Raw genomic sequence first — 115343 nt, 5'->3', positions numbered from 1 at the left:
CCTGCTTGGTGGCCTCGGCTTCGCGACGTTCCTGCTCAGCTGCAGCGGCAGCCTTGGCGTCCGCTTCCTGCTGCGCGAGCTTCGCGGCCTGCTGACGGGCCGCCTTGTTCTGCTTCTGGGGCGGAGCGACCACCTGGTCTGGCGTCCGCGGCGGCAGGGCGACCGAAGGGACCGGCTGCTCGACCGGAGGAGCGACCGGCGCTGCCGGGGAGCCCACCTGCTCGATCGAGCCGGTGCGCTCGAGTTCTCGCAACTGACGGCGCGTGAGTCCACCGGTCGGAGCCGGAGCAGGTGCACCGGATGCCTGAGCGCTCGACGACGGCGCGGGTGACGTGGACGAAGGCGTTGGAGCACTCTCGTCGCGCGACGTGGCCTGCTCGGGGATCGCTCCCCCGGCGACGGGTTCGGATGTCGACGCGCGTCGTGTCCGTGGCGCAGCAGCGTCCGGCGTCGTTTCGTCAGCGGACGTCGACGGCTGCTGGCTCGCTCGAGCCTGTCGCCTGGTCAGGGGCGCATCCTCTGGCAACGCGGTCATGTGGCTTCACTCCGATACAGGTGGTGCTTGGTGATGTACTGCACGACACCGTCGGGAACCAGATACCAGACCGGAAAGCCTTTGCTCACCCGGCTCCGGCAATCCGTCGACGATATCGCTAGGGCCGGAACTTCCAACAAGCTTACGTCGTGCTGTGGTAATCCGGAAACGTTCAAATCGTGTCCCGGTCTACTCACAGCGACGAAGTGAGCGAGGTCCCAGACCTCTCTGACGTCTTTCCAACTGAGGATCTGGGCGATCGCGTCGGCACCCGTGATGAAGAACAGCTCGGCATCGGGACGTTTGCGGCGCAGATCGCGCAGCGTGTCGATCGTGTACGTCGGTCCGGCTCGGTCGATGTCGACCCGGCTGACGGTGAAGCGGGGGTTCGCTGCGGTGGCGATCACGGTCATGAGGTAGCGGTGCTCGCTGTCGCTCACGCCCGACTTCCGGTACGGCATGCCGGTCGGGACGAAGACGACCTCATCGAGATCGAAGTGCTGCGCGACTTCCGAGGCGGCGACGAGGTGCCCGTGGTGGATCGGGTCGAACGTCCCGCCCATGACCCCGATCCGAGGACGACGGGTGGTCGTCTCGGTGACGGGCGCGCTCACGCCGGACAGCTTAGTGGCCGTGCTCGCCGTGAGCGGCGGCCGACTCGCCCTTGTCGGCATGGCGGTTGGCGACGTCGCGGTAGCTGAAGGTCACGGCACCGAGGATGGCGAACAGCACGAGGGCGACCGCGCCGAACACCCAGGTCGGTGCGGCGAGTTCGACGGCGTGCTCCGATTCAGCCAGGACGGCGGTGGCCAAGACGGACGCGGCAATCGACATGATCTCTCCTTCTGTGCGACGCCTCGTGACGCCCGTACCAGTCTAGCGACTACCGACGGGTGTGGCCCGAACCACGCACGAGCCACTTCGTACTCGTGAGTTCCGGCAGTCCCATCGGTCCCCGGGCATGGAGCTTCTGCGTCGAGATGCCGACCTCGGCGCCGAATCCGAACTCGGCGCCGTCGGTGAAGCGGGTCGAGGCGTTGACCATGACGACGGCCGAATCGACCTCGGCGAGGAACCGGTCGGCGTTCACCACGTCGTTCGTGATGATCGCGTCGGTGTGTCCGGTGGAGTATCGGTCGATGTGCTCGAGCGCGGCGTCGAGGTCGTCGACCACGCGCACCGAGAGCTCGAGCGACATGTGTTCGGTGGACCAGTCCTCCTCCACGGCGGGCACGACGTCGGCGAAGAACTCGCTGGCACGTGCGTCGGCGTGGATGAGCACCCCGTGCTCGCGCAGGTCGCCGAGCACGGCGGGCAGCAGGCGCGCGGCCGCACCGCGGTGGACGAGGATCGTCTCGAGCGCGTTGCAGACCGATGGGCGCTGCACCTTGGCGTTGCGCACGATGTCGACGGCCCAGTCGAGTTCGGCACTCTCGTCGAGGAACACGTGGACGACGCCTGCGCCGGTCTCGATCACGGGGACCGTCGACTCCCGGACGACCGTCTCGATGAGTGACGCGCTCCCCCTCGGGATGAGGACGTCGATCAGGCCTCTGGCGTTCATGAGCTGCTTCGCACCGTCGCGACCGAACTCGTCGATGGTCTGTACCGCGTCCCCGGGAAGGCCGACGGACTCGAGTGCCGATCGCAGCAGCCCCACGAGGACCGCGTTCGAGTGTTCCGCCGCTGACCCGCCGCGGAGCACCACGGCGTTGCCGCTCTTGATCGCGAGGGCGGCGATGTCGACCGTCACGTTCGGGCGCGCCTCGTAGATCGCGCCGACCACGCCGAACGGGACGCGTACCTGTTCGAGCTTCACCCCGTCCGGAGTATTGCTCCCGCGGACCACCTGGCCGACCGGATCGACGATCGCGATGACGTCGCGGACCGCCACCGCGAGCCCGTCGATGCGGCCCCGGTCGAGGCGGAGACGGTCTTGCAGGCCGACACTGATGCCCTGCTCACGTCCCGCGACGAGGTCGCGCTCGTTGGCGGCGATGACCGCATCCGCGCCCTCGACGATCGCGACGGCGATGGCCTCGAGGGCCCGGTTCTTCTGCGTGGTGGTCGCCTGGGCGAGGACCCGGGAGGCACGCTTCGCAGCGGTGAGACGATCCGCGAGCGGCAGCACGGTGGTGGTTGGCGACGACATGCGTCGATTCTACTCAGCGGCGTCTGGTGGACGCTCTCCGCGTCACGCCGGTTGGAACCAGGTGCCGAGATGCTCACCGCGGAGGGCGGACGCGACGTTCGTCGTCGACGTCACGAGGACGGAGGTTCCCGCCTCGGCGGCCAACCGGGCGGCCGACACCTTCGTGCCCGCTCCCCCGGTGCCGACGCCCGCGGAGCCGATGTCGCCGAACGTGACGCCAGAGAGGGTATCTCCGAACGGGACCTCCTCGATCCGCTCGGCACCCGCTTCGTGCGGAGGGCGGGTGTACAGCGCGTCGACGTCACTCAGGAGGACGAGGACGTCGGCCGCGACGAGGACCGACACGAGGGCGGCAAGGCGGTCGTTGTCGCCGAACCGGATCTCATGCGTCGCGACGGTGTCGTTCTCGTTCACGATCGGCAGGATGCGCAACCCGAGGAGGCGTTCCATCGCCCGCTGGGCGTTACTGCGGTGACTGGGGTTCTCGAGGTCGCCCGCGGTGAGTAGCACCTGGCCCGCGACGATACCGAACCGGTCGAGGCTGTCCTGGTACCGGTAGATCAGCACGTTCTGCCCGACGGCTGCAGCCGCCTGCTGCGTCGCCAGGTCGCTCGGACGGGCGTCGAGGCGGAGGTAGGGCATCCCGGTCGCGATGGCGCCCGAGGACACGAGGATGACCTCGGTGCCTCGGGCGTGCGCCTCGGCCAGAGCCTCGACCAACGCCGTGATCTGCCCCGCGTTGTCGCCACTGATCGAGGAGGACCCGACCTTCACGACGATGCGTCGCGCCGTGGGGATGCCACTGCGCTGGTGGATGGTCACCGGTCGTCGCCCTCCGTCGTGACACCCTCGTCCTGCTGTGCGTCGGCCGGCACGGAGCCGACCTCGAAGCCCTCGTCGTCGTTCCAGAGGCCGGCCGCACGTTCGCGGAGCAGCTCGGCACGGGCCTCGGCCTTGGCGTCCATGCGCTCGAAGTACTCGTCGCGACGCTGGTTGCGCGTCGGGCGGTGGCTCGCGTCGAGACGCGGGTCCGTTCCACGCGGCTGCGTCAGCAGTTCCGCGGTGCTCGTGAGTGTGGGCTCCCAGTCGAAGACCACACCGCCACCCGCACCGATCATCACGGTCGCGCCGGCGACGGCACCGGCCTTGAAGAGCGCCTCTTCGACGCCGAGCTTCGCCAGGCGGTCCGCGAGGAACCCGACGGCCTCCTCGTTGTTGAAGTCCGTCTGCTGCACCCATCGTTCCGGCTTCGCGCCGAGGATGCGGTAGAGGTTGCCGTAGGTGCCACCCTCGACCGTGACGGTGAACTTGGAGTCGTCGACGGGCTTCGGGCGCAGCACGATCCGGGGCTTGGCGGCCTCGAGGGCTGCGCGGGCGCGGCTCTCCTCGACAAGCTCGCTCAACGCGAACGAGAGCTGTCGAAGGCCTTCGCGCGAGACCGTCGAGATCTCGAAGACCTTGTAGCCGCGCGCCTCGAGGTCGGGACGCAGGAACTCGGCGAGCTCCCTCGCCTCCGGGACGTCGATCTTGTTGAGGGCGATGAGCTGCGGGCGCTCGACCAGCGGCGTCTGTCCCTCGGGCACCGGGTAGGCGGCGAGCTCGGCCAGGATGATGTCGAGGTCGCTGATCGGGTCGCGTCCCGGTTCGAGCGTCGCGCAGTCGAGCACGTGCAGGAGCGCAGAGCAGCGCTCGACGTGACGCAGGAACTCAAGACCGAGGCCCTTGCCCTCACTGGCACCCTCGATGAGTCCGGGGACGTCCGCCATGGTGTAGCGGACCTCGCCGGCCTCGACGACGCCGAGGTTCGGGTGGAGCGTGGTGAACGGATAGTCCGCGATCTTGGGCTTCGCCGCGGACATCGCCGCGATGAGGCTGGACTTGCCTGCGGAGGGGTACCCGACGAGCGCGACGTCGGCGACGGTCTTCAGCTCGAGGAGGACGTCGCCTTCCCAGCCGGGTGTGCCGAGCAGCGCGAACCCGGGGGCCTTGCGCTTGGTCGAGGAGAGTGCCGCGTTCCCGAGGCCGCCCTGGCCGCCGGGGGCGACGACGAACTCCATGCCGGGCTCGACGAAGTCGACGAGTTCGACGCCGTCGACGTCCTTGACGACCGTCCCGACCGGGACCGGCAGGATGAGCGTCTCGCCCTGGAACCCGTTGCGGTGGTCGCCCATGCCGAAGCCACCGGTGTCGGAGCTCCGGTGCGGTGACCGGTGGTAGCCGAGCAGCGTCGTGATCTGAGGATCGGACACGAGCACGATGTCACCACCGTGTCCGCCGTTGCCGCCATCGGGGCCGGCCAGCGGCTTGAACTTCTCGCGCTTCACGGAGACGCAGCCGTTGCCGCCGCCGCCCGCTCGCAGGTGCAGTGTGACCCGGTCGACGAATGTGACCATGGACGCTCAGCCCCTCTCTGGATCGTGGAACTCGGTTGTACGACAGCAGGGGGCGGGCCGAAGCCCGCCCCCTGCTGGAAAGACGTTGTTGCTACTCTGCAGCAGCGACGATGTTGACGACCTTGCGGCCGCCCTTGTTGCCGAACTGCACGGAGCCGGCCTCGAGGGCGAACAGCGTGTCGTCGCCGCCACGACCGACGTTGGCGCCGGGGTGGAAGTGCGTGCCGCGCTGACGGACGAGGATCTCGCCCGCGAGGACGACCTGGCCGCCGAAGCGCTTCACACCGAGACGCTGTGCGTTGGAGTCACGACCGTTGCGAGTGGAACTCGCACCCTTCTTGTGTGCCATCTCTTCTTCTCCTCGATGCCTTACTTGATGCCGGTGATCTTGACGCGCGTGAGCTCCTGACGGTGCCCCTGACGCTTCTTGTAACCGGTCTTGTTCTTGAACTTCTGGATGATGATCTTCGGACCGCGGAGGTTCTCGAGCACCTCGGCCGTCACCGTGATCTTCGCGAGCGACTTCGCGTCGGAGATGATCTTCTCACCGTCGACGTGGAGCACCGCGGGAAGCTCGATGTTGCCATCCTTGTCGGCCTTGACCCGGTCCATCGTGACGATGGTTCCGATCTCGACCTTCTCCTGCCGTCCTCCGGCGCGCACAACTGCGTAAACCACTACGTACCCGTTCTTTGGGGAGCGAAACGCTCCGACTGACTGTTGCTGGAAGTTACTGCTCGGAAAGGCTCGAACACGTGGGACACCTTGATGGCAGAAAACCGTTGGGCGTGGCATTGAAAACTCAATGCACACCAACGGTCGAGTTTACTTCATCGTGCAGTCCAGGTCAAACCAGTGGGCACAGAACCTCGTGACCGAGGCTGTTCCTCACGGCTCCCACACCGGACGCACTCGACCAGTGTACCCCGGGGGCTCCTGAACGCCGGCCGGGTGCCCGGCGCGTCCGACCACGGATGGGAATCGCGCGAGAGGCTCGATGGTTGGATGGAGGCATGACGGTGCTCATCGATCCCCCGCTGTGGCCGGCGCACGGCACGCTCTGGTCCCACGTGGTGAGCGACAGCTCCCTGGAGGAGTTGCACGCCTTCGCCGGACGCACCGGGCTTCCGCCGCGATCGTTCGACCTCGACCATTACGACGTCCCCGCCGAGCGCCATGCGTCGCTCGTGGCGGCCGGCGCCGTCGCGGTGACCGGCGGCGAACTCGTCCGTCGACTCATCGCCAGCGGCTTGCGCATCACCGCACGCGAACGGCGCGCCTCCCGAGGAGACGCGCCGTCCTGATGCGACCGGACTATTCGGCCTGACGCTGCGCGCGGTCCGAACCGACGGCCTGTCCGCCCGCGAGTGAAGCTGTCGACACCCGGCGGCTGCGGCCGCGACCCTGACCCGGCTGCTTCGGCTCGGGGAGCGCGTCGAGGACGGACTCGAGCAGGTGCTCGGGGTCCGCGACGGCTGCGCGACGTGGCTTGTCGGCGACCGGTGCGATCGGCAGGTCGAGCAAGGCCAGCGCCGGGGCGGCGGATTCGCTCGGCGCCTCGGTGGGGCGTTCCTCCGAAGCACCCCGGCGGGACCCGTCACCGCCGCGACGGCGCGGTTCGCGCTTCTCGCGCCGGCTCCGACGACCGTCGTGCGACCCGGACTGATCCTCCGGTGACGTCGTGGACTCGTCCGCGACCGGCTCCTCGGAACCCTGCGCCTCCGAGTGCTGCGACTGCGTGTGCTGCGCCTCGGCCACGACGGCGTCGGCCACGGCCTCGGCGGCGGCGAGCTCCTCGTGGTGCAGCGTGCGCGCCGCGATCAGGGCGAGTGCGTTCTTCGCGTCGTCGGTGATCCCGTGCGTCTGTCCGGCCGGCTTCTGCTGGGCGCTCTGGCCGTTCGAGGACGGCTGGCCGCCCTGGGACCCGCCCTTGCCGCGCCGACGCTGCTGCTCCGGCTGCGGCGTCTGGCGGTGCTTCACGACGGGGTCGTGGTGCACGACCACGCCGCGTCCGGCGCAGACTTCGCAGGGCTCGCTGAACGTCTCGAGCAGGCCGAGGCCGAGCTTCTTACGCGTCATCTGCACGAGACCGAGCGAGGTGACCTCGGCGACCTGGTGCTTCGTGCGGTCGCGGCTGAGGCACTCCACGAGGCGGCGCAGCACGAGGTCGCGGTTCGACTCGAGCACCATGTCGATGAAGTCGACGACGATGATCCCGCCGATGTCGCGCAGCCGCAGCTGACGCACGACCTCCTCAGCGGCCTCGAGGTTGTTCTTGGTGACCGTCTCCTCGAGGTTGCCGCCGGAACCGACGAACTTCCCCGTGTTGACGTCGACGACCGTCATGGCCTCGGTGCGGTCGATCACGAGGGATCCGCCGGACGGCAGCCAGACCTTGCGGTCGAGCGCCTTCTCGATCTGCTCGGCGATGCGGTAGTCGACGAAGGAGTCGCCCGTGCCGTCATACGGCTCGACGCGCTCGAGCAGGTCGGGGGCGACACCGCGCAGGTAGCTCTGGATGTCCTGCAGCGCGTCCGAGCCCTGGATGACGAGCTTGTGGAAGTCCTCGTTGAAGACGTCGCGGATGATCTTGATGAGCAGGTCGGGCTCACTGTGCAGCAGTGCCGGCGACTGGACCGTCTCGATCTGACGGGAGATCTCCGACCACTGCGACTTCAGCCGCGTGACGTCGAGCGTGAGCTGCTCCTCGGTCGCGCCCTCGGCGGCCGTGCGGACGATGACGCCGACGTTCTCCGGGAGCACCTCCTTGAGGATCTTCTTCAGGCGGGCGCGCTCCGTGTCGGGCAGCTTGCGCGAGATGCCGTTCATCGAGCCGTTCGGCACGTAGACGAGGTACCGACCGGGGAGCGAGACCTGACTCGTCAGGCGCGCGCCCTTGTGTCCGACCGGGTCCTTCGTGACCTGGACGAGGACCTTGTCGCCGCCCTTGAGCGCGAGCTCGATCCGGCGAGGCTGGTTGCCCGTCTCCACGGAGTCCCAGTCGACCTCGCCGGAGTAGAGCACCGCGTTGCGTCCGCGACCGATGTCGACGAACGCCGCCTCCATGCTGGGCAGGACGTTCTGCACACGGCCGAGGTAGACGTTGCCGATGAGCGACGCCTCCTGGCTCCTGGCGACGTAGTGCTCCACGAGCACGCCGTCCTCCAGCACGCCGATCTGCGTCTTGCCGTTCTTGGAGCGGACGACCATGACACGGTCGACCGATTCGCGGCGGGCGAGGAACTCGGCCTCGGTGACGACCGGACGACGACGACCGGCGTCGCGTCCGTCACGGCGACGCTGCTTCTTGGCCTCGAGCCTCGTCGAGCCGCGCACCTTCTGCGGTTCGGTGATGAGTTCCGGCTCGCGCGGCGTGCGGACCTTGACCACGTTGCGGGTGTCGGGGCGTGATTCGCCACCCCGCTCGCCCTGCTCCGGTCCGTCCTCGCCGGCACGACGACGCGTGCGACGCCTCGACGAGCTGAGCTCCGCCTCGAGCGGTTCGTCGTCGCGGTGGACGATCGGCGGCAGGTCCGGCGCCTGGAACAGCAGCATGGTGGTCGGTGGACGCACCGGTGCGGCAGGTGCAGACTGCTCGTCGGGCCCGGCCGCCTGGGCGTCCGTCTCGGTGCTGGTCGACTCGTCCGCCGTCTCGGGCGTCGTGAGGTGCTGGTCGGTCGGTTCGTGCTCGGTCCCCGGCGTGGCCGGATCCTCGGTGTGCTCTTTCACCATTCCTGGTGTACTCCCCTATGCCGGGTCGGTGGCCGCGCCACCCTCCGGTTCTTCGTCTCGTGCGTGCGGCCGCGGGTGCAGCCGTTCGCAAATCCTGTGTGATCGCTGGCTCTCGGAGCTCTCACGATCGTGCCGGCACGTGCCGGCGGGTCCTGGGCTCTCATTGCCCAACAAGCCTGTTGTGTCGTGCGGTCGAGCGCGGCTCGGGCACCACCCCACGATTATCGCACGAACAGGGCCGACGGTCCTGAGTACGGACCACCCGGGCATGTCCCGCCGCCGTTCAGTCCAGCGTGCGAGAATCAGGGCGTGTCAACTCCGGTCATCGACGCGCGCCCCAGGGGCCTCGCCATCTTCCTCATCGTCGCAGGTGTCATCGGGTGGATCGCGGCGTTCGCGCTCACCCTCGACAAGTTCCAGCTCCTGCAGGATCCGAACGCCCAGCTCGGCTGCAATCTGAGCATCCTCGTGCAGTGCGGGGTCAACCTGAACTCCTGGCAGGGTGCCATCCTCGGATTCCCGAACCCGATCATCGGCCTCGCCGCCTGGATCGCCCCGATCGCCGTCGGCGTCGCGGTCCTCGCCGGAGCGCAGTTCGCGCGGTGGTTCTGGATCGCCTTCAACATCGGGTTCCTCGGCGCCCTGGGATTTGTCATCTGGCTGATCTCGCAGAGCATCTTCGTCCTCGGCACGCTGTGCCCGTGGTGCATGGTCACCTGGTCGGTGACGATCCCCTCGTTCATCGCGGTGACCGCGTTCACCCTGCGGAACGGCATCATCCCGGCGTCCCCCGCCGTCCGCCGCGTCGCCGGGGTCGTGTCCTCCTGGATCGTGGTGGTGACGCTCGGGTGCTACCTCGTGGTGGCGGTCATCGCCCAGCTCCGCCTCGACGTCCTGTCCTACCTGTAGCCGGTGGCGGCCCGAACGGCCGCCGGACGCGTACGACGAAGCCCGCCCCCGGAATCGGAGGCGGGCTTCGTCGTGCGGAGTCGGGGCGTCAGGCGAACCAGAGCGCGAGCTCGCGGGAGGCGGACTCGGCGCTGTCCGAACCGTGGACGAGGTTCTGCTGGACCTTGAGTCCCCAGTCGCGGCCGAAGTCGCCGCGGATGGTCCCGGGCGCGGCGGTGGTCGGGTCGGTCGTGCCGGCGAGCGAGCGGAAGCCTTCGATGACGCGGTTGCCGGCGACGCGGATCGCGACGACGGGACCGCTCAGCATGAACTCGACGAGGGGTTCGTAGAACGGCTTGCCCTCGTGCTCGGCGTAGTGGGCGGCCAGCAGCTCGCGGTCCGGCTCGACCATGCGCAGGTCCACGAGCGAATAGCCCTTCGCCTCGATCCGACGGAGGATCTCGCCGGTCAGGTTGCGTGCGACGCCGTCAGGCTTCACGAGTACCAGGGTTTCTTCAACAGCCACGGTCAATCCTTCGCTTCTCGGTAGAGCGCCTGCTGACGCTCGATCTTGTCGCCTTGGACCATCGCATAGGTCCAGACGGCTGCGGCCATCCCGCCGACGAGGAACATCATCGGCACGAGCAGGCCGGTAGCCACGATAGCGGCTTGCACCGCCCAGCCCAGCCAATACCCCCAGCGGAATCGCAGGAGCGGGATCGTCGCGACGATGATCAGGCACAGCACCGCTCCGCCGATCAACGCGACCGGGGCCGGGAGGGCCTTCAGCCCGAAGATGACGAGCGCGCCGAGGAACATGACGATCATCTCGAAGCCGAGGATGATCGATCCGAGGGTCTGCTTGATGCTCCGTAGAGCCCGACTCCGTGCCATGCCGCTCATGCGGTCGCCTTCCATTCCCGGTCGTCGGCGATCTCGATCGCCTCGCCCACGAGGGTGATCGAGCCGGTGATCACCACCAGCCGGCGCGGCGCCTCCTCGGCCCAGCGCCGTGCGTCCTCAGCGGCCTCGTCGAGCGTGTCGGCGAAGGTCGACGCCGGCAGGTCGAGCGACGCGGCGAGGCGCGAGAGCTCCTCGGCGGGGATCGCCCGCTCCGACTCCGACTGGGTGAAGAAGAAGCCGGATGCGGCGGGCGCCAGGGTCGTCAGGATGCCGGCGGCGTCCTTGTCCTGGAGGATGCCGACCACGAAGGCGATCTCGTCGACGTCGAAGTAGCTGCCGAGTGCGGCGACCAGGGACGCGGCACCGTGCGGGTTGTGCGCCGCGTCGACGAGCACGGTCGGCTCGGTGCCGATGAGCTGCAGACGCCCCGGGGAGGCGACCTCGGTGAGGCCCTCCGCGAGGACGTCCTCCGCGATCGGCTGGGTCGCTCCGCCGAGGAACGCCTCGACCGCGGCGATCGCGAGGGTCGCGTTCCGTCCTTGGTGGTCCCCGTAGAGCGGGAGGTAGAGCTCCGGGTAGGTGCCGGCACGCCCTCGGACGGTGATGAGCTGTCCGCCCACCGCCACGGCGTCCTGCACGAGGGCGAACTCCTCACCTTCGAACACGGCCGGGTCGTCGACCGCCGCGGCGGCGTCGACGATCGCCTGACGCGCGTCGGGGTGCTGCGCGGCCGAGACCACCTGCGCCCCGGGCTTGATGATGCCGGCCTTGGTGCGCGCGATCTCGGCGATCGTCTTGCCGAGACGCTGCACGTGGTCGAGGTCGATGGGCGTGAAGACGGCGACCTCGGCATCGGCGGCGTTCGTCGAGTCCCAGGCACCGCCCATCCCCACCTCGACGACGGCGACGTCGACGGGGGCGTCGCCGAAGCAGGCGAATCCCAGGACGGTGAGCGCCTCGAAGAAGGTCAGCGCGGGCTCACCGGCCGCCGTGAGCTCGGCGTCGACCATCGCCAGATACGGCTTGATGTCGTCCCAGTTCCTGGCGACGGCCTCGTCCGAGATCCGCTCGCCGTCGATCCCGATGCGCTCGGTGAACCGGACGAGGTGCGGACTCGTGAAGAGACCGGTGCGGAGCCCGTGGGCGCGGAGGATGCTCTCGATCATGCGCGCCGTGCTCGTCTTGCCGTTCGTTCCGGCGATCTGGATGATCGCGAAGGACGACTCCGGGTTGCCGAGGAGCTCGAGCGCCCGCTTGGTGGCACCGAGACGCGGCTGCGGCTGGGCCTCCCCCAGCCGTTCCAGGAGCTCGCGGTACACGGCGTCGGCGGCATCGGCCGCGGACAACTCGTCTCCGGGGATCAGGTCATCGGACATCGGCGGTCTCCTCTGCACGCGCGACGGTCACGGTGAAGGCTCCGGCGTTGCCGAACTTCCCGGCCGCGAACGACTGGGCGAAGCCCGACGCTCCAGCCTGGGCCTCGTCGTCGGACCAGGTCAGGGACGTCGCCAGGGTGTCGCCGGCGAGGTCGACCACGTCGAGAGCACTGCGCACCGCGCGTTCGTCGGCGTCGTCCTCGAATCGGAGCTGCAGCCGGATCCGGTCGCTCACCTGCAGGTCCGCCGCCTTCCGGGTGTCCTGCACAGCACGGATGACGTCGCGGGCGAGTCCCTCCGCTTCGAGCTCGGGCGTCAGCGTGGTCTCGAGCAGGGCGAAGCCACCCGAGGGCAGGAGCGCGAGCGCAACGCCACCGGCGGCGCCCGAGGACGCCTCCATGACGAGCTCGTACTCGCCGTCGACGAGCTCGATGCCGCCGGCCATGACCGTGCCGTCGACCTCGGACCAGTCGCCGCTCCGAGCGCCCTTGATCGCCTGCTGCACCGTCTTGCCGAGGCGCGGGCCTGCCGCGCGGGCGTTGATCGAGAGGCGCGAGGTGACGCCGAACTCGGTGCCGCTGGTGTCGGTCAACTCGGCGAAGGAGACGGCCTTGAGGTTGAGCTCCTCGCGGAGGATCGCCTCGAACGGAGCGAGCGACGCGGGGTCGGGCGTGACCACGGTGAGCGATGCGAGCGGCAACCGGACACGGAGACCGGCCTGCTTGCGGAGGGCGAGGGTGACACCGGAGACCTCGCGGACCCGGTCCATCGCCTCGACGAGTGCCGCGTCCTCCGGGAACGCCTCGGGCTCCGGCCAGTCAGTGAGGTGCACGCTGCGCTCGCCCGTCAGGCCGGTCCAGACCTGCTCCGTGATGAGCGGCAGGAGTGGAGCAGCGACCCGGCAGTACGTCTCGAGGACGGTGTAAAGCGTGTCGAAGGCGTCGCGGTCGAAGGCGCCACCGTCGGTCGACCAGAAGCGGTCGCGGGAGCGACGCACGTACCAGTTGGTCAGGACGTCCGCGAAGTCCCGCAGCGAGGCCGCCGCGAGGGTCGCGTCGAACGCCTCGAGGTGATCGGTCACCGTGACGACGAGCTCACGCGTCTTGGCGAGGATGTAGCGGTCGAGGACGTCGGTGGAGTCCGTGCGCCACTCGGCGTCGTAGCCACCAGGCACCGCCGTGTTCGCGTACAGCGAGAAGAAGTACCAGGTGTTCCACAACGGCAGCATCACCTGGCGGACGCCCTCACGGATGCCCTCCTCCGTCACGACGAGGTTGCCGCCGCGCAGCACCGAGCTCGACATGAGGAACCAGCGCATGGCGTCGGAGCCGTCGCGGTCGAAGACCTCGTTGACGTCCGGGTAGTTGCGCAGCGACTTCGACATCTTCTGGCCGTCGCTGCCGAGGACGATGCCGTGGCTCACGACGCTCGTGAACGCCGGCCGGTCGAACAGCGCGGTCGACAGCACGTGCAGGAGGTAGAACCACCCACGCGTCTGGCCGATGTACTCGACGATGAAGTCCGCGGGGCTGTGCGAGTCGAACCACTCGCGGTTCTCGAACGGGTAGTGCACCTGGGCGAACGGCATCGATCCGGAGTCGAACCAGACGTCGAGGACGTCGGTGATGCGGCGCATCGTCGACCGGCCGGTCGGGTCGTCGGGGTTCGGCCGCGTGAGCTCGTCGATGTACGGGCGGTGCAGATCGGTCGGGCGCACGCCGAAGTCGGCCTCGAGCTCGTCCAGCGAGCCGTACACGTCGATGCGCGGGTAGGCCGGGTCGTCGCTCTTCCACACCGGGATCGGTGAACCCCAGTACCGGTTCCGGCTGATCGACCAGTCGCGCGCACCCGCGAGCCACTTGCCGAACTGTCCGTCCTTGACGTTCTCCGGCACCCAGGTGATCTCCTGGTTGAGTTCCTCCATGCGGTCGCGGAACTCGGGCACGCGGACGAACCAGCTCGACACCGCCTTGTAGATGAGCGGCTGCTTGCAGCGCCAGCAGTGCGGGTAGGAGTGCTCGTAGCTCGCCTGACGCAGGAGGCGGCCCTGAGCCTTCAAGAGCTGGGTGAGCGGCTTGTTGGCGTCGAAGACCTGGAGACCGGCGACGTCGGACACCTCCGGGAGGAACTTCCCGCCGTCGTCGACGGAGACGATCACCGGGATACCGGCGGCCTCGCACACCTTCTGGTCCTCTTCACCGTAGGCGGGGGCCTGGTGCACGATGCCGGTGCCGTCCTCGGTCGACACGTAGTCGGCGACGAGGATGCGCCAGGCCTGCTCCATGCCCCACTCGGCGTCGGCGTAGTAGTCCCAGAGGCGGTCGTAGGAGACGCCTTCGAGCTCGCGCCCGACGATCGTCCGGGAGACGGCGGCCTGCGCCTCGGCCGCGGAGTCGTAGCCGAGGTCCTTCGCGTAGTTGCCGAGCAGCGCCGAGGCGATGAGGTACTCGCCGCCGAGGACCTCGGTGTCGGCGTGGGAGGAGCCCTCCTCGCGGAGCACCGTGGCGTCGGGGGTGCCGTTCGGACCGGCCGGGACGACCGCGTACTCGATGTCGGGCCCGACGGCGAGCGCGGCGTTCGTCGGCAGGGTCCAGGGCGTGGTCGTCCAGGCGAGCGCGCGGACGGCGGTAAGCCCGAGGCTCTCGGCCTTCGGACCGACCAGCGGGAAGGTGACCGTGACGGTCTGGTCCTGGCGGGAGCGGTAGACGTCGTCGTCCATCCGCAGCTCGTGGTTGGAGAGCGGCGTCTGGTCGCGCCAGCAGTAGGGCAGCACCCGGTAGCCCTCGTAGGCGAGGCCCTTGTCGTGGAGCTGCTTGAAGGCCCAGATGACCGACTCCATGTAGGTCACGTCGAGGGTCTTGTAGTCGTGCTCGAAGTCGACCCAGCGCGCCTGGCGCGTCACGTAGTCCTGCCACTCCTCCGTGTAGCGGAGGACGGAGTCACGTGCGACCTGGTTGAACGCGGCGAGCCCCATCTCGTCGATCTGGCGCTTGTCGGTGATGCCGAGCTGGCGCTCCGCCTCAAGCTCGGCGGGGAGGCCGTGGGTGTCCCAGCCGAACCGGCGGTGCACCTGCTTGCCGCGCATCGTCTGGAACCGGGGGAAGAGGTCCTTGGCGTAGCCCGTGAGGAGGTGTCCGTAGTGCGGGAGGCCGTTCGCGAAGGGTGGGCCGTCGTAGAACACCCATTCCGGAGCGCCCTCGCGCTGGTCGATGGAGGCCTGGAAGGTGCCGTCGGCGGCCCATCGGGCGAGCACCCCCTCCTCGATCGAGGGGAAGCTGGGCGACGGCGTCACGCCGAACGCAGCGCCGTTCGACGCCGACTCGGTTGGGGTCGGTTCCTGGGACTTCGGGTAGCTCATCGTTCTCCTGGCAGGTCTCGTGGGTCCTGCGAGGACGCCGGCGTTGCCGACGCGGTACCACCCCGCTTGCCGCTCCGCTGGAACGGCCGCTCTGCATCGGCTGTGACGGGCCTGACCCGCTCGGTTCTACTGGGCTCCCGCTGAGCGGTCGCTGTTCTGCCGAGGACTCCCCGGTGATGGCCGGATCGATGTCGATGGTCCCATCGTACAGCCTGCGGAGCGGCTCCGAGGAGGGTCGGCTACGAGGAACTCGGCCCGTCGATCCGGGCGAGCGCGCGGCCGTACCCGTCCACCACCGGAGCGATCGCGCGGCGGAGGTAGTCGCCGAGCTCGCCCCGGCCGACACCTGCGGCCGCCCAGGCCCCGGCGCCGGCGACGATCGCGCCGGCGAGCGCCGCTGCGGCGGACCGGATGGTCAGCTCGTCGGCGCGGACGGCGAGGCGCGCGAGCGAGACCCGGAGCACGGCTTGGAGACGCAGCAGACGTTCGAGGCCGGACGCCTGCAGCTCCCACGCGGTGTCCATCAACTCGATCTGCGTGAGCGCCCAGGGCACGGCGCCGTTCGAGCGCTCCTCGGCGATGCCCAGGAGCGCGGCTTGCAGTGACGGCATGGCGTCGGCGACATCCGTCGCGGGGGCGTCCCCGGCTGCGGCGAGCGCCCGTTCGAGTCCGGCGAGCGCAGCGTCGACGTCGACCCAGAGGACGTCGCTCTTGGAGCCGAAGTAGTTGAAGAAGGTGTTGCGGCTGACGCCGGCGCGGCTCGCGATCTGATCGACGGTGGTGCCGGGGTATCCCTGTTCGAGGAAGAGTTCGGCGGCCGCCTCCTCGAGGACGCGTCGGGAGGATCGTCGGGGTCTGCCGACGGCGTTCCGTGCCGGTGGTCTCGCCATGGGGGCTCCTTCCGCCGCCTGTGAGCCTAGCCGTCGTGCGAGGGGTCGGGGCGTGGTGCCGAGGCTCTATGCTGGTTCCGAGACGGCGTCCAATAATTCGTCCGACGCCGCCACCGGGCCCTCAGCACCCGGTCGATCGCCTTCTGGAGTCCCTGTGCCCGCATCCCCCTCCCCTGCCCGTCGACGCCCTGCGTCCTCGCGTCGTCCGTTGCGCGTCGCCGCGGCGCTCGTTCCGCTCGCGGTCCTGCTCGCAGCGTGTGCACCGGGGACGCCGGCCGCGTCGAGCACGCCGAAGGCCGGTGGGACCCTCGTCTACGCCAGCGGGGACGCCGAGCCCACGTGTCTCGATCCGCACGTCGGCGGCAACTACCCGCAGGCCCTGTTGAGTGCACAGTTCCTCGAGCCGCTCGTCTCCCGAGACGCGAAGGGTGAGATCATCCCGTGGCTCGCCGAGTCCTGGACGACGTCGGAGGACGGTCTGACCTGGGAGTTCACGCTGCGGTCGGACGTGACGTTCACCGACGGCACCCCGTTCGACGCGGCAGCGGTCAAGGCGAACATCGAGCATCTGCAGGACCCGGCGACGAAGTCGTCCACGGGCTACCTCGCGGTGGGTAAGGTCGCGTCGGTCGAGGCGGTCGACGCCACGACGGCCCGGTTCATCCTCTCCGCTCCCGACAGCGCGCTCCTGGAGTCGTTGTCGCAGCCGTGGACGGCGATGGAGTCCCCGACGGGGATCGCCCGCGGTGAGGCTGCGAACTGCGATGCGCCGGTCGGTACCGGACCGTTCGTCGTCGACGAGTGGGTGAAGCAGGATCACGTCTCGCTCGTCCGGAACGACGCCTACGACTCGGCACCGGGCGACGCCGCGAACGACGGGCCGGCGTACCTCGACGGCATCACGTGGCGCTTCATCCCCGACTCCGCGTCGCGCTTCGCGGCGCTCCAGAGCGGCGACGTCGACATCATCGACAACGCGCAGCCCGACACGATCGCGCAGGCGAAGGACTCGAAGACGATCGTCGACCTGGACGCACCGCGCCCCGGTGCCTCGAACCGGATCGAGTTGAACGCGGGACAGGCGCCGTTCGACGACCAGCGCGTGCGTGAGGCCTTCGTGCGGTCGACGGACGTGAACGCCGGCATCGAGTCACTGTTCTTCGGCACGGCGAAGCGTTCCTACTCGCCGCTGTCGAGTGCCGAGGCCACCGCCTACTCCGACGAGAGCCTGTTCGGCTACGACCTCGATGCCGCGAACAAGCTCCTGGACGAGGCAGGCTGGACCGAGAAGGACGAGGACGGCGTGCGGACGAAGGACGGCGTCCGGCTGACCGTGCGGTTCCCCGTCAGCACGAACCAGTCGATCCCGGCCGAGCAGTCGCTCTTCGAGCAGATCCAGGCCGGAGCCGGTGACGCCGGCTTCGACGTGCAGCTCGAGCTGCTCGATCTCTCGAGCTGGTACGAGGCACTCGGCTCCAACGCCTACGAGGCCGTCAGCGCCCCGTACACGAAGGTGGGACCGGACGTGCTCCGCGTGCTCTACGACTCCTCGGGCATCGTCCCGGCGCCGAGCGGCTACTTCGCGAACCACGCCCAATTGGACGACCCCGCGCTCGACGAGATCCTGAAGCAGGCGAGCGACACCCTCGATCCCGAGGAGCGGGCGTTCCTCTACGAGCAGGCGCAGCAGATCATCCTCGACGGCTACTACATCCTGCCGCTCTACGACCAGCAGAACCACTTCCTGCTGAGCACCTCGCTGCAGGGCGTCCGCGCGCTGCCGACGGTGTCGACGCCGGTCTTCGGGGACGCCTGGCTCGTGGAGTGAGCTCCGTCGGCCGCTCTGGACGCGACCTCCGCCGCCTGGCCGGGCGGATCGGGGCGCGTCTGGCCGGTGCGGTGTTCGTGCTCTGGGCGGTCGCGACGGTCACCTTCTTCGCCGTCCGGCTGATCCCCGGCGATCCGGCGCAGGCCTATCTCGGCGGCCCCGGCTCCCAGGCGTCGGCTGAAGCGCTCGAGCGGGTGCGCGAGCAGTACGGCCTGGACCAGCCGCTCCTCGTGCAGTACCTCGCGCAACTGGTCCGACTGGTCCAGGGGGATCTCGGCGAGTCGGCGTCCCTTCGTACGCCGGTGGCCCAGGTGCTCGGCGAACAGCTCGGCGGGACGCTGGTACTGGCGACGGCGTCGCTCGCCGTCGCCTGGCTCCTCGCGCTCGGCCTCGCGGTCTGGTCGACCCGTGGTGGGCGGGTGTCCGCGGCCCTCGGATCGGCCGTCGAGCTCGTGGCGGCGTCGCTCCCCCAGTTCTGGCTCGCGACCGTCCTCATCACACTCTTCAGCACCTGGCTCGGATGGCTCCCTCCGGTGAGCACGGGTGATGCGGTCGGTCTCATCCTCCCGGTGCTGACCCTGGCCATCCCGGTCGCCGGGTTCCTGGCCCAGGTGATGCGGGAACCGTTGCTCGACGCGGGGAGCGCACCGTTCGCCGTCTCCGCGGCCGCCCGTGGTGAATCGACCACCGGCCTCCTGCTCAGACACGGCCTACGCCACGCCGCCGTGCCCGCGGTCAACCTGTCGGGATGGGCCTTCGGGTACCTCATCAGCGGCGCGGTGGTGGTGGAGACCATCTTCGCCCGGCCTGGCCTCGGGCGGACGCTGCTCCAGGCGGTGACCGTCCGCGATGTCCCGGTGGTCACCGGCGTGGTGTTGAGCTCGGCGGTGGCGTACGTCGTCGTCATGTTCCTCGCGGACCTCGCGGCGGAGCTGCTCGACCCACGCGACCGGATCCGGCGGTCCGGTTCATGAGCGGGCTCGCGATCACGCCGGCGTCCGGAAGCGCCGACGCCCGGGTCCGCCGCGGATGGCGCCGGTCGTCGGGATTCGGCGCACCCGAGATCGTCGCTGCTGTAGTGGTGCTGTTCCTGCTCGGCTGTGCGCTCGCCCCCCAGCTGTTCGCGACAGCGTCACCGACGGCGGTCGACCCGCGGGCCGCGTTCTCGCCGCCCTCCCTCACGCACTGGTTCGGCACGGACGAGTCCGGCCGTGACGTCTGGAGCCGGGTCGTGCACGGTGCGGGGACCTCGCTCCTCATCGGCGTCGCCGCGACGGCCATCGGACTGATCCTCGGAGCAGTCCTCGCGACGATCGCCGCAGTCGGCGGGCGGATCGCGGACTTCGCCGTAGGACGCGTCCTCGAAGTGCTCTTCGCGTTCCCCGGCCTGTTGCTCGCGCTCCTCGTGATCGTCATCGCGGGGCCCGGTCCCGTCACGGCGACGATCGCGGTCGGCCTGTCGACGGCGCCGGGCTATGCGCGCCTCATCCGCGGTCAGCTGCTCCAGGTCCGCTCCTCCGACTTCGTCGAGGCCGCGCGAGTGCTCGGGCACGGGCCGGCCCGGATCCTGTTCCGACACATCCTCCCGAACGCCGTCGCCCCGCTGTTCGTCCTCGCGACCCTCGGCATCGGACAGGCGGTCGTCTGGGCGTCCGCCCTGAGCTACCTCGGGCTCGGGGCGCAACCACCCGCGCCGGAATGGGGTGCCATGCTCGCCGCAGCACGAACCTACCTCGCGACGGCGTGGTGGCTCACGGCGTTCCCGGGTCTGATGATCGTCGCGACCGCCCTGTCCACCACGGTCCTCGGCCGGGGTCTCCAGCGCCGATCTCGGGAGGATGGCCGATGAGCGACACCAGTCCACTGCTCCAGGTGGAAGCACTGACGGTCGGATTCGACAGCGGGGACGCCGTCGTCTCCGGCGTCTCCTTCCAGGTCGAGCGCGGCACCTGCGTCGCGATCGTCGGCGAGTCGGGCTCCGGCAAGAGCGTGACCGCCAGATCGCTCCTGGGCCTCGCCGGCGCATCTGCGCGGGTGACGGCCACTCGACTCGACTTCGACGGCACCGACCTCCGCGGACTCGGAGCATCGGCCTGGCGACGCCTGCGCGGGCGTCGCATCGGACTCGTCCTCCAGGACGCCCTCGTGTCGCTCGACCCCTTGCGACCGATCGGGCGCGAGATCGACGACGCACTCCGACTCGGCACCGACCTCGACCGGACCGCCCGCACCCGGCGGGTGCTCGAACTCCTCGACTCCGTCGGCATGCCCGACCCGGCTTCCCGCATCGGCCAACGTTCCGGCGAACTCTCCGGCGGACTCCGTCAGCGCGCGCTCATCGCGTCGGCGATCGCACTGGACCCCGACCTCCTCATCGCCGACGAACCGACGACCGCGCTCGACGTCACCGTCCAAGCACGTGTCATCGGCCTCCTCGACGACGTCAAGCGACGCGGGGCGGGCCTCCTCCTGATCAGCCACGACCTCGCCGTCGTCTCGTCGATCGCCGACCACCTCGTCGTGATGCAGCACGGTGTCGTCGTCGAGCAGGGGCCGGCCGAACAGCTGCTGACCAGGCCGACACACCCGTACACCCGGGCCCTCATCGCCGCGGTCCCCACCGACCGCGCTCGAGGGACACGCCTCAGCGCAGACCAGCCGGTCGACGCGGCACCGGTGGCCGAACAGCCGGCGACGCGCACCCGCCCGACGACGCAGGACCGATCGGACGCACCCGCGCTCGAGTTCCGATCCGTCTCCCGCAGCTTCGAGCGTGGCCGCGGCGCCTCGGCGATCCTGGCGGTCGACGACGTCTCGCTCCGCCTGGAACCGGGGACGACCCTGGGCGTGGTCGGCGAGTCCGGTTCGGGCAAGACCACCCTCGCCCGCATCGCACTCGGCCTCACCGCGCCACAGTCGGGAACGGTGCTCCTCGAGGGCGAACCATGGTCGGAGCTCCATGAGCGAGCGCGTCGTCCACGACGGAACCGTCTGGGCTGGGTCTCGCAGGATCCGCTGAGCTCGTTCGATCCACGCTGGCGCGTCGACGCCATCCTCGCCGACGCCGTTCATGGACGCGAAGTCGCACCTCGCGACATCACCCGTCTCCTCGAGGACGTCGGCCTCCATCCCTCGCTGGCTCGCGCGCGCCCGCGGACCCTCTCCGGCGGGCAGCGGCAACGCGTGGCGATCGCGCGGGCACTCGCGAGTCGACCGTCGACGCTCATCCTCGACGAACCCGTCTCCGCGCTCGACGTCACCGTCCAGGCCAGGATCCTGGACCTCCTCGACGAGCTGCAGCGACGCCACGGCCTGAGCTACCTGTTGATCTCCCACGACCTCGGCGTCATCCGGCACATGAGCGACCGGGTCGCCGTGATGCAGCACGGGCGGGTGGTCGAGCATGGCGACGCCGAGCAGGTCTTCACCGCCCCGGCCCACCCCTACACCGCCCGACTCGCAGCCGACGCTCCGCGCCTCATCGCGCCCGGTGCGGCATCAGGGCGCGACGGCGCCTGACTCCGGCGTCGGGATCCGGTCCAGCACCGCCTGGACGACGGGCGCGAGGGTCTCGGCGTACACCCAGCTCAGGTGGTGGTGATCGCGGTACGCGAGGACACCACCGATGACCGGCGAGCACCGATCGGACGCGCACAGGGCGTCCGAGAGGTCGACGGCGCGGACCCGTGGGTCGGTGCTCGCGAGTGCGGCCTCGTACTGCGGATCCTCCGTGAGCGCGTCGCTCCGGTCCCGGGCGCACCCGTCCTCCGGATCAGCGTCGTCGCGGACGCACTCCAGCACGTCGTCAGACATCGTCGGGGTGTCACGCAGGACGACGATCTGCTCGATCGTCGCTGGCACGAGCGCCCAGCGCTCCGCATAGGCTTCTGCGGCCACCTCCCGCCAGTCGCGGTCCCCCTCGGCGACGACCGGGTTGCGTGCGCGCGCCGAGACAACGAGCGTGTCGATCTCCGGTTCGTCCTGCAGCAGCTCGAGGGCGTCGCGGTTCCAGCTCAGGCACCCGGCGCGCATCTCGGCGAGCACCGCCGCGCTCGTCCCGGGCTCCGTGCGCTCGGCGTCGCTGAACGGGCAGGAGCTCTTCGCCGCGACGAGGAGCCGCCACCCGTTCGTCTCGGCAGCCGTCGCGAACGCCGGCAACCACTGCTCGGCGTGGGAGTCGCCCATGAGCGCCACCGTCCTCGTCGCCTGCTCCGCGCTGGCACCGTAGGCGCAGACCTCGAACGCGGCAGCCCGGATGTCGGTGATGCAGCGGTCCGGCGGCAGGTCGGCGAGCGACGCGTCGGGAATGACGACCCCGCGGGTCTCGTCCCCGGGAGACGCCGAGGAACCGTCGCGCGAGGTCTCGCCACCGGAGCCTTCCCTGCCGTCCGATGACGCTCCGTCGTCCCGCGGACACGCTGCAGCATCGACGAGCTCCGCGGCACCGAGGCAGTTCGACGGGGTCGCGACCAGGGTCTCGATGCGCTGCTGTTCGGCCGCGATGCGCGCCTCGGCACCGGGGAGCACCCCGATCGAGGCGACCAACAGGACGCTCATCGCGAGGGCGGTCGCGCTGATGACCCGTCGTGGCTGCCAACCGGCCATCCGCCCGAACCGGATCGGGCGCTCCACGAACCGCGTCGTCACCTCCGCGAGGACGCCCGTGATGACGAGGAGGACGAGCTGCTCGGGGATGGAGGCCGACCGAGCGAGCACGATCCCGCCGAACACGATGAGGGGCCAGTGCCAGAGGTAGACCGCGTAGGAGCGGTCGCCGAGCCACTGGATCGGCGCCCGGGCGAGCAGCGCGGTCGGCGACCACCGGACGTCCGGGGCCCAGGCCGCGATCACGGCGATCGTCCCGCCCACCGGCAGCGCCGCGGTCAACGCCGGGAAGGGCGTCTCCCCCGAAAACCAGACGGCAGCCGCCCCGATCGCGGCGAACCCGAGCCAGGCGACGACCGTGCGCGCACCCGCCCGCAGCGCCCACCCGCGCCGGGCTCCCTCGGCCACCAGGATCGCCGTCAGTCCGCCGGCGGCGAACTCCCAGGCCCTCGTCGTCGTCGCGAAGTAGGCCGGGGACGGGTCTTGCGCGGTGAAGACGACCGACCAGGCGGCCGACGCGATGCAGACGAGTCCGATCGCGATCGCGACGCCCCGACGCCGTACCGACGGCGCGGCCGAGCGTCGGGCGAACCGCACGGCGAGCCAGCCGGCGACGAGGACCAGGATCGGCCAGACGAGGTAGAACTGCTCCTCGACCGACAGCGACCAGAAGTGCTGCACGGGCGACGGAGCGTCCTCTGCCGCGAGGTAGTCGATCGCGGATCCGGCGAGCGCCCAGTTCTCGATGTACAGGCCCGACCACGCGATCTCGCGCAGGAACCGGGGCAGGTCCCCGAGCGGTGCGAGGTACCAGCTCGCGACGAGGGTCGCGGTGAGGACGGTGAGCGCAGCGGGGAGCAGCCGTCGTGCGCGCCGGGCCCAGAACCGCCCGAGTCGGACCGAACCGGATCGCTCGACCTCGGCGAGGAGGTGCGCCGTGATGAGGAACCCGGAGATCGCGAAGAACACGTCGACGCCGACGAACCCGCCCGGCACGAGCCCCGGCCAGAGATGGAACACCAGGACGAGCGAGACCGCCACGGCGCGAAGGCCTTGGAGGTCGGCTCTCACGCGGCCGGAGGCGGCTCTGGTCGACACGGTCCGATGCTATCGGCGGAGGATGACGGTCTGCGGTCCGGCGTCCTCCCGGTCCCCTGCGATAGCATGGGATGTTCCCACACACTCAGGCACGCAGACACGGTGCCGCACATATCAGCAGGAGATCGCCTCATGACCGCTGCCAGCATCCCGGACAAGCCGGCCCTCGAAGGTCTCGAGCAGAAGTGGGGCTCCTCCTGGGAGTCCGCGGGGACCTACCGGTTCGAGCGCGACGGCGCCACGCGTGAGTGCATCTACTCGATCGACACCCCGCCGCCGACCGCATCCGGCTCCCTGCACATCGGTCACGTCTTCAGCTACACGCACACCGACGTGATCGCCCGCTACCAGCGGATGACCGGCAAGCGTGTCTTCTACCCCATGGGCTGGGACGACAACGGCCTCCCGACCGAACGCCGCGTCCAGAACTACTACGGCGTCCGGTGCGACCCGACGCTCCCCTACGACGCGGACTTCACCCCGCCGTTCGAGGGTGGCGACAACAAGAGCACCAAGGCGGCCGACCAGATCCCGATCTCGCGTCGCAACTTCATCGAGCTGTGCGAGCGCCTCACTGTCGAGGACGAGCAGCAGTTCGAGGCCGTCTGGCGTGCGCTCGGCCTCTCCGTGGACTGGACGCAGAGCTACCGCACCATCGGCGACGAGTCGATCACGGCGAGCCAGCTCGCGTTCCTGCGCAACCTGGACCGCGGTGAGGCCTACCAGGCCATGGCGCCGACCCTCTGGGACGTCACCTTCCGCACGGCGGTCGCCCAGGCGGAGCTCGAGGACAAGGAGCAGCCGGGCACCTACCGCCGACTCTCCTTCCACCGCCCCGACGGCGGCACCATCGAGATCGAGACCACACGGCCGGAGCTCCTCCCCGCCTGCGTCGCCCTCGTCGCCCACCCCGACGACGAGCGCTTCAAGCCGCTGTTCGGCACGACCGTGACCACGCCCGTGTTCGGCGTCGAGGTGCCCGTGCTCGCCCACCACCTCGCCCAGCCCGACAAGGGCGCCGGCATCGCGATGGTGTGCACCTTCGGCGACATCACCGACATCGTGTGGTGGCGCGAACTCGACCTCCCCAACCGAGCGATCCTCGGCTTCGACGGCCGCGTCATCTCGGAGGCGCCTGAGGCGATCACCTCCGAAGCCGGCCTCGAGGCGTACGCGCAGCTCGCCGGGAAGACCGTCTTCAGCGCCAAGCAGACCGTGGTCGACCTCCTCGCAGCCTCGGGCGACCTGATCGGTGAGCCGAAACAGATCACCCACCCGGTGAAGTTCTTCGAGAAGGGCGACAAGCCGCTCGAGATCGTCTCGACCCGCCAGTGGTACATCCGCAACGGCGCCCGCGACGAACAGCTCCGCGGCCGCCTCCTCGAACTCGGCTCGGAGCTCGAGTGGCACCCCGACTTCATGCGCGTGCGCTACGAGAACTGGGTCGGTGGCCTGTCCGGCGACTGGTTGATCTCCCGCCAGCGCTTCTTCGGAGTGCCGATCCCCCTCTGGTACCCGCTCGACGCCGACGGCAACCCGGTCTACGACCAGCCGATCGCGCCAGACCACGCCGCTCTGCCCGTCGACCCGTCCAGCGATGCCGCACCCGGTTACGACGAGTCGCAGCGCGGTGTCCCCGGTGGGTTCGTGGGCGAGGTCGACGTCATGGACACCTGGGCCACGTCGAGCCTCACCCCGCAGCTCGCCGGCGGCTGGGAGCGCGACCCCGAGCTCTGGGACCTCGTTTTCCCGTACTCGCTGCGCCCGCAGGGTCAGGACATCATCCGCACCTGGCTGTTCTCCACCATGCTCCGCAGCGTCCTCGAGTACGACCGGAAGCCGTGGGAGCACGCCTCCGTGTCCGGCTTCATCGTCGACCCCGACCGCAAGAAGATGTCGAAGTCGAAGGGCAACGTCGTCACGCCGGCGGCCATGCTCGAGCAGCACGGTTCGGACGCCGTCCGCTACTGGGCGGCCTCGAGCCGTCTCGGCACCGACGCCGCCTTCGACCCGCAGAACCCGACGCAGATCAAGATCGGCCGGCGCCTGGCGATCAAGGTGCTCAACGCCTCGAAGTTCATCCTCGGGTTCACCGGTCGTGAGGACGCCCCGGTGACGGAGGCCGTCGACCTCGCCATGCTGAGCGTGCTCCGCAAGACCGTCGCCGACGCCAGCAGTGCGCTGGCCGGTTACGACCACGCGCGCGCCCTCGAGCTCACCGAGGCGTTCTTCTGGACGTTCTGCGACGACTACCTCGAGCTCGTCAAGGAGCGGGCCTACGGCGAAGAGAGCCCTGAGCAGGCTTCGGCGGTGGCCGCGCTGCGGATCGCGCTCTCTACCCTGCTCCGCCTGTTCGCCCCGTTCATCCCGTTCGCGGCCGAGGAAGCCTGGTCCTGGACGCACGACGGCTCCGTGCACCGTGCCAGCTGGCCGACCGACGAGGAGTTCGCAGGACTCGCGGCGGGCGAACCGCAGGTGCTGCAGCTCGCGAGCGAGGCGCTCACGGGCATCCGGCGCGCGAAGACCGACGCCAAGGCGTCCCAGAAGACCCCGGTGGACTCCGCGGTCATCGCCGGACCCGCCGCATCGATCGAGCTGCTCGAGCTCGTCGCAGACGACCTCCGCGCCGTCGGACGCATCGAGTCCCTCGAGTTCCGCACCGCCGACGTCCTGTCGGTCGGCGACATCGTCTTCATGCCGGCGGCCGACGCCGAGGAGGCACGCGCATGAGCGTCACCATCCGTCCCGCCGTCGAGAGCGACCTGTTCGCCTGGCACGCGCTGTACTCCGGCTACGGGGAGTTCTACGGCAACCCCCTGACCGACGAGAAGGCCGTGCTCGTGTGGGGCTGGCTCAGCGACCCGACCCATCCGTTGACCGCGCTCGTCGCTGAGGACGCACAGGGCGCCCTCGTCGGGCTCGCCCACTATCGCGTGTTCCCCCGTGCCCTCGCCGGTGGGACCGGGCTCTACCTCGACGACCTCTTCGTCGCCGAGGACGCCCGCACCGGCGGGGTCGGGACCGCGCTGATCGAGCACGTCCGCGACCTCGCGAAGGCGGACGGTCACAGCGTCGTCCGGTGGATCACCGCCGCCGACAACGAGCGCGCCCAGGCCGTGTACGACAAGCTGGCGACCCGCACGAGCTGGGTCACCTACGACCTGGAGCCGTGATGCAACTCGGAACCCGCTGGGCCTTCGGCGCCAAGCCACCGGAGAACGTGCCGACGCCGGTGCAGACGGCCATCGCCGCTGAGGAGCATGAGTTGCTCGCGCAGGGTGTCGACACGTCCTCGTGGCGCTGGACCCTCACCTGGCTCGAACGCCGGCCCGTGGTCGAGCTCGACGACGGTACGACCATCCGTCAGCACGCGGACGGATCCGTCAGCCTCACCCGACCGGACGACGACCACGACGACGAGGACTGAGCCTCCTCCCCGGCACGCTGGATAGGGTGAGGTATGGAATCACACACGAATCCGTTCCTCGAGCCGAGCACGCTCCCCTATCAGCTGCCGCCGTTCGGCGAGATCCGCGCGGAGCACTTCCGCCCCGCCTTCACAGCCGGGTTCGCGCAGCAACTCGATGAGATCGCGGCGATCACCGCGCAGGACGACGCGCCGACCTTCGAGAACACGCTGATCCCGCTCGAACGGAGCGGCGCGATCCTCCGGCGGGTCGCAGCGGTCTTCTTCAATCAGAGTTCGGCGGACAGCTCCGCGTTCACCAATGAACTCGAGGAGGAGCTCGCTCCGCAGCTGGCCGCCCACGAGGACGCGATCAGGCTCGACCCCGCGCTGTACGCGCGGATCGCGGCGGTCCACGCGAGTCTCGACGACCTCCAGCTGACCGCCGAGGCGGTCTACCTGGTCCGACGCGTGTACAGCGAGCACACGCTCGCGGGCGCCGGTCTCGACGCCGAGGAGAAGCAGCGGCTCTCCGACCTCAATCTCCGCCTCTCGACACTGACCACCCGGTTCGAGAAGCGGCTCCTGGCCGACACCAACGAGCTCGCCGTCCACCTCACCGATGCCGAGGAGCTCGACGGCCTGAGTGCGGGCGAGATCTCCGCCGCGGCCCAGGCGGCCGCCGAGCGAGGCCTCGACGGCTGGCTCGTCACCCTCGTCCTCCCGACGGGCCATCCGGCGCTGTCGTCGTTGACGCACCGTGGCGTCCGCGAGCGGATCATGACGGCCTCCCGTGCCCGCGGCACGCACGGCGGACCGAACGACAACCGCGACCTCGTCCTCGAGATCACCCGTCTCCGAGCCGAGCGCGCCGCGCTCCTGGGGTTCCCGTCGCACGCGGCAGTGGTCACCGCGGACCAGACCGCGGGGACCCCGGAGGCCGTCGCAGCGCTCCTCTCCCGTCTGGCGATCCCCGCCGCCCGCAACGCGGATCGGGAACAGCGCGAGCTCGAGCGGGTCACCGGTCTCGAGACCGTCGAGGCCTGGGATTGGCCGTTCGCGACCGAGCAGGTCAGGATCGACCGGTTCGATGTCGACACCAGCGTGATGCGCCCCTACTTCGAAGCGGAGCGGGTCCTCTTCGACGGCGTGTTCGCCGCAGCGACCAAGCTCTACGGCATCACCTTCGCCGAACGGACCGATCTCCGGGGCTACCACCCCGACGTCCGTGTCTTCGAGGTCTGGAACGAGGACGGCTCCGGCCTCGGCCTGTACCTCCTCGACCTGTACACCCGCGACAGCAAGCGCGGCGGCGCCTGGATGAACGCGCTCATCTCCCAGAACCGCCTGCTCGACCAGCCCACCGTCGTGGTCAACAACCTGAACGTCCCGAAGCCGGCCGAGGGCGAGCCGACCCTGCTGAGTCTCGACGAGGTCACGACCTTCTTCCATGAGTTCGGCCACGCGCTGCACGGTCTCTTCGCGGAGGTCGAGTACCCGCGGTTCTCCGGTACGAACGTCTTCCGGGACTTCGTCGAGTTCCCGAGCCAGGTGAACGAGATGTGGATGCTGTGGCCCGAGGTGCTCGCCGGCTACGCCAGGCACGTCGAGACCGGTGAGCCGATGCCGCAGGAACTGGTGGCGAAGCTCCAGGCGTCCGAGGGCTTCAACGAGGGTTTCTCGACGAGCGAGTACCTCGCTGCGGCGATGCTCGACCAGGCGTGGCACAGCATCGGTGCAGATGACCGGGTCGACGATGTGGAGGCGTTCGAAGCGGCGGCACTCCGGTCCGCCGGGCTCGACAATCCGGCCGTGCCGCCCCGGTACGCGAGCACGTACTTCGCCCACACCTTCTCGGGCGGATACGACGCCGGCTACTACTCGTACATCTGGAGCGAGGTGCTCGACGCGGACACCGTCGACTGGTTCACGGAGAACGGCGGACTGACGAGGGAGAACGGCGACCGATTCCGCACCAAGCTCCTCGGGGTCGGCGGTTCGAAGGATCCTCTGGAGGCCTACCGCGACTTCCGTGGGCGCGACGCGGTCATCGAGCCGCTCCTCCGACGCCGCGGGCTCGAAGACTGAACGACGAAGCCCGCCGCAGCCACTCCGGAGGATCCGAGGGCTGCGGCGGGCTGATGACCGCCGGGCGTCGTCTAGGCCGACTTCTCCTGGCGGCGAGCCGCACGCGGGACGATCGTCGGGGCCGCGTTCTCGACGACGGACTCCCGGGTGATGACGACGCGAGCGACCTCGTCGGTGGAGGGCACCTCGAACATGATCGGCCCGAGCACCTCTTCCATGATGGCTCGGAGCCCTCGGGCACCGGTCTTGCGGAGGACGGCCAGGTCGGCGATCGCTTCCAGTGCCGCCTGGTCGAACTCCAGCTCGACGCCGTCGATCTCGAACATGCGCTGGTACTGACGCACGAGCGCGTTCTTCGGGACCGTGAGGATCTCCATGAGCGCATGCTGGTCGAGCGGCGTGACCGTCGTGACGACCGGCAGGCGACCGATGAACTCGGGGATGAGCCCGAACTTGTGGAGGTCTTCCGGCAGGACCTCGCCGAAGAGGTTCACGTCGTCGCCCTTGCTGTGCAGGGGTGCGCCGAAGCCGATGCCCTTCTTGCCCGCGCGGGAGGAGATGATCTCCTCCAGCCCGGCGAAGGCCCCGGCGACGATGAACAGGACGTTCGTCGTGTCGATCTGGATGAACTCCTGGTGCGGGTGCTTCCGGCCGCCCTGCGGGGGTACCGAGGCGACGGTTCCCTCGAGGATCTTGAGGAGCGCCTGCTGGACACCCTCACCGGAGACGTCGCGCGTGATGGAGGGGTTCTCAGCCTTGCGGGCGATCTTGTCGACCTCGTCGATGTAGATGATGCCGGTCTCCGCGCGCTTGACGTCGTAGTCGGCGGCCTGGATGAGCTTGAGGAGGATGTTCTCGACGTCCTCGCCGACGTAGCCGGCCTCGGTCAGTGCGGTCGCATCGGCGACGGCGAAGGGGACGTTCAGTCGCTTCGCAAGGGTCTGCGCGAGATACGTCTTGCCGCAGCCCGTCGGGCCGATGAGGAGGATGTTGCTCTTCGCGATCTCGATGTCGTCGTGCACCGTCTCGGCGGGAGCGAGCGTGGCGCGTGAGCGGACGCGCTTGTAGTGGTTGTACACCGCGACCGAGAGCGCCTTCTTCGCGGCCTCCTGGCCGATGACGTACTCCTCGAGGAAGGCGAAGATCTCCTTCGGCTTCGGGAGGTCGAACTCGCTCACCGTCTCCTCGCTCGCTTCAGCGAGTCGCTCGGCGATGATCTCGTTGCACAACTCGACGCACTCGTCGCAGATGTACACGCCGGGACCAGCGATCAGCTGCTGGACCTGCTTCTGGCTCTTGCCGCAGAACGAGCACTTGAGCAGATCGGCGCTTTCGCCTATCCGTGCCATGTCTTTCCCTCTCCCTGGAGATTCGGTGCTCCGAGCCTAACCTGTCCCTGCGACAACTCGGCGCGCCACCCCGCTGGGATGACGCGCCGAGTCGTGAGCACGGGAGCCGGGTCAGGCCGTGATGGCCGCGACCGGGTTCTTCCGCGAGGTGAGCACCTGGTCGATGAGACCGTACTCGAGCGCCTCGGCGGCCGAGAGGATCTTGTCGCGGTCGATGTCCTTGTTGACCTGCTCCACCGAACGGTTGGAGTGGTGTGCGAGGGTCGACTCGAGCCAGCCGCGCATGCGGAGGATCTCGGCCGCCTGGATCTCGATGTCCGAAGCCTGTCCGTGGCCGGCCTCGCCGACGGCGGGCTGGTGGATCAGGATGCGGGCGTTCGGGAGGGCCAGGCGCTTGCCCGGCGTGCCGGCGGCGGTGAGCACGGCAGCGGCGGAGGCCGCCTGTCCGAGGACCACCGTCATGACGTGCGGACGGATGTACTGCATCGTGTCGTAGATCGCCGTCATCGCGGTGAACGAGCCACCGGGTGAGTTGATGTACATGACGATGTCGCGGTCGGGGTCCATGCTCTCGAGCACGAGCAGCTGGGCCATGATGTCGTCGGCCGATGCGTCGTCGACCTGCACGCCGAGGAAGATGATGCGGTCCTCGAACAGCTTCGCGTACGGGTCCTGGCGCTTGTAGCCGTAGGCCGTGCGCTCTTCGAAGCTCGGGAGGATGTAGCGAGCACCCGGCATCTGCAGCGAGCGGCCCGCCGCACTGAACGTTGGAGTCTCCATGTGTTGCATTCCTGTCTGGTCGAAGCCGGGTTACTTGTCGCTGTCGACGGTTCCGCCGCCGCCGGCCACGTCGAGCGCGGACTCACGGAGGTGGTCGACGAAACCGTATTCGAGCGCCTCTTCGGCGTTGAACCAGCGGTCGCGGTCGCCATCGGCGTTGATCTGCTCGACGCTCTTGCCGGTCTGCGCCGCGGTGATCTCGGCGAGACGGCGCTTCATGTCGAGGATGAGCTGCGCCTGGGTCTGGATGTCGCTCGACGTCCCGCCGAATCCGCCGTGCGGCTGGTGGAGGAGCACGCGGGCGTTCGGGGTGATGTAGCGCTTGCCCTTGGTGCCGGCCGTGAGGAGGAGCTGACCCATCGATGCGGCCATGCCGATACCGACCGTGACGATGTCGTTCGGCACGAACTGCATGGTGTCGTAGATGGCCATGCCGGCCGTGATGGAGCCACCGGGCGAGTTGATGTAGAGGTAGATGTCGCGCTTCGGGTCGTCCGCGGCGAGGAGCAGCAGCTTGGCCGCGATCTCGTTCGCGTTCTCGTCGCGGACCTCGGCGCCCAGCCAGATGATCCGGTCCTTCAGCAGGCGGTCAAAGACACTGGGCGAGAACTGTGGTTCGGCCATTATCGCTCCGTTTCGGTTGTGCAGTGGTTCGAATCTATCGGAGGCGACGCACCACCAACGCCCTGTTCGCCCTCGGCAGACTCCCGGGCGACGGGGTTCGCCGGCAGCGGACGGCGAGCGGACGGACCGTGCGACCGTCGGGGCTCAGCGGAGCGGATCCGTCTCGAGTTCGTCGGCGTAGGCGCGGACGGACCGGTGGTATCGCGGCAGGTGCGGCACGAGAGCGCGGAGGGCGACGGCGGTCGCTCGACGCGGGTCCCCCGAGCTGGCGAGCGCCAGGGCCAGGAAGGCCGCGGTCGCGTCCGCGTACGGACCGGTCGGATCGTCCGCGAGCTGCTGTTCGAGCAGGACGACGCTCTCAGCGGTCCGGCCGAGGTTGCGGAGGGTGCTGGCCAGTTGGATGATCGCCTGCGGACGGTGCTCCTCGTCGAGCCCGGCCTCGAGCGCGGCGCGATAGCAGACCTCGGCCTCGACCTCGTGGCCGGCGGAGTCGCGTGCACCGGCAGCCTCGAACGCGGCGCGGGCGTCACCCGGCGGACGCTCGGCGGCCAGGGCGTCGATGGCCGCGATGCGCTGCTCGTCGTCGATGGTCTCGTCGGCCCAGACGGCTGCGACGCGGTCGTCCCAGCCGGTTGCGTCGGTCGTCGTCATGATGGCTCCCTTTCGGCTGACGTGTCCGGAGACGACGACAGGGGCGGAATAGCTTCCGCCCCTGTCGTCACTGCTGGTGCTGTCCTACTCGGCAGCGGCCTCGTCGGCAGCGGCCTTCTTGGCCGGTGCCTTCTTGGCGGGCGCCTTCTTCGCAGGTGCCTTCTTGGCGGCGGCCTTCTTCGGCTCTGCCTCGGCCGGAGCCTCGTCGGCGGCGTCCTCGGCCGGAGCCTCGGTCGTCTCGTCGGCTGCAGTCTCGGTGGCGGTGTCCTCGTCCTCGACCACGGCGACGAAGTCGCTCAGGTCGACGGGCTTGCCGTTGGAGTCGACGACCTCGGCCTTGCCGAGCGCGATGGCGATGGCCTTGTTGCGGGCGACCTCGCCGACCATGGCGGGGATCTGACCCTGCTGGCCGAGTGCCTCGATGAACTCACCGGGCTCCATGCCGTACTGCGACGCGCTCTGGATGAGGTACTCGGTGAGCTCGTTCTGGTTCACCTGGACGTTGAGCGACTCCGCGAGTGCGTCGAGGAGGAGCTGCGTGCGCAGCGCCTTCTCGCTGGACTCGGTGACCTCGGCGCGGTGCTCGTCGTCCTCGAGGCGGTTCTCGCCCTCGAGGTGACGGTGCACCTCGTCCTCGATGACGCTCTCGGGCACGGGGATCTGCGCGGCCTCGAGCATGGCGTCGACGAGCGCGGTGCGTGCGTCGCGGCCCTGGGTGATGACCTGCTGGCGCTCGACGACCTCGCGCAGCTGCGCCTTGAACTCGTCGATGGTGTCGAACTCGCTCGCGATCTGAGCGAAGTCGTCGTCGGCCTCGGGAAGCTCGCGCTCCTTGACGGCGGTCAGCGTGACGGTGACCTCGGCATCCTCGCCCTCGTGCTCGCCACCGAGCAGCGGCGAGGTGAAGGTGGTGGTCTCACCGGCGGTGAGGGAGTCGAGTGCCTCGTCGATGCCGGTGAGCAGCTCGCCCGAACCGATCTCGTAGGAGACGCCGCTCGCGCGGTCGACCTCGGCGTCGTTGATCTTGGCGACCAGGTCGAGCTGGGCGAAGTCGCCCGTCTTGGCCGGGCGGTCGACGGTCACGAGCGTGCCGAAGCGTGCGCGGATGCGGTCGAGCTCGTCCTGGACGTCGGCTTCGCCGGCTTCCTGGGCGTCGACGGTGAGCTTGAGGCCCTCGTAGGCGGGAAGCGTGATCTCGGGACGGACGTCGACCTCGATGTTCACGAGCAGGTCGCCGGAGAAGTCCTTCTCGTTCGGCCACTCGACGATGTCGGCCTGCGGGCGGCCGAGCGGACGGAGTTCGTTCTCCTCGAGTGCCTTACGGAAGAAGCCGTCGAGGCCCTCGTTGACGGCGTGCTCGATCACGGCGCCCTTGCCGACGCGCTGGTCGATGATCGCCGGTGGCACCTTGCCCTTACGGAAGCCGGGGACGTTGATGTCCTCGGCGATGTGTCCGTAGGCGTGGGTGATGCTCGGCTTGAGCTCCTCGGGCGTCACCGCGATGGCGAGCTTGACGCGAGTGGGGCTCAGCTTCTCGACCGTGGTCTTCACGTGATTACTTCTCCTGTGTCGGGGATTCTGCCTCAGTTGAGGACGCAAAACGGAGTCGGGGCGACAGGATTCGAACCTGCGACCTCCCGGTCCCAAACCGGGCGCTCTACCAAGCTGAGCTACGCCCCGGATCGGCGACAATCCGGCCAGCCGGCCCGACCGACGAGCGGTGGGCGAAATGGCCTCGGTCAGTCTAGCCCAGAATCTGTGCGGCCCCTGTGCGGTTTCCGGGGCGGAACGGGCCTCGGGACACGGAGCTGCACGGATGGGCGCTCGGGATGCAGTAGCATTACCGGGTGAGTTCGTCGCATTGCGACGCCTCGGGGATGTAGCTCAATGGTAGAGCCTCAGTCTTCCAAACTGATTACGCGGGTTCGATTCCCGTCATCCCCTCTCCATTCCTCAGAACCAGGCAGCGCCGCGAAGGCAGGCGCGACGGTTCGGCTACCGCGCAGGTACTTCCTGGCGCCGCGCCCTTCGACAGGCACAGGGACCGGAAGAGGATCGCCGGAGCGCGAGGCCCGCCGCTGAGCGCTTCGACAGGTCCGGGCGGCGATATCGCATGGGCGACGCCCTAGGCTGAGCGCATGCGACTCGACGCGATCTGGCCCCACATCTGGACGGTGGCCGGTGCGCTCGTCTTCTTCGTCGGGGTGTACGCACTCGCGACCGGGCGACTCGGCGTCGGACTCATCTGCATGATCGGCTGCGTCGTCTGCCTGTCCGGCTCGCTCGCCGCGCAGCGTCGCCTCAGGAAGCGCGACGCACGCCGCCGCTAGTCTTCGTCGACGACTGCGGCGTGGACCGCTCTGAGCGCGACGTAGTGTGCGGCGTTCTGTCGGATCGCCTCCCGCTCGTCGGCCGTCAGCTCCCGCCGCACCTTGGCCGGGACCCCCGCGACAAGCGAACCGGGCGGCACGATCATGCCCTCGAGGACCACCGCTCCCCCGGCGACGAGCGACCCGGCACCGATCACGGCGCCACTCAGGACCACGGAACCCATCCCGATGAGGCAGTCGTCCTCGACCGTGCAGCCGTGGACGACCGCGTTGTGCCCGACGGAGACGTTGCGTCCGATGACCGTCGGGTGGCCGCTGTCCGTGTGCACGGCGACCCCGTCCTGGATGTTGGACCCTGTGCCGAGCGTGATCGAGTCGGAGTCCGCGCGGAGGACGGCGTTGTACCAGACGCTCGAATCCTCGGCGAGCGTGACGGCGCCCACCAGCACGGAGCCCGGCGCCGTATAGGCACTCGGGTCGATCCGGGGCGAGCGTCCGTCTGAGAGTTTCCTGACCGTACCGTGCAGCGTCATACCGGCCACGCTATCGCAGGCGGCCCCGGCCGACGGGAACCCGCGTCGTTCCGGGGTGAATCGCCGGTACGGTCAGGCTTTCCTTGCTGAGTGCACCCTTCGTAAGCCGAGCCTCGACTTCCTTGCGGAATGTCTGCGGCTGAGTACCGTTGCATTCAAGCAGACCGACGAATCCGCCCGACCAGGGCCTCACTCGTCAACGAAGGGGAAACACCATGACCGACATCACCACCTCCATTCCGCAGGCCGTCGCCAACCCGGACGTCGCAGCAGGCACCGCGCAGTTCCTCAGCCCCGTCGTCGTCGACCTCACCGCCATCGTCGTCAACGGCAAGCAGGCCCACTGGCACGTGCGTGGCGCGAACTTCATCGGTGTCCACGAGCTGCTCGACGACATCGTCGAGCACGCGCAGGAGTGGGCCGACCTCGCCGCAGAGCGCATCGTCGCCCTCGGCCTCCCGGTCGACGCACGCCTCAGCACCGTTGCCGCGAAGACCAGCACGCCCGAGCTGAGCGAGGGCTTCCAGCAGTCAGACCGCACCATCGCCGAGGTCATCGCCCTCATCGACGCCGCCTCCGCCTCGGTCAACACCGCGGTCGACGAGCTCGATGAGCTCGACCAGACCAGCCAGGACATCGCGATCGAGATCGCCCGCGGCCTCGACAAGGACCGCTGGTTCCTCTTCGCCCACCTCAGCCGGTAGCACCCCGGCGGGGCGACCCGCCAGCGTCACCCACGAAGGGGCAGTCATCCGTGACTGCCCCTTCGTCGCGCGTGTCACCCATCAATCGTTGCGCTGGAGCAGGGCGAGGACCGCGAGGACCCGTCGGTGGTCGCTCCCGGAGTCCTCGAGACCGAGCTTCTGGAAGATGGCCGAGATGTGCTTCTCGACCGCACCGACACCGACCCGCAGGCGTTCGGCGATCGCCGTGTTCGTGCGCCCCTCCGCCATGGCGGAGAGCACCTCCGTCTCACGTGGGGTCAGGCCGGCCAACGGGTCGCGCTGTGCTGCGAACAGGGTGCGGACCACGTCGGGGTCGAGGACGGTCCCTCCCTCGACCAACCGGTGGATGGCGTCCTGCACCTCCTCCAACGAGGCGACCCGGTCCTTGAGGAGATAACCGATCCCACGCCCGCCGTCCGCGAGCAGCTCCCGGGCGTAGACGGTCTCGACGTACTGGCTGAGCAGCAGGACGGGGAGGTCGGGATGCTCGGCGCGCAGCGCTATCGCTGCGCGGACCCCTTCGTCCCGGAACGTGGGCGGCATGCGGACGTCCATGACGATGAGGTCCGGTCGGTCCGCCGCGAGCCCGCGCTGGAGCGCCTCCGCATCGGCGTAGGCGGCGACCGTGATGAAGCCGGCCTCGTCGAACAGCCGCATCAAGCCCTCGCGGAGGAGTGTCGAATCCTCGGCGATCACGATGCGGAGCGGTCCTCTACCGGCACGGTCAGGGCTGATCACGCGTTCAGCCTACGGGGAGCGAGATCGAGACGGCGCTGCCACGTGCGACGCCGTCCCACACCGGGGCCGGCTCGATCACCAGTCTCCCGCCGAGGCCCTGCGCGCGTTCCGTCAGGCCTTCGAGACCGTGGCCCGGTTCCAGGTGCACGCCGCCCCGACCGTCATCGGTCACGCGGAGGGAGAGCCGCGAACCCAGCTGCTGGTCCACTGTCACGTGGGCCTCGACGCCGGCGCGCCGCGCATCCGCATGCTTCGACACGTTGGTCAGGAGTTCGGCGACGATGAAGTAGATCCCACGTTCCGTCTCACGAGGCAGCGTCACCGATGAGACGACCGCCAGCTCCGTCCTCGTCGGCACCGGACACCGCGCGGCGAGGTCGTCGAGTGCGGCGACGAGGCCGCGGTCCTGCAGCAGTGGCGGCATCAGGCCCTTCGAGAGCGCACGAAGTTCGTCGAGCGTCTCGGCGGCCTGGGCGCGCGCCTCACCCAGGAGCGAGCGTGCCGAGGCGGGGTCCGTGTCGAGGCGTCGTTCGGCGGCCGCGAGATCCATCTGCAGCCGGACGAGTCGCTGCTGCGGACCATCGTGGATGTCCCGTTCGAGCCGCCGCACCGCGCCCGCCTCAGCCGAGACGGCGGCACCGCGTGCACGCCGCTCCGCCAGGAGCTCGGCTCGCAGCTCCTCCTGTGGCCGCGCACCGAACAGCCCGGAGGCGATGGCGTGGTGCAGCAGCACCAGCACCCGGAGGACCAGCGGAAGCGTCACGAGGAACACGACGCCGAGCGAGAGGTTCCAGAGCTTGTCGGCGAGCAACGCGTCCGACGGGTCCAGCGTGGGAGCCAGCAGCTCCGCGAAGCCCGAGGAGGAACCAGCCGAGAGCCGGTCCGCCCAGATCCAGTACGTCGTGCCGGCGACGGCACCCACGGTCCAGGTGATGGTCAGCCCCCAGGTGATGCCCCCGACGATCGGGTTCACGATGACCGTGTGCAGGGCCGCGAGCCACCAACGCGGTCCGGCGAGTGGAGCGAGCACGGCACCCAGTGTCGTCTCAGTCCCGATGGACGACCGCCAGGCTCCTCCTCGGATCGGCGGGAGACCCGTCGTGCGGAGACGCGCGACCTCGAGCTCCACGAACGCCCGCGACACCCAGAGGCCGCCGACGATGATCAGGAGACCGACCCCCAGGATCGCGAGCCCGAAGCCGAGGGAGAGGATCACCACGGCGACGACGCAGCCGGCGATGACGATCGGCAGGTTGGGCAGCAGGAACAGGAGCGATCCGGGGACGTCCCGCCAGAGCCGACCGTATCGCCATGCGCCTCGGGTGGAGGGATCGGGCTTCGCCGACGCGTCGAGCTGTCGGCCGATGGCGGTGGTCATGAAGGAGGTCCTTTCGACGGAGCGGTCCCGGCTCTCGCACCGGGCTCGCCTCAGTCTGTTCGGCTCCGCCGACGAACGGCATCCGGTGGACGCCCCGTTCCGATCGGGGGTTATCCCCCGGCCGGGCGGACGGATGGAGCGGCCGTCAGGCGCCCACCCAGCATCGTCGCACGGACCGGCATGGTGCGCAGGGCCTCCGGTGCGCAGGAGAACGGGTCGAACGGCACGACGACGAGGTCGGCGGGGCGGCCGACGGCCACCACGTCATCGTCTCCTCTGGTCGACGCCGCCAGTGCCTCCTCGACCGTGATGGCCTGCTCCCCGTGCCAGGCCTCGCGTCCATCGCGGCTGCGCGTCACGGCGGCGGCGATGGAGACCCACGGGTCGAGCGGAGCGACCGGGGCGTCGGAACCAAGCCGGAGCGTGGCGCCGGCATCGAGGAGGCTGCGGAGCACGAAGGCACGGTCGGTGCGCCCGGCCCAGTGGACCTCGGCGATGTCCCGATCGTCCATCGCGTGTTCCGGCTGGACACTGGCCGCTGTTCCGGTCCGCGCGAACCGCTCCAGGTCCGACGCCCGGAGCAGCTGCGCGTGCTCGATCGTGCCCCTCGCGCCGGTCGTCTCGATCGCGTCGAGCGCGAGGGTGTTGGCGCGGTCACCGATGGCGTGCACCGCGCAGTGGAGGCCGTTGGCGGTCGCCAGGGTGAGCAATGCGGTGAGTCGCTCCGGCGGGACGTTGAGCATCCCGTGCGCGTCGGTTCCGGGAGCCGAACCCGGATAGGGCGCTTCGCAGCAGGCCGTCCGGGTGTTGAGAGATCCGTCGGTGATGACCTTGAACGGGCCGACCTGCACCAGGCCGTCCGTTCCGGCGAGCACTCCCCCGGTCACGAGCCCGGCGTCGATCGCGCGCTCGAGGTGCTCGGCGTACACACCGAAGGAGATGCGGAGCGCGCGAGTCCCGTTCCCGACCCGACGGATCCAGTCCGCGGCGTTCCAGCGCATCTCCAGGTCGACGACACCGACGACGCCGCGCGATGCCGCCTGATCGGCGGCGGCGTCGACCCAGCGGTCGGAGAGCTCGTCGGCGACCTGGTCGAGCTGTTTGAGGACGGCGAACGACTCCTCCTCCCGCAACAGGCCGGTGGGATGGTCGGCGAAGCCCGTGGCCCGGAGCGCTGCGCTGTTCAGCCAACAGCAGTGGAGGTCGGCACTGACCAGCACGACCTCACGGTCCGGGGCGATCGCGTCGAGCAGTGCGAACGTCGGCGTGTCCGGCCAGAGGGCGTCCCGGAACCTCGCGCCCTCGACCCAGCCGTCACCGTCGACCTCCTGGGCGATCCGCTCAGCGACCAACTCGACCGCCTCGGCGGCGGATTCAGCAGAGGACAGGTCGACGCGCCTGGCCGTGCGCGCCCACTGGGTGAAGTGCACGTGGTGGTCCCAGAGCCCCGGCAGGAGGAAGCCACCACCGCCGTCCAACACCCCGGGGTCAGAGCGAAGCAGAACCTCGGGGTCGGCGGGTCGGATCGCCACGATCGAGCCGTCCTCCAGCAGGACGTCGACCCGTTCGGCATCGGACGAGCCTCCGCGGCGCGGTCCGGACAGGTGGACGTCGGCGATCGTCGTGACGAGGTCGCCGTCGGGTCCAGGGCGGTGCTCGGTCATCACATCGGTCCTCGTCGGTTCGGCAGGCGGGTTCGGTTCAGCGCTGACAGTTCGGGCACCAGTACAGCTTGCGGGCGCCCATCTCCTCGAGGAGGATGTTCGTCCCGCAGACCCGGCACGGCAGTCCCTCCCGCTTGTAGACCCAGTGGCGATCGGCGCGGTTGGCCATCGCGAGGCGGTAGTCGGCCGCCGACAGGTCGTCCATCGTCATCATCTGGCCGGTCTCGACCCCGATCGCGAGCAACCGCGTCCAATCGAGCCAGATCTCGCGAAGCGTCTCGACGGGGACCGTCTTACCGGTGCGGTGCGGATCGAGACGGGCGCGGAACAGCAGTTCGGCGCGGTAGACGTTGCCGATCCCGCTGATGATCTGCTGATCCATGAGGAGCAGACCGATCGGGGAACCCTTGCGGTGCGCACGCGACACGAACCGCTCCCCTGCCTCCGCACTCGGGTCGAGCAGTGGATCCGGTCCGAGCCGATCGAAGACGGCCTGTACCCCGGCGGCGTCGATCACCTCGCAGGCGGTCGGCCCACGGAGGTCCGCCACGGTCGTCTCGGTCAACAGCCGCACGCGCACCTGACCCACCGGTTCGGGTGGGAACCGCTCGTCGATCTCGGCGAGCGGGCTCGACTGCTCGGACATCCGGACCCTGGCCCGGCGCGGTGCACCGATGCTGTGCAGGGAGTTCTCGCCGTCCGCATCGTGGATCGGCGCATCGTCGTCGTCGAGCACCGTGCCGCGCTGGTTCGTCTGCCCCATGCGGCCGTTCGAGGCGGCGATGGTCGGGTCCGACCGGATCTCACCGGCGAAGTCCCAGGCGCCGTACAGACCGAGGTGCACGCGCAACCACAGTCCGTCGTCGAACTCGAGGAACATCTGCTTGCCCACGGCCTTGGCGTCGGTGACCGTCCGTCCGTCGAGCACGGCGGCACCCTCGGCGAAGCGCCCCTGGGGAGACGACACGGCGACCCGGTGTCCGACGAAGTTCTGAGCGAACTGTCGGGCGATGCGATGGACGGAGTGCCCCTCGGGCATGGTGACTCCTCACTCGGTGGGGGCGCGATCCGGCGCGCCGCGCGGTGGCGGTGGAGGACGCGTCAGGCGTCGACGTGCTTGCCGGCGATGGTGCCGGTCGCCTCGAACTCGGCGAGCTGGGCGATCCGGCGGGCGTGACGTTCCTCGAGGCTGAACGGCTCGGCGATGAACGCGTCGATGAACGACACCGCCTCGTCGGTGCTGTGCTGACGCGCACCGATCGAGATCACGTTGGCGTCGTTGTGCTGCCGCGCCAGCTGCGCCGTGCTGAGGTTCCAGACGAGCGCCGCGCGGACACCGACGACCTTGTTCGCGGCGATCTGCTCGCCGTTACCCGAGCCGCCGAACACCACGCCGAGGGCGTCCACACCGGCCTGCTGGTCGCGCACGACGGCCTTCGCCGCGTTGATGCAGAACGCCGGGTAGTCGTCCAACGCGTCGTACTCGGCCGGGCCGTGGTCGACGACGTCGTGACCGGCTGCGCGCAGGTGGTCCTGCAGGAACTGACTGAGCTCGAGACCGGCGTGATCGGTGGCGATGTGGATGCGCATGTGGAAAGTCTAGGGTTCCGGGCGCCGGCGTCGCGTCAGTCGAAGATCGGGTCCGCCGTACGGCTGCGCTTCAGCTCGAAGAAGCCCGGGTAGGCGGCAGCGGCGACGACACCGTCCCACAGTGCGAGCGCCTGCTCGCCCTTCGGCGCTGGCGAGATGACGGGTCCGAAGAACGCGACGTCGTCGATCGCGATGACGGGGGTGCCGACGTCCTGACCGACCCGTCCGATGCCGTCGAAGTGGCTCTCGCGCATGGGCCCGTCGTAGGCGTCCGTCGTCGACGCTTCGGCGAGCGCCGCCGGGAGCCCGGTCTCGGCGAGGGCTTCGGCGATCACGGCGTCGACGTCCTCCGCGCGTCCGCCGGGGTGGATCCGCGTGCCGAGGGCGTCGTAGAGCGGCTTGACGACCGCGTGTCCGTGTTCGGCTGCCGCAGCGGCGACGAGCCGCGTGTATCGGAGCGCCCGGGGGAAGAAGGCCCGGTAGTCGTCGCTGACGTCCTGGTCCTCGTTGAGGACGGCGAGGCTCATGATGTGCCAGTGGACGTCGAGGTTCCTGGCTTCGGTGACCTCGTCGACCCAACGCGAGGTCATCCAGGCCCACGGGCAGGAGGGGTCGAACCAGAAGTCGACGCGGGTGTTGTCTGCAGCGGAAGTCGTCATGCCGTCACCCTACGCGCCGATCCCCGTCGACTCCCCCGAAACCGATGGACGGCGGGTCTAGGCTGGTTGATCGTGCCGCGGTCGTCACGAGCGACCACGTGCAGTTCACACGTCACGTGTCCATCAACACCAGGGAGCAGTTGTGCCAGGAGAGAACCTCACCCGAGTCGAAGCCCAGGAGCGCAGGGCGCTCGTCGACACGTCGAGCTACGAGGTCGTGCTCGACCTCACGACCGGTCCCGAGGTGTTCCGCAGCACCACGACGGTGCGCTTCACCGGTGAACCGGGCGCCTCGACCTTCATCGACGCCATGACGCGCACCGTCCACTCCGTCACGCTGAACGGCGTCGAGCTCGACCCGTCGACCGTCTCCGACGGCGTGCGCATCCAGCTCGACGGCCTCGCTGCGGAGAACGTGCTCGTCGTACACGCGGACGCCGAGTACACGAACACCGGTGAGGGCCTCCACCGCTTCGTCGACCCCGTCGACGGCGAGGTGTACCTGTACAGCCAGTTCGAGGTGCCGGATTCCCGTCGGGTGTTCGCGGTCTTCGAGCAGCCCGATCTGAAGGCGACGTTCACCTTCACGATCACGGCGCCCGCGGCCTGGCAGGTCGTCAGCAACTCCCCGACGCCTGAGCCGGTACCGGCGCACGACGGCGCGGCGACCTGGAGCTTCGCACCCACGCAGCGCATCTCCTCCTACATCACCGCGATCGTGGCCGGCCCGTACGACGTGGTGCGCAGCGAGCTCACCTCGAGCGACGGCCGGACCATCCCGCTGGGCGTCTTCGCTCGCAAGAGCCTGGCGGAGCACCTCGACGCCGACTACATCTTCGAGAAGACGCGTCAGGGCTTCGCGTACTACGAGGAGAAGTTCGCGTACCCGTACCCGTTCGAGAAGTACGACCAGCTCTTCGTCCCCGAGTTCAACGCGGGCGCGATGGAGAACGCCGGCGCGGTGACCTTCACCGAGACCTACGTGTTCCGCTCGAAGGTGACCGACGCGATCAAGGAGCGCCGGGTCGTCACGATCCTGCACGAGCTCGCCCACATGTGGTTCGGCGACCTCGTCACCATGAAGTGGTGGAACGACCTGTGGTTGAACGAGTCGTTCGCCGAATGGGCTTCGACGATCGCCACCGCTGAGGCAACCGAGTGGACCGAGGCGTGGACGACGTTCAACGCGATGGAGAAGACCTGGGCCTACCGCCAGGACCAGCTGCCGTCGACGCACCCCATCGTCGCGACCATCAACGACCTCGAGGACGTCCAGGTCAACTTCGACGGCATCACCTACGCCAAGGGCGGCTCCGTCCTGAAGCAGCTCGCCGCCTGGGTGGGCATCGAGGCGTTCTTCGCCGGCGTCGGCAACTACTTCCGCAAGCACGAGTTCGGCAACACCGTGCTCGACGACCTGCTCGTCGAGCTCGAGGCGACGAGCGGACGCGACCTCCGCGAGTGGTCTAAGCTGTGGCTCGAGACCGCCGGGGTCGGGACGTTGAGCCCGGAGTTCACGGTCGACGCCGACGGCGCGTTCACCGCGTTCGCCGTCCGTCAGACGGTCCCGGCGGACTACGACACGCTGCGTCCGCACCGCCTCGCCATCGGCCTGTACCGGCTGCAGGACGGCAAGCTCGTCCGCACGGAACGCGTCGAACTCGACGTCGACGGGGCGCTCACCGAGGTGCCGGACCTCGTCGGTGAGACGCAGCCCGACCTGGTGCTGTTGAACGACGACGACCTCGCCTACGCGAAGATCCGCCTCGACGAGCGGTCGCTCGCGACGGCGATCGGCCACCTCGCCTCGATCGAGGACCCGCTCGCACGCTCGCTGGTCTGGGGCGCTGCCTGGGACGCGACCCGCGACGCCGAGTCGAGCGCCTCCGACTACGTGGAGCTCGTCCTCGGGAACATCGCCACGGAGACCGAGTCGACGACCCTGCGCACCACGCTCGGCCAGCTCGGTCTGGCCGCGCGCAACTACGTCGCTCCGGAACGCCGCCTGGCGACCATCTCCCGGGTCGGCGACGCGCTCTGGACGCTCGCCCAGGAGGCGGAGGCCGGCTCCGATGCGCAGTTCCAGTTCGTGAAGTTCTTCGCCGCCCTCGCCTCGACCCCCGAGCACGGCGAGCACCTGCGTGCACTGCGCGACGGCTCCGCGGCACTCCCGGGCCTGGAGATCGACACCGACCTCCGCTGGGAGCTCCTCGAGGGACTGGTCCTCCTCGGTCTCGCGGACGGTTCGGACATCGATGCGGCGCTCGCCGAGGACAACACGGCCAACGGTGCGCAGGCGGCCGCTCGTGCACGGGCGACGATCCCCACCGTCGAGGGCAAGCGCGCAGCGTTCGACTCGGTCGTCGAGCACGACGACCAGCCGAATGCGATCGTCCGGAACGTCGGTCTCGGGTTCGGGCATGTCATCGACCCGGCCGTCCTGCAGCCGCTCGTCGAGCCGTACTTCGCCGCGCTCACCTCGGTCTGGGAGTCGCGCAGCTACAAGATCGCCGAGTACATCGTCGAGGGGCTCTACCCGGCGGCGCTCGCCTCCACCGAGCTCCGCGACCGCACCCGCGCGTGGTTGGAAGCCAACGCCGATATCCCGGCACTCCGACGCATGCTCGTCGAAGCCCTCGCCGGGGTCGAGCGGGCGCTCGCGGCACAGGCACGGGACGCCGCGTGATCCACTCGGCCGGATAGCACTCCGGTACCAGGATCCTCTGGCGAGAACCCCTCCACGGCACGACCCGCTGTGGAGGGGTTCTCCGTATCCTGGAGGGATGCGCCGACCAGTGAACGACGACCGACCCTCAGGGTCGTCCTCGTCGTGACCGCTCGGAAGCCGTCCTCCGACCGGGACCGGGCCGCGACGGAGGCCGCACTGATGCTCCCGCGCCCACCCGGGGTCGTCCGACGCTGGTGGTCGAGGCATCCGTGGACCGCCGACTCGCTCATCGCCGCCGGGTACCTCCTCGTCGCGCTCTCGGTCAGCACCGTCGAGTGGTTCGACGTCGACCTGGCGGCCCAGCCCGGCCGCATCGCGCTCGCCGTCGCGATCGTGGGCATCACGACACTCGCCGTCCTGCTCAGGCGACGGCGCCCGCTCGCGATGACCGTGCTCGTCATCGCCGTCGGGCTCGTCTCGGTCGCACAGACGGTGGGCGTCGACGCGTTCGCCGTGCCGATCCTGCTCTACTCGGTGGCCGTGTACCGGACCGTCGCACTCGGCTGGCAGGCCTTCGCCGCCGCCGCGGTCGTCGCCGTCCTCGCCCCGTTCCTGCCCTGGGCCGCACCACATGAGCCGGGAGAGCCGCAGCAGACCATCATCTCGGTCGTCCTCTTCGCGCTCTTCGGGCTGCTGATCGGGATCAACGTCGGCAATCGCAAGCGGTACGTCGAAGCACTCGTCGATCGGGCGGCGCAGCTGGCCCGCGAGCGCGACCAGCAGGCCCAGCTCGCCGCCGTCGCCGAGCGGACCCGCATCGCCCGCGAGATGCACGACATCGTCTCCCACAGTCTCACCGTCATCGTCGCGCTCAGCGAGGGGGCCCTGGCGACGAAGGACCCGGCGGCGTCCCGGTCCGCCATGACCGCCGTCACCGACGCCGCCCGCGGCTCCCTCGTCGACATGCGACGCATGCTGGGCGTCCTCCGCGAGACCGGCAGCGCACCCCTCGCTCCGCAACCCGACGCCGCGTCGATCCCCGCGCTCGTCGAGACCTTCCGCGGGCTCGGCCTGCCGGTCGCACTCACCGTCTCGGGGCCGTCAACGGACGACCCGTCGATCCTGCTCGCCGTGCACCGGATCACGCAGGAGGCACTCACGAACGCGCTGCGGTACTCGGAGCGGCCGAAGCGCGTCGACGTCGTCATCACCACCGACGACGAGCACCTCGAGCTCATCGTCGAGAACGACGGCTCCATTCCGGACGCGCCGTCGCTCGGCGCCGGCCAGGGGTTGCTTGGCCTCCGCGAACGCGTCGCGTTCCAAGGAGGTCGGGTCACCGCCGGAGCCGTCGGCGATCGGCTGTGGCGCGTCCATGCCGTCCTCCCCCTGGAACCACGCCCGTCGAGAACGTCCCCGCCGACCACCGAACCACGAGGAACCACACCATGACCGACCCCGTCCGCATCCTGCTCGTCGACGACCAACAGCTCATCCGGCTCGGATTCGGTCTCGTGCTCGGCGCGGAGGACGATCTGGACGTGGTCGGTGAGGCTTCGAACGGCGCCGAGGCGATCGACCTCGCCGCCAGCCTGCGGCCGGACGTGATCCTCATGGACGTCCGGATGCCGGGACTCGACGGGATCGAGGCGACCAGGAGGATCGTCGCCGCGAACCCCGACAGCCGCATCATCATCCTGACGACCTTCGACCTCGACGAGTACGCCTTCGGAGCGCTGCGGGCCGGCGCGAGCGGCTTCCTCCTGAAGGACGCCCTGCCGAACGAGCTGACGTCCGCGATCCGCGCGGTCCACGCCGGCGACGCCGCCGTCTCGACCCGCATCACGAAGCGGATGCTCGAACTCTTCGCGACGGCCCTCCCCGGCACCCCCACGGCCGCCGAAGACGGCTCGGCAGCAGAACTCGCCGAGCTGACACCGCGGGAGCACGACATCCTCGTCGCCATGGCGGAGGGGCTGAGCAACGCGGAGATCGCCACCCACTTCGTCCTCTCCGAGTCGACGGTGAAGACGCACGTCGGTCGCGTACTCATGAAGCTGCAGCTGCGCGACCGCGTGCAGGCGGTCATCTTCGCCTACAAGCACGGACTCGTGCGTCCATGACCGTTCACGCAGGCACCGTCCGGCTCGCACTCGGGCGGCTCACACGGTTCACTCCGGGTCGCTCGATACACTGAGGCCCATATGAACTGGGATGAGATCTGGCCTGACGTGACCGCCTTCCTCTGGACGGCGGGGTGGAAGATCATCGGCGTGGTGGTCGTGATCGGCCTGGCGTTCGCCGCCGCATGGGTGCTCCGATTCGTCATCCGACGCGTCGTCGGCCGCATCGTGAGTGGCGTCAAGAAGAGCGCCGACGTCACCGACACGCAATCGCTGCTCGCCTCGCCGCTTGCCGCCGTCCGACTCGTCCAACGCACGCGGACCCTCGGCACCGTGCTCAGCAACATCGTCAACGTCACCATCGTCATCGTCGCGGCCATCCTCGTCGTCAACGTCATCGACTCGAGCATCATCGGCTCGTTCGCCCTGCTGACGGCCGCGGTCGGTGCCGGCCTCGGTTTCGGCGCGCAGAACATCGTCAAGGACATCCTCAACGGCCTGTTCATGGTGGTCGAGGACCAACTGGGCGTGGGCGACGTGGTCGACCTCGGACCCGCCACCGGTGTGGTCGAGACCGTCGGCATCCGGATCACCCAGGTACGCGACGTCAACGGCACGCTCTGGTTCGTCCGCAACGGCGAGATCCTGCGGGTCGGCAACATGTCACAGGGGTGGTCGCGGGTCATCATCGACCTGGCGATCCCGTACGACACCGACGTCGAGGCCGTCCAGGAGCGCATGCTCGACACGGCGAACGAACTCGCCCACGACCCCAAGTGGCGCTCCCGCATCCTTGAGAAGCCCGAACTGTGGGGTCTCGAGTCGATCTCGGGCGACGCACTCGTCATCCGCTTGGTGATCAAGACGCGCACGAGTGCCAAGGACGACGTGGCTCGCGAACTGCGGATGCGGTTGAAGCGGGCCGTCGACGAGATGGACGTCAAGCTGCCGTCGCTCAACAGCATCGTCCTCTCGGGCTTCGAGGGTGCCGCAAGCGTGACCGGTTCGCGTCCCCCGCGCACCCACCCGACCACGGTGGTCCCTCCACGGGCGCCGAAGACCAAGCGACCCCCGAGAGGGCAGCAGTGACCGGCTCCCAGGCACCAGGCATGTCCTTCTACGAGCAGGTCGGCGGACACGCCACCTTCAAGGCCCTCGTGGACGAGTTCTACCGCGGCGTGGCCGGCGACCCCGTCCTGAAACCGATGTACCCCGAGGAGGACCTCGGTCCGGCGGCCGACCGGCTGATGCTCTTCCTCGAGCAGTACTGGGGTGGGCCGGGCACCTACAGCGCCGAACGCGGCCACCCGCGTCTCCGGCTCCGACACCAGCCCTTCCACGTGAACCCCGACGCTCGCGACCGCTGGCTGCTGCACATGCGCGCCGCCGTCGACAGCCTCGACCTCGCGCCGGTGCACGAGGCGACGCTCTGGGACTACCTCGAGCGGGCAGCCCACGCCATGGTCAACACCTTCGACGAGGACCCAGGGGCACCGCGCCGCAGTCTTCTCTGATTCCGGCCGCACGGTCGTAGGATCGGACGCACGTCCGTGCCGAAGGAGTCAGCAGATGCCAGCAGCCGTCCCTCCCAACCCGTCCGCCGATCGAACCGAGGCCGACGCGATCGTGATCGGCAGCGGGCTGGCGGGGCTCGTGGCAGCTGCAGAGCTCATCGACGCCGGCAAGCGGGTCATCCTGCTCGAACAGGAGCCGGAGTCGAACCTCGGTGGCCAGGCGCACTGGTCGTTCGGCGGCCTGTTCCTGGTCGACTCCCCCGAGCAGCGCCACCTCGGCGTCCGGGATTCGCTCGAGCTCGCGACCCAGGACTGGTTCGGCGCAGCAGCGTTCGACCGTCCCGAGGACCAGTGGCCCAAGCGCTGGGCGGAGGCGTACCTCGATTTCGCCGCGGGCGAGAAGCGCGCTTGGCTCCACGACCAGGGCGTGCGGTTCTTCCCGGTCGTCGGCTGGGCGGAACGGGGCGGTTGCGGCGCCATCGGCCACGGCAACTCCGTTCCCCGCTTCCACATCACCTGGGGCACCGGACCCGGTGTCGTCGCGCCCTTCGTCCGACGGGTGAACGCCGGCGTCGAGGACGGCACGGTGTCGGCTCACTTCCGGCACCGTGTGGACGAGCTGCTCACCGAGGACGGCGCGGTCGTCGGCGTACGCGGCTCCGTGCTGGCCCCGTCGCATGCCGAGCGCGGGGCTCCGAGCTCGCGCGAGGTCGTCGGCGAGTTCTCGTGCAAGGCGCCCGCGGTGCTCGTCGCGAGCGGTGGCATCGGGGGGAACCACGATCTCGTCCGCGAACAGTGGCCGGCCCGGCTCGGGACGCCGCCGAGGACCATGCTCTCCGGGGTCCCCGCGCACGTCGACGGACGCATGCTGGCGATCAGTGAGCGTGCGGGCGGGCATCTCATCAACGGCGACCGGATGTGGCACTACGTCGAAGGCATCACCAACTGGGATCCGATCTGGCCGCAACACGGCATCAGGATCCTGCCGGGGCCGTCCTCGCTCTGGTTCGACGCGACCGGGAAGCGGCTCCCGGTGCCGCTCTTCCCGGGCTTCGACACGCTCGGTACCCTCGCGCACCTGCGTGCCACCGGCCACGACCACAGCTGGTTCGTGCTGACCCAGCGGATCATCGAGAAGGAGTTCGCGCTGTCGGGGAGCGAGCAGAACCCCGACCTCACCGGGAAGGACCTCGGGCTGCTCGCGAAGCGCATCGGCCCGGGAGCGCCCGGGCCGGTCGAGGCGTTCAAGGAGCACGGCGCGGACTTCGTCGTCGCCGACACGCTCACCGAGCTGATCGCCGGCATGCAGGAACTGAGCCCGGAGACGCCCATCGACGCGGCGAACGTCATCGCCGAGGTGGAGGCTCGCGATCGCGAGATCGACAACCCGTTCACGAAGGACCTGCAGATCACGGCGCTCCGCGGTGCCCGCTCCTACCGGGGCGACAAACTCATCCGCGTCGCCGCACCGCACCGGCTCCTCGATCCGAAGGCGGGACCGCTCATCGCGGTGAAGCTGCATGTGCTGACCCGCAAGAGCCTCGGCGGGCTCGAGACCGACCTCGCGAGTCGGGTCCTCGGCCCGGACGGGAACCCGGTGCCCGGCCTCTACGCCGCCGGTGAGGCGGCTGGCTTCGGCGGTGGAGGGATCCACGGCTACCGCGCGCTCGAGGGGACCTTCCTCGGCGGGTGTCTGTTCAGCGGACGGACCGCCGGCCGGACGATGGCAGGCGCCTGAGGATCAGGACACGGCGCCCGCGAGCACATGCCCTCGTCGGGTGCTCAAACGGACCCATCCGCCTGAGCGGAAGACGGCCGCGCGCTCCGGCTCGGCGATGAAGCCGAGGCCCACCGCGGCGAACGCGGCACCGGTCGGGAGTCCGTGGCCGTCGCCGAGGGGCCGGGACCAGACCTGCGACCGCACCTTCTGGACGATCTGATCGCCCACCGCGGTGGGGAGCGTCTCGGCGATCTCCGAGGCCCCCGTCCTGGCGACGAGTTCGAGCTCGATGGTGTCCACATCGCCCGCACGTTCCCAGCCGCCACGGGGCGGTGCCTGTCCGACCCACGGGGCCGTCCTCGTGGACGGTGGCAGCTCGAGCGGCACGGTCTCGCGGGCATCCGCGACCAGGTCCTCGGCAGCGACGCCGCCGAGCGTTCGGACGATGCGGTCGATGAGTTCACGCGGGGTCGCGAGTACGTCGGCCGTGGCGGGTTCGGCGAGTGCGAAGGTGCGCATCCCGATGATCGTCGGACTCCGGTCGAGCAGACCCTGCGGGTGCAGCACCGGGGCGGAGACCGCCAGGACGTCCCCGGCAGCCAGGAGTCGCACACCGGAGTCGTCGATCCGGGCGGCGCGTGCGAGGAAGGTGCGGAGGTCGGCGAGCGAGGTGGCGTCGAGGAGCTGCAAGGTGGTGGACATCTCCTCTCAATCTACGCCACCGCCGCGTGCGCTCCGGCACCGCGTCGCCAGCGCCTGGATAGACTCGGCGGGTCGGGTCGGGCATCGACGACCGAACCTCGACCCCCGGATGAAAGGCGTGTTCGCGTGAAGGAACCGATCCACTCCCTGCTCACCGCACTGGACCTCAGTGCTCCCGGTGTCCGGACCGACGAGGACATCTTCACCGGTCCATCGCAATGGATGCCGCAGGGGCGGGTCTTCGGTGGTCAGGTGCTCGCCCAGTCCGTCGTCGCCGCTACCCGGACCGTCGACGCCGAGCGCATCATCCACTCGATGCACGGGTACTTCCTCCGACCGGGCGACGTCGACCTGCCGATCACCTTCGCGGTCGACCGCATCCACGACGGACGCTCCTTCGCCACCCGGCGCACGCAGGCGTACCAGAACGGAGTGCCGATCCTCTCGATGATCGCGTCCTTCCAGACCCAGGACGAGGGCCCGGAGCATCAGATCGAGCTGCCCGACGGGATCCCGGACCCGGAGACCCTCCCGTCAGCCGCCGAGCTCCTCAGCGGGATCGACCACCCGGCCGCCGAGGCGTGGGCGACGGGACGCCCCTTCGACCTCCGACACGTCGGCTCCCCCGTCTACCTCCGGGTGGAGGGCGAGCGGACCACCCGGCAAGCGGTGTGGTTCAAGACGATCGAGGACCTGCCCGACGACCCCGCGCTGCACCGTGCCGCGCTCGCCTACGCGAGCGACTACACGATCCTGGAGCCGGTGCTCCGTCGTCACGGCGTCCCGTGGGCCACCCCGGGCATCAAGATCGCCAGTCTCGACCACGCCATGTGGTGGCACCGACCCGCCCGCGTCGACGAGTGGCTGCTCTACCTGCAGGATTCCCCGAGCGCCACCGGCGGAAGAGGTCTGTCCCTCGGGCGCATCTACGATCGGGCGGGTCGCCTCGTCGCGAGCGTCGCCCAGGAGGGCATGGTGCGGTTCCCGACGCCTCGGTGACCGGCGTCGCTCAGCGCCGCGAGAACTCGATCGGATCCTCGAGGAACGGCTCCCATGCGGCACGTTCGACGTCCGAGATCCGGCGCGGCTTGAGCGTCTTGGCGTCCACCATGACGACCGTCGTGGAGGCTCGGGCGTACAGCGTCTGCGATGCCCCACCCAGCGGCGAGTAGACCTCGTACGCGACCTGCAGGCTGGCTCCGCCGATCTTGCCCATCCAGAGCTGGACGTCGAGCGGATCGCGCTGGTACGGGATCGGGGCCAGGTACTCGATCTCCTGGTGCGCCACGAGCGTGAGCGTCTCGGCCTCGAGGCTCGCGTCGATGACCGCGGTCGGCGGGACGTCCTCCGACGCCACCGTCGGGATCCAGAAGACGCGGACGCGCGCCTCCTCCAGCAGCTTGAGCATCGAGGCGTTGTTGACGTGGTTGAAGGCGTCGAGGTCGCCCCACCGCAGTGGGATCGGCACGTGGAGTCTGGTCATTGCTGGGCCCTCCGTGGGTCGGGGACGTACGGGTCGTGAACGGACGACGGCCCACCGGCAGAAGCCGATGGGCCGTTCGCACGAGTCCTAGTCGCGCGTGAGCTTGCGGTACGCGGAGCGGTGCGGCTTTGCCGCGTCCGGTCCGAGGCGCTTGATCTTGTCCTCTTCGTAGGACTCGAAGTTTCCCTCGAACCAGTGCCAATTCGACGGGTTCTCCTCGGTGCCCTCGTACGACAGGATGTGCGTCGCGATGCGGTCGAGGAACCACCGGTCGTGGGTGATGACCACGGCGCAACCCGGGAACTCGAGGAGCGCGTTCTCGAGGCTCGAGAGCGTCTCGACGTCGAGGTCGTTGGTCGGTTCGTCGAGCAGCAGGAGGTTACCGCCCTGCTTGAGCGTCAGCGCGAGGTTCAGTCGGTTGCGCTCACCACCGGAGAGGACGCCGGCCTTCTTCTGCTGGTCCGGGCCCTTGAACCCGAAGGTCGACACGTAGGCGCGGGACGGGATCTCCTGGTTGCCGACCTGGATGTAGTCGAGCCCTTCGGACACGACCTCCCAGAGCGTCTTGTTGGGGTCGATGCCCCCACGGGACTGGTCGACGTAGGAGAGCTTCACGGTCTCGCCGACCTTGAGCTCACCGGCGTCGAGCGGCTCGATGCCGACGATGGTCTTGAACAGCGTGGTCTTACCGACACCGTTCGGGCCGATGATGCCGACGATGCCGTTGCGCGGGAGGCTGAAGGAGAGGTCGTCGATGAGGACGCGTCCGTCGAAGCCCTTCTCGAGCTTCTTGGCCTCGAGGACCGTCGAGCCGAGTCGCGGACCGGCGGGGATCTGGATCTCCTCGAAGTCGAGCTTCCTGGTGCGCTCGGCCTCCGTCGCCATCTCCTCGTAGCGAGCGAGACGAGCCTTCGACTTCGCCTGGCGGCCCTTCGCGTTACTGCGGACCCACTCGAGTTCGCTCGCGAGTCGCTTGGCGAGCTTGGCGTCCTTCTTGCCCTGGACGTTGAGACGCTCGCCCTTCTTCTCGAGGTAGGTCGAGTAGTTGCCCTCGTACGGGTAGAGGCGACCGCGGTCGACCTCACAGATCCACTCTGCGACGTGGTCGAGGAAGTACCGGTCGTGGGTGACGGCGAGCACGGCGCCCGCGTACTGAGCGAGGTGCTGCTCGAGCCAGAGCACGCTCTCGGCGTCGAGGTGGTTGGTGGGCTCGTCGAGGAGCAGGAGGTCGGGCTTCTGCAGGAGCAGCTTGCAGAGTGCGACGCGACGCTTCTCGCCACCGGAGAGGTGGGCGACCGTGGCGTCGGACGGCGGGCAGCGCAGGGCGTCCATCGCCTGCTCCAGCTGCGAGTCGAGGTCCCAGGCGTCTGCGGCGTCGATCGCCTCCTGCAGCACGCCCATCTCGGCGAGCAGGGCGTCGAAGTCGGCGTCGGGCTCGGCCATCGCGAGCGAGATCTCGTTGAAGCGGTCGATCTTGCCCTTGATCTCGCCGACGCCCTCTTGGACGTTCTCGAGCACCGTCTTGTCCTCGTCGAGTTCCGGCTCCTGCATGAGGATGCCGACGCTGAAGCCCGGCGTGAGCTTCGCCTCGCCGTTCGAGGGGGTGTCGATCCCCGCCATGATCTTCAGGATCGTGGACTTACCGGCACCGTTCGGGCCGACGACGCCGATCTTCGCTCCGGGCAGGAACGCCATCGTCACGTCGTCGAGGATGAGCTTGTCGCCGACCGCCTTGCGGGCGCGGACCATCGAGTAAATGTATTCAGCCATGTCGCCGTCCAGTCTACGGGCGGACCCTCCGTTTGCGCTGCACGACGACTCCCGCGATGACGGCCGCCGCCGCGATCGCGCAACTCGTCGTCACCTCGAGGAGCCGCGCGGGTCCGCCGAAGAACATCGACACCAGCAGCGCGACGAGCGCGACGACGACCACGACCGTGAGCCACGGGTGTCCCCACATGCGGATCCCGCCGGCACGGTCGCTGCTCTCCGACGCCGAGACCTGGTCGAACCGTCGGCTGCGCAATTGAGCGACGGCGATCACGATCCACACGAAGATCGCGATCGCGCCGGTGGAGTTGACGAGGAAGGTGAAGACCTCGTCCGGTGCGAGGTAGTTCAACAGGACGCACACGAGCCCGATGACGGCCGAGCACAGGATCGCGACCGCCGGCGTGCCGCGTCGCGTCGTCGCGCGGACCGCTCGCGGGGCCTCCCCGCGGCCTCCGAGTGAGAACAGCATGCGCGACGCCGTGTACAGCGAGGCGTTGAGCGTCGACAGCAGGGCCGTGAAGACGATGATGTCCATCGCCACGCCGGCACCGGGGATCCCGGCGGCGTGCAGCATGGTGACGAAGGGACTGATCCCCGGCGTGATCTCCGTCCACGGCACAACGATGAGGACGACCAGTATCGAGCCGATGTAGAACAGCAGGATCCGCCAGACGACCGAGTTCACCGCTCGCCGGACGGCACCCTTCGGGTCCACCGATTCTCCTGCCGCGATCGTGGCGACCTCGGCACCGAACATCGAGAAGATGATCGGCAGCAGCGCCGCCAGGACGCCGCCGATACCGAACGGCAGGAAGCCCCCGTCCGTTGGAGCGAGGTTGGCGACGGTCGCCGTCTCGGTCGGGATGACGCCGACGATGATGAGCGAACCGAGCGCGATGAACAGGACCACGGCCGTGATCTTGATCGAGGAGAACCAGAACTCGAACTCACCGAACGACTTCACTGAGACGAGGTTGGCGGCGAGGAACGCGACGGTGATCACGAGCGCCGGGATCCACTGCGGGAGACCGGGCACCCACTGGCTGACGATCTGCGCTGCGGCCGTCGCCTCGATGCCGACGACCACGACCCAGAACCACCAGTACAGCCACCCGATCGCGAGACCGGCCCAGGGGCCGATGAAGCGCGAGGCGTAGGCGGAGAACGACCCGGTCTCGGGCGACGCGGAGGCCATCTCCCCCAGCATGCGCATGACGAGCACCACGACCACGCCGGCCAGGGCGTACGCGAGGATCACGCCGGGTCCCGCTGCGAGGATCGCCGTGCTCGACGCCACGAGGAGCCCGGCGCCGATCATGCCGCCGAGGGCGATCAGCGCCAGATGACGAGGCTTGAGTGTATGCGCCAACGCCGTCGGCGCCACGGCCAGACGTTCCTCGGCCAGGAAGACGGCCTCGGTGGCAGGTTCCCCGCCAGGTGATGGGTTGGCGGTCATGCGGGCCCTCGATTCCGGATCGAGCCACCTAGGAGGTGGCGATATCTGAAATTTCAGGTTATGGCATGCCCACGGCTTGCACCAGCCCGTGAGTGGTCGGCGGCGCTACCAGTCGATCGCGCGCGTGACCCCGATGAGGCATCGCCCGGTGTCGAGCTGCGACACCACCGACGAGTGATACCCCGTCGCCGGCCCGTTCTGCCCGAGAATGCACTGCCCTTGCCACCGGATGGCGAACTGGATCGAGTCGGCCGGCTCGCCGATGCTCGTCGTGTCCGAGGAGACCTCCATCTCCGCCTTCGGGAAGCCAGCGGCGACGAGACCGTCGATGATCGCCTGGCCGCCAGCGGCGGGGTTCGCGGCGAGCGTGGCTGCGTTCACGGCGTCGAAGAACGGCAGGTTGTCGGTGGCGGTGCCCTCGGGGAGCAGCACGGGCGCCGCCGGAGCCGTCTCAGTGGCGGTCGGCGTCTGGCTCGGCGTGGCCGTCGGCTCGGGAGCGGGCTGGGAGCAGCCGGTCACGGCGATGCCGAGCAGACCGAGCACCACGCCGACCCGGACGCCGGCGATCGACGTGCGGCGACGGATCGAGGTGACGGCTGAGACGGGGCGGTCGCGGAGGCTCTTCTGCACGTCGAGCAGTCTACGCGGCGCGTCAGAACGGCGTGTCCTGCGGCGGTGCCGACGCCCACTCCCCGGTTCCGGTTCCGGAACCGGTCGACTCGGATGCGGCGGGCGCCGGAGACACCCCCGCTCCGACCGGCGACTCACCGGACCCCTTCGGTTGCCAGCCGATGTCGGGCCCGATGTGATCGGCTTCGATGTCGACCGACGTCCCTCGTCGCTCACCCTGCTCCCAGTCGCGGATCCGCAACCGGCCGAGCACGATCACGCGTTGTCCTTTGACGAGCGATGTGGCGGAGGCGGTCGCCAATCCACGGAAGGCGCTCACCGTGTACCAGTTCGTCTCCTGCGCCACCCAGGAACCCTGCTTCTGGTCGTACCGACGTTGCTGCGACGCCAGGCGGAAACTGGTGATGTCCAGCCCGGACGTCGTGCGATGGTGCTTGGGGTCTGTCGCGACGTGTCCGCAGACGGTGATCTGGTCGTTCATGGGTTCCTCTCCTGTCGGTCCGACGATCCTGGCGGTGGATCGCGGAAGCGTCCGGGGCGGGTCCGTGCCGATCGCCACCCCGGACGCACTGTCAGCCTCACCGATCCCGTGGGCCCCGTGTCGAGCCGGGCGACCCTCGTCAATGTCCACAACCGCGCACCTCGCTGTGGAGGACCCTCGCTCCGCTCTGACCAGGGCCGATGTCGGTGGCCCCGCATACGCTGACGAGTACCAGCCGGCAGTCCCAGTCCGGCATCGCCCCACCAGCGCACGAGGAGTCCCATGCCCAACGCCCTGAGCATCCGTCCCGGCTACTGGCGCGTGACGACCCCTGACGGCCGCGTGCTCGGCAACATCGAGGCCGTCGGAGCGGACGGCGTTCCTGAATACCGGGCCAACCGGTTCCGACCGGCGGTCCTCGAGTACGCCCCGCTGGGCAGCTTCAGCGATCTCGCGGTCGCCATCGACGCCTTCCGCAACTGAGCGGCTACCCTCCCGCCGTTCCCGTCGACCCCGGTGCGTCGCCCGTGTTCACGCCCGAACGAGGGGTAGTCTGCGGCCCATGCAGTGGTGGAATGACTTCGTAGAGTGGGTGACCTCAGCTGAGGTCCGCCCCATGCTGTTCGCTGCGGCCCTCTTCATCGTGGCCGTCGTGGTGTCCTCCCTCGTCGCCGCCGGCGCAAGCCGTCGCGCGCTGCGAGCCATCGTGGACCAGCGAGATCGAGAGCAGAAGAACGTCGCGATCCTGGCGCTCGTCGACGCCGCCACCGAGGCCAGCGTCTGGAACTCGCTCACCCCGCAAGAGCAGGTGCTCAGCGATCGGGCCGTCGCCCAGGCCGACACCCTCGTGCGGCTCAGCCCGATCAAGGGTGCGGCCGTCGCTGCGGACTGGGCGAACCACCAGCTCCACGAGATGAAGCGCAACTCCGCGACGTTCGGGTACGAGTTGGACCCGGTGGTCGAGGACTTCCGCGACCGCCTCGTCGAGTGGTCGAAGAAGCCGGCACGGGCCCGCAAGGACTTCGACGGCGACCTCCGTCGCTGGCGCGCCGAGTCCACAGGATCGGAACAGGCGCTCGTCGCGGAGCAGGAGTCGTGGGTCGCCAAGCAGCACCACGAGCAGTACGCCGCTGTGAAGCCCGCGTCCACCGCCCCGGCTGCACGGCCCGGCGACATCACTCGCTCGACGGGCGGCACGATCAACACCAGCACGACGCAGCGCATCATCGACGACGTCGCAGTCCTGGAAGCCGAACGCAAGCAGTCCAGCGTCAGCTGACCACCGCGACTGACAGACGGCGGCCCGATCATCCGATCGGGCCGCCGTCTTCGTGTCAGGGGTGCGTGGTCAGCGCCACCAGGTGTCGAACTTGCTGACCGGGACCTGCCGCTTATGCTCCGTCGCCGCGTACCGGGCCTCGATCGCTTCGGCGGCCACCGGATCGATCTCGCTCCCCTCGAGGAAGTCGTCGATCTGCTGGTAGCTGAGTCCGAGGTTCTCCTCGTCGGTCTGGCCGGGGGTGCCGTCGAGGAGATCGGCGGTCGGGGCCTTCAGGTAGAGGCGTTCCGGAGCGTCGAGCGACTCGAGGAGCGCACGCCCCTGACGCTTCGTCAGGCCACTGAGCGGGAGCACGTCGGCCCCGCCGTCGCCGAACTTCGTGAAGAAGCCGGTGACCGCCTCGGCCGCGTGGTCCGTCCCGACCACCAGGAGCCCCTGCTGACCGGCGATCGCGTACTGCGCGACCATCCGTGCGCGCGCCTTCGCGTTGCCCTTGACGAAGTCACTAAGGGGTTCGCCGGTCGCATCCGCGTACTCGGCTTCGAACCCGTCGACCGCACGCTGGATGTTGAACACGACGGAGTCGTCCGGGCGGATGAACGACAGCGCCAACTGGGCGTCGTCCTCGTCGTGCTGCACGGCGTACGGCAGACGGACGGCGACGAACCGGGCCTCGCCACCCTCGGCTCGGACCTCTTCCGCCGCGAGCTGGCACAAGCGCCCGGCGAGCGACGAGTCCTGTCCCCCGCTGATCCCGAGCACGAACCCCTTCGTGTGCGTTGCCCGCAGGTACGACTTCAGGAAGTCGATCCGGGAACGGACCTCGGCCGACGGGTCGATCGTGGGGCTGACATGGAGTTCCGCAATGATGCGGGCCTGGATCTCGCGCATGTCCCCAGGCTACTCGCTCACCGGAGGCGCACCCGGAACTCCGAGGCACTTGCAACACACCGGAAACACGGCTCGGTGGGCGAGGCGGGTCTCAGGCCCAGCCGAGCTCGTGCAGCCGCTCGTCGTCGATGCCGTAGAAGTGCGCGATCTCGTGGACCAGGGTGGTCTGGATCTCGTCGGCGAGCTCGTCGAGTGTCTCGCACGCCGCCAGATGCGGCTCGCGGTAGACGATGATCCGGTCGGGCATCTCGCCGAAGCCGTAGCGGTCGCGCTCCGTCAGGGCGACGCCGTCGTACAGCCCGAGCGTGTCGAGCGTGCCGTTCTCAGGCCGGTCCTCGACGACGAAGACGAGGTTGTCGAGACCGTCGACCATCTCGTCGGGCAAGCGGTCGAGTTCGTCCACCACGAGGGCTTCGAACGCCTCGGTGTCCAGCTCCAACATGCCCGCTCCCCGGATACGACAGAAGCCGGAGGGATCCTCCGGCTTCTGTACGACATGGGGTGAGTAACGGGGCTTGAACCCGCGACCTCCTGGACCACAACCAGGCGCTCTGCCAACTGAGCTATACCCACCATGCGACCTGCTCCGCGGAGACCGCGTCACAAGCGACTGGACGAGTCTATTACATGTTTGGGGCGTACCGTGACACGACCGCTTCCGAAACCCGCTTCGCGTCGTCGGAGGACGGGCCGGGGAGGTCGACGAACAACGCTCCGCGGTAGTAGGCGAGCTCACGGATCGACTCGAGGATGTCCGCCAGCGCGCGGTGTCCGCCGTGCTTCGACGGGGCGTTGAAGTACACCCGCGGGTACCACCGACGGGCCAGTTCCTTGATGGAGGAGACGTCGACGTTGCGGTAGTGCAGGTGGGCGTCGAGCCGCGGCATGTACCGCGCGAGGAATCCTCGGTCGGTCCCGATGGTGTTCCCGGCCAGCGGTGCCTTCGACTCGTCCGGGACGAAGCGCTGGATGTACTCGATGACCTGGAACTCGGCGTCCGCGACGCTCACGCCGTTCGGGATCTCCTCGAGCAGCCCCGACGTGCGGTGCATGTTCGTCACGAACTCACCCATGTTGTCGAGTGCCGACTGGTCGGGCTTGATCACGACGGAGTAACCCGGGTCGAGGATGTTCAGTTCGAAGTCGGTGATCACGACGGCGATCTCGACGAGTTCGTCGACCTCCAGCTCGAGTCCGGTCATCTCGCAGTCGATCCAGACCAGACGGTCCCCAGCTGTGCTCATGGGTCGAGTCTACTCAGCACGACCGACGCCGCCGGTTCCGTAGACTCGAGCGGTGATCATCGCCATCTCCGTCCTGCTGCTCGTCAACGGTGTCTACAACGTCGTCGTCTGGCCCCGCTTCCTCAAGCGCATCGTCGCCGACCCGCGCGCCCGCGACGATCAGGGACGTGCGACGACGTTCCTGCGCGTGCACGTCATCCTCATCAGCATCGCCCTCGTCCTCGCAGCCCTGTCGCTCGTCTTCGGAGTCCTCGGCCTCCTCGGCGTCGGCGCCTGAGACACCGCTGCGGTATCCTGGACGACGCCCGCCTCCGTAGCTCAGGGGATAGAGCAGGAGCCTTCTAATCTCTTGGTCGCAGGTTCGAATCCTGCCGGGGGCACCTCACACGACATCGCGGACCCTTCTCATCTCTTGGTCGCAGGTTCGAATCCTGCCGGGGGCACCTCACACGACATCGCGGACCCTTCTCATCTCTTGGTCGCAGGTTCGAATCCTGCCGGGGGCACCTCACACGACATCGCGGACCCTTCTCATCTCTTGGTCGCAGGTTCGAATCCTGCCGGGGGCACACCCACCCTTCGACAAGCTCAGGGACCGATGACCGGAACCTGACCCTCAGACCGGCTCAGGGACCGGGAACCCGGACCGTGGGTCTCAGGAACGGAGCCAGTGGCTCCAACGTCCGCGACTGTCGCGCCTCAGGGCGTCGAGGACGAGCGCGAAGACCTGGTCCGCGGCGCCGGTCGCCTCGATGCGGAGACCCGCATCGAGGTCGGGCCGCTCCCGCTCGATGAAGGCGTCCTCCTGGAGGGTCCACTCGGCGAGCCAGTCGACGCCGTCACCGCGCCCGATGAGGCGGTCGGTGCGCTGGACCACCGGCGCGTCGAGCCACAGCACCGTGTCGGCGAGTATTCGCGACGCCCGCGACGACGACCCGCAACCCTCGACGATGAGTGGACGGTCACTCGGCACGAGGTGCGCCTCCGCACGGGCGGACCGTTCCCAGTCCCAGCGCCGCCACTCCCCCGCGCGCCGCTCGGAGAACGGTGTGAGGATCCACTCGACGAGGAGTCGAGCACCCTCGTCGAGCCCCTCCCACCCCGGATACAGGTCGTCCATGTGGACGACCGTGCTGGCCGTCAATGCGGACGCCACCGAGGAGGCGAGCGTCGTCTTCCCCGTGCCCGACCGTCCGTCGATGAGCAGGACCGGCGGAACCGCGCTCACTGGCCCACGACCCGGAACGTGCCGGCGAGGACCGCCGTGGACAGCGCGAAAGCCATGATGACGATCGTCACCAGGACGGCGACGAGGTCAGCCCGGCCCAGGCGGGACGGTCTGGCCCAGGTGCGTTCGTTCGGTGCCCCGAACCCCCGCGCCTCCATCGCCGTCGCGAGTTTGCTCCCGCGGCGGATGGCGAACACCAGCAGCACGAACGCCATGGACGCGAACCGCCGGACCACTCCCCGGTCCCCCAGCCCACGGGCACGACGGGCGAGCGCGAGACTGCGCCAGTCGTCGATGAAGAGTCCGAGCATCCGCGCCCCAGCAAGGATCCCGAGCACGAACCGCGACGGCAGCTTCGTGATCTGGGACAAGCCGTCGGCCAGATCGGTCGGATCCACCCGCGCGAAGAGCAGGATCGTCGGGAGACCGAGCGCCAACACGCGGATCGTCACGGCGACCGCCAGCTCGATCGAGTTGTCCGTCACCCTGACGAACCCGAGCGACAGGTACTCCGTCCCTCCCGGCTTCGCGTACAACAGCATGCTGATCCCGCCGATGGGCGCGAAGACGAGCACCGGCAGTGCCCGCTTCAGCAGCGCGGTGAACCGCAGGCCGGAGAGCGGGAACAGCATCACTTCGAGCAGCACCGCCGTGCTCGCACTCACCCAGTCGATCGTCAACAGCAACGGGACGGACAGGATGAGAACGGCCAGCACCTTCGTCACCGGATTCACGCGGTCGAGTGGCGGTCGATGGTGCAACACCGTCGAGCGGTCCGCTGCCGTGAGGCTCGTCATGCGGCCCGCCTCCCGAGTTCCAGCGGTTCGAGGAGGATGCGATGGTCGCCCAGATGTTCGACGACCCCCGCGTCATGCGTGACGGAGACGATCGTCGCGCCGCGCTCGAGCTCGTGCTGCAGCAGGCGGACGAGTGACAACCACGTGCGTCGATCCTGCCCGAACGTCGGTTCGTCGAGGACCATGACCGCCGGCCGGGCGGCGAGGACGGTGGCCACCGACAACCGGCGCTTCTGACCGCCCGAGAGGCTGAACGGGTTCGCCTCGGCAAGACGACCGAGACCGAGCGCCTCGAGGATCTCGGAGACCCGCTCGTCGATGGCGGTCCGGGACCAGCGGAGGGCCTGCAGGCCGACACCGAGCTCGTTCCGCACGGTCGATGAGACGAACTGGTGCTCGGGATCCTGGAAGACCGTCCCGATGCGTGTGAGCAACTCGGTGGACTTCCAGCGGATCGGCCGGGATCCCAGCCTGCCGGCGAGCTGCGGAGCGGCGGTCACCGTCCCCGTGATCTCCGGCAGCAGTCCCGCCAGCGTGAGCGCGAGCGTGGACTTCCCCGCGCCGTTGGGGCCGACGATGACGGTCGCCGCGCCCTCGGGCACCGCGAGCCCCAGGTGCTCCTGCACCGGCTGCTTCCGCGTTCGACCGATCGCCAGGTCGTCGGTCGTGATGACCGCCGCAGATGGGCCGGATACCGGACGAGGGGCCAACCCCAGCGGGATGCCCGGCACCCAGACACCCGCATCGGCCAGGCGCTGCCCGACGTCGTCCAGGACGAGGTCGGGTGGCCCGTCGGCGAGGACACCGCCGTCGGCGTCGAGCACGACGACCCTGGTCATCAGCTCGCGCCAGACGTCGACGCGGTGTTCGATGACGACCAGGGTGGACGAACCGTCATCGACCAGCCGAGCGACGGCGTCCCGCACCTCGGCCACCCCTGCCGGGTCGAGGTTCGCGGTCGGTTCGTCGAGCAGGAGGAGCGAGGGGTGCATGGCGAGCACTCCGGCGAGGGCCAGCCGCTGTTTCTGACCGCCGGACAGCGCCGAGGTCGAGTGGTCCAGCGGCAGGTCCAGTCCGACGGCCTCCAGCGAGGCGTCGACGCGGCGCCAGATCTCCTCGCGCTCGACGCCGAGGTTCTCGCAGCCGAAGGCGACGTCGTCGCCGACCTTGGACAGGATCACCTGCGAGTCGGGATCCTGCAGCACGAGCCCGATGCGACCCCTCGCTCGTTCAGGCGGAACGCCGTCCACGAGGAGCGAGCCGTGGGACTCCCCCTCGTCCGCACCGCCGAGGACGCCGGCCAGTGCGTGGATCAGCGTCGACTTGCCGGCACCGGACGCCCCCAGGAGGAGGACCCGCTCGCCCGGTTCGATCACGAGGTCGAGGTCGCGCACCGCCCAGGCCTTCCGACCGGCATGACGCCACCCCCAGTCCCGCGCGACGACGCGCGCCGGACCGGTCGCAGCCGCTCCCGGCACGATCAGACCTCGCGCCGAGCGTCCCGCCCCGACGCGAACCGACTGAGCGCTCCGGTCGACGCGAGTGCCCTGACGAGTGCCCAGCCGACGACACCGGCGAGGATCGCGCCCGAGACGAGCAGCGAACCGAGGTAGATCGCGTTGAACTCGACACCCTTCTCGAGGTTGCCCGACATCACGAGCTCGAGGAGCCACGCGCCGGCCCCGGCGCCGGCACCGGCGAGGATCGCCGGAACGAGGCCGAGGCGCTTGTACGCGAGCGCCGCGAACACCAGCTCGGCGCCGAGGCCCTGAGCGAGGCCGGAGTACACCGTCGTGACGCCCCATGCGTTGCCGATGAGGGCGGAGACGATCGCACCGATGGTCTCGACGAGGAGTGCTGCGCCGGGCTTCCGGATGATGAGTCCGCCGAGCACCCCGCCGAGGAGCCAGATCCCGACGGCGATCCCGCCGAAACCGGGCGTAACGGCGCTGGCACCCGCGTACCAGAGTGATCCGAGCGTGTTCCACGCCCAGAAGATGAGGCCGGTCGCGACGCCGAGCACGGCGACCACGACGATGTCGACGACCCTCCAGCGCAAGGTCCGCGACGCAGCGCGTTCAGAGGGTGAGATCTTGGTCGATGCTGACACGATACGTGCCCTTCCTGTAGACGGAAAAGAGCACGGGATAGCGAGAAATGGTCTCCCTGCGCTGGCATGATCCAGATCAGGTTCGACGGTCGAAGGCGAATACCTTCCTCTCAGCCCGGTTCACCGGACTCCCGTGGTGGCACGAGTCTAACCCCTGCCGTGCGCAGTCGCACGACAGGGGTTCGACGGGGAGGGCTACTTCTTGAGGGCCTTGATGAGGCCGGCCAGAGCTTTGCCGCTCACCCAGATGAACGGGATCGCGACGGCGATGAGCGAGATGAGGTTCGGGTCGAAACGGAGACCCTCGTCGGTCTTGATGTAGGCACCGACCGGGATCGAGACGCCACCGCCGCCACCGCCGCTCGGGGCGTCGTCGCCGTCGCCCTCGGAGCCGCCGCCGAAGCCGTAGTACGTCAGCGCGACGGGCACGAGCTTCGTGCCGTCGACGTCCTGCTGCTCCCCGTAGGCTGCGGACACGCCGAGCCCCTTCGCCTGTTCTGCCAGCTTCTCCACGAGATTCGTCATACCGCGAGGCTACCGCTCGGTATCCACCGGTCCAAGGGGTTGATCCGTGCTCCCAGCACCCTGCGAGTCTCCGCGACTGCCGAGTCCGCGACGCCTCGGCTTGCCGAGGAGGGAGGCGGGAGCGATCGCGAGATCGCCGAACCGGCTCGCGACCCGGTCGATCGTCTGCTCGGCTTCACGCCACTCCTCGTCCGGGTCCCAGAGCCCGGCGCCGGCCTCATCGGCGGGGACGAGCTGGTCGACCTTCACCCCGACGAGGCGCACGAGACGCCCACCGCGATCGAGGTCGTCGAACAACGACGCCGCCTCGTCGTAGACCCGACGCCCGACGTTCGTGGCCTCGCCGATGGTGCGCGACCGCGTGATGACGCTGAAGTCCGCATAGCGGACACGGATGCTGATCGTCCGGCCGGCGTAGCCGCCCTTCCGGAGCCGGATCGCGACGAGACCGGCGAGGTTCAGCAGCTCGCGCTTGAGGATGGTCGGGTCGGAGACGTCCGTCGGGAAGGTCACCTCGTGGCTGACGCTCCTCTCGCGTCGTGCCAGCTCGATGCCGCGCGGATCGATCCCGTTCGCGAGCTCGAGGAGTCGGCGACCGGAGGCCTCACCGACCGCGCGCTGGAGCATCGACAGCGGGGTGGAGGCGAGCTGACCGATGGTCCGGATGCCCCGGTTCGTCAGCTGCTCCTCCGTCCGACCACCGACCCCCCACAGCGCGCCGACCGGCAACGGGTGGAGGAACGCCAAGGTCTCGTCGGCGGGCACGACCAGCAGGCCGTCGGGCTTCGACAGGCCGGAGGCGAGCTTCGCGACGTACTTCGTCGATGCCAAGCCGACCGAGCACGGCAGACCGGTCGCGTCGAGGACCCGTTGCTTCACGAGCGCGGCGATCGTCCGTGGGCTCCCGAGCAACCGGACCGCGCCGGACACGTCGAGGAAGGCCTCATCGATGCTCAGCGGCTCGACGAGCGGCGTGACCGACTCGAAGACCTCCATCACCCGGTCGGAGTACTCGCGGTACCTGCCGTGGTGGGGTGGCAACACGACGGCCCTCGGACAGAGGCGCATCGCCTGGGACACCGGCATCGCCGCTCGCACGCCGTACCGGCGAGCCTCGTAACTGGCGGAGGTGACGACCGACCGCCCCTCCTTGTTTCCCACGATGATCGGCAGACCGCGCAGCTCGGGCCGTTCCAAGAGCTCGACCGAGACGAAGAACGCGTCCATGTCGACGTGGAGGATGGGGGTACCGCTGTCGTCGGCATCGTGCGCCGAGACGCGACGCGACGCTCCATCCTGCCGACTCATGCCTCCATTGTCTCAGTCGCCTCCGACACGCTCTCCACAAGGGCCGAGGCGGGAGGGCCCGGCGACGCTAGGCTGTCCGGCGATGAGCACGCGAACGCGGACCGGGTCGGCCCCGGCGGTCCCAGACCTCTCCGGGCGGGACCTCGCCCTCGACCTCGTGCGCGTCGCGTGCGTCGTGACGGTCGTCATCGTCCACCTTCTGATGGTCGCGGTGGCCGTCGAGCCGGACGGCACGATCGGCATCTCCCGAGCGCTCGAGCAGCAGTCGTGGTTCGACACGGGTACCTGGTTCGGCCAGATCATGCCGTTGTTCTTCATCGTTGGCGGCTTCGCGACGATCACCGGCTGGCGCAGCACCGTCCGACGTGGTGGCGGGACCAGCAACTTCCTCCGGTCCCGGGTGTTCCGACTCGCCCTGCCGACGATCCCGGTCCTGCTCTTCCTCGCCGCGGGGCTGTGGCTCGCCGGGGCGCTCGGTGTCGACCCGGCCATCATCGAGGCCGTCGCCGCAGGCGTCGGCTCCCCGCTCTGGTTCCTGGCCGCCTACCTGCTGTGCCAGGCGGTCGCCCCGTTCCTCGCCACCTGCCACGACCGCCACCCCTTCCTGACCTGTGCGGCACTGCTGGCCGGCGTGATCCTCGTCGACGTCGTCCGTTACTCGACCGGTCTCCTGGGCATCGGTCTCGTCAACCTGGTGTTCGTCTGGCCGCTGCTGCAGCAGTTCGGGTTCTTCCTGGCCGACGGACGTCTCCGCTCCGTTCCGCGCCTCGTCCTCGTGGCCGTGGTGCTCGTCTCCTACGGTGCGCTCGTGCCGATCACGACCTGGCTGCCGTACTCGACCAGCATGCTCGGCAACCTCAACCCACCGACCCTCCCCCTCGTCGTCCTCGGCGTCGGGCAGCTCGCCCTGCTCGCCCTGGCGCACCCGCTGCTCACGGCGATCATGCGGACCCGCGCCGCGCGAGCGGTCGTCTTCCTCATCGGGTCCCGGCTGATGACGGTGTACCTCTGGCATCTCCCCCTGATCATCGCGGTCGCCGGTCTCCAGCTCGCCCTCGGCATCCCCTTCGCGGAACCGCTGAGTGCGGCATGGTGGTGGACCCGACCGGTCGTACTGCTCGTCGTCGCGGTTCTGCTCGCGGGCGTCGGCACACTCCTCGGCCGCGTCGAGCACCCCCGCAAGCTGCGCCTCGACCCGGAGCGCAAGCCTGCACACGTCGCCGTGTGGATCGCGCTCGCGAGCGCCTTCATCATGCCCTTCGCGGAGATCTCCCACCCGCTCACCGCCGCGATGGCGGCTGCCGGCGCTGTCGGCTCGATCATCGCGGTCGTGCTCCTGAACCCGACCCGTCGGCCGGTCGAGCGCGTCGCGGGCGGATCAGACCAGGCCGTGGACCAGCGGCCGTAGCCATTCACGGAAGGCCTCCTGGTCGTCCCGGAGCGACTCACTGACCACGATCGTGTCGGGCGCGACCACCCAGGCCCCCGGTCGGCAGATCGGGAGCACCTCGAGGTCCAACCGGAACGAGCTGGATTGCCGGCGCAACTCGAACTGACGCTCGCGGATGAGTTCGTAGACGTCGGTGAGGCGACTCGGCGATCGGCCTGCGAGCGCGCGCTCGTACTCCCGGATGCGAGCCGACGCCCAGCGGTGCGCGTCGTCGTACGCCCGGTAGGCGAGCTCCTGCAGGTCGAGGGCTCGATCGAACACCTCGAAGTGTGGTGGACGGACCTCGGCCATGAACAGGCGCGTGTCGCGACGGGCGATCCCGGTCCACCAACCGTCGAACTGGACGGCGAGCGCGTCGAGGTCGAGGCCGGTGACGTCGACCCGCTCCAGACCCGGTGTGACCGCGGGAAGCTGCGCGACGCATCGCTCGCCGAGCCCTGCCATGTCGCGGAACGCGAGCGCCAGCATGAGGGCCATCGGAGCGTCTTCCGTGACCTGCCACCGCATGGTGCCTTCGACCAGCATGGCGGAAGTGTATGCCGGGCCAGCAGTCGGCACCAGGGCTTCCCCTGGCCGACGACATCGGGCCCGAGCCGCCGTCATCGACGGTGGCGCGGGCCCGATGGTGCAGCGGTGACCGCTACTGCGATGCGCGCTCCAGGACGAGTTCGCGCACACGCGCCGCATCGGCCTGTCCGCGCATCGCCTTCATCACGGCGCCGATGACCGCGCCGGCGGCCTGGACCTTGCCGTCGCGGATCTTGGCGAGGACGTCCGGCTGAGCGGCCAGTGCCTCGTCGATGGCGGCGATCAGCGGACCGTCGTCGGACACCAGTGCGAGACCGCGAGCGTCGATGACCTCCTGAGGAGCGCCCTCCCCGTCGATGACGCCCTCGAGCACCTGGCGTGCGAGCTTGTCGTTGAGCGTTCCGGCCTCGACGAGCGCCGCGAGTGCCGCGACGTGCTCGGGTGACACGAGGCTCGTCGCCTCGACATCGCGCTGGTTCGCGATCCGCGAGATCTCGCCCGTCCACCACTTCCGTGCGGCGGCCGGAGCGGCGCCGGCCTCGACGGTGGCCGTGATCTCGTTCAGCAGACCACCGTTCACGACGTCCTGGAACTCCAGGTCGGTGAAGCCCCATTCGCTCTTCAGCCGACGACGACGGACGGACGGCTGCTCGGGCAAGGCCGCTCGGAGTTCCTCGATGAGTTCGGGCGACGGCACGACCGGGAGCAGATCGGGCTCCGGGAAGTACCGGTAGTCGTCGGCGTCGCTCTTCGGCCGGCCGGCGGACGTCGCACCGGTGTCCTCGTGCCAGTGCCGCGTCTCCTGGATGATGGATCCGCCGTCCTTGAGGATCGCGGCCTGCCGCTGGATCTCGTAGCGGACGGCGCGCTCGACGGAACGCAGGGAGTTGACGTTCTTCGTCTCCGTGCGCGTACCGAGCTTCTCCTGGCCGCGCGGGCGCAGCGAGATGTTGGCGTCGCAGCGGAGGTTCCCGCGCTCCATCTTCGCGTCGGAGATGCCGAGCGCCACGACGATGTCGCGGATCGCGGAGACGTAGGCCTTCGCGATCTCGGGTGCCCGGTGCTCGGTGCCGTAGATCGGCTTGGTGACGATCTCGACGAGCGGCACACCCGCGCGGTTGTAGTCGACGAGCGAGTACTCGGCACCCTGGATACGGCCGGTGGAACCGCCGATGTGCGTGAGCTTGCCGGCGTCCTCCTCCATGTGCGCGCGCTCGATCGGCACCGTCACGATGGTGCCGTCCGCCAGCTCGACGTCGACCGAGCCCTCGAAGGCGATCGGCTCGTCGAACTGCGAGATCTGGTAGTTCTTCGCGAGGTCGGGGTAGAAGTAGTTCTTCCGCGCGAAACGGCTCGAGGGTGCGATCGAGCAGCCGAGGGCGAGCCCGAGGCTGATCGAGTACCGCACCGCCTGCTCGTTCACGACCGGGAGCGACCCGGGCAGACCGAGGCAGACCGGCGAGATGTTCGTGTTCGGAGCGTCGCCGAAGCCGTTCGGCGCCGAGGAGAACATCTTCGTCTTGGTGTTCAGCTCGACGTGCACCTCGAAGCCGAGCACCGGCTCGTACAGTTCGAGGGCTTCTTCGTAGGAGAGGAGCTTGTCCTTGGCCATGGGTTACCGACCTCCGAGAGCGGGTGCCTGCGAGATGAGGGTGTGCCCCCACGTCGATTCGAGAAGCGCCTCGAGAGCGGCGCCGACCCGGTAGAGCCTGGCGTCCTCCCGTGCTGGCGCCATGAACTGGATGCCGACGGGCAGACCGTCTTCCGGGGCGAGCCCGATCGGCACGCTGATGCCGGGCACGCCGGCGAGGTTCGCCGGGATGGTGGTGACGTCGTTCAGGTACATCGCCAGTGGGTCGTCGATACGCTCGCCCAGCTTGAACGCCGTCGTCGGGGCGCTCGGGCTCACGAGGACGTCGACCTGGTCGAACGCCGCCGCGAAGTCGCGCTGGATGAGCGTCCGGACCTTCTGGGCGCTGCCGTAGTAGGCGTCGTAGTAGCCCGCGCTGAGCGCGTACGTGCCGAGGATGATCCGTCGCTTCACCTCGGGACCGAAACCGGCCTCGCGCGTTGCGGACATGACCTGCTCGACCGTGCCGCCACCCTCGGGCGTGACCCGCATGCCGAAGCGCACCGAGTCGAACTTCGCGAGGTTGCTCGACGCTTCGGCGGGGAGGATGAGGTAGTAGGCGGCGACGGCGTACTCGAAGTTCGGAGCGGAGACCTCGACGATCTCGGCACCGTTCGCCTCGAGTACCGCGAGCGCCTCCTGGAAGCGGCTCTTCACGCCGGCTTGGAAGCCCTCACCGTTGAGCTCGGTGACGACGCCGACCCGGAGGCCGCGCAGCACGTCGCCGCGCGCGCCCTCGCGGGCCGCAGCGGCCATCGACGGCCAGGCGTCGCGGAGCGAGGTGGAGTCGAGGGCGTCGTGCCCGGCGATGACGTCGTGGAGGAGGCCCGAGTCGAGGACCGTGCGGCTGACCGGCCCGACCTGGTCGAGCGAGGAGGCGAGCGCGATCGCCCCGTAGCGGCTGACCGCGCCGTAGGTCGGCTTGACGCCGACCGTGCCGGTCACGTGCGCCGGCTGGCGGATGGACCCGCCGGTGTCGCTGCCGAGGGCGATGGGCGCCTCGAACGCGGCGACCGCGGCGGCGGAGCCACCGCCGGAACCGCCGGGGATGCGGTCGAGGTCCCACGGGTTGTGGGTCGGGCCGTACGCGGAGTGCTCCGTGCTCGAGCCCATGGCGAACTCGTCCATGTTCGTCTTGCCGAGCGGTACGAGACCGGCGGCACGCGACCGGGCGACGACGGTCGCGTCGAACGGTGACAGGTACCCCTCGAGGATCTTGCTCCCCGAGGTGGACGGCATGTCCGTCGTGACCAGCACGTCCTTGATGGCGAGCGGGACGCCCGCCAGCTCGCCGAGGTCCTCGCCCGCGGCACGGCGTGCGTCGATGTCGGCGGCGACGTCGATTGCGTGGTCCGACACGTGGAGGAAGGCGTGGACGTCGCCGTCGACCTGCGCGATGCGGTCGAGGTGCGCCTGGGTGGCTTCGACGCTGGAGACCTCGCCAGCGCGGAGCTTGCTCGACAGCTCGGCTGCCGTGAGACCGATCAACCCGCTCACTGCTCCTCCCCCAGGATCGCCGAGACCTTGAAGCGACCGTCGGCCGATTCCGGCGCGTTCTGCAGCGCCTGCTCCCGCGTGAGCGTGTTGCCGACGACGTCGTCGCGGTACACGTTCTCGAGCGGGATCGGGTGGCTCGTCGCCGGGACGTCAGGCGTGGCCACCTGCTGCACCTTCTGGATGTTGTCCACGATGGAGTCGAGCTCCGTCGTGAGGTGGGCGATCTCGTCCTGGCTCAGGGCGATTCGAGCGAGGTTCGCGAGATGCGCGACCTGCTCGGTAGTGATTTCCGACATGCGTCTCCCGTACGTGTAGCGGTGGCGGTCGCTCCAGTCTATTCGCCAGGGACGTGGTCGTCCGTCGGGCTCCGCCCCTACAGTGGGACGGTGACCCAGAACGACTCGAGCAGCCGTCCCCGTCCCGCGCACGAGCGTCCCTGGCTCGCGAGCTACGCCGCCGACGTGCCGGACGACATCCCCGAGCAGACCGGCAGCCTCGGCGATCTCGTCGAAGCCTCCGCCGCGAGCTACCCGGACGCCGTCGCGCTGGAGTTCTTCGGGTCGACCACCACCTACACGGAGCTCGAGGGGCTCATCGCCCGTGCCGCCGCCGGCCTGCGCGCACTCGGTGTCCGGGCGGGAGACCCCGTCGCCCTCATGCTCCCGAACTGCCCGCAGCACATCGTCGCGTTCTACGCGGTCCTCAGGCTGGGCGCCGTCGTCATCGAGCACAACCCGCTCTACACCCCCCAAGAACTCCGCCACCAGTTCGAGGACCACCGCGCGACGTTCGCGATCGTCTGGGACAAGGTCGCCGAGCACCTGCAGGACTTCCCGGCCGACCTGGCGGTGCACTCGCTCGTGACGATCGACGTGACCCGGGCGATGCCGCTCCACATGCGCGCCGCTCTCCGTCTGCCCATCCCGAAGGCGAGAGCCTCACGGGCTCAGCTCACCGCGCCGGTGTCGGGCACCGTGCGGTGGGAGCAGCTCCTGACCTCGGGGCCGCTGCCGGCGAGCCACCCGAAGCCCGCGACCGACGCCCTCGCACTCATCCAGTACACGAGCGGGACGACGGGCTCGCCCAAGGGTGCTGCACTCACCCACGGCAACCTGCTCGCGAACGCGGCGCAGTCCCGCGCCTGGGTGCCCACGGTGAAGCGTGGGGAGGCCGTCGTCTACGCGGTGCTCCCGATGTTCCACGCCTACGGCCTGACGCTCTGCCTGACGTTCGCCATGAGCATGGGCTCGCGCCTCGTCCTCTTCCCGAAGTTCGACCCGGCGCTCGTCCTCAAGGTCATGAAGAAGCGACCGCCGACCTTCCTGCCCGCCGTCCCGCCCATCGCCGACCGTCTCCTGACCGCGGCGACCGAGCAGGGCGTGTCACTGCAGGGCACCGAGATCGCCATCTCTGGCGCGATGCCGCTGCCGCACGACCTCGTCGTCCCGTTCGAAGCCGCGTCCGGCGGCTTCCTCGTCGAAGGCTACGGGCTGTCCGAGTGCTCCCCGGTCATCTCCGCGAACCCGGTCTCGACCGCACGGAAGCCCGGGACCATCGGCCTCCCGCTGCCGAGCACCGAGGTGCGCGTCGTGGATCCCGACGACCCGGAGACCGACCGGCCGGCCGGCGAGGCGGGCGAGTTGCTCGTGCGCGGCCCGCAGGTCTTCCACGGCTACTACAACAAGCCCGAAGAGACCGCCGCCGTCCTGCTCCCAGGCGGTTGGTTCCGCACCGGTGACATCGTGTCCATCGACGAGGAGGGGTTCATGACCGTCGTCGACCGGATCAAGGAGCTCATCATCACCGGCGGGTTCAACGTGTCGCCGAGCGAGGTCGAGCAGGTGCTCCGCGGGCACGCGTCGGTCGCTGACGCCGCCGTCGTCGGGCTCCCCGATCCCCACTCCGGCGAGCAGGTCGTCGCGGCCGTCGTCGCGGCTCCCGGTGCCACCGTGGATCCGGATGCCCTCCGAGCCTGGGCGCGGGAGATCCTCACCCCGTACAAGGTGCCGAAGCGGGTCGTCGTCGTCGACGAACTCCCCAAGTCGCTCATCGGCAAGGTGCTGCGGCGCCAGGTCCGCGACGAGCTGCTGCAGGCCGACCAGGACTGAGGTCAGTCCGTCGGCACCTCGTCGGCGGACGCCGCACCCTCGGCCTCATCCGCGGCCGGGGCCTCCGGCTCGCCGAGCGCCGCCGGACCCTCGGAGACGAGCAGGGCGAACTGCTCGGCGTCGATGATCCGCAGACCGAGTGCTTCGGCCTTCGCGAGCTTCGACCCGGCACCCGGGCCGGCGGCGACGAAGTCGGTCTTCTTCGAGACGCTCGACGCAGCCTTCCCGCCCGCCTGCACGATGGCTTCCAGCGCACCCTCCCGGGTGAAGCCCTCGAGCGAACCGGTGGCGACGACGGTGACACCGGACAGCACACCACCGGCCGCGACCGCCGCGCCCGGCCCCGGGTGTCCGGGTGTCGCCCACTGCACGCCCGCCGCAGTCCACTCCTCGACGATCTCGCGATGCCAGTCGACCTCGAACCAGGCGATGAGGGCGTCGGCGATGATCCCGCCCACGCCGTCGACCTCTGCGAGCTCGTCGCGGGTGGCCGCACGGATGGCATCGAGCGAACCGAAGTACTCCGCGAGTGACCGGGCGGCGACCGGGCCGACGTGGCGGATGTTCAGTGCCACGAGCAACCGGGCGAGCGGGCGGGTCTTCGCGCCGTCGAGGTTGGCGAGGAGTTCGATCGCGTTCTTGGACGGCACCGAGGACTCGTCGCCGTCGAACTCGGCCGCGGCCGGATCGTGCACGCCGTCCCTCTTGGCGCGTCGGCGGCGGAAGGGCGTGACGCGCTTCTCGGATCCGTCCTCGTTGAGCTTGGGCAGCCCGGTCTCGTTGTCGCGGACGATCACCGTGACCGGGAAGATGTCGGCCATCGTGAGCGAGAAGAGTCCGGCCTCAGTCGTCAGCGGTGGTTCCGCAGGCTCCACCGGCTGGGTGAGCGCCGCTGCCGCCACCTCGCCGAGCGCCTCGACGTCGAGCGCGCCACGGGAGCCGATGTGCTCGACGCGTCCGCGCACCTGCGCCGGGCAGCTCCGCGCGTTCGGGCAGCGCAGGTCGATGTCGCCCTCCTTCGCGGGGGCGAGGGGGGTACCGCACTCGGGGCAGTGCTCGGGCATGACGAACTCCCGCTCCGAACCGTCGCGGAGCTCGACGACCGGGCCGAGGACCTCGGGGATGACGTCGCCGGCCTTCCGGAGGACGACGGTGTCGCCGATGAGCACCCCCTTCGCCTTCACGACGTCCTGGTTGTGCAGGGTCGCCTGACGCACCTCGCTGCCGGCGACGAGCACCTTCTCCATGACGGCGAACGGGGTGGCGCGACCGGTGCGCCCGACGCTCACGACGATGTCGAGGAGCTTCGTGTTCACCTGCTCGGGCGGGTACTTGTAGGCGATGGCCCATCGCGGAGCACGACTCGTCGCGCCGAGCTCGCCGTGGAGCGCGAGATCGTCGACCTTCACGACGACGCCGTCGATCTCGTGCTCGACGCTGTCGCGGTGGGCGCCGAAGTACTCGATGAACTCCGCCGCACCGGTCGCCTCGTCGTGGACCCGGTAGTGCGAGGAGGTCGGGAGCCCCCAGCTGTGCAGCAGCTCGTAGACCTGTGACTGCCGAGCGACGGGCGGCTGTTCCCACGCGCCGATGCCGTGGACGAGCATCTGCAGGCGGCCGAGCCGGTCGTGCATGAGTGCGAGCTGGGCCGGGTTCTTGCTCTCCGCCTTCTGGCGCAGGGAACCGCTCGCCGCGTTGCGCGGGTTGGCGAAGACCCGTTCACCGGCGGCCGCCTGGTTGGCGTTCAGTTCGCGGAAGGCCTCGACCGGGAAGAAGATCTCGCCCCGGACTTCGACGACCTCCGGGAACTCGACCCCGGGGTCGGACGACGTCAGGCGTTCGGGGATGGAACGGATGTACCGCACGTTCTCCGTGACGTCCTCGCCGACGACGCCGTCGCCGCGCGTGGCCGCGCTCACGAGGCGGCCGCGCTCGTACCGGAGGTTGATGGCGAGGCCGTCGATCTTCAGTTCGCAGAGGTACTGGACGGACCCTCCGGCGTCGCGCTCGACCTTGGCGGCCCAGGCGAGGAACTCCTCGATCGAGAAGACGTTGTCGAGGCTGAGCATGCGCTCGAGGTGGGTGACCGGGGCGAACAGCGTGGTCTCGGCACGCCCGCCGACGGTCTGGGTGGGGCTGTCCTGGCTCTGCAGCTCGGGGAAGAGACGCTCGAGCTCCTCGAGCCGACGGAGCATCGCGTCGTACTCCTCGTCGGAGGCGAGCGACTCGTCGCGCTCGTAGTACGCGTCGCGAAGCTCGAGGATGCGCGAGGTGAGTTCCTCGGCCTCGGTCGATGCCTGCTGGAGGGTCTGTCCGGTGCTGTTCGCCACGGCGTCCAGTCTACGAGCGGCGTCCGACACCGGCGGGCGCTTGACACCCGGCACGTCCTCCCAGATGTGCGCAACCGGGTCGGGGCGGGTCTCATCGAGGAGTAGGGTGTCGCAGTGCCGCAGGAACCATGCGCGCGGAATCGGAGGAACCATGTCCCAGTCCAGCAGTCCGGGAACGGGGGCGGCTCCTACCAGCAAGCAGCTGACCGCGCGCGTCATCGGCATCTCCGTCTCGGCCGCGGTCGGTGGCTTCCTCTTCGGATTCGACTCCTCCGTGGTGAACGGCGCGGTCGACGCGATGCAGGACCACTTCGCGCTCAGTGAGGCGCTCATCGGCTTCGCGGTCGCGTCAGCGCTGCTCGGTTGCGCGCTCGGCGCCTACCTCGCAGGCCGGATCGCCGACAGCCGCGGCCGCATCTTCACGATGCTGCTCGGTGCAGGCCTGTTCTTCATCTCCTCCTTCGGAGCCGGCTTCGCCTTCTCCCCCTGGGACCTCGTGATCTGGCGCATCGTCGGCGGGCTCGGTATCGGCATCGCCTCGGTCGTGGCTCCGGCATACATCGCCGAGATCGCCCCGAGCGCCATCCGCGGCCGTCTCGCCTCGCTGCAGCAGCTCGCCATCACGCTCGGCATCTTCGCCGCGCTCCTGTCCGACTCCGTCCTGGCGGGCGCCGCCGGCGGCGCCCCGAACCCGCTGTGGTTCGGCGTCGAGGCCTGGCGCTGGATGTTCATCGCCTGCGCGCTCCCGGCCGTGGTCTACGGCGTGCTCGCGATGCGGCTCCCGGAGTCGCCACGGTTCCTCGTCCGCAAGGGCAAGTCGGACGAGGCCCGTCGGATCTTCGCGACCGTCTGGCCGCAGGAAGAGGTGGATCGCGCCGTCAAGCTCGCCGAGCAGGCGGTGAAGGACGATGAGCAGCAGAAGAAGGCGACCCTCTGGGGCGGACGCTTCGGGCTCCTGCCGATCGTCTGGATCGGGATCATCCTGTCGATCTTCCAGCAGTTCGTCGGCATCAACGTGATCTTCTACTACTCGACGACGCTGTGGAAGGCCGTCGGGTTCCAGGAGTCCGACTCGCTCCTCATCTCGGTCATCACCTCGGTGACGAACGTCGCGGTCACCGTCGTCGCCATCCTGCTCGTGGACCGCATCGGTCGACGGCCGATCCTCCTCGCGGGTTCCATCGGTATGACGGTCTCGCTCGGCGCGATGGCGATCGCGTTCACGCAGTCGGTCACTGACAGCGCCGGCGAGGTCTCGCTGCCCCAGCCCTGGGGCACGATCGCCCTCGTGGCCGCCAACGTGTTCGTCGTCGCGTTCGGCGCGTCGTGGGGACCGCTCGTCTGGGTGCTCCTCGGCGAGATCTTCCCGAACCGCCTGCGCGCGAAGGCGCTCGGTGTCGCCGCGATGGCGCAGTGGATCGCGAACTTCCTCATCACGGTCAGCTTCCCGGCCCTCGCCGCGTTCTCCCTGCCGGTGACCTACGGCATGTACGCGCTGTTCGCGCTCCTCTCGTTCGTCTTCGTCCTCGCGAAGATCCCCGAGACGAACGGCCTGACGCTCGAGGAGGCGGAGACCCTCTTCGTCAAGAAGCCCAAGAAGTCCAAGGCGGGCGCACAGACCCGATCCTGACGACCGACGCAGAACGCCCGACGAGCCTGGCTCGTCGGGCGTTCCGTCGTTCCTGGGGTCCTCAGGCGGAGGCGGCGGCTCCGACGGGCACCGCACTGACGGTGCGGTCGATCGTGAACTGGCCGAGGACGCGCGTCCCGCTGTACAGCACGGCGGTCTGTCCGGGAGCGACGCCGTCGAGTGGCGTCTCCGGGTGGACGACGAGCTCGCCGTCGACGAGCGTCAGCGCGGCGGGGACCGGGTCGGCGTGCGCACGGATCTGGACGTCGCACGGGATCGGTGCGACACCGACCTCCGGAGCCCTCCCAGCCCAGGTGAAGCGCGAACCGGCGATCTCGCCGATGGCGAGCGCCTCTTTCGGCCCGACGACGACCGTGTTGTCCTTCGGACGCACCTCGAGGACGAAGCGCGGACGTCCATCCGGCGCGGGCACGCCGAGGTGCAGGCCCTTGCGCTGGCCGACGGTGAAGGCGTGGGCACCCTCGTGCGAACCGACGACGGCTCCGTCTCGGTCGAGGACCTGGCCGGTCTCGGTGCCGACCCGCTCCCCCAGCCAGCCCTTCGTATCGCCGTCGGGGATGAAGCAGATGTCGTGGCTGTCGGGCTTGTTCGCCACCGTGAAGCCGCGCTCCGCGGCCTCGGCTCGGACCTCGGCTTTCGACGGTGTCGCGCCGAGCGGGAACATCGAGTGCGCGAGCTGTTCGGCGGTGAGCACGCCCAGGACGTACGACTGGTCCTTGGCCCAGGCACTCGCGCGGTGCAGCTCACGATCACCCTCGGGGCTCGTGACGATCGTGGCGTAGTGACCGGTCACGACCGCGTCGAACCCGAGGTCGAGCGCCTTCTCGAGCAACGCCGCGAACTTGATCTTCTCGTTGCAACGCATGCACGGGTTCGGGGTCCGGCCGGCGCGGTACTCGGCGATGAAGTCGTCCACCACGTCGAGCTTGAAGCGCTCCGAGAAGTCCCACACGTAGTACGGGATGCCGATCAGGTTCGCCGCACGCTGGGCGTCCATCGAGTCCTCGATGGTGCAGCACCCGCGACTGCCGGTCCGGAGCGTGCCCGGCATCCGGCTGAGCGCCAGGTGGACGCCGACCACCTCATGGCCTGCGTCGACGGCGCGTGCCGCTGCCACGGCGGAGTCGACTCCGCCACTCATCGCTGCCAGAACTTTCACCGGGCAAGTCTACGCGCCAGCCGCTGGACGGCCACCCGCAAGCGGTGACGAGACGGCTGCTCAGGGACGAGCGCCCAGCGCCGTGTCGCGGTCGGCGGAACCGGCCCGACTCGCCTGTGCGTACGCGCGCGGCAGGGCCTGGAGGAAGTCGTCCACGTCCGTCTCGGTCGTCGTCCGACCCAGCGTGATCCGGAGGACCGATCGGGCCTCCGTCTCCGGGCGTCCCATCGCGAGCAGGACATGCGACGGTTCCGGGACGCCGGCCTGGCAGGCGGAACCCGTCGAGACCGCCACCCCTGCGAGGTCGAGGAGGAAGAGCATCGAGTCTCCCTGTGCGCCGGGGAACACGAAGTTCGCGTTCGACGCGAGTCGCTCGCTGGGATCACCCGTCAGCTCGGCCTCCGGAACGGTCGCCCGCACGCCGGCCACGAGTCGGTCGCGCAAGGTGCCGAGACGCTCCTGCTCCGCGGTCCGCTCGAGCGCCATGAGCTCCGCGGCGACGGCGAACCCGACGGCTGCCGCGACGTCCTGCGTGCCGGAGCGGAGTCCGCGCTGCTGTCCGCCACCGTGCTGCAACGGCTCCACCACGGCTGCGCGGCTCACGACCAGGGCTCCGATCCCCACGGGACCACCGATCTTGTGCGCGGAGACGCTGAGCGCGACGAGACCACTGGCACCGACCGATCCGGATGCGGCGCGAAGGTCGGCGAGGTCGATGGGGAGGTGTCCGTAGGCCGAGACCGCGTCCAGGTGGAACGGCACCTCGGCCGCTGCGGCGAGCGCCGCCAGCCGGACGACGGGCTGGATGGTGCCGACCTCGTTGTTCGCCCAGAGCGCCGTCGCCATGGCGATGTCGGGGCCGTGGTCGGCGAAGCGCTCGGCCGCCGTGTCGAGTGAGACCCGGCCGAGGTCGTCGAGCGGGATCCAGAGCGGGGACGCACCCTCGTGGCGCTCGAGCCATTCGACGGTGTCCAGCGTGGCGTGGTGCTCCCCCGCGGGTGCGAGCACGGCGGCGCGGCGTCGATCCTGCTGTCGGTGCCAGTAGAGACCCTTCAGGGCGAGGTTGATGGACTCCGTGCCGCCGGAGGTGAAGACGAGTTCGATGGGGTCGCACCCGAGGGTCGCCGCGACCCGCTCACGCGCCTCTTCGAGGAGACGGCGGGCCTGCTGCCCGGGGCCGTGGATGGAGGCCGGGTTGCCGACGGTCGCCATCGCGGACGCGTAGGCATCGATCACCTCGGATCGCACCGGGGTCGTCGCGGCGTGGTCCAGGTACACCACCATGCCGCTCCTCCCCTCGCCGCGGTGTCCGCGGATCTTCGCGCACTCCCGCACTCACTACTGTAGAACCCATGAACGCTGGTGACCCCTTCCATGATCTCGGCGTCCGCCTCGGCCCGTCCGGTGGTGAGCTCCGTGTGTGGTCCGAGCATGCGGATGCCCTCGAACTCGTGATCTTCGACGACAAGGATCTGAACTGGATCACCCACTCGGTCGAGATGACCCGCGACGACGACGGGGTCTGGAGTGGGAGTTCCGAGGAGCTGGTGCTCGGGCGACGCTATGCGGTCCGCGCCTCCGGGCCGTCCTCGCCGAACAACGCCTTCGACCCGAGCCTGCTGCTGCTCGACCCCTACGCCCGCGGGCTCGCCCGCGTGTCGGCCGAGCAGTGGCGTTCCGTCGTCGTCGACGACGCGTTCGACTGGGGCGGTGTGCAGAAACCCCGTGTCCCGCTCGACCGGACCGTCGTGTACGAGGCGCACGTCAAGGGGCTGAGCAAGCTGCACCCCGACGTGCCGGAGGAGCTGCGGGGCACGTACGCGGGCCTCGCCCACCCCGCGATGATCGCGCATCTGCACGATCTCGGGGTGACGAGCGTCGAACTGCTTCCGGTGCACGCGTTCACCTCCGAGCAGCGTCTCATCAAGCAGGGCCTCGTCAACTACTGGGGCTACAACACCCTGAACTTCTTCAGTCCACACGCCTCCTACGCGACGAAGACGGCTCAGGCGGGTGGGGCGGACGAGGTCCTCCGCGAGTTCAAGGGCATGGTGAAGCTGCTGCACGAGGCCGGCCTCGAGGTCATCCTCGACGTCGTCTACAACCACACCGCCGAAGAGGGGCCCGGCGGCCCCCGCACGAGCTTCCGCGGCATCGACAACGCGACCTACTACCGTCAGGACGCCACCGGCGCCTACATCGACGTGACGGGCTGCGGCAACACCGTGGACTTCGGCCATCCGGTCCCCCAGCAGCTCGTACTCGACTCGTTACGGTACTGGGCTGACGAGGTGCAGATCGACGGCTTCCGGTTCGACCTCGCTGCGACGCTCGGTCGGAACGAGGCGGTCGAGTTCACGCCCGACCATCCCCTGCTCGACGCGATCGTCCACGACCCGTCGCTCGTCGACGCGAAGATGATCGCCGAGCCCTGGGACGTCGGGATGGGCGGCTGGCAGACGGGGAACTTCCCTGCCGGTTGGCACGAGTGGAACGACCGGTACCGGGATCGTGTCCGCAACTTCTGGCTCTCCGACATCGACTACGCGAGACGGGCGGACGCCCCGGTCGGGATCGGTGGGTTCGCGACCCGTCTGGCCGGATCGAGCAACACCTTCTCCGCTGAGCGCGGTCCGCTGGCCTCCGTCAACTTCATCACGGCCCACGACGGGTTCACCCTGGCCGACCTCGTCTCGTACGACGTCAAGCACAACGTCGGGAACGGCGAGTCCAACCGCGACGGCACGGACAACAACCGCTCCTTCAACCACGGTGCCGAGGGCCCGACGGACGACCCCGCGATCCTCGCCGCTCGTCGCAAGGCGATGCGGAACCTGCTCGGCACGCTCCTGCTGTCGGCGGGTGTCCCGATGCTCACGGCGGGCGATGAGTTCGGGCGGAGTCAGCGCGGCAACAACAACGCCTACTGTCACGACTCCGAGCTGACGTGGGTCGGATGGACGAGGGAGCCCTGGCAGGACCAGTTGCTCGCGCACAGCCGCCGGCTCCTCGAACTCCGGCGCGAACACCCCGCCCTCCGACCGGAGCACTTCGCCGCCGCCGGGACGACGGTGCCCGGCGCGAGCGTCATGGACTGGTTCGACGCTTCGGGCGCGACCATGAGCACCGAGGACTGGACGAGTCCGCGGAACCGGACACTGCAGTTCTTCTCGACGAGCACGCCGGAGTCCGAGGAGCTCGACCGAGTGCTGCTCATCGTGCACGGCGTCGAGCAGCCGGTCGAGGTCACGTTGCCCGAGCACGAGGGCGTGACCGCGTTCGTGCGCATCTGGAACTCCGCGGACGACGCACCGATGCCCGAGGAGGAGCAGTTCGTCCCCGGCCAGACGGTCCCGGTCTCGGCGACGTCGATGCAGCTCTTCCGAGCCGTCTGACGATGGCGAAACGCAGGGCCGAGGGCGGCGGCACCCCGGCGACGGTGACGTTGACCTCGCTGGGCATCCCCTTCACCCCGCGCTCCTACCGGCACGACCCGTCGGTGACGGCCTTCGGCCTCGAAGCCGCCACGGCGCTCGGGGTCGATCCGCCCAGGGTGTTCAAGACCCTGCTGGCGGAGGTGGACGGGTCGCTCGTCGTCGCGATCGTCCCGGTCGCCGACCAACTCGACCTCAAGGCGCTCGCGACGGCTCTCGACGGGAAGCGGGCGACGATGGCGGATCCTGCCGTCGCCGAGCGGAAGACGGGCTACGTGGTCGGCGGCATCAGCCCGATCGGGCAGCGCACCGCGCTCCCGACGGTGCTCGACGAGAGCGCCTTCGAGCACGAGACGGTGATGGTCTCGGGTGGTCGGCGCGGGTTCGACCTCGAACTCGCCCCGTCCGACCTCGGATCGGCCGTCTCCGCCGTCGTCGCGCGGATCGCCAGATAGTCGGATCCCTCGACGCACCGGTCCGAGGGTCGCACCGGCGCGTCGGAGGAGATCGCCCTACTGGTCCGCCACGGCGACGAGCCCGAGTTCCGCGGGGGTGAGGAGCAGCTCGTGTCTCGGCACGATGCGCACCGTGTACCCGAACCCGCCGGCCCGATCGAGGGGAAGCGTCCCGGCGTACTCGAGTGTGTGCTCCGGCCGACTCGTCGACGGGGACTGCTGCTGCTCGAGCGGCTGCGTCCGGATGTCGAGCAGTTCACCTCCGGCACCGGGTACCCCGCAGACCACCTCGACGGTCACGTCCTCGGGTGACAGCGACCCCAGCTGGACGTAGGCGCGCAGCCGCAGCACGTCACCGACCTGCGGGACCGCGTCGACACCGCCGCTCTCGACATGGGCGACCGCCAGCTGCGGCCAGGCCTCGCGCACCCGCTGCTTGTAGGCTGCCAGCTCGCGCGCCCGCTGCTGATCGGACGCGTTCAGCTCGCGCTCCATCGCCGCCGCCGGGAGGTACATGCGCTCCGTGTACTCGCGGACCATGCGGTCGGCGCTGAGCGGTTCGGACAGCGTCGAGATCGTGTGTCGCACCATCTGCATCCAGCGCTGCGGCAGCCCGTCGTCCTCGCGCTCGTAGAACCGCGGTACCAGCTGGTGCTCGAGGATCTCGTACAGCGCCGTGGCCTCGAGGGCGTCGCGTTCCTCGTCGTCCGCCGCCCCGTCCGCCGACGGGATGACCCAACCGTTCTCGCCGTCCGCGTACTCGTTCCACCATCCGTCGAGGATCGACAGGTTCAGTGCTCCGTTGAGTGCGGCCTTCATGCCGGACGTCCCGCAGGCCTCGAGCGGACGCAACGGGTTGTTCAACCACACGTCACAGCCGGGGTAGAGCGTCTTGGCCATCCCGATGCCGTAGTCCGGCAGGAAGACGATGCGCGATCGGAGCTCGGGATCCTGGGCGAACTGCACGAGGCGCTGGATGAGCCGCTTGCCGTCGTCGTCCGCCGGGTGTGCCTTGCCCGCGACGACGATCTGGACGGGCCGTTCGGGGTGGAGCAGGATCGCGCGCAGTCGGTCGGGATCGCGCAGCATGAGGGTGAGCCGCTTATAGCTCGGCACCCGCCGGGCGAACCCGATCGTCAACACCTCCGGGTCGAGCAGTTCGTCGATCCAGGACGGGAGCACCGCTTGCGGGTTCTGGGTCCGATACCCATCGGCGATCCGGCGCCGCACGTCGGCGACGAGGCGCTCCCGCATCCCGTGCTTCCGCGACCAGAGCTCGGCGTCCGAGAGCGACGGATCGGACCAGTCCGCCCGACTCGTGTCGGTCGTCCCCCACCGGTCCGCGGCGAGGTCGACGAGCGACGGATCCGTCCAGCTCGGGGCGTGGACACCGTTCGTGATCGACGTGATCGGCACGTCCGAGACGTCGAAGCCGGGCCAGAGGCCTCGGAACATCGCCCGGCTCACCTCGCCGTGCAACCGACTGACGCCGTTCGCGCGCTGCGCCAGACGCAGGCCCATGATCGCCAGGTTGAACACGTCGGCCGAGCCGCCGTTCGCCGTCTCGTCGCCGAGTGCGAGGACGTCCGGGGCGGCGACGCCCGGGAGCAGGTCACCGCTGAAGTAGCGCGTGATCACCTCGCGGTCGAACCGGTCGATCCCGGCCGGAACGGGGGTGTGCGTCGTGAAGACGGTCCCGCCCCGCACGAGCTGCAGCGCCTCGTCGAAGGAGAGTCCGTTGCCGACGAGGTCGCTGATCCGCTCGAGCCCCAGGAAACCGGCGTGGCCTTCGTTGGAGTGGTAGACCTGCGGCAGCGCGTGGTCCGTGAGCTCGCTCCACTGCTTGATCGCTCGGACGCCGCCGATGCCGAGGAGGAGTTCCTGCAGGAGTCGATGCTCGCCGCCACCGCCGTACAACCGGTCCGTCACGCCGCGCAGGTCGGCCACGTTCTCCGGAATGTCCGTGTCGAGCAGCAGCAGTGGCACCCGACCGACCTCGGCGATCCAGACCCGTGCCGACAGGCTCCGGTCGTCGGGGAGCGCCAGGGTGACGGTGACCGGTGTCCCGTCCGGTTCCCGGAGCACGGTGACCGGGAGTCCGTCGGGGTCCTGCACGGGATAGGACTCCTGCTGCCAGCCGTCGTTCGTGATCGACTGCGCGAAGTATCCGGAGCGGTACAGGAGACCCACGCCGACGAGCGGCACCCCGAGGTCGGAGGCGCTCTTCAGGTGGTCGCCGGCGAGGATGCCGAGTCCGCCCGAGTACTGCGGCAGGGCCGCGGCGATTCCGAACTCGGGCGAGAAGTAGGCGATCGTCTGTGGTTTCGGGTCCGGGAGGCCCTGGTACCACCGCGGCTCCTGCAGGTACCGGCGGAGGTCGGCGTGCAAGGCGTCGGCCCGGCCGACGAAGTCCGCATCGGCGGCGAGTTCCGCCAGTCGCTCCGGTGTCACGAGTCCGAGGCCGCTGATCGGATCGTGGTCGGACTCGCGCCAGACGTCCGGTGCGATCTCGTCGAACAGGCGCTGCGTCGGCTCGTGCCACGACCACCGCAGGTTCGCAGCGAGGGCGGTGAGCGAGGTCAGGGACTCGGGGATGAGCGCGCGGACGGTAAACCTGCGGATAGCCTTCACGCGCTCACTCTAGGGCAACCGCGGAACGCACCCGAACGCTCATCGGGCGGCCACCCGGGACAGGGCCGCGCCCGAGGCCTTAGCATGACGCGCGACACCCCGCGCGCCCCTTCATCGGTGGTCGTTTCGCGGTACGGTCGGACCAGTGGCACCGAAGGAGATGGAACGCACTATGCCGAAGTCAGTACCGCAGTCCTCCACCGTCGACGACGCCGTACCGGTGTCGCTCACGCTGTCCCCGAGCATCGGGCGCATCCCGATCCTGGATCCGACCCCCTCGGTCGAAGGTGGCCGCTGGCCGGCCAAGGCGTTCGCGGGCGAGGTGGTGCCGTTCGGCGCGACCGCGTTCCGCGAAGGACACGACCTCATCGGGGTCGAGCTCCTGCTCACCGATCCGCGCGGGAAGATGGTCGCGCATCGGATGGCTCCGGGCGCCCCGGGCACGGACCGCTTCGAGGTCGAGGTCCAACTCGCGACCGAGGGCACCTGGCGGTACCAGGTCCGCGCCTTCGCCGACGAGTTCTCGACCTGGGAGCACAACGCCCGGGTCAAGATCGAGGCCGGCGTCGACGTCGAGCTCATGTACCTCATCGGCGCGGAACTCCTCGAGCGCGCCGCGACGGACAAGCTCCGCCCGGCGAAGGACCGCCGCTTCCTCACCGCCGCCGCCAAGCTCCTCCGCGACACCGACGCCGAGCCGGCAGCCCGGTTCGCGGTGCTCGACGACCCCGAACTCCTGGCCATCGCCGACCGCCGACCGTTCGCCGGTCTCGCGAGCACGAGCGACGAGCGCGTGGTCCGCGTCGAGCGAACCCGGGCCGGCGTCGGTTCCTGGTACGAGTTCTTCCCGCGGTCGGAGGGTGCCGAGCGGAACCCGGACGGCTCCTGGACGTCGGGCACCTTCCGCAGCGCAGCCGGTCGGTTGCCGGCCGTCGCCGCGATGGGGTTCGACGTCCTCTACCTGCCGCCCATCCACCCCATCGGCGTGACGTTCCGCAAGGGGCCGAACAACACCCTCACGCCCGGCGAGCACGACCCGGGTTCCCCCTGGGCGATCGGTGGTTCCGCGGGCGGTCATGACGCGATCCATCCCGACCTCGGCACGGAGAAGGACTTCGTCGCCTTCGTCCGCCAGGCGAAGAAGGTCGGCCTGGAGGTCGCCCTCGATCTCGCGCTGCAAGCGTCGCCGGACCACCCCTGGGTGACCGAGCACCCCGAGTGGTTCACGACCCTCCCCGACGGCACGATCGCGTACGCCGAGAACCCGCCGAAGAAGTACCAGGACATCTACCCGGTCAACTTCGACAACGACCCCGAGGGCATCCGGGCCGAGGTGCTGCGCATCGTCCGGCACTGGATCTCGCTCGGTGTCCGCATCTTCCGCGTCGACAACCCCCACACCAAGCCGCTCGACTTCTGGGAGTGGTTGCTTGCGACCGTCAACCGGACGGACCCCGACGTCGTGTTCCTCGCGGAGGCCTTCACCCGTCCGGCCCTGCTGCAGGGTCTGGCGAAGGTCGGGTTCCAGCAGAGCTACACCTACTTCACGTGGCGCAACACGAAGGAGGAGCTCGAGGAGTTCCTCGGCGCGGCAGCGACCGAGACCGCCGACTTCCTCCGGCCCAACCTGTTCGTCAACACGCCGGACATCCTCACCGAGTACCTCCAGTTCGGTGGCCGGGCGGCGTACAAGGTGCGTGCGGCGATCGCCGCGACCGCCGCTCCGACGTGGGGGGTCTACGCCGGGTACGAGCTCATCGAGAACGTCGCCCGTCCCGGTGCCGAGGAGAACATCGACAGCGAGAAGTTCGAGTACCGTCCGCGGGACTGGGCCGCTGCGGAAGCCGCCGGCACCTCGCTGTCGCCGTACCTCACCCTGCTCAACCAGATCCGGCGTGCGCATCCCGCCCTCCGGCAGTTGCGCAACATCAGCTTCCACTGGAGCGACGACGACCAGATCCTCGTCTTCAGCAAGCATCTCGACCAGCGGTTCACCGGCACCGGTGAGCACGACACCCTGCTCGTCGTCGCCAACCTAGATCCGCACTCGGTCCGACAGACCATGGTGCACCTCGACCAGACCGTGTTCGGTGGCGTCCCGGGCGGCAGCTTCGACGTCACGGACCTCGTCACGGGGGCCGAGTGGATCTGGTCCGACAGCAACTTCGTGCGCCTCGACGCCTTCACCGAGCCCGTGCACATCCTGAGCGTGAGGATCCGACCATGACGACCAGCCCTGTGACCCCAGACGGAGCCGCTGCACCGAAGCGCTCCGGCCGTCGCGCCGCACCGATGCCGGTCGACGCCACACCGGCGCCCCGGGAGCTCCCGCTCCCCTCCGTCGAGGACTGGATCCTCGACGCCGTCGCGGAGGGCCGCTATCACGATCCGCACCAGATCCTCGGCCAGCACCTCGTCGACCTCGGCGGGGTGAGCGACCCCCTCGTGGTCGTCCGCGCCAGACGGCCGCTGGCCGAGCAGGTGACGGCGGTGCTCGCCAACGGTGCGCGCGTGGAGCTCGCGCACGTCCGCGCCGGCATCTGGCAGGGCTTCCACGTCGACGGCATCATCGACTACACGCTCGACGCCCGCTACAGCGACGGGTCGATCTGGAACGCCGACGACCCGTACCGGTTCGCGCCGTCGATCGGTGAACTCGACCTGCACCTCATCGGCGAGGGTCGCCACGAACGACTCTGGGACGCACTCGGCGCACACGTCACCGAGCTGCGTGGGGTCACCGAGTCGGTCGCCGGCACCGCGTTCGCCGTCTGGGCACCTCACGCACGTGCGGTCCGGGTCATCGGCGATCTCAACTCCTGGGACGGCACGGCGCACGCCATGCGCAACATGGGTGCGACGGGTGTCTGGGAGCTGTTCATCCCCACCATCGGCGCCGGCGAGCTGTACCGCTTCGAGATCCTGACCCAGCACGGCGACTGGGTCCGTCGGTCCGACCCGATGGCCCGGTTCACCGAGCGCTCCCCCGCCACCGCATCCGTGACCGGTGTCAGCGACTACCGCTGGACGGATGAGGCGTGGCTCGATCGGCGAGCCGCGAGCGATCCCCACAACGGCCCCATGAGCGTCTACGAGCTCCACGTCGGCTCCTGGCGTCCTGGGCTCGGCTACCGGGACCTCGCGGACCAGCTCATCGAGTACATCGCGGAGCTCGGCTACACGCACGTCGAGTTCATGCCACTCGCCGAGCACCCCTTCGGCGGCTCATGGGGCTACCAGGTCACCGGCTACTACGCGCCGACCAGCCGCTTCGGTTCGAGCGACGACCTCAAGTACCTGATCGACCGTCTCCACGGCGCGGGGATCGGCGTCCTCATGGACTGGGTGCCCGGCCACTTCCCCAAGGACGAGTGGGCCCTCGCGAACTTCGACGGTCAGCCCCTCTACGAGCACCCCGACCCGCGACGTGGCGAACAGCCGGACTGGGGCACCCTCGTCTTCGACTTCGGGCAGCCCCAGGTCAAGAACTTCCTCGTGGCCAACGCCCTCTACTGGCTCGAGGAGTTCCACGTCGACGGCCTGCGCGTCGACGCCGTCGCCTCGATGCTGTACCTCGACTACTCGCGGAAGGACGGCGAGTGGCTGCCGAACGTCCACGGTGGGCGCGAGAACCTCGAAGCGATCAGTCTCCTGCAGGAGGCGAACGCGACGGCCTATCGACGGAACCCCGGCATCGTGATGATCGCCGAGGAGTCGACGAGTTGGCCCGGCGTCACCGCGCCGACGAGCGAGGGCGGACTCGGGTTCGGCCTGAAGTGGAACATGGGCTGGATGCACGATTCGCTCCAGTACATCGAGCACGACCCGCTCTACCGGTCGCACCACCACGGCGAGATCACCTTCTCGATGGTCTACGCCTTCAGCGAGAGCTTCCTCCTGCCGATCAGCCACGACGAGGTCGTCCACGGCAAGGGGTCCCTCCTCGCGAAGATGCCCGGTGACCACTGGCAGCAACTCGCGAACATGCGGGCCTACCTCGCCTTCATGTGGGCCCACCCCGGCAAGCAGTTGCTCTTCATGGGCCAGGAGTTCGGTCAGCCCTCCGAATGGTCGGAGGAACGCGGTCTGGACTGGTGGATCCTCGACCAGCCGAGCCACCGGGCACTGCTCGGCCTCGTGTCCCGACTCAACGCCGTGTACACGGAGCACCCGGCTCTCTGGGCCCTCGACCACGACGCCGCCGGCTTCGAATGGCTCGACGCCGGGGACGCGCAGAACAGCGTGCTCTCCTTCCTGCGCTGGGACGACGACGGCAACGTGATTGCCGCGCTCGTCAACTTCTCCGGCGCCCCCGTCGGCCCGTACCGGGTCGGTCTGCCTCGCGCGGGTCGGTGGGAGGAACTCCTCAACACCGATGCCGTGGAGTACGGCGGATCCGGCGTGGGCAACTACGGATCGATCGAGGCGTCGGCGTCACCGTGGGCGGGACGCCCGGCTTCCGCCGAGCTCACGCTGCCCCCGCTCGGCATGATCTGGCTCAAGCACGTCGGCTGACCAGGCTTCCGCGGCACCCGGATGCACGACGAAGGCCCGCCTCCTGAGGGAGGCGGGCCTTCGTCGTGCATCGGTCGGTCAGTAGAGCAGGCCGGTCAACCGGGCCCTGGCCTTCATGACGCGCGGATCGGTGACGCCGGCGACCTGGAACAGCTCGAGCAGGCGCGTCCGGACGGTGTCCTTGCCCGACTGGTCGAGGTCGGGGAACAGCGTCAGCAGACGGTCGAAGGCGTCCTCGAGGTGCCCTCCGGAGAGGTCGAGGTCGGCGACGGTCAGCTGGGCGTCGAGATCGTCGGGAGCGGCGGCCGCTCGTCCGCGGATCTCATCGAGGGTCTTCCCCGTGAGGCGGTGCAGCAGACGGACCTGGGCGAGGCCGGCCACAGCCATGTCATCCTTCGGGTTCTGCGCGATGGCCTTCTCATACGCGGCGATGGCCGTCGGGTAGTCGGCGCGCTCGATGGCCTCGTACGCCTCGGCGTGGAGGGGCGGCAGCGGCTCTTCCACGGGCTCGGCGGGGGCTGCAGCGTCGCCATCGGCGACGACAGCCCGACCGGAGACCCCGTTCTGCTCGGCCAGCTGCAGCAACTGCTCGATCACGTCACGCACCTGCGACTCCGGGATCGCGCCGTTGAACATCGGCACCGGGCGTCCGCCCACAACGGCGACGACCATGGGGATCGACTGCGCCTGGAAGGCCTGGGAGAGCTGCGGGTTCGCGTCGACGTCCACCTTGGCGAGCACGAAGCGGCCGGCGTATTCCGCGGCGAGGCGCTCGAGCACCGGCGAGAGCTGCTTGCACGGTCCGCACCATTCGGCCCAGAGGTCGATGACGACGGGGACCACGGAGGACAGCTCGACGACCTGTCCGAACCCGTCGTCCGTCGCGTCGAAGACGAGGGACGGGACCTGGACGGTCTGGTCGGTCGTCGCGCCGGGCGCTTCTGCAGGCGCGCCTGCTTGCGTCCGCGCGCCGGCGGGCGGCGTCTGGTGGCGACGCGCGAGGCCGGAGAGGTCGACGGCGCCGCGCAGGTGTGCTGCGCTCGGCTCCGCGGCACTCACGGGAGCTCCGATGCGGCGATGAGGGTCTGGGTGAATCCGAGCAAGGTGATCTTCTCTCCGGAGTTGACGGCTGGCACGTAGAACAGGAGCTGGTCGCCGTAGGTGGCCTGTGTCCCCTTCGCGCTCTCGGTGATCCCGGAGAGCGCGGCGACCGCACCCGAAGGTTTCACGGTAGCACCGGCGGTGACGACGGAGACCACCTCGCCCTCCTGCACGTTGACGGCGACGATCGCGCCGGAGTCGTTGGTCGCCAGCGCGACGTTCGGGCCGGTACCGGCGGCCGCAGAGAAGGCGATGCTCGCCGTCGTCGGCAGGTTGGCGGCCTTCGTCGCGCGGTCCGCGGCGACCTGCGTGCGGAAGACGTCGCCGTCAGCGTTGAAGAGGCCGGCGAAGGTGCTCGCGTCGCCGTTCGTGATGATGTCGGCGTATGCCGCGGCGATCTCCTCCGGGGGCATGACGAGCAGCTTCGAGTCCGGCGGGACGCTCGCGGCACCGATGGTCGCGGGCGCGACGTTCTCGAGTCGGGCGCCCTCGAGGAGCTTCTCCGCGTAGACGACCTGGTAGTTCGACCGCGGGTCCTGCTGGGTCATCACGAGGACCGTCGGCGACACCGTCTCGTCGGCCTTGTCCTGGATCGCGGTCATGACCGTCCGAGGCCAGGCGTCCGTCGCCTGAGGCAGGGTGAGCGTGACGGGCGAGGCGGGGATGGGGGTCGCTCCGGCGGCGTCGGCCACCTTCGAGCGGAGGGCGTAGTTCGCGGTGCGCTCCTCGAGCGCCGGCCCGGAGAACCGGACGGCCGCAGCGGTGCCGTCGAGCGCAGCATCGGCCTCGGACGCCGCCGTCGAAATCCGCGACACGATCCGTTCGACCTGTGGCACGGTGACGACGGGCGCCGCGAAGTCCTGGTCCTGGCTGTCGGCCGGCAGTTCCGTCGCGGTGACGGTGGGCGTCGGTGACGGCGCTCCGATGGTCGGCCAGTAGTCCTGGGAGCAGCCGCTCAGACCGAGCGTGCCGATGAGGACGAGCGGGACGCCCACGACGAGGGAACGGCGGAGCGGGGAGCGCTTCGTCTTGCCGGCCCCGAGTTCACGGGGGCGGCGCGGCTTCGGTTGTCTCGACATCTTCGTGATGCCCTTCTGTCCTTGTCCCGGACCCTTGCGACGCGGGCCTCGCGAGCGACGCATGCGCTGGATCCCCGAGAGGTAGAGCACGATGCCGGCGAGGAGCACGAGGATGCCACCGGCGATCAGCGGGCCGGCCCACGGGGTGGCGTTGTCGAGTGGCCAGGAGAGGCGGAGGGAATCCGGAGCGGCGGCCGTACCGTCGGTCGCGATGAGCACGTCGATGTCCTTCGGCAGGTTCATCGTCGCGATGACCGCGCCCGCCTCGTCGTACTCGCCGAGCCAGAGGTCGGATCCGCGCGGGTCCGGGCCCTTCTCGGAGGTGGTGGTGTCGTCGGTGGCCGGCGTCGCCGACGGCTCCGGACTCGGGGTCGCCCCGTCGTCGGTCGCGTCCGCCTCGGCGGCGACGGTGGTGGTCGTCAGGGCGGTGCCGGCACTGTTGACGCCCACGCGGCTGTAGGGCTCGTCGCCGAGCCAGGCCGTGATGTCGTCGGAGCGCCCGTAGCTCATGAACACCTGGGTGTCGCCGCCCGCGCCCGCCACGATGGACTGCGCTCCCGGCTGCGACTGCAGCACGCTCCCGGGGATGACGATGAACCGATCACCGCTGTCGACCGTCGTGGACAGGCTGAAGGTGCCGGGCGAGAGGAACACGGTCCGTTGCGCGATTCCCGTCACGATCATGACGGCTGCCACGACGAACGCGGCGATGGCGAGAACGAAACGCACGGATTACTCTCCTCTGGCGTCGGAGCGACGCGGGTGATCCTGCGTCCGACGGGATCCGGCGGGTCGGGCCGGCAGGAGACGCAGGTGGTTCAGGCTATCGGAAATGACTGGGAGGCGGCTAGACGGCCGCTGAGAGGCCGGGGGCAGGCCAGTGCGTCGGGAGCGGCAGCGCCTCGGGACGCACTGCAGCGACGATCTCGGTGAGCACGCGTCGGGTCTGGCTCTCCCCCACCCACAGGTGCTTGGCACCGTCCACCGGGACGAGGGTGGCCCCGGGGAGGACGCCGAACCGTTCCGCCGCTTCCGCTGGTCGGAGGTAGTCGTCGAACTCGGGCACGAGGACGACCATCGGCCGGTCGTCGCCGGCCCAGGCCCGGAGCTCGTCCTCCGTCGTGCGGTGCAGCGGCGGAGAGAGGAGGATCACGCCGTCGACGGCCGGGTCGCGCCCGTACTTCAAGGCCAGCTCGGTCCCGAACGACCATCCGACGATCCACGGATGCGGAAGCCCGCGCTCGGCTACGAACGCGAGCGCGGCCTCGACATCGGCCCGCTCGCCGACGCCGCCGTCGAACGCGCCGTCGCTCGTCCCTCGAGGAGACGAGGTGCCGCGGGTGTTGAAGCGGAGCACGGCGATCCCCGCGAGCGCAGGCAAGCGCGCCGCGGCCTTCCGGAGCACATGGGAGTCCATGAACCCGCCGGCGGTGGGCAGCGGGTGGAGCGTCACCAGGGTCGCGACGATCTCGCCGTCGGCCGGCACCGCGAGTTCGCCGACCAGGGTCAGGCCGTCGGCCGTGTGCAGCTCGATCTCCTCGCGGACGGCGGGGAGCTCGGCGCCACCACGGATCTCGATGGTGTCGGTCATGAGTCAGTCCTCCGGGGCAGTGTGGTCGGGTCGTTTCGCGGCGTGCGTGCGTTCACCGGATCCGCCAGCAGTGCGAGTGCCAGTGCCGCCGGGCAGCGATGTCGGCCTGGTCGCCCAGGACCCCGTCAGCGCGCCACGTCACCACATGGGCGGTGCCGGGCGGGATGGACTGTCCGCATCCAGGACACACATAGGTCTTCTGCGCGCTGGAACCGCTGACGGGCTGGACGAACCAGGATCCGTCTCGATGGTCCTCGGTGCGTTTCCACCCCGCCATCAGCCGTTCGAGACCGTTACCCTCGTCGTCGCCGGGCCGTGGCCGGTGGCGGTGGTGTCGGGGCATGGGTCAAGTCTAGGCTCAGCCTCCACGACCGTGTCGGGAGGCGGTTCCGGTCAGTACCAGCCGTTGGACTCCGAGTGGGCCCACGCGCCACACGGCGTGCTGTACCGACTCGTGATGTATCCGAGACCCCAGGTGATCTGCGTCGCGGGGTTGGTCGCCCAGTCGGCTCCGGCCGAGGCCATCTTGGAGCCGGGAAGCGCCTGCGGGATGCCCGTGGCGCCGGAGCTGGCGTTGTAGGCGTACACGTTCCAACCCGACTCGCGGTTCCACAGGGAGACGAGACAGCTGTACTCGCCCTCGCCCCAGCCGTTGGCCATGACCATGTCGTATGCGATGGCCTGAGCCGTACCCGGGTCGGGCGTGCCTGCCGCGGGAGCACTGCCCGTGGACGAGGAACCGCCGCCGGTCGCGGCCGGCGTCGCCACGGGAGGCGGCGGGGGCGGAGCGACGACCTCGTAGCTGTCGCGGGCGAAGGTGTACTGGTAGTTCGAGCTTGCGACGACCGACTGCGCGGCGTTGCCACCGAACTGCGCCTGCTTCTCCGCATAGGAGGACGCCACGACGCTCGAGGTCGGGTCGACCATCGTCACGGCGACGAAGCCGAATGCAGCCGTCGCCGCGAAGATCCCGAGGACCTTCTTGCCGCGAGAGCGCGGCCGATGGTAGGCCTGAACAGCCTTACCGGTGTTCGGCTGGGCTGATGGTTTCCACGGGGTCACGTCAGTTGAGTCTTGAGGCACGATGCATCGATGGTAGCCGAGAATGCCTGATCAGGCCACCTGGTCGCCCGACGCTCAGCGAACCGCCAGCATGACGTCCACGACGCTGTCGAGCAGTGCGTCGACCTGGGACTCGCGGTAACCGGCCCATTCGTTGCGGAACACGGCCGTGCGGACGCGGTCGACGTTGAGCGGCGTGCCGTCGTGGAAGTAGGCGACGAGGCGATCCGCGAGGGCGTCCACGTCCTTCCGGCTGTAGCCGCGGGCGAGCAGGCTCACCCGCTGGAACCGCTGGCCCTCCGGCCTCGTCAGCCGGTTGAGGATGACCTGCGCGGTGCCGCGGGCGTCGCGCAGCCACTCCTTGGCACCGCGCTCCTCGACCGACCGCTCCCGCTCGCGGAGCGAGAAGGCGTCCTCGAGTCGCTCGAGCGCCGCGTCGACGTGCTCGGTGCTGTAGCCACCCCGGACGAGCCGGAACGCCACGTGCCGGATGTCCTCCGCGCTCAGGATCGCATCGGCGTCGGCGTCGGTGTCCTGCCCGTAGGCGGCGCGAGCGCGGTCGAGGAACTCGTCGACCTCGGCCGGATCGTAGCCACGCTTCGAACGTTTTGCGGTGGGGAAGATCGTGCTCACCGGACCATTCTCCCCCATGAGGGGCTGATCGGGCGAAATCGGACCGAGCCGGGACTCAGACCGCGAGTCCGCCGAACAGGAGGTACACCACGTAGGCGACGACCGCCGACGGCAGGATCGAGTCCAGGCGGTCGAGGAATCCCCCGTGCCCGGGAAGCCACGAGCTCATGTCCTTCACGCCGATGTCGCGCTTGATGAGCGACTCCGCGAGGTCGCCGACCGTGGCACTGCCGAGGAGCAGCAGACCGAGCAGGACACCGACCCACCACGGGACACCGAGCATGAGGATGGCGAGCAGCACGCCGGCCACGACCGAGACGACCCCCGCTCCGGCGAAGCCCTCCCAGGTCTTGTTCGGGCTGATCACCGGCGCCATCTTGTGCTTGCCGAACGACAGGCCGCTCACATAAGCACCGACGTCGACGCAGATGACGAGGATCAGGAACGCCAGCGTCCACCATTCGCCCTCGGGCTGGGCGACGAGGAACACGGCGAAGGAGGCGAGGAAGGGGACGTAGACCTGGATGAACGTTCCGGACGCGAGGTCGCGGACGAGCGTGGGAAGGTCGGTCCGCTTCGAAGCGATGGCCTGCTCGGCCACGCGCCAGACGATGACGAGCAGGATGCCGAGCAGGACGACGGACCAACGCCAGACGTCGTGGAGGAAGAACGCCGCCGGCTGCATCGCGACGGCCGAGATGACGGTCGGGATCGCCGGCACCCGGCGCCCGGTCTGCTCGAGGGCCTTCCGCAGCTCCAGCGTGGCGAAGGCCACCACGGCCGAGGCCAGGACGACGAAGATCACCTTGAAGATGATCAGGCTCACGAGCATGATGCCGCCTGCGGCCACCCCGATGAGGATGGCGTTCACGAGGTTGCGGCCGACCCTCGCCTCGATGCGTTCGTTCGTCGCGTCGAACTGCGCCTTCGTCGCCTGGACCTGCCGTTCGATGTCGGCACGTTTGGCGTCGACCTGCCGCTCGAACTTCGCGCGCCGGTCCTTCAGCTGGGACCGCAACTCCTGCGGACCCGACTTGCCGGACCGGCCGGGCTCGGGCTTCGACGGATCGCTCGATCGCCCGGGAGCGACATCGTCTTCCACAGGTACCTCCAGCGGGCGTGCCGTCGGTCGAGGGACCGGTCGGCGAACGGAATCAGCGGTGGGACAGCGGCTCAGATGGAGAGCAGCTCGGTCTCCTTGGCCTTCAGCGCGGCGTCGACGGCGTCGATGTGGGACTTCGTGACGGCCTCGAGCTCCTTCTCGCCGCGTGCGACGTCGTCATCGCCGACCTCGCTCTTGAGCGCCTCGAGGTCGTCCTTGCCCTTGCGACGGATGTTGCGGATCGACACCTTCGCGTCTTCACCCTTGCCGCGGACGATCTTGACGTATTCCTTGCGACGCTCAGCGGTCAGTTCGGGCATGGTGACCCGGATGACGGTGCCGTCGTTCGTCGGGTTGGCGCCGAGGTTCGGGATGTCGCGGATCGCCTGCTCGATGTCGCGCAATGCGGACTTGTCGTAGGGCGTCACGACGATCGTGCGAGCTTCCTGGTTCTGCAGGGAGGCGAGCTGCGCCAGCGGCGTCGGCGTGCCGTAGTAGCTCACCAGGACCTTCTGGAACAGCTGGGGGTTGGCGCGACCCGTACGCACCGTGGCGAAGTCATCCTTCGCGGCCTCGACGGCCTTCGACATCCGGGTACTAACATCCGAGAGGACATCCGCGATCACGAGCACTCCTTTGATTGCATTACTGGGTTCAGTCTAGTCGGGCGGCTGGCCTCGGCCTGGCCGCCCTGCCGCCTAGGCGGAGGTGACGAGGGTGCCGATCGCGGCACCGCGGATGGCCGCCGTGACGTTGCCGGCCGGCTCCATGCCGAAGACGCGCATCGGCATGCCGTTGTCCATGCAGAGGCTGAAGGCCGTCGAGTCGACGACCTTGAGGCCGCGCTGGAGCGCCTCCTGATAGGAGATGGTGTCGATCTTCGTCGCCGTCGGGTCGACGCGGGGGTCGGCGGTGTAGACGCCGTCGACGCCGTTCTTGGCAACGAGGACCTCGACGGCTCCGATCTCGAGCGCGCGCTGTGCCGAGACGGTGTCGGTCGAGAAGTACGGGAGTCCGGCGCCCGCTCCGAAGATGACGACGCGGCCCTTCTCGAGGTGTCGCTCGGCACGGAGCGGGATGTACGGCTCGGCGACCTGCGTCATGGCGATGGCCGACTGCACGCGCGTGGCGGCACCCGCCTGTTCCAGGAAGTCCTGGAGCGCCAGGGCGTTCATGACCGTTCCGAGCATGCCCATGTAGTCGGCTCGGCCGCGGTCCATGCCGCGCTGGCTGAGCTCGGCTCCGCGGAAGAAGTTGCCGCCTCCGACGACCACTGCGACCTCGACCTCGGCGGTCGCCTCAGCGATCTCGCGGGCGATCGACCCGACCACGTCGGGATTGACGCCCAACTGGCCGCCTCCGAACGCCTCACCTGACAGCTTGAGCAGTACCCTGCGCTTCTTCTCCGGCATCCGCCTGTCCTTCCTCGTCCCTCACACAACTTAGCGTCAGGAGCCGCCCGCTGTCCGCGACAGCCGTCGACTCGCTGGCTGGATCGTCACCGATCCCACGTGCGCGGGTATGCCCGCGCACGCAAAGGGGTCCGGATCGCCACTGGCGATCCGGACCCCGTCACAACTGCTACGCGCCGACCTTGAAGCGGGCGAACCCGGTCACGGTGAGGCCCGCGTCAGCGAGCACCTTCTGCACGGACAGCTTGTTGTCCTTGGCGTAGTCCTGCTCGAGGAGCGCGACCTGCTTGAAGTACGAGGTCACGCGGCCCTCGACGATCTTCGGCAGTGCAGCCTCGGGCTTGCCCTCGTTCTTCGAGATCTCGGTGACGATCTCGCGCTCCTTCTCGACCTCGTCGGCCGGGACGTCGTCGCGGCTGAGGTAGGACGGGTTGGCGAACGAGATGTGCTGCGCGATGCTGCGAGCCGTCTCCGCGTCGTCGCCCGTGTAGCCGACGACCACGCCGACCTGCGCGGGCAGGTCCTTGTTGGTCTTGTGGAGGTAGACGGCGAAGTGCTCACCGCGCACCACCGCGAGGCGGCGGAGCTCGAACTTCTCACCGATGATCGCAGCGGAGTCCGCGATGACCTCGGCGACGGTCTTGCCGTCGGCCGGAGCCGCGTTCCCCTCGTCGACGGTGGTCGCGCCGGCGGCGACGACCGCGTCGAGGACGAGGTCGGCCAGAGCGAGGAACTTCTCGCCCTTCGCGACGAAGTCGGTCTCGCAGGCGAGCTCGATGAGCGTGGCGGTGTCGCCGTTCTCCTTCGCGGCGACGAGGCCCTCGCTCGTGGAGCGGTCGGCACGCTTCGCGTTACCCTTCGCACCCTTGAGACGCAGGATCTCGGTCGCCTTCTCGACGTCGCCATCGGCTTCGACGAGTGCGTTCTTGGTGTCGACCATGCCGGTGCCGAGCTGCTCGCGCAGCACCTTCAGGTCAGCGAGAGAAAAGTTGGCCATTGCTGGTGTCCTCCTTGATTACTTCTCGTCGGCGACGACGGCGGCAGCTGCGCCCTCGGCGTCGGCGGCGGACTCGGTTGCAGCGACCTCGACGTCTTCGACAGCCGGGGCTGCCTCGACGGCGTCGGTTGCGGCGATCGCCTCATCGGCGACCTTCTCGGTCTCGGCGGAACCCTGCTCGCCGCCCTGGAGCAGCTCCTGCTCCCACTCGGCGAGCGGCTCGGCCGGGGCGTCGCCCTCGGTCGGCTTCTGGTGGCGCTGGATGAGACCCTCGGCGGCGGCGTCGGCGATGATGCGCGTCAGCAGGCCGACGGAACGGATCGCGTCGTCGTTACCCGGGATCGGGTAGGTGACCTCGTCGGGGTCGCAGTTGGTGTCGAGGATGCCGATGACCGGGATGCCGAGCTTGCGCGCCTCGTCGATCGCGAGGTGCTCCTTCTTGGTGTCGACGACCCAGAGCGCCGACGGCGTCTTCGAGAGGTTGCGGATACCACCGAGCGACTTGTGGAGCTTGTCCAGCTCGCGCTTCTTGATGAGGAGTTCCTTCTTGGTGAAGCCGCTCTTGGAGGCGTCTTCGAAGTCGAGCTCCTCGAGCTCCTTCATGCGGGCGAGTCGCTTCGACACCGTCTGGAAGTTGGTGAGGAGGCCACCGAGCCAACGCTGGTTGACGTAGGGCTGGCCGACGCGCGTCGCCTGCTCGGCGATGACTTCCTGCGCCTGCTTCTTCGTGCCGACGAAGAGGATGGTGCCACCGTGGGCGACCGTCTCCTTGACGAAGTCGAAGGCCTGGTCGATGTAGCCGAGCGACTGCTGCAGGTCGATGATGTAGATGCCGGAACGCTCGGTGAAGATGAAGCGCTTCATCTTCGGGTTCCAACGGCGGGTCTGGTGCCCGAAGTGCACGCCGCTGTCGAGCAGCTGGCGGATGGTTACGACGGCCATGAGCCGTTCTCCTGTTCTGCGCTCGCCACCGCACCGCTGACGCGGACGGGTGGGAGTGCCTCGGTTGTCTGACGGACCGGATGGCCTCGTCCCTGGTGCCCGGCGCACGTCCGCCACGCTCCGGAGAGCGAGGACCGATTGGAGGTGGTGGCCGAAATGGCACGCGTAGTCACCCCGACGAGCGAGGTGCTCCGTTCAGCATAGCATCAGGCCACCGTGATGACGGCGCTCCACAGGCCGTCCGACCAGGTCCGTCCCCCCCGCTCCGAGGTGCCCACCGGCCCTCGCTCTCCCGAGCACGTCAGGCTCGGATCATGATGACCTCGATCGCCAGTTGGTTCCTCATCTCCTGCCTGGTGCTCCTCGCACCCGTGAGCACGTCTGGGGCGGCGCCGGCCTGGAGCTGGCCGATCGCTCCCCCGCACGTCGTCACCGAGCCGTTCGTCGCGCCGCCCGACCCCTACAGCGCCGGCCACCGGGGTATCGACATCGCGGCATCACCCGGTCAGCCGGTCGCCGCAGCAGCCGCCGGCGTCGTGACGTTCAGCGGGACGGTGGTCGACCGCCCACTCGTCGTGATCCGGCACGACGACGGACACGTCTCGAGCATCGAGCCGGTGGTGGGTTCGGTCGACGTCGGTAGCCGCGTGACCCGCGGGGCACCGATCGGGACGGTCGACGTCGGCGGACACTGCGCCGACGGCTGCGTGCACTTCGGGGTGCGGCTCGACGGCGTCTACGTCAATCCGATGCTGCTGCTCGGCGAGGTGCCACCGGCCGTCCTGCTCCCACTGACCGCGACGGCGGAGGCTCAGGCCCGTGGGTGGGCGTTGCGGTAGCTCTCCTTGATGCGTTCGACGGAGACGTGCGTGTAGATCTGCGTCGTCGCGAGACTCGCGTGGCCGAGGAGTTCCTGGACCGCGCGGAGGTCCGCTCCCCCGTCGAGCAGGTGCGTCGCGGCGGTGTGCCGCAGGGCGTGAGGCCCTGCCGGACCACCACCGGGCACGGCGTCGAGGAGCCGGGCGACGAGCGTGTAGACGGAGCGCGGGCCGAGCCGCCCTCCGCGCGCGCCGAGGAAGAGGGCTGCGCCGGGCGTCGGTCCGCGGTCGTTCGCGGCTGCACGGGCGACCAGCTGCGGGCGGGCGCTCGTGAGGTAGTCGACGATCGCCGACTGAGCGGGGACGCCGAACGGAACGACCCGCTCCTTGTCGCCCTTGCCAGTGACACGGACGGTGAGCCGGTCGAGGTCGAGGTCGTCCCGGTCGAGTCCGCACAGCTCGGACACGCGAAGCGCTGACGCGTAGAGCAGTTCGACGACGGCGAGGTCGCGGAGGGCGTTCGGCTCCCCCGATGCGGCGCGGTCCTCGAGCCCCGCGAGGAGGTCGTCGAACGGCCCCCGGCCGACGACTCGTGGCAGGGTCCGACCCGTCTTCGGACTCCGGAGACGTGCCGCGACGTCCGAATCGACCCTGCCGGTGCGCAGGAGCCAGGCGCTCCAGGCCTTGGCCGTGGCGGTGCGTCGCGCGAGCGTCGCCTTGGACGAGCCGGCCTCGGAAGCTGCCCAGAGCCAGTCGCGGAGGAGGTCCAGCGTCACGCCGTCGACGCGCTCGACATCGCGTCCGGTGGCGAAGTCGGCGAGCTGCCGGAGATCGGATGCGTAGGCGCGAACGGTCTGCGGCGACAACCGACGCTCTGAAGCGAGGTGCTCCGAGAACCCGTCGATGCTACTCCAGATGTCCACGTGGACAGCATGCCCCACGCGTCCGACGCCGTGGCCTTCCCCCGCCGACCGATCACCTCACGCCCGTCCGCCGACGAGCACCCAACCCCGTTCGCGTTCCTCGACGGCCCCGGCGAGATCGAGTGCACCGAGCACGCTGGTGACCTCACGAGGACTCAGACCACTCGCTTTCGCAAGCGCCTCGACGGTGCGCGGCGAGCGAGCGCTCATCACATCACGGACCCGGCGTTCCTCCGGTGAGGCGAACGCCTGCGCGTCCGCGTCGACCGCGGTCCACCCGGCGAGCTCCGCCATCTGCGCGGCGTTCGTCACGCAGGTGGCGGCGTACTCACGGATCAGCCGGTGACAGCCAGCCGACGACGGACTCGTGACCGGGCCGGGCACGGCTCCGAGCGGACGCCCGAGGGACGCAGCATGCCCGGCGGGGGTGCTTTGGGCTAGCCTCGGGCCATGGCAAGTCTTGCTCAATCGAGCTGCGTGATCTACGTCCGAATGTCCCAGGACCGCAGTGGTGAGGAGCTCGGCGTCGCACGCCACGAGCAGGAGTGTCGAGCGCTCGCGGGACGACTCGGGCTCGAGGTAGATCAGGTCTACAGCGACAATGACCAGAGCGCGACCAGCGGGAAACGCCGTCCGGCCTTCGAGGCCATGTTGGAATCGCGTCCGCGTTCGATCATCGCATGGCATCAGGATCGCCTTCTGCGCCTGACGAAAGACCTCGAGCGAGTGATTGACCTAGGCATCCCGGTGTATTTCGTCACTTCGGCGGAGAACGGGCTCGATCTAGCCTCGCCAGCCGGCCGCGCCGTCGCTCGCACAGTCTCAGCGTGGTCGCAGTACGAGGGAGAGCAGAAGCGGCTCCGCCAGGTGTCCAAGAACGTGCAGCTTGCCAAGCACGGTCACTGGCAGTTCAGCAACAGGCCGTACGGCTACGAACGCGTCGAAGGACGAATCGCGATCGTGCCCGCTGAGGGGGAAATTCTCCGGGAAGGCTATCGACGGGTCACCGCCGGGACGAGCTACAGGCAGCTCGCAATCGACTGGAATCGGCGTGCTGTCCTCCCGCTTTTTGCGGACAGATGGACAGGCGAACGGGTCCAGCGTCTGCTGGAGAACTCCCACTACGGCGGCGTACCTTCTTATAGGGGCGAGCCGGTTGATCTCGATGAAGGCAAGACCATTCAGTGGGAGCCGATTCTCACGCCACGGGAGTGGGCGGACTTTCGAGAGCTGAAGTTGAACCGCAAGCGGAAGCAGTCCTGGGCGGCGACGCCGAAGCACCTCATGAGCGGCATGCTCACCTGCGGCGTCTGCGGCGGGCAATTGTTCAGCCACGGTCAAGATGTACGGCAGCGAACGAATACAGTGAACGCGAACGGGAATCCCGTCCGTACTCCGCGCTTACGCTCGGACGGTAGCCGCCTGAAGACGATCTCCTACGTGTGCTTCGAGCGATACTGCACGTCTATCAGCGGGGAGTACGTGGACGCGGCTGTTCGTGCCTGGGTTCTCAGGACGCTGCAGGATGAGCGCATGGTTCCCCGCCTGCGCCCAGACGACGAGTCGGTGCCTGTCATCGAGGAAATTGAGGATCTACAGCGACGGCGCGATGACGTCGCCGAACTCCTCGGCGATGGGCTGATCGACAAAGTCAAGGCGCGCGAGAAGCTCTCGGACCTGAGCGAGCGCCTCGAGCGCAAGCAGGCAAAGCTCTCAGCGCTCAGAGCAGAGTCGCCTCTGAGCGACATGCGGCTTGCGGAGTCGCTCCCTGAGAAATGGGACAACCTGTCAGTGCTCGAACGTCGTCGGGCGATAGCGGACCTTGGAGTCCGGTTGACGATCGACCCGGCCGACCGTGGCCCGCGGACCGTTGACCCGCGTACTGGCGAGAAGTTCACCTTGAGCGCTTGGACTGACCGCCGGCTTCGCTGGACGTTTCAGGAGGAATAACGCGTCCTGGGCAGCTCAAGCGCAGAAATCGGGTCCTCGGGCGAACGTCGTGCGCGATCGGATCACCCCTTAGCTGTGCCGCCGACATGGCGCAGACATGCGTCTAGTGATGGCGTGTATGACGCGCTAAACGCACGTCACCCCATCGCTTCCAGCCGTGCGCGGGCAGGCGAGTAGCCGAGCCCCAGCAAGGTGTTGAGCACGTTCCGGACGAGCGGCGCGTTCGTTGTCACAACCAGGTCGGTTGTAGTCAGAATCTGGTCGACGAACGGCGGCAGGGTCAGACTCCCTCGCATCAGGTGATTAGCCACGCGAAGGTATGACTCGGGGTGCTCTTCGTAGGGGAATTCGTCGAGGTCGTAGTAGCCATAGAGATCCTCCTCGCGAACCGAAACGACTGGACCACGGACAAAGAGTTCTGCTGCCAGCGGGACATCGATGCCGGGAAGGACTAGCCAACGCAAGAAAGCCCGCTGCTCTTCCTCTGATAACGGGGGTTGACCGTCGAGACGGTGACCCCAGTGTGCGAAGAGCAGCTCCTGATACTCGCCAGCATCTCCTTCCTGGTCCACGAAGTGAGCGACAGATTGAATCCATCGCGCTCGTGCCGAGTGGGGAGCATGCGTCAGGAATGCGTCTGCCCATTCGAGGTTGGGCCGTCCGAAGTCGAACACGAAACAGATTGAATGGAGCTGTACGAACTGCTCGATCGACGCCGGCAGTCGGCGAGAGATCTGGGGCCATCCCGTACGAACCTGCTCCTGTAGCAGCTCTCGCAACCGTTTCCCGGTGAGACCTCGGGCGAGCAACCCTGCCCACAAAGTGTTTGAATGCGCGCTGCCGTCTAGCACCTGGAGGCGTGGCAGAAGTTGCTCAGCAAACCATTCCGGAGCACGGAAGTGGAGGCTCGACGCGTACTCGGTGAGCATCATCGGGCTCGGATCTGCCGGATCTTCAGCCTGAGCGTCCAATAGCTGCTGCAGCCCGACCACCCCCTCCTCATCAATCCGCGCTTCGTCGCCCTCCTGCTGCACCGCGCGAAGCAATGTCCCTGTAAAGCTGCGGGCGAGTGATCCCCTCGCCGTCTGCCGCCACTCCGTCAGATCTGCTGTCTTGGCAGCGCCCGTCTCCCGGTTCGCAAGTCGCCAAAGGCCCAGCAGCAGCCGGGCACGTTCTTGCGCGTTGACGAGCGCTCGGTTGAGCATGTTCTCCGGATAGGCAACCGAATAATTGAGTCGCGCCGCGATATCGGCCGCGCCTTCGGCGTTGCTCTCGATCCGGCCGAGCAGGTCGCCAGCCGACCAGGTCGTTCCACGGACAATGACCTGCAGGGCTGCAATCCAAGCTGGGATATTCCAGACTTCCTGTTGGATCAATTCATCTAAGAGAGGTACGCCCCCATACACAGTGTGGTCAAGATAATCGTGAAGCTCTCGCAGCGTCGGCCCTGCCGAGTACTCATCCTGCAGTGTCTGATCCTCGCTGAGCGCTCGGACCAGACCTTCGAGACTCATGAGCCGGAAGCGCCCTTCGGCGTCCCTGGGATCATCGGCTATGCGCGAAAAGGTGCGCGTCGACCTGAGGTCGGGGAACTCCTCAGGAGCGAAACCATGCTCGCGTTCCATTCCGTCTCGCGTGGCTTGAACCGGATCCTCGCCACCCGCCGATCTGCTAAGCCACACAAACACGTTGTATCTAGTGTATTCAGACACCTCCACGTCGTTTGGCCCGCGATCGGTGCTCCTGACGTAGTCAATGAAGGCCAGCCGCGTGACCTTCGAGGAATGTTTGTACGTCGCCGCCATGAGCCTGAACACCTCAGGCTTACTTCGATACTCGAATGGAAGCGCGCGCTGCATCAGGAGTTTGACGAGCACATCCGCTTCAGCGCTCCTGGCCTCGGCGAGCGCGTCAAGCGCTAGACGCTGAACCATTTCCGATCGGTCTTCAACGAGGCGCATAGCATCGCGTGTCCCTTGGTCGCGCACCTGCTCACGTAATAGGTCGCGCGCAATATCAACCACGAGCATGTATGGGTCGTCTCTGTAGGACCGCTCCGCGTGTTCCACCTGCTCCCTGCGGAGGGAGATCGCGTCCTCGCGATCTCCCTCCGTAAAGAACGCATGGGTCTTCTCAACCAGGCGGATGAGATCCAGAACAGCAGACAGGAGGTAGCTACGATCAGATAGCTGAGGCATGAGCCTAGGCCAGGCGTCGCGGATCGACGAGCTGCGCCAGTGCAGGCGCAGGCGAGTCTCGAGATGATCAGCACTGAACCCCCAACCACTCTGCACCTTGAGCTCTAGCCGAGGATTGAGCATGTGCAAGAGCAGCAACTCGCTTGTCTGTGGGTCTGCCTCAACCGTCCTTGACAGCAACATCGACAGGCGATCGGACTCCCGGGGCTGCTGAGAGGACATGAGGACGAAGATCAGACGGCGATGACCGGCAGAGCCATTGAAATCGCTGTAAATCTTGTGCCAAATTTGAAACCACAGTTCCGGTTGCAGGAGACCCTGGTGGCCTGCCAACACAGTAAGTAGGAGCTCTCCATCGTCATCGTCGATCGACTCTCTTACCCATCGGGCCCAATCGTGCGGGCTCTCCACGGGCCGGGCGTCCGAATCGAACAGTGCGTTAAGCACGCCTAGAGCGTCGAGTGCGCTGAGCCAATCTGCTGCTCGGGCGTGGCTACGGAAGTGCCGCGCTAGTGCCGGATCTGACAGTCTCCAGCCCGTTTCTTGAGGCGAAACTTCTGCTGATTCCGGGCCGGCTGAGACGAAATCGATGATCTCGTCGAATCGTTGAGTTGGCTCTGCCGACAGGCGTGCACTCCAGCTGCCGACGAACGACTCCAGCGCACCATATGTGCTTGTGGGAGTGGACGGAAATGGCATTGCCCGAATCCCCAACCGCTCCCAATTTTCATACTCATCAGCATTCTTGGTGAAGGCGAACCGTTCGCCATTGTATGGCAGAGCGCGGTTAAGGTACTGGATGATCGTATCCTCAGCGCTGTAGCCGATGAGGACTACGGTGTACCGCGCAAACATCCGCGTAAGAAACTGAGTGGCCCATCCCTCGGTTATATATGCCTTACCAAAATCTCGGTCAGTGAGGACCATACGGGAAGAAGGGGGAGGATTGAGTATGCCATGCAAGTGGACGACTCCTGAGAAGTCATCCCCAAGCGGTAGAGCAGGGGCCACGTGCACGTCCGGATCGAGTCCGACCTCCGTCGCGGCGGCTTCGAAGAGAAGATCGAAGTTCGTGGTCACAATTCGCGGTGTCATGCCATGCGCACTTGCTACACGTAAGAGATTGAAGTGGTAAGGATTCGGTTTGACCGTCCCTTGCAGCCTGGCGCTCACGCGGCTGTGGACATCCCCGCTGATCTCGTCCAGTTTGCCCATGACCACGTCGAATTGAACCGGCGAGCTCGCGTCCGCCGGCACTAGCTCAGGATGACCCAATGTGCGAGACACATCTTCAGCCAACCCCCGGAACCCCGGTAGATTCGATGGGGTTGCCGATGAAACACCTGCTCCACAGAAAAACACAAGCGAGTCCGACCAGAAAGCTTCCTCAACCTCAGCTGGCAGATTCACGCCATCAGAGATCCACTCAACCGTCCCCATTGGCGCGACCACCCTCCCGTTGCGTCGATTCTCGCACCGTGAGCTCGTCGAGCGGAGGATGACGCGCCTCACCGCGCCGGGACAACGCGCGTCCCGCAGGTCATAGCGGAGGCAGGCCTGGCCGAAGACGACTCCTTCACTCTCGTGCGGGCTTCTGCACTGTGCTCCAGACCTCCGGGCACTATCGGTCGCCATCGCCGAGGCTGTTGACCCGCGTAAGCAACTTCCGAACCGAAGTCTTCCTTCATCGACGAATCGTCCTGGGCCCAGTACTGAACGACAGCGGCTGCCGCGGAGCGCCAGTCAAGACGGCAAGCAAACGCGACCCAGACTTCAATCCCAGAACCAGCACAGCACGCAGCCCTGCCTCCGCCAGCGCAAGCACCGCACTCTGTCCGTGAAGCACGCGCAGAGAAGAAGAAGTGGGTGACGAAGCACAGGAGCCATCACCGGACTGTCATCCGTCGCGTCACCCGATCCTGCCTGGATTCCCGACGGGTATTCACGAGTGGGTGATGAGTTGACAGACAGTCAAACAGTTGTGGCCGGAGGCAATCTCGACAGGATTTACAGTGCGTTTTGCCAGTGCGATGTCAACCCGTCACCTCCGACCCCGAATCCCCTCTTTACCTGGCCAAACTCGGGTGAAAGGAGGGTCTCAGGCGAGTGACGACCGAAACGACGCGTCATCCACCACATGAACGATCCTCAACTCTTCGGTGATCTCAGCTTGACTTAGCTAGGCGAGCCTAGGTATGTTTACCGCGGCCCGAAAATGGAAGGGCAAGAACATCTCGAAGTGCACTGGAAACATCACGACGTAGTTCGACAAGAGGACATGCACCATCGGTGCACGACCGCAAAGGCAACCGGTAATAGGTTCTGCGGTTCGGTCCCTTGAAAGTAGTCAACTTTCAAGGAGAACCATGTCTGAAAACAGATCGATCGCCCCTGTCGCGGCAGGCTCGACCGACGATCCCCTACTCGATCTCGCTGAGGCGTCCGAGCTTCGCAACGAACGAGGCGAGCGGCGCTTTGGGTCGATGTACACGATTCGTCGTCGCGTGAAGGATGGCTCGCTGCCGTATACACGAAAGGGCGCGAAGTACTTCATCCGTCTCTCTGCGTTGGAGTCCCTGGAAAGCGCCAAGGGATCGAGCGACCGCGCAGCTGCAGCTCTCGCCGACCTCGAGATCGCCGCGAATCGCGCCTACGCCCTCAGCGGCCCGCTTTCTGACGAGCAGTGTGACCGTCTCGCCGCCCGGCTGAGAGGCGCTGCGTGATGAGTGCGAACCAGATCCTTGCGAAAAACAGAGTCCGCCCCGCCCATGGCGAAGCGGACCCGAAAGCGTTTGGCGGCGCTGACAACAAGATTAACAACCTCGAGCAGGTCGCGCCACCCAGTGCGCGCTCGTACAACGCGATCATCGCCTCGACCACGACCGAATACCTTGCGCAGCTCGATCCCAACTGTCCCCCTCACCCCTGGACTGTTGAGGCTGACCTTCTCAGCGCGACGAACTTGGGGTTGAGGCTGGAGAACGTGGCCCGCAGCCAGAGCGCAGGCGCAGGCGCTGACTTCAATACGAGAAACCACCTGAGCCTTCTGAAAACACTCACGGCCAGTCAGGTCGCACAGATCCTCGTCTCCCTGCATCGAGTAGTGCGCCTGGTCTCACCCCAAGCGACGAAGGGAGCTCCTAGCGATCACGACTCGATCGCAATGTACGTGCCAGGCGCCGGAATCTATGTGCGAAGCGAGGACACCATCAAGGCGGCTGCCGCAAGGTATAACAGCAGCACGGGGCACTTCTACAAAGATGTGATCGCTCACCTCCGCGTGCAAGCTCCGAACGTGACGACGGACTCTGCGCAACAGTGGGCTGCAGTCGCAAACGGCGACTACAACCGTGCGACCCGCGAGCTTCACCCCTACTCGTCCGAGCGCGTCTTCCTCAGCCGGGTTCCGATTGATTATGTAGCCGAGGCCGCGAACCCCGTGATTCAGAACGAGGAGGATGACACTGTCTGGGATGTGGACCAAGGGATCCTGGCGATCGCGAACAACGACCCCGGAACAGAGCGGCAGCTCTGGGACCTCTTCGCCGCTGTAGCTCAGCCGAGCATCCGGACGAACAAGGCCGTCGCCCTGTTCAACCGCACTGGGAACAACGGCAAGGGGACGATCATTCAGATCTGCCGCGGGTTGGCTGGCGAGGAGAACACGCTCAGTGCCAGCATCGGGATGCTGTCGAAAGACACTACTCTCCCGCTCCTCGCAGGTAAGTCTCTGGTGGTGTCCGACGAAAACGCCACGAACGATTTCGTGAAGAACGCCGAGACTATCAAGCAGCTCTCGACCCGGGAGCCGATCGTAGTGAACCCGAAGTACCTACACCCCTACAACCTTGTCTTCGAGGGTACGCAAGTTCACTGCCTGAACGAACTTCCGCGGTTTGCCGACAGGTCGGACAGCATGTGGCGTCGCTGGCACTTCATCTCGTTGACGGCAGAGTTCGAGGGTCGAGAACGGAAGTACATCAAGGATGACTACCTGCGTCGTCCTGAGGTGCTGCAGTACATCTTGCGTCGCGCGCTGCATGCCGACTTCTCGATGTTCAGCGAGACCGAATCTTCGCTCGATCTGCTGCGCGATGCAAAGATCCACAATGACGCGGCGCGTCAGTTCTGGTCCGAGCACGAACATGAACTCCAGTGGGACCTGCTGCCGCTTGAGATGCTCTACGAGATGTTCAAGGTCTGGTTCGATCGGAACAAGCCAGGTGGGCGGATATCCGATCGATCGACCTTCGATCAGAGCATCAGATCTGCTGTGAAGGACGCCGGTGGCGCGTGGGTTGCTCTGGACCGCGGCGCTCCTAAGAAGGCCTCGGTGCACATGCTCGCAAAGGAGCCGCTTCTCGAGGAGTACGGTCTACCTGCTAAGTGGTACAAGGTGGCTCGGTCGAAGCAGTTTCGTAACGTACTCCATCGAGATAGAGCCGCCGACGCTTTAGCAGCTGCCGATGCTGCACGCCCAATCGGCGCTCCGACCGGAGGTAGAGATATTCATGTCGGAGTGCCCGCGAGCCGGCCGGAGCAGGCCGCGTCGAGTCCATCGGATCGCCACCGGATACTCGAACGTCTCGTAGCGGATGACCTTGCTCTGTGGGAGCGTCGTGCGTTCGATGACGATGGCGTGACGGACATCGCCCATCGACGCACTCACGCGGAGATTCGCAGCATGGGGTCGGGGTGCGCCTGCAGCTTTGGGCCGCAAGCGCGATACGACGATGCATTGATACGCGCAACCCAGGATCTGCAGCTCGCCCTGCAAGCAGCACGCGCGGAGGACGCAGAGGAAAACGTAGTGGACCTGCGTCCGGCCTGGTACCGGGCAACGGATCAAGGCGGCACAGCTGCGGCAGACGCCGCTTAGACCGTGGCCGCAACACGCTACCCCAGACGCCGAGCCTTCTTGAAGAAGGCTGACCGATCGACCAGCAAGACAGGAATGAACATGCGCAGAACAAAGTCACAAGTGCGAGCCGAGCAGATAGCGAGACTTCAGAAAGAACAGGAGGCTTACGAACGCAACATTCGTGAATCGGTAAAGTCCGCCGCGTTCGCCCGCTGCGCAGCCGTCGAGGAGCTCTACGAGATGCTTGGCGTCGCACCGGAACGTCCGAAGACCCGTGAAGGTCGCAGCGGTTTGGTGCTGGTCTCGTCGGATAAGGATGAGACCAAGCGGGCAGGGCGACTCGTCGAGGCGGTCGCTCGTCTCGCGGCCGAGCCTGACGGCCTCGTTGTGCCTGAACAGCAGCGGACTCGCACCTCATCTCCGGCGGACAGCCTGGCCATTCCTCACGGGCATCCGATGGGGCTGCCCCTCACCGGATGACCGATAGAGCAACACGGTAAATCCGTGGTGCGATGCACGGAGAAACCCCGTCCACACCGAACAGGTGTCGACGGGGTTTCTGCGTTACCGAGGGGGGACCCACCGCAGGTGGGGGGATGCGGTCGCGCTCCCCCGGGTGTCGGGCCGGTGGCATGACCAAGCCGTTAGACGCAGACATGAGCGAAGCGATATGTCTGACGGATAAACTGCTTGCCGTATCTCTTGTAGGCTGGATCCACCCCGCGGAGCGAGGGAACACAGGGCCGGACTACAAGAGATACCGAGTGAAGTGGACGGACTGATGACGACGAACGATGAGGCGAGCGAAGCGACGCCGAAGCGTTCAAGGAAGAAGGCCGTCAACTTCACGAAGCGCCGCACACTCCGGTTCACGGACAGCGAGGAACGAGCAGTCGACGACGTGCGGCGAGCTTTGGCTACATCCTCCGGGCGCGACCTCGAAGAGGTCTCCTTCAGCGAAGCGCTTCGGTTACTGATCACCGACAAGGAAGCAACCGCCGAAGTCGAAGCACGAGCCCTAGCGATCGAGCGCGCCGGCCCAGACACGTCGCGCTGGACCCTGGATTGGGTCTCGGATCGGCTCGGCTACGAGCTCTCACCGATCCGCAATCACGTCGCTCACATCGGCGGCAATCTGAACCAAATCGCGAAGCGACTCAACATGGGCGATCCGGTCAATGCCACGCAGATCGCGGAAGCCCTCGAGGGCGTCGCGGACATGCGCGCTGTCCCTGACGACATCGAACGACGCATCGCGATCCTCGTAAGCCGAGGCTTCCCGCCACGCTCGGATGCAAGCTAATGCCCGTCGTCGTGGCAAGCGCCACACGCTCAGCGGACGCACTCATCAATTACGCGCTAAACGACAAGCCAGGGCAGCAAGGCGAGCGCTACGTCATGGCATCAGGCGTCGGCGGGCTTCTCGTCTCGCTCGCCAAGCAACAGATGCGCGACGTCCGCAAGAAATGGGGCAAAGACCGGCCAGGCGCGTTCGTCCACGCATATCACGTCATCGAGAGCTTCGCGAAGAACGAGCTCGACCCCAACGAACCAGACGCGTGGATGACCGCCCAGAAACTCGGCCGAGCCCTCGCCGAGGAAACCTTCCCTGGACGCCAAGCACTCGTTGTAACCCAACGCGACGGCAAGACCGGCTGCGTCCACAACCACATCGTCGTGAACAGCATCGAGAAATCGACAGGGAAGAGCCTCAACAGCAGCGTCGTCATGCACTCACGCCTCGTCGAAGTCCACGAGCGCGTCCTCGACGCCAACGGCTTCGAGCAACGAGCCGACCTCAAACAGGCATTCTCAGACGCCACCGAACGCCGAGAACGCGGCGAACGGAGCGGGCTCCGCCGATCCGCATCCACCGAAGAAGCCGAGCTCTACGAAGCCGAACGTCACCTGCTCTGGGAAGTGGACTGCGACATCTCAGACGAATTCGGAGAACCGCGTACGAAGGAGCCATTCAGCGTCGCCGTGCTGAGATCCAGCATCGAAAGAGCACTCAAAGACCCGGCAGCGACCGACTGGGCCGGTTTCGTCGAGGCCGGCCGCGCCCGCGCGGTGCAGATCACACAACGCGGCAAGAACGGCCGAGGAATCTCTTACGGCATGATGCGGGAGAACCCTGATGGCACGCTCGCCGACCCCTCCCCCAGCGACCGCCGACGGTGCACAACGCTCGGCACACCGTTCGAGATGGGTGCCATCGAACAAGGTCTGCAGCAGAACCACGACGCACACCTTGCACGACTGCACGCCACATCTGTCAGCAACCCTCACGCCCAACCAGCCCGGCCGGCGACACTTACTGACGCGAAGGCACGCAGAGCCGCAATGGACGATCGTGTCCGAGCGACCATGGATGAGGTCCGTGCGCGGCTCGACCCCGATACCGATCGCCGAGTCGCCGAGTTCATCGCAGCGAAGGCCGAGGAAGCACGACTACACGGGACGCATAAGCCGCCGAAGATCGAGGAGCCTGCCCCTGAATCCCTCGCACTCCAGCAGACGTTCACCCACATATCCACTGAGCCGACACGCGAGCTCGCGACCGAGTCGTTGCCGCCCGTCATCACTCCGCTCCTAGGGCCAGCCACCACCCACACAGAGACAGTCAACGAAGACCCCCAGGACTTGCTGACGACCACGGAACCGACGGCGCCAGCAAGTGCGAAGGAATCGTCAGAGTCGATCATGCGCAAGCGCAAAATGCGGTTCCCTGAGCTCTTCGAAGACCCGCAGGGTGAGAACAAGCATCGCGGCCGCTCATTCGGCGACTAACGCTCGCATCTTTGCGAACATCCGTCGGCCCATCGGGCTGCGGCAGCATCTCCGACATCTCGGGCAACTGGTCCGAAGACGGCCTGGCCCGATAACAGCTCACAGCTGGTGCCCACATCTGGTCACACTCTGGCCCATTCGGCCCAAGACCTGACCGATATCTGGCCACGCAAAGTTCGGGCATCGGATTCGGCGAACGCAGGGGGCGAATCCTGGGTGCGTCCGGCCCGCGACCTGACCACCAACTGGCCCAACCGCGGTCACAGACATTCCTGACCACCCCACGGTCTACTTTTGGACCATATCAGCCCACAATCTGCCCACCGTCACCCAAGCCCGGATGTCATTCTTGCTCGTGAACCAGCACGAATGAATGTTCCGGAGTAAATTGCGGTTCATCAGGTATTTTGTGTGGATACGGCGTTCCCGAACGAGCGCTTGACTGGGCCGTGATCGAGTGCGATTCTTCACCTCATGATGGAAGCTAGTGACCGCCCGACCCAGATACGGGAAAACTCCGCTGCGGCTGCCACGCGCCGGCGCGAGACTCCGAACGTGAGGGCGTCATCCCCCTCAGTCGCGTCCGCAATCGACCGTCTCCTCGAGCAGGTTGGGTCCAGTGGCCGCGACGCGAAACTCGTGGTCGCCATTCTCAATACGCTGACGACATTTCTCGAGAACGCCCCCGAGGATGAGTTCGCCGACGATGCGCCGCCGAAGTCGATCGACAGCGCGCCAGATCCGGAAAGCGTAGGGGGCCCACGTCGAAGACGTCGACGGACGTTCTTGTCGAAGCAACGAAAGGACCACCTGCTGGCCGTCATCAACTCCCTGAGCGACGATGAAGCGGCCTGGTACCTGGGCGTTGGCCTACGCCAGATCCGGCGCCGCGTCTCGACAGGTAACTTGTACACCTTCACCGTCGGAGGCAAGAGAAGGTACCCGATGTGGCAGTTCGGAGACCGATTCCACGTCCTACCGGGACTTCGTGAGACCATCGAAGCCATTCCGCAATCCTGGTCACCCGAGCGACTAGAGCGATTCATGACCATCAAGCAGGGTCCACGCGTCGAAACCAGACGTGTCTCCCCGGCGATCTGGCTACTGAATCACGGCGACCCAGAACGGGTCGTCAAGCTATTGGCAGCTAGCACTCAAACCACAGGAACGTGACCCGCCCCATGTTCGCCAACAAAAGGATCACCACAGAAGCTCAGCTGCAGCTCACGGTTGCCGAGTTGCTCACCCGTGTCGGCGCCCCACTCGGCGAAGAGCTACTCCTCATAGGGTGCGAAATACCCTTCCGAGATCTCTCGCGCATCGACATGCTCGCGATCAACCGCGAAGGAACTATCTACCTCATCGAACTGAAGTGGGGCAAGACGAGCCCATCAAACGAAGTGGTCGGGCAGATCCTGCGGTACTGGGGGCAGTGCGTGACGCTGAGCAGAGCTGACCTGATCAGGATGGCCGCAGACCGCGCGCGCATAGACCTCGAGGCCTCCTTCCGAAGGCGCTTCGGTCGCGATCTTCCAGCCGACATGAATGCGCGACAAATGCTCATGGTCATCGCACCCTCCTTCGGCCCGAAGCTCACTGACTCACTTCTCGCCCTCGAGTCGGAAACACGATCTGTCAAGCTCGTCGTGCACGTCGTCGACGACATGCAAGTGACCTTCTTTCCTTGGACGAGCTCAGGCCGGGGGCCAGCACACCACGCGGCCTCCAAGACGCGAGCTCCACGCCCGGTTCCCGTCCATTCTCTTCCCTACAATCGCAGCCACGAATTCGAAGAGTTCTGGGCTGACGCGCAGCCGAAGTTTGCTTCGGAGAGCTTCACAGTCCTCGGCCTATACGCGGACTATCTGGCCTGGCGTCAACGAGCGTCCACATCTCATGAGACGAGACGTCATCCGCTACAGAGCAGCCCCATTCAAAATGGGCTATTCGGCCGCCAGCTGGCATCGCAAGTGTACGAACATGGCGGCTGGGAACACGGATACATGCGGGTCGGCGCGATCGTCCGCCCGCTTGCGCCACTCAGGTCGGCGCCTTCGTTCAGCTACCGCGTTACAGATGGCCACAGGATCTCCGCGTACAGACGACTGGTCGACTAGACAGACAAGGATTACCCGCTCCGTCACGACCTCTTCGCGCGAGCCTTCCGTGTGCGCGGCGGTCCCTGAAGCTGCCGCGCAGCCTCCACATACGGAGCGAGGGCCTCGCGGAACGCCGCAGCGTTCGCTGACGTGAGATCGATCTCGTAAGCCCGACCATCAACGAGGAACGAC

At 68.4% G+C, this 115343-nt stretch carries 103 protein-coding genes, 4 tRNA genes and 1 riboswitch (2 of these 108 running past the window's edge); of the genes, 40 read left to right on the top strand and 67 right to left on the bottom strand.

Going from position 1 to position 115343, the window contains the following annotated elements; translation table 11 throughout:
* From EAO79_RS12590 to rplU, 8 genes are all read right to left on the bottom strand, one after another.
* Positions 1-535, bottom strand: the start of a protein-coding gene (locus EAO79_RS12590) for a hypothetical protein (RefSeq protein WP_124769193.1). The gene continues 758 nt to the left of window position 1, outside the view; only the first 535 of its 1293 coding nucleotides appear in the window; the start codon lies at positions 533-535; its stop codon lies beyond the left edge, outside the window.
* Complete coding sequence (gene nadD, locus EAO79_RS12585) at positions 532-1209, bottom strand: nicotinate-nucleotide adenylyltransferase (RefSeq protein WP_079705729.1); 678 nt, start codon at positions 1207-1209, stop codon at positions 532-534. The genes EAO79_RS12590 and nadD overlap by 4 nt, the downstream gene beginning before the upstream one ends.
* Positions 1160-1369 carry a hypothetical protein gene (locus EAO79_RS12580; RefSeq protein WP_124769192.1) on the bottom strand — a complete coding sequence of 70 codons (210 nt, stop codon included), beginning with the start codon at positions 1367-1369 and terminating at the stop codon, positions 1160-1162. Before EAO79_RS12580 ends, nadD begins: the two co-directional genes overlap by 50 nt.
* 49 nt (positions 1370-1418) lie before the next feature.
* A complete protein-coding gene (locus tag EAO79_RS12575) occupies positions 1419-2687 on the bottom strand; it encodes a glutamate-5-semialdehyde dehydrogenase (protein WP_124769191.1) in 1269 nt (422 codons plus the stop codon).
* 42 nt (positions 2688-2729) lie between these two features.
* The gene (gene proB / locus EAO79_RS12570; RefSeq protein WP_124769190.1) at positions 2730-3509 is read right to left on the bottom strand and encodes a glutamate 5-kinase; all 780 of its coding nucleotides are present in this window, start codon (positions 3507-3509) and stop codon (positions 2730-2732) included.
* Positions 3506-5080: a GTPase ObgE gene (obgE, locus tag EAO79_RS12565; RefSeq protein ID WP_124769189.1), complete on the bottom strand. Its 1575-nt coding sequence runs from the start codon at positions 5078-5080 to the stop codon at positions 3506-3508. The genes proB and obgE overlap by 4 nt, the downstream gene beginning before the upstream one ends.
* A 91-nt stretch (positions 5081-5171) precedes the next feature.
* Entirely contained in the window at positions 5172-5429 is a 258-nt protein-coding gene (gene rpmA, locus EAO79_RS12560; RefSeq protein ID WP_056006626.1) for a 50S ribosomal protein L27, read from the bottom strand.
* A 20-nt stretch (positions 5430-5449) separates the two neighbouring features.
* On the bottom strand, positions 5450-5758 hold the full coding sequence (rplU, locus tag EAO79_RS12555) for a 50S ribosomal protein L21 (RefSeq protein ID WP_079002324.1): 309 nt from the start codon (positions 5756-5758) through the stop codon (positions 5450-5452).
* A gap of 335 nt (positions 5759-6093) precedes the next feature.
* Between rplU and EAO79_RS12550 the strand changes: the two genes are divergently transcribed.
* Complete coding sequence (locus EAO79_RS12550) at positions 6094-6384, top strand: DUF4031 domain-containing protein (protein WP_064295598.1); 291 nt, start codon at positions 6094-6096, stop codon at positions 6382-6384.
* Between the two features lie 10 nt (positions 6385-6394).
* On the opposite strand, the gene EAO79_RS12545 is transcribed toward EAO79_RS12550, so the two are convergent.
* A complete protein-coding gene (locus EAO79_RS12545; RefSeq protein ID WP_241160871.1) occupies positions 6395-8809 on the bottom strand; it encodes an Rne/Rng family ribonuclease in 2415 nt (804 codons plus the stop codon).
* 312 nt (positions 8810-9121) lie between these two features.
* Here EAO79_RS12545 and EAO79_RS12540 point away from each other — a divergent pair, with 312 nt between their 5' ends.
* Positions 9122-9721, top strand: a complete 600-nt coding sequence (locus EAO79_RS12540) for a vitamin K epoxide reductase family protein (protein ID WP_064295599.1) — start codon at positions 9122-9124, stop codon at positions 9719-9721.
* An 88-nt stretch (positions 9722-9809) separates the two neighbouring features.
* Here the strand turns inward: EAO79_RS12540 and ndk are convergent, their stop codons facing one another.
* From ndk to EAO79_RS12515, 5 genes are all read right to left on the bottom strand, one after another.
* Positions 9810-10226 carry a nucleoside-diphosphate kinase gene (gene ndk, locus EAO79_RS12535; protein ID WP_079705723.1) on the bottom strand — a complete coding sequence of 139 codons (417 nt, stop codon included), beginning with the start codon at positions 10224-10226 and terminating at the stop codon, positions 9810-9812.
* A 2-nt stretch (positions 10227-10228) separates the two neighbouring features.
* The gene (locus EAO79_RS12530) at positions 10229-10603 is read right to left on the bottom strand and encodes a DUF4233 domain-containing protein (protein WP_164486939.1); all 375 of its coding nucleotides are present in this window, start codon (positions 10601-10603) and stop codon (positions 10229-10231) included.
* Positions 10600-11979, bottom strand: coding sequence for a folylpolyglutamate synthase/dihydrofolate synthase family protein (locus tag EAO79_RS12525; RefSeq protein WP_124769186.1), 1380 nt, complete (start codon positions 11977-11979; stop codon positions 10600-10602). Before EAO79_RS12525 ends, EAO79_RS12530 begins: the two co-directional genes overlap by 4 nt.
* Positions 11969-15337 (bottom strand): isoleucine--tRNA ligase, encoded by a 3369-nt coding sequence (gene ileS, locus EAO79_RS12520; RefSeq protein WP_124769185.1) that lies wholly within the window; start codon positions 15335-15337, stop codon positions 11969-11971. The genes EAO79_RS12525 and ileS overlap by 11 nt, the downstream gene beginning before the upstream one ends.
* Positions 15338-15576: 239 nt before the next feature.
* A complete protein-coding gene (locus EAO79_RS12515; RefSeq protein ID WP_079705719.1) occupies positions 15577-16227 on the bottom strand; it encodes a TetR/AcrR family transcriptional regulator in 651 nt (216 codons plus the stop codon).
* Positions 16228-16435: 208 nt separating this feature from the next.
* Between EAO79_RS12515 and EAO79_RS12510 the strand changes: the two genes are divergently transcribed.
* Genes EAO79_RS12510 through EAO79_RS12495 form a run of 4 tightly spaced genes read left to right on the top strand, consistent with a single transcriptional unit; the run spans position 16436 to position 21574 of the window.
* The gene (locus EAO79_RS12510) at positions 16436-18055 is read left to right on the top strand and encodes an ABC transporter substrate-binding protein (protein ID WP_241160870.1); all 1620 of its coding nucleotides are present in this window, start codon (positions 16436-16438) and stop codon (positions 18053-18055) included.
* On the top strand, positions 18052-19029 hold the full coding sequence (locus EAO79_RS12505) for an ABC transporter permease (protein ID WP_124769183.1): 978 nt from the start codon (positions 18052-18054) through the stop codon (positions 19027-19029). Before EAO79_RS12510 ends, EAO79_RS12505 begins: the two co-directional genes overlap by 4 nt.
* Positions 19026-19904, top strand: coding sequence for an ABC transporter permease (locus EAO79_RS12500; protein ID WP_124769182.1), 879 nt, complete (start codon positions 19026-19028; stop codon positions 19902-19904). Before EAO79_RS12505 ends, EAO79_RS12500 begins: the two co-directional genes overlap by 4 nt.
* Positions 19901-21574 (top strand): ABC transporter ATP-binding protein, encoded by a 1674-nt coding sequence (locus EAO79_RS12495; protein ID WP_124769181.1) that lies wholly within the window; start codon positions 19901-19903, stop codon positions 21572-21574. The genes EAO79_RS12500 and EAO79_RS12495 overlap by 4 nt, the downstream gene beginning before the upstream one ends.
* On the opposite strand, the gene EAO79_RS12490 is transcribed toward EAO79_RS12495, so the two are convergent.
* A complete protein-coding gene (locus tag EAO79_RS12490) occupies positions 21554-23758 on the bottom strand; it encodes an acyltransferase family protein (protein ID WP_124769180.1) in 2205 nt (734 codons plus the stop codon). The two genes, EAO79_RS12495 and EAO79_RS12490, sit on opposite strands and share 21 nt — an antisense overlap.
* A gap of 132 nt (positions 23759-23890) precedes the next feature.
* Here EAO79_RS12490 and valS point away from each other — a divergent pair, with 132 nt between their 5' ends.
* From valS to EAO79_RS12470, 4 genes are read left to right on the top strand one after another with little or no spacing between them, the layout of a single operon-like run.
* On the top strand, positions 23891-26488 hold the full coding sequence (gene valS / locus EAO79_RS12485) for a valine--tRNA ligase (RefSeq protein WP_124769179.1): 2598 nt from the start codon (positions 23891-23893) through the stop codon (positions 26486-26488).
* A complete protein-coding gene (locus EAO79_RS12480) occupies positions 26485-26931 on the top strand; it encodes a GNAT family N-acetyltransferase (RefSeq protein ID WP_064295157.1) in 447 nt (148 codons plus the stop codon). Before valS ends, EAO79_RS12480 begins: the two co-directional genes overlap by 4 nt.
* Entirely contained in the window at positions 26931-27185 is a 255-nt protein-coding gene (locus EAO79_RS12475) for a hypothetical protein (RefSeq protein WP_124769178.1), read from the top strand. Before EAO79_RS12480 ends, EAO79_RS12475 begins: the two co-directional genes overlap by 1 nt.
* 33 nt (positions 27186-27218) lie before the next feature.
* On the top strand, positions 27219-29252 hold the full coding sequence (locus EAO79_RS12470; protein WP_124769177.1) for a M3 family metallopeptidase: 2034 nt from the start codon (positions 27219-27221) through the stop codon (positions 29250-29252).
* Between the two features lie 71 nt (positions 29253-29323).
* Here EAO79_RS12470 and clpX read toward each other — a convergent pair whose 3' ends face one another.
* From clpX to EAO79_RS12440, 6 genes are all read right to left on the bottom strand, one after another.
* A complete protein-coding gene (gene clpX, locus EAO79_RS12465; RefSeq protein WP_064295154.1) occupies positions 29324-30601 on the bottom strand; it encodes an ATP-dependent Clp protease ATP-binding subunit ClpX in 1278 nt (425 codons plus the stop codon).
* A gap of 111 nt (positions 30602-30712) precedes the next feature.
* Complete coding sequence (locus EAO79_RS12460) at positions 30713-31381, bottom strand: ATP-dependent Clp protease proteolytic subunit (RefSeq protein ID WP_056006676.1); 669 nt, start codon at positions 31379-31381, stop codon at positions 30713-30715.
* 30 nt (positions 31382-31411) lie between these two features.
* Entirely contained in the window at positions 31412-32005 is a 594-nt protein-coding gene (locus tag EAO79_RS12455) for an ATP-dependent Clp protease proteolytic subunit (RefSeq protein WP_056006680.1), read from the bottom strand.
* A gap of 144 nt (positions 32006-32149) precedes the next feature.
* Positions 32150-32656 (bottom strand): tetratricopeptide repeat protein, encoded by a 507-nt coding sequence (locus EAO79_RS12450; RefSeq protein ID WP_124769176.1) that lies wholly within the window; start codon positions 32654-32656, stop codon positions 32150-32152.
* 84 nt (positions 32657-32740) lie between these two features.
* A complete protein-coding gene (gene tig / locus EAO79_RS12445) occupies positions 32741-34207 on the bottom strand; it encodes a trigger factor (RefSeq protein WP_164486938.1) in 1467 nt (488 codons plus the stop codon).
* Between the two features lie 55 nt (positions 34208-34262).
* Positions 34263-34336: transfer RNA gene (locus tag EAO79_RS12440), tRNA-Pro, on the bottom strand.
* Between the two features lie 193 nt (positions 34337-34529).
* On the opposite strand from EAO79_RS12440, the gene EAO79_RS12435 reads away from it, so the two are divergent.
* Positions 34530-34600: transfer RNA gene (locus tag EAO79_RS12435), tRNA-Gly, on the top strand.
* Between the two features lie 194 nt (positions 34601-34794).
* Complete coding sequence (locus EAO79_RS12430) at positions 34795-34986, top strand: hypothetical protein (RefSeq protein WP_079705708.1); 192 nt, start codon at positions 34795-34797, stop codon at positions 34984-34986.
* Here EAO79_RS12430 and EAO79_RS12425 read toward each other — a convergent pair.
* A complete protein-coding gene (locus EAO79_RS12425) occupies positions 34983-35519 on the bottom strand; it encodes a gamma carbonic anhydrase family protein (protein WP_124769175.1) in 537 nt (178 codons plus the stop codon). The genes EAO79_RS12430 and EAO79_RS12425 overlap by 4 nt on opposite strands.
* Positions 35520-35734: 215 nt before the next feature.
* Here EAO79_RS12425 and EAO79_RS12420 point away from each other — a divergent pair, with 215 nt between their 5' ends.
* Positions 35735-36223, top strand: coding sequence for a Dps family protein (locus tag EAO79_RS12420; RefSeq protein WP_085510676.1), 489 nt, complete (start codon positions 35735-35737; stop codon positions 36221-36223).
* An 81-nt stretch (positions 36224-36304) separates the two neighbouring features.
* Here the strand turns inward: EAO79_RS12420 and EAO79_RS12415 are convergent, their stop codons facing one another.
* The 6 genes from EAO79_RS12415 to EAO79_RS12390 all read right to left on the bottom strand — a co-directional run bounded on the left by EAO79_RS12415 (position 36305) and on the right by EAO79_RS12390 (position 42273).
* Complete coding sequence (locus EAO79_RS12415; protein WP_371413642.1) at positions 36305-36982, bottom strand: response regulator; 678 nt, start codon at positions 36980-36982, stop codon at positions 36305-36307.
* A gap of 4 nt (positions 36983-36986) precedes the next feature.
* On the bottom strand, positions 36987-38360 hold the full coding sequence (locus EAO79_RS12410) for a sensor histidine kinase (RefSeq protein ID WP_124769174.1): 1374 nt from the start codon (positions 38358-38360) through the stop codon (positions 36987-36989).
* Positions 38361-38470: 110 nt separating this feature from the next.
* Entirely contained in the window at positions 38471-40024 is a 1554-nt protein-coding gene (locus tag EAO79_RS12405; protein WP_241160869.1) for an amidohydrolase, read from the bottom strand.
* Between the two features lie 37 nt (positions 40025-40061).
* Entirely contained in the window at positions 40062-41063 is a 1002-nt protein-coding gene (locus EAO79_RS12400; RefSeq protein WP_124769173.1) for an Fpg/Nei family DNA glycosylase, read from the bottom strand.
* 62 nt (positions 41064-41125) lie between these two features.
* Positions 41126-41614 (bottom strand): ribose-5-phosphate isomerase, encoded by a 489-nt coding sequence (locus EAO79_RS12395; RefSeq protein WP_085510673.1) that lies wholly within the window; start codon positions 41612-41614, stop codon positions 41126-41128.
* A 35-nt stretch (positions 41615-41649) separates the two neighbouring features.
* On the bottom strand, positions 41650-42273 hold the full coding sequence (locus EAO79_RS12390) for a DsbA family protein (protein ID WP_064295146.1): 624 nt from the start codon (positions 42271-42273) through the stop codon (positions 41650-41652).
* A 142-nt stretch (positions 42274-42415) separates the two neighbouring features.
* Here EAO79_RS12390 and pepN point away from each other — a divergent pair, with 142 nt between their 5' ends.
* From pepN to EAO79_RS12360, 6 genes are all read left to right on the top strand, one after another.
* Positions 42416-44959 carry an aminopeptidase N gene (pepN, locus tag EAO79_RS12385; protein ID WP_124769172.1) on the top strand — a complete coding sequence of 848 codons (2544 nt, stop codon included), beginning with the start codon at positions 42416-42418 and terminating at the stop codon, positions 44957-44959.
* Between the two features lie 144 nt (positions 44960-45103).
* Entirely contained in the window at positions 45104-46393 is a 1290-nt protein-coding gene (locus tag EAO79_RS12380; RefSeq protein ID WP_124769171.1) for a sensor histidine kinase, read from the top strand.
* Entirely contained in the window at positions 46390-47064 is a 675-nt protein-coding gene (locus EAO79_RS12375) for a response regulator transcription factor (RefSeq protein ID WP_124769170.1), read from the top strand. Before EAO79_RS12380 ends, EAO79_RS12375 begins: the two co-directional genes overlap by 4 nt.
* A gap of 81 nt (positions 47065-47145) precedes the next feature.
* Positions 47146-48153, top strand: a complete 1008-nt coding sequence (locus tag EAO79_RS12370; RefSeq protein WP_079705699.1) for a mechanosensitive ion channel family protein — start codon at positions 47146-47148, stop codon at positions 48151-48153.
* A gap of 20 nt (positions 48154-48173) precedes the next feature.
* Entirely contained in the window at positions 48174-48578 is a 405-nt protein-coding gene (locus EAO79_RS12365; protein ID WP_079705698.1) for a globin, read from the top strand.
* Positions 48579-48633: 55 nt separating this feature from the next.
* On the top strand, positions 48634-50316 hold the full coding sequence (locus EAO79_RS12360) for an FAD-binding dehydrogenase (protein ID WP_124769169.1): 1683 nt from the start codon (positions 48634-48636) through the stop codon (positions 50314-50316).
* Between the two features lie 3 nt (positions 50317-50319).
* Here EAO79_RS12360 and EAO79_RS12355 read toward each other — a convergent pair whose 3' ends face one another.
* Positions 50320-51000 carry a hypothetical protein gene (locus EAO79_RS12355; RefSeq protein WP_064295140.1) on the bottom strand — a complete coding sequence of 227 codons (681 nt, stop codon included), beginning with the start codon at positions 50998-51000 and terminating at the stop codon, positions 50320-50322.
* A gap of 126 nt (positions 51001-51126) precedes the next feature.
* Here EAO79_RS12355 and EAO79_RS12350 point away from each other — a divergent pair, with 126 nt between their 5' ends.
* The gene (locus tag EAO79_RS12350; RefSeq protein ID WP_234993952.1) at positions 51127-51999 is read left to right on the top strand and encodes an acyl-CoA thioesterase II; all 873 of its coding nucleotides are present in this window, start codon (positions 51127-51129) and stop codon (positions 51997-51999) included.
* Between the two features lie 10 nt (positions 52000-52009).
* On the opposite strand, the gene EAO79_RS12345 is transcribed toward EAO79_RS12350, so the two are convergent.
* The 5 genes from EAO79_RS12345 to EAO79_RS12325 form a co-directional block, all read right to left on the bottom strand.
* A complete protein-coding gene (locus EAO79_RS12345; RefSeq protein WP_124769168.1) occupies positions 52010-52483 on the bottom strand; it encodes a thioesterase family protein in 474 nt (157 codons plus the stop codon).
* An 87-nt stretch (positions 52484-52570) separates the two neighbouring features.
* Positions 52571-54253: an energy-dependent translational throttle protein EttA gene (gene ettA / locus EAO79_RS12340; protein ID WP_085510665.1), complete on the bottom strand. Its 1683-nt coding sequence runs from the start codon at positions 54251-54253 to the stop codon at positions 52571-52573.
* A 13-nt stretch (positions 54254-54266) separates the two neighbouring features.
* A complete protein-coding gene (locus tag EAO79_RS12335; RefSeq protein WP_124769167.1) occupies positions 54267-55712 on the bottom strand; it encodes an amino acid permease in 1446 nt (481 codons plus the stop codon).
* Between the two features lie 105 nt (positions 55713-55817).
* Entirely contained in the window at positions 55818-56342 is a 525-nt protein-coding gene (locus EAO79_RS12330) for a hypothetical protein (RefSeq protein ID WP_241160868.1), read from the bottom strand.
* Between the two features lie 22 nt (positions 56343-56364).
* A complete protein-coding gene (locus EAO79_RS12325; protein ID WP_124769166.1) occupies positions 56365-56823 on the bottom strand; it encodes a single-stranded DNA-binding protein in 459 nt (152 codons plus the stop codon).
* A 282-nt stretch (positions 56824-57105) separates the two neighbouring features.
* On the opposite strand from EAO79_RS12325, the gene EAO79_RS12320 reads away from it, so the two are divergent.
* On the top strand, positions 57106-57306 hold the full coding sequence (locus EAO79_RS12320; RefSeq protein WP_124769165.1) for a hypothetical protein: 201 nt from the start codon (positions 57106-57108) through the stop codon (positions 57304-57306).
* Positions 57307-57385: 79 nt separating this feature from the next.
* A complete protein-coding gene (locus tag EAO79_RS12315; RefSeq protein WP_124769164.1) occupies positions 57386-58102 on the top strand; it encodes a hypothetical protein in 717 nt (238 codons plus the stop codon).
* 69 nt (positions 58103-58171) lie between these two features.
* Here the strand turns inward: EAO79_RS12315 and nadE are convergent, their stop codons facing one another.
* From nadE to orn, 4 genes are all read right to left on the bottom strand, one after another.
* Positions 58172-58993 carry an ammonia-dependent NAD(+) synthetase gene (gene nadE, locus EAO79_RS12310; protein ID WP_124769163.1) on the bottom strand — a complete coding sequence of 274 codons (822 nt, stop codon included), beginning with the start codon at positions 58991-58993 and terminating at the stop codon, positions 58172-58174.
* Between the two features lie 91 nt (positions 58994-59084).
* A complete protein-coding gene (locus EAO79_RS12305) occupies positions 59085-59435 on the bottom strand; it encodes a metallopeptidase family protein (RefSeq protein ID WP_124769162.1) in 351 nt (116 codons plus the stop codon).
* Positions 59436-59490: 55 nt separating this feature from the next.
* Positions 59491-59566 (bottom strand) — tRNA-His (locus EAO79_RS12300).
* A 50-nt stretch (positions 59567-59616) separates the two neighbouring features.
* Complete coding sequence (gene orn / locus EAO79_RS12295) at positions 59617-60237, bottom strand: oligoribonuclease (protein WP_124769161.1); 621 nt, start codon at positions 60235-60237, stop codon at positions 59617-59619.
* Positions 60238-60289: 52 nt separating this feature from the next.
* Between orn and EAO79_RS12290 the strand changes: the two genes are divergently transcribed.
* Positions 60290-60514 (top strand): SCO4848 family membrane protein, encoded by a 225-nt coding sequence (locus tag EAO79_RS12290; protein WP_064295131.1) that lies wholly within the window; start codon positions 60290-60292, stop codon positions 60512-60514.
* A 30-nt stretch (positions 60515-60544) separates the two neighbouring features.
* Positions 60545-60617: transfer RNA gene (locus EAO79_RS12285), tRNA-Arg, on the top strand.
* Between the two features lie 275 nt (positions 60618-60892).
* On the opposite strand, the gene EAO79_RS12280 is transcribed toward EAO79_RS12285, so the two are convergent.
* The 6 genes from EAO79_RS12280 to dinB form a co-directional block, all read right to left on the bottom strand.
* Positions 60893-61465 (bottom strand): hypothetical protein, encoded by a 573-nt coding sequence (locus EAO79_RS12280; RefSeq protein WP_124769160.1) that lies wholly within the window; start codon positions 61463-61465, stop codon positions 60893-60895.
* Positions 61462-62262, bottom strand: coding sequence for an energy-coupling factor transporter transmembrane protein EcfT (locus EAO79_RS12275; RefSeq protein ID WP_124769159.1), 801 nt, complete (start codon positions 62260-62262; stop codon positions 61462-61464). Before EAO79_RS12275 ends, EAO79_RS12280 begins: the two co-directional genes overlap by 4 nt.
* On the bottom strand, positions 62259-63656 hold the full coding sequence (locus EAO79_RS12270; RefSeq protein ID WP_229938569.1) for an ABC transporter ATP-binding protein: 1398 nt from the start codon (positions 63654-63656) through the stop codon (positions 62259-62261). The genes EAO79_RS12275 and EAO79_RS12270 overlap by 4 nt, the downstream gene beginning before the upstream one ends.
* An 86-nt stretch (positions 63657-63742) precedes the next feature.
* A complete protein-coding gene (locus tag EAO79_RS19405; protein ID WP_124769158.1) occupies positions 63743-64372 on the bottom strand; it encodes an ECF transporter S component in 630 nt (209 codons plus the stop codon).
* A 36-nt stretch (positions 64373-64408) separates the two neighbouring features.
* A riboswitch (TPP riboswitch) is annotated at positions 64409-64517 on the bottom strand.
* 50 nt (positions 64518-64567) lie between these two features.
* Positions 64568-64897 carry a hypothetical protein gene (locus EAO79_RS12260; protein ID WP_079705686.1) on the bottom strand — a complete coding sequence of 110 codons (330 nt, stop codon included), beginning with the start codon at positions 64895-64897 and terminating at the stop codon, positions 64568-64570.
* A gap of 9 nt (positions 64898-64906) precedes the next feature.
* Positions 64907-66205 carry a DNA polymerase IV gene (dinB, locus tag EAO79_RS12255; protein ID WP_124769157.1) on the bottom strand — a complete coding sequence of 433 codons (1299 nt, stop codon included), beginning with the start codon at positions 66203-66205 and terminating at the stop codon, positions 64907-64909.
* 82 nt (positions 66206-66287) lie between these two features.
* Between dinB and EAO79_RS12250 the strand changes: the two genes are divergently transcribed.
* Positions 66288-67613, top strand: coding sequence for an acyltransferase (locus EAO79_RS12250; RefSeq protein ID WP_124769156.1), 1326 nt, complete (start codon positions 66288-66290; stop codon positions 67611-67613).
* Here EAO79_RS12250 and EAO79_RS12245 read toward each other — a convergent pair.
* The 4 genes from EAO79_RS12245 to gatC all read right to left on the bottom strand — a co-directional run bounded on the left by EAO79_RS12245 (position 67584) and on the right by gatC (position 71606).
* The gene (locus tag EAO79_RS12245; protein ID WP_124769155.1) at positions 67584-68180 is read right to left on the bottom strand and encodes a hypothetical protein; all 597 of its coding nucleotides are present in this window, start codon (positions 68178-68180) and stop codon (positions 67584-67586) included. The genes EAO79_RS12250 and EAO79_RS12245 overlap by 30 nt on opposite strands.
* Positions 68181-68295: 115 nt before the next feature.
* Positions 68296-69795 carry an Asp-tRNA(Asn)/Glu-tRNA(Gln) amidotransferase subunit GatB gene (gene gatB, locus EAO79_RS12240; protein WP_124769154.1) on the bottom strand — a complete coding sequence of 500 codons (1500 nt, stop codon included), beginning with the start codon at positions 69793-69795 and terminating at the stop codon, positions 68296-68298.
* 3 nt (positions 69796-69798) lie between these two features.
* Positions 69799-71310, bottom strand: coding sequence for an Asp-tRNA(Asn)/Glu-tRNA(Gln) amidotransferase subunit GatA (gatA, locus tag EAO79_RS12235; RefSeq protein ID WP_124769153.1), 1512 nt, complete (start codon positions 71308-71310; stop codon positions 69799-69801).
* Positions 71307-71606, bottom strand: coding sequence for an Asp-tRNA(Asn)/Glu-tRNA(Gln) amidotransferase subunit GatC (gene gatC, locus EAO79_RS12230; RefSeq protein ID WP_064295120.1), 300 nt, complete (start codon positions 71604-71606; stop codon positions 71307-71309). The genes gatA and gatC overlap by 4 nt, the downstream gene beginning before the upstream one ends.
* Before the next feature lie 90 nt (positions 71607-71696).
* On the opposite strand from gatC, the gene EAO79_RS12225 reads away from it, so the two are divergent.
* Complete coding sequence (locus EAO79_RS12225) at positions 71697-73418, top strand: long-chain-fatty-acid--CoA ligase (RefSeq protein ID WP_241160867.1); 1722 nt, start codon at positions 71697-71699, stop codon at positions 73416-73418.
* Between the two features lie 2 nt (positions 73419-73420).
* Here EAO79_RS12225 and ligA read toward each other — a convergent pair whose 3' ends face one another.
* Entirely contained in the window at positions 73421-75748 is a 2328-nt protein-coding gene (gene ligA / locus EAO79_RS12220; RefSeq protein ID WP_124769151.1) for an NAD-dependent DNA ligase LigA, read from the bottom strand.
* 151 nt (positions 75749-75899) lie between these two features.
* Between ligA and EAO79_RS12215 the strand changes: the two genes are divergently transcribed.
* Positions 75900-77378, top strand: coding sequence for a sugar porter family MFS transporter (locus EAO79_RS12215; protein ID WP_124769150.1), 1479 nt, complete (start codon positions 75900-75902; stop codon positions 77376-77378).
* Positions 77379-77439: 61 nt separating this feature from the next.
* Here the strand turns inward: EAO79_RS12215 and mnmA are convergent, their stop codons facing one another.
* Together mnmA and EAO79_RS12205 are read right to left on the bottom strand one after the other, a co-directional pair.
* Positions 77440-78558, bottom strand: a complete 1119-nt coding sequence (mnmA, locus tag EAO79_RS12210; RefSeq protein WP_229938575.1) for a tRNA 2-thiouridine(34) synthase MnmA — start codon at positions 78556-78558, stop codon at positions 77440-77442.
* 60 nt (positions 78559-78618) lie between these two features.
* Positions 78619-79842 carry a cysteine desulfurase family protein gene (locus EAO79_RS12205; RefSeq protein WP_124769149.1) on the bottom strand — a complete coding sequence of 408 codons (1224 nt, stop codon included), beginning with the start codon at positions 79840-79842 and terminating at the stop codon, positions 78619-78621.
* Positions 79843-79910: 68 nt separating this feature from the next.
* On the opposite strand from EAO79_RS12205, the gene glgX reads away from it, so the two are divergent.
* Positions 79911-81953: a glycogen debranching protein GlgX gene (gene glgX, locus EAO79_RS12200; protein WP_124769148.1), complete on the top strand. Its 2043-nt coding sequence runs from the start codon at positions 79911-79913 to the stop codon at positions 81951-81953.
* Between the two features lie 2 nt (positions 81954-81955).
* Complete coding sequence (gene ybaK / locus EAO79_RS12195; protein WP_124769147.1) at positions 81956-82447, top strand: Cys-tRNA(Pro) deacylase; 492 nt, start codon at positions 81956-81958, stop codon at positions 82445-82447.
* Between the two features lie 57 nt (positions 82448-82504).
* Here ybaK and glgP read toward each other — a convergent pair whose 3' ends face one another.
* Positions 82505-85078, bottom strand: coding sequence for an alpha-glucan family phosphorylase (glgP, locus tag EAO79_RS12190; RefSeq protein WP_124769146.1), 2574 nt, complete (start codon positions 85076-85078; stop codon positions 82505-82507).
* Positions 85079-85250: 172 nt separating this feature from the next.
* Between glgP and EAO79_RS12185 the strand changes: the two genes are divergently transcribed.
* Together EAO79_RS12185 and glgB are read left to right on the top strand one after the other, a co-directional pair.
* The gene (locus tag EAO79_RS12185; RefSeq protein ID WP_124769145.1) at positions 85251-87305 is read left to right on the top strand and encodes an alpha-1,4-glucan--maltose-1-phosphate maltosyltransferase; all 2055 of its coding nucleotides are present in this window, start codon (positions 85251-85253) and stop codon (positions 87303-87305) included.
* A gap of 65 nt (positions 87306-87370) precedes the next feature.
* Positions 87371-89593: a 1,4-alpha-glucan branching protein GlgB gene (gene glgB, locus EAO79_RS12180; protein WP_124770159.1), complete on the top strand. Its 2223-nt coding sequence runs from the start codon at positions 87371-87373 to the stop codon at positions 89591-89593.
* A 78-nt stretch (positions 89594-89671) separates the two neighbouring features.
* Here the strand turns inward: glgB and EAO79_RS12175 are convergent, their stop codons facing one another.
* From EAO79_RS12175 to rpsB, 11 genes are all read right to left on the bottom strand, one after another.
* The gene (locus EAO79_RS12175; RefSeq protein ID WP_124769144.1) at positions 89672-90652 is read right to left on the bottom strand and encodes a tetratricopeptide repeat protein; all 981 of its coding nucleotides are present in this window, start codon (positions 90650-90652) and stop codon (positions 89672-89674) included.
* Positions 90649-92502: a hypothetical protein gene (locus tag EAO79_RS12170; RefSeq protein ID WP_124769143.1), complete on the bottom strand. Its 1854-nt coding sequence runs from the start codon at positions 92500-92502 to the stop codon at positions 90649-90651. Before EAO79_RS12170 ends, EAO79_RS12175 begins: the two co-directional genes overlap by 4 nt.
* A gap of 118 nt (positions 92503-92620) precedes the next feature.
* Positions 92621-93364, bottom strand: a complete 744-nt coding sequence (locus tag EAO79_RS12165; protein WP_124769142.1) for an alpha/beta hydrolase — start codon at positions 93362-93364, stop codon at positions 92621-92623.
* 52 nt (positions 93365-93416) lie between these two features.
* A complete protein-coding gene (locus EAO79_RS19400) occupies positions 93417-93707 on the bottom strand; it encodes a hypothetical protein (RefSeq protein ID WP_071260877.1) in 291 nt (96 codons plus the stop codon).
* A 50-nt stretch (positions 93708-93757) separates the two neighbouring features.
* Positions 93758-94426 (bottom strand): lytic transglycosylase domain-containing protein, encoded by a 669-nt coding sequence (locus tag EAO79_RS12155; protein ID WP_124769141.1) that lies wholly within the window; start codon positions 94424-94426, stop codon positions 93758-93760.
* Between the two features lie 75 nt (positions 94427-94501).
* Positions 94502-95059: a DivIVA domain-containing protein gene (locus EAO79_RS12150; protein WP_236555416.1), complete on the bottom strand. Its 558-nt coding sequence runs from the start codon at positions 95057-95059 to the stop codon at positions 94502-94504.
* A 55-nt stretch (positions 95060-95114) separates the two neighbouring features.
* On the bottom strand, positions 95115-96161 hold the full coding sequence (locus tag EAO79_RS12145) for a phosphatidate cytidylyltransferase (protein ID WP_241160866.1): 1047 nt from the start codon (positions 96159-96161) through the stop codon (positions 95115-95117).
* Between the two features lie 71 nt (positions 96162-96232).
* Positions 96233-96787: a ribosome recycling factor gene (frr, locus tag EAO79_RS12140; RefSeq protein ID WP_124769139.1), complete on the bottom strand. Its 555-nt coding sequence runs from the start codon at positions 96785-96787 to the stop codon at positions 96233-96235.
* 72 nt (positions 96788-96859) lie between these two features.
* Complete coding sequence (gene pyrH / locus EAO79_RS12135; RefSeq protein ID WP_056006822.1) at positions 96860-97573, bottom strand: UMP kinase; 714 nt, start codon at positions 97571-97573, stop codon at positions 96860-96862.
* Positions 97574-97742: 169 nt separating this feature from the next.
* On the bottom strand, positions 97743-98570 hold the full coding sequence (gene tsf, locus EAO79_RS12130; RefSeq protein WP_124769138.1) for a translation elongation factor Ts: 828 nt from the start codon (positions 98568-98570) through the stop codon (positions 97743-97745).
* A gap of 18 nt (positions 98571-98588) precedes the next feature.
* On the bottom strand, positions 98589-99512 hold the full coding sequence (rpsB, locus tag EAO79_RS12125) for a 30S ribosomal protein S2 (protein ID WP_064295105.1): 924 nt from the start codon (positions 99510-99512) through the stop codon (positions 98589-98591).
* Positions 99513-99826: 314 nt separating this feature from the next.
* Here rpsB and EAO79_RS12120 point away from each other — a divergent pair, with 314 nt between their 5' ends.
* Positions 99827-100351 (top strand): murein hydrolase activator EnvC, encoded by a 525-nt coding sequence (locus tag EAO79_RS12120; RefSeq protein WP_124769137.1) that lies wholly within the window; start codon positions 99827-99829, stop codon positions 100349-100351.
* On the opposite strand, the gene EAO79_RS12115 is transcribed toward EAO79_RS12120, so the two are convergent.
* Complete coding sequence (locus EAO79_RS12115) at positions 100324-101253, bottom strand: tyrosine recombinase XerC (RefSeq protein WP_124769136.1); 930 nt, start codon at positions 101251-101253, stop codon at positions 100324-100326. The genes EAO79_RS12120 and EAO79_RS12115 overlap by 28 nt on opposite strands.
* A 57-nt stretch (positions 101254-101310) precedes the next feature.
* Entirely contained in the window at positions 101311-101637 is a 327-nt protein-coding gene (locus tag EAO79_RS19105; RefSeq protein ID WP_241160865.1) for a hypothetical protein, read from the bottom strand.
* Positions 101638-101703: 66 nt separating this feature from the next.
* On the opposite strand from EAO79_RS19105, the gene EAO79_RS12105 reads away from it, so the two are divergent.
* Positions 101704-103203: a recombinase family protein gene (locus tag EAO79_RS12105; RefSeq protein WP_124769135.1), complete on the top strand. Its 1500-nt coding sequence runs from the start codon at positions 101704-101706 to the stop codon at positions 103201-103203.
* Between the two features lie 137 nt (positions 103204-103340).
* Here the strand turns inward: EAO79_RS12105 and EAO79_RS12100 are convergent, their stop codons facing one another.
* Complete coding sequence (locus EAO79_RS12100) at positions 103341-106658, bottom strand: SIR2 family protein (protein ID WP_164486936.1); 3318 nt, start codon at positions 106656-106658, stop codon at positions 103341-103343.
* Positions 106659-107767: 1109 nt separating this feature from the next.
* On the opposite strand from EAO79_RS12100, the gene EAO79_RS12095 reads away from it, so the two are divergent.
* The 7 genes from EAO79_RS12095 (at position 107768) to EAO79_RS12065 (ending at position 115169) form a co-directional block, all read left to right on the top strand.
* Entirely contained in the window at positions 107768-108124 is a 357-nt protein-coding gene (locus EAO79_RS12095; protein WP_124769133.1) for a hypothetical protein, read from the top strand.
* Positions 108124-110280: a phage/plasmid primase, P4 family gene (locus EAO79_RS12090; protein ID WP_124769132.1), complete on the top strand. Its 2157-nt coding sequence runs from the start codon at positions 108124-108126 to the stop codon at positions 110278-110280. The genes EAO79_RS12095 and EAO79_RS12090 overlap by 1 nt, the downstream gene beginning before the upstream one ends.
* 39 nt (positions 110281-110319) lie before the next feature.
* Entirely contained in the window at positions 110320-110742 is a 423-nt protein-coding gene (locus EAO79_RS12085) for a hypothetical protein (protein ID WP_124769131.1), read from the top strand.
* Between the two features lie 301 nt (positions 110743-111043).
* The gene (gene mobC / locus EAO79_RS12080) at positions 111044-111565 is read left to right on the top strand and encodes a plasmid mobilization relaxosome protein MobC (protein ID WP_124769130.1); all 522 of its coding nucleotides are present in this window, start codon (positions 111044-111046) and stop codon (positions 111563-111565) included.
* Complete coding sequence (locus EAO79_RS12075; RefSeq protein ID WP_124769129.1) at positions 111565-113052, top strand: relaxase/mobilization nuclease domain-containing protein; 1488 nt, start codon at positions 111565-111567, stop codon at positions 113050-113052. The genes mobC and EAO79_RS12075 overlap by 1 nt, the downstream gene beginning before the upstream one ends.
* Before the next feature lie 639 nt (positions 113053-113691).
* On the top strand, positions 113692-114225 hold the full coding sequence (locus EAO79_RS12070; RefSeq protein ID WP_124769128.1) for a hypothetical protein: 534 nt from the start codon (positions 113692-113694) through the stop codon (positions 114223-114225).
* Positions 114222-115169: a hypothetical protein gene (locus EAO79_RS12065; protein WP_124769127.1), complete on the top strand. Its 948-nt coding sequence runs from the start codon at positions 114222-114224 to the stop codon at positions 115167-115169. The genes EAO79_RS12070 and EAO79_RS12065 overlap by 4 nt, the downstream gene beginning before the upstream one ends.
* A 23-nt stretch (positions 115170-115192) precedes the next feature.
* On the opposite strand, the gene EAO79_RS12060 is transcribed toward EAO79_RS12065, so the two are convergent.
* On the bottom strand, positions 115193-115343 hold the 3' portion of the coding sequence (locus EAO79_RS12060; protein WP_124769126.1) for an Lsr2 family protein. 74 nt of this gene lie beyond the right edge of the window; only the last 151 of its 225 coding nucleotides appear in the window; the start codon falls outside the window, past its right edge; it ends in the stop codon at positions 115193-115195.

The sequence above is a fragment of the Plantibacter sp. PA-3-X8 genome (assembly GCF_003856975.1).
Classification (GTDB): Bacteria; Actinomycetota; Actinomycetes; order Actinomycetales; family Microbacteriaceae; genus Plantibacter; species Plantibacter auratus.
The sequence above is the reverse complement of the archived record's forward strand: the minus strand, read 5'-3'. Positions and strand labels throughout refer to the sequence as shown.

Excerpts from the sequence above, each read along its gene's own strand:
- EAO79_RS12430 (WP_079705708.1), top strand. The coding sequence starts at position 34,795 with ATGCGACTCGACGCGATCTGGCCCCACATCTGGACGGTGGCCGGTGCG.
- EAO79_RS12320 (WP_124769165.1), top strand. The coding sequence starts at position 57,106 with ATGCCCAACGCCCTGAGCATCCGTCCCGGCTACTGGCGCGTGACGACC.
- EAO79_RS12315 (WP_124769164.1), top strand. The coding sequence starts at position 57,386 with ATGCAGTGGTGGAATGACTTCGTAGAGTGGGTGACCTCAGCTGAGGTC.
- EAO79_RS12215 (WP_124769150.1), top strand. The coding sequence starts at position 75,900 with ATGTCCCAGTCCAGCAGTCCGGGAACGGGGGCGGCTCCTACCAGCAAG.
- EAO79_RS12305 (WP_124769162.1), bottom strand. The coding sequence starts at position 59,435 with ATGTTGGAGCTGGACACCGAGGCGTTCGAAGCCCTCGTGGTGGACGAA.
- EAO79_RS12345 (WP_124769168.1), bottom strand. The coding sequence starts at position 52,483 with ATGACCAGACTCCACGTGCCGATCCCACTGCGGTGGGGCGACCTCGAC.
- EAO79_RS12575 (WP_124769191.1), bottom strand. The coding sequence starts at position 2,687 with ATGTCGTCGCCAACCACCACCGTGCTGCCGCTCGCGGATCGTCTCACC.
- EAO79_RS12530 (WP_164486939.1), bottom strand. The coding sequence starts at position 10,603 with ATGAGCGGCATGGCACGGAGTCGGGCTCTACGGAGCATCAAGCAGACC.
- EAO79_RS12480 (WP_064295157.1), top strand. The coding sequence starts at position 26,485 with ATGAGCGTCACCATCCGTCCCGCCGTCGAGAGCGACCTGTTCGCCTGG.
- EAO79_RS12185 (WP_124769145.1), top strand. The coding sequence starts at position 85,251 with ATGCCGAAGTCAGTACCGCAGTCCTCCACCGTCGACGACGCCGTACCG.
- EAO79_RS12370 (WP_079705699.1), top strand. The coding sequence starts at position 47,146 with ATGAACTGGGATGAGATCTGGCCTGACGTGACCGCCTTCCTCTGGACG.
- EAO79_RS12580 (WP_124769192.1), bottom strand. The coding sequence starts at position 1,369 with ATGTCGATTGCCGCGTCCGTCTTGGCCACCGCCGTCCTGGCTGAATCG.
- EAO79_RS12095 (WP_124769133.1), top strand. The coding sequence starts at position 107,768 with ATGTCTGAAAACAGATCGATCGCCCCTGTCGCGGCAGGCTCGACCGAC.
- gatB (WP_124769154.1), bottom strand. The coding sequence starts at position 69,795 with ATGGCCAAGGACAAGCTCCTCTCCTACGAAGAAGCCCTCGAACTGTAC.
- EAO79_RS12120 (WP_124769137.1), top strand. The coding sequence starts at position 99,827 with ATGATGACCTCGATCGCCAGTTGGTTCCTCATCTCCTGCCTGGTGCTC.
- EAO79_RS12515 (WP_079705719.1), bottom strand. The coding sequence starts at position 16,227 with ATGGCGAGACCACCGGCACGGAACGCCGTCGGCAGACCCCGACGATCC.
- EAO79_RS12450 (WP_124769176.1), bottom strand. The coding sequence starts at position 32,656 with ATGACGACGACCGACGCAACCGGCTGGGACGACCGCGTCGCAGCCGTC.
- obgE (WP_124769189.1), bottom strand. The coding sequence starts at position 5,080 with ATGGTCACATTCGTCGACCGGGTCACACTGCACCTGCGAGCGGGCGGC.
- pyrH (WP_056006822.1), bottom strand. The coding sequence starts at position 97,573 with ATGCCGGAGAAGAAGCGCAGGGTACTGCTCAAGCTGTCAGGTGAGGCG.
- ettA (WP_085510665.1), bottom strand. The coding sequence starts at position 54,253 with ATGGCTGAATACATTTACTCGATGGTCCGCGCCCGCAAGGCGGTCGGC.
- ybaK (WP_124769147.1), top strand. The coding sequence starts at position 81,956 with ATGGCGAAACGCAGGGCCGAGGGCGGCGGCACCCCGGCGACGGTGACG.
- rpsB (WP_064295105.1), bottom strand. The coding sequence starts at position 99,512 with ATGGCCGTCGTAACCATCCGCCAGCTGCTCGACAGCGGCGTGCACTTC.
- EAO79_RS12325 (WP_124769166.1), bottom strand. The coding sequence starts at position 56,823 with ATGAACGACCAGATCACCGTCTGCGGACACGTCGCGACAGACCCCAAG.
- ileS (WP_124769185.1), bottom strand. The coding sequence starts at position 15,337 with ATGAGCTACCCGAAGTCCCAGGAACCGACCCCAACCGAGTCGGCGTCG.
- EAO79_RS12455 (WP_056006680.1), bottom strand. The coding sequence starts at position 32,005 with ATGGCCGAACCACAGTTCTCGCCCAGTGTCTTTGACCGCCTGCTGAAG.
- dinB (WP_124769157.1), bottom strand. The coding sequence starts at position 66,205 with ATGAGTCGGCAGGATGGAGCGTCGCGTCGCGTCTCGGCGCACGATGCC.
- EAO79_RS12165 (WP_124769142.1), bottom strand. The coding sequence starts at position 93,364 with ATGACCGACACCATCGAGATCCGTGGTGGCGCCGAGCTCCCCGCCGTC.
- EAO79_RS12275 (WP_124769159.1), bottom strand. The coding sequence starts at position 62,262 with ATGACGAGCCTCACGGCAGCGGACCGCTCGACGGTGTTGCACCATCGA.
- EAO79_RS12395 (WP_085510673.1), bottom strand. The coding sequence starts at position 41,614 with ATGCGCATCCACATCGCCACCGATCACGCCGGTCTCGAGCTCAGTCAG.
- EAO79_RS12250 (WP_124769156.1), top strand. The coding sequence starts at position 66,288 with ATGAGCACGCGAACGCGGACCGGGTCGGCCCCGGCGGTCCCAGACCTC.
- glgB (WP_124770159.1), top strand. The coding sequence starts at position 87,371 with ATGCCGGTCGACGCCACACCGGCGCCCCGGGAGCTCCCGCTCCCCTCC.
- tsf (WP_124769138.1), bottom strand. The coding sequence starts at position 98,570 with ATGGCCAACTTTTCTCTCGCTGACCTGAAGGTGCTGCGCGAGCAGCTC.
- orn (WP_124769161.1), bottom strand. The coding sequence starts at position 60,237 with ATGAGCACAGCTGGGGACCGTCTGGTCTGGATCGACTGCGAGATGACC.
- valS (WP_124769179.1), top strand. The coding sequence starts at position 23,891 with ATGACCGCTGCCAGCATCCCGGACAAGCCGGCCCTCGAAGGTCTCGAG.
- EAO79_RS12400 (WP_124769173.1), bottom strand. The coding sequence starts at position 41,063 with ATGCCCGAGGGGCACTCCGTCCATCGCATCGCCCGACAGTTCGCTCAG.
- EAO79_RS12090 (WP_124769132.1), top strand. The coding sequence starts at position 108,124 with ATGAGTGCGAACCAGATCCTTGCGAAAAACAGAGTCCGCCCCGCCCAT.
- gatC (WP_064295120.1), bottom strand. The coding sequence starts at position 71,606 with ATGTCGGAAATCACTACCGAGCAGGTCGCGCATCTCGCGAACCTCGCT.
- EAO79_RS12470 (WP_124769177.1), top strand. The coding sequence starts at position 27,219 with ATGGAATCACACACGAATCCGTTCCTCGAGCCGAGCACGCTCCCCTAT.
- rpmA (WP_056006626.1), bottom strand. The coding sequence starts at position 5,429 with ATGGCACACAAGAAGGGTGCGAGTTCCACTCGCAACGGTCGTGACTCC.
- EAO79_RS12550 (WP_064295598.1), top strand. The coding sequence starts at position 6,094 with ATGACGGTGCTCATCGATCCCCCGCTGTGGCCGGCGCACGGCACGCTC.
- EAO79_RS12475 (WP_124769178.1), top strand. The coding sequence starts at position 26,931 with ATGCAACTCGGAACCCGCTGGGCCTTCGGCGCCAAGCCACCGGAGAAC.
- EAO79_RS12410 (WP_124769174.1), bottom strand. The coding sequence starts at position 38,360 with ATGACCACCGCCATCGGCCGACAGCTCGACGCGTCGGCGAAGCCCGAT.
- EAO79_RS19400 (WP_071260877.1), bottom strand. The coding sequence starts at position 93,707 with ATGCCCCGACACCACCGCCACCGGCCACGGCCCGGCGACGACGAGGGT.
- EAO79_RS12405 (WP_241160869.1), bottom strand. The coding sequence starts at position 40,024 with ATGACCGAGCACCGCCCTGGACCCGACGGCGACCTCGTCACGACGATC.
- EAO79_RS12105 (WP_124769135.1), top strand. The coding sequence starts at position 101,704 with ATGGCAAGTCTTGCTCAATCGAGCTGCGTGATCTACGTCCGAATGTCC.
- EAO79_RS12375 (WP_124769170.1), top strand. The coding sequence starts at position 46,390 with ATGACCGACCCCGTCCGCATCCTGCTCGTCGACGACCAACAGCTCATC.
- EAO79_RS12420 (WP_085510676.1), top strand. The coding sequence starts at position 35,735 with ATGACCGACATCACCACCTCCATTCCGCAGGCCGTCGCCAACCCGGAC.
- nadE (WP_124769163.1), bottom strand. The coding sequence starts at position 58,993 with ATGCGCGAGATCCAGGCCCGCATCATTGCGGAACTCCATGTCAGCCCC.
- EAO79_RS12365 (WP_079705698.1), top strand. The coding sequence starts at position 48,174 with ATGTCCTTCTACGAGCAGGTCGGCGGACACGCCACCTTCAAGGCCCTC.
- EAO79_RS12205 (WP_124769149.1), bottom strand. The coding sequence starts at position 79,842 with ATGGTGGTGTACCTGGACCACGCCGCGACGACCCCGGTGCGATCCGAG.
- nadD (WP_079705729.1), bottom strand. The coding sequence starts at position 1,209 with ATGCCGACAAGGGCGAGTCGGCCGCCGCTCACGGCGAGCACGGCCACT.
- EAO79_RS12390 (WP_064295146.1), bottom strand. The coding sequence starts at position 42,273 with ATGACGACTTCCGCTGCAGACAACACCCGCGTCGACTTCTGGTTCGAC.
- EAO79_RS12245 (WP_124769155.1), bottom strand. The coding sequence starts at position 68,180 with ATGCTGGTCGAAGGCACCATGCGGTGGCAGGTCACGGAAGACGCTCCG.
- glgX (WP_124769148.1), top strand. The coding sequence starts at position 79,911 with ATGAACGCTGGTGACCCCTTCCATGATCTCGGCGTCCGCCTCGGCCCG.
- EAO79_RS12425 (WP_124769175.1), bottom strand. The coding sequence starts at position 35,519 with ATGACGCTGCACGGTACGGTCAGGAAACTCTCAGACGGACGCTCGCCC.
- EAO79_RS12500 (WP_124769182.1), top strand. The coding sequence starts at position 19,026 with ATGAGCGGGCTCGCGATCACGCCGGCGTCCGGAAGCGCCGACGCCCGG.
- EAO79_RS12335 (WP_124769167.1), bottom strand. The coding sequence starts at position 55,712 with ATGACCGCCAACCCATCACCTGGCGGGGAACCTGCCACCGAGGCCGTC.
- EAO79_RS12495 (WP_124769181.1), top strand. The coding sequence starts at position 19,901 with ATGAGCGACACCAGTCCACTGCTCCAGGTGGAAGCACTGACGGTCGGA.
- clpX (WP_064295154.1), bottom strand. The coding sequence starts at position 30,601 with ATGGCACGGATAGGCGAAAGCGCCGATCTGCTCAAGTGCTCGTTCTGC.
- EAO79_RS12355 (WP_064295140.1), bottom strand. The coding sequence starts at position 51,000 with ATGTCCACCACCTTGCAGCTCCTCGACGCCACCTCGCTCGCCGACCTC.
- EAO79_RS12260 (WP_079705686.1), bottom strand. The coding sequence starts at position 64,897 with ATGACGAATCTCGTGGAGAAGCTGGCAGAACAGGCGAAGGGGCTCGGC.
- EAO79_RS12460 (WP_056006676.1), bottom strand. The coding sequence starts at position 31,381 with ATGGAGACTCCAACGTTCAGTGCGGCGGGCCGCTCGCTGCAGATGCCG.
- EAO79_RS12525 (WP_124769186.1), bottom strand. The coding sequence starts at position 11,979 with ATGTCCGATGACCTGATCCCCGGAGACGAGTTGTCCGCGGCCGATGCC.
- EAO79_RS12075 (WP_124769129.1), top strand. The coding sequence starts at position 111,565 with ATGCCCGTCGTCGTGGCAAGCGCCACACGCTCAGCGGACGCACTCATC.
- mobC (WP_124769130.1), top strand. The coding sequence starts at position 111,044 with ATGACGACGAACGATGAGGCGAGCGAAGCGACGCCGAAGCGTTCAAGG.
- EAO79_RS12360 (WP_124769169.1), top strand. The coding sequence starts at position 48,634 with ATGCCAGCAGCCGTCCCTCCCAACCCGTCCGCCGATCGAACCGAGGCC.